Below are 114,054 nucleotides of genomic sequence, written 5' to 3' on the forward strand. Positions count from 1 at the left end.
CAGGAGCCCGGCTCGCCAGCGGCCAGGAAGTGCTCCAGCCAGTGAATGTCATAGGCGCCGCGCTTGATGTCGGGGTTCTCGACCAGCTCGCGGAACAGCGGCAGCGTGGTCTCGATGCCCTCCACCACGAACTCGTTGAGCGCCCGGCGCAGGCGGTTGAGGCATTCCTCGCGCGACTTGGCGTGGACGATCAGCTTGCCGATCATGCTGTCGTAATAGGGCGGGATCGAATAGCCCTGATAGACCGCCGAATCGACGCGCACCCCGAGCCCGCCCGGCGTGTGCCAGTAGGAGATCTTGCCCGGCGAGGGGCGGAAGGTGCGCGGGTGCTCGGCATTCACGCGGCACTCGATGGCGTGGCCGTTCAGCACCACATCTTCCTGCCGGATGCCGAGCGGCTGGCCGGCGGCGACGCGGATCTGCTCGGCGATCAGGTCGATGCCGGTGATCGCCTCGGTCACCGGATGCTCCACCTGGATGCGGGTGTTCATCTCGATGAAGTAGAACTCGCCATTCTCGTACAGGAACTCGATGGTGCCCGCGCCGAGATACTTCATGTCGCGCATCGCCTGGGCGACGGTCTCGCCTATGCGGGCGCGCTGCTCGGCGGTGATGGTCGGGGAGGGGGCTTCCTCCCACACCTTCTGATGCCGGCGCTGCAGCGAGCAGTCACGCTCGCCGAGATGGATGGCGTTGCCCTGGCCGTCGCCGAGCACCTGGATCTCGATGTGGCGGGGCGTGCCGAGATACTTCTCGATATAGACCGCGTCGTCGCCGAAGGCGGCACGGGCTTCCGAGCGGGCCTGGGAGAGCGCGGAGGACAGCTCGTCCGGGGCGCGGGCGACCTTCATGCCACGCCCGCCACCGCCAGCGGCGGCCTTGATGAGCACGGGGAAGCCGATTTCCTCGGCGACGCGGGCCGCCTCGTCATCCGAGGTGATGCCGCCTTCCGAGCCGGGCACGCAGGGGATGCCGAGCTTCTTGGCGGTCCGCTTGGCCTCGATCTTGTCGCCCATGATACGGATATGCTCGGGCTTGGGCCCGATGAAGGCGACGCCGTGGTCGATCAGGATCTCGGCGAAACGCGCATTTTCCGACAGGAAGCCGTAGCCCGGATGCACCGCCTCGGCGCCCGTGATCTCGCAGGCGGCGAGCAAAGCGGGGATGTTGAGGTAGCTGTCCTTGGCGGGCGGCGGGCCGATGCAGACGCTCTCATCGGCGAGCTTCACATGCATGGCGTCGGCGTCGGCGGTGGAGTGCACCGCCACGGTGGCGATGCCGAGCTCCTTGCAGGCGCGAAGCACCCGGAGCGCGATCTCGCCGCGATTGGCGATGAGAATCTTGCCGAACATCAGGCGCTCCTCACTCGATGATCACGAGCGGCTCGCCATATTCGACCGGCTGCGCGTTATCCACGAGAATGCGGGTGACAGTGCCCGCGCGCGGCGCGGGAATGGCGTTCATCGTCTTCATCGCCTCGACGATGAGGAGGGTCTGGCCTTCCTTCACCACCGAGCCGACCTCGATGAAGTAGCGGGCGCCCGGCTCCGGGCCGAGATAGGCGGTGCCGACCATCGGCGAGGGCACGACGCCGGGATGCTTGGCCGGATCGTCGCTCACCGCTGCGACAGGCGCGGCGGCGGCAACCGAAGCCGCGGCAACAGGCGCAGCGGCGACGGCCACCGGCGCGGGCGCGGCATACACGGTCGGCGCGGCGCGCACGACGCGGATACGCAGATCCTCGTGCTGGACTTCGATCTCCGTGAGGTCGCTCTCGGAGAGGAGGTTGGCGATCTCGCGCACCAGCGCGGGGTCGATGTTCGGCTTGTTGGTTTTCATCATGATCCCGTGACGGTCGCCCCGTCCCCCTCAGTTCACGCGGGCGGCGGCCAGCGCGTCTATGGCGAGCCGGTAGCCGTCGATCCCTAGGCCGCAGATCACCCCACGGGCGACCGGCGAAATATAGGAATGATGGCGGAAGGCTTCGCGCGCGAAGACGTTGGACAAGTGGACTTCGACGACATTGAGGCCGACGGCCTTGATGGCGTCCCCAAGGGCGACGGAAGTGTGGGTATAGGCGGCGGCATTGAGCACGACGCCGAGGCTCCCGCGCGCTTCCTGCAGCCAGGTGACCAACTCGCCCTCATGGTTGGTCTGGCGGAACACGAGGCCGAGCCCGTGTCGATCGCAGGCGGCGCGGCAGGCGGCTTCGACATCCGCCAGCGTCGCACGGCCATACACCTCCGGCTCGCGCGTGCCGAGCAGGTTCAGGTTCGGTCCGTTCAGGACGTGGACGGTGTCCGTCATCGCGCCTCAAAGAGCCAGGTTCCGCCCGGCGCGTGCCGGGCAGCCGCGGGGTTATAGGCAAAGCCCGCGTGAACGCCAAGCCCCGGCGCGCATGCGGGCGCAGTAACCCCCAGCGGCGAATCGCGCCGTGGGGGCCGCTGTCGTGGCCGGCGGCCGGCAATGGGGCCGTTCACCAGCTCCACGCGCCCGCCTGATTGGGCTCAGCACTGGGTCTTGCCGCAGCTCCGCACGGAATCCACGGCGCTCTTGATCTGGTCGTGGCCGACCGCGCCGACGATCACCGCGTCGCCCACTACATAGGAGGGCGTGCCGTCGATGCCGAGCGCATCGGCGACCTGAAGGTTCTCCTGCAGCGTGGCGTTGACCTCGGGGTTGGCCAGCGCCTTCTCCAGCGCCGCCTTGTCGATGCCGACCGCCGTGGCGGCCTCCAGCGCCTTGGCCTTGTTGGCCTGACCGCGCTCGCTCAGCAGCTTCTCGTGGAAGGCATAGTACTTGTCCGGCGCGGTGAGGCGTACGGCGACGGCGACCTGCGCGGCCTCCACCGAGCCGGGTCCGAGCACCGGGAATTCCTTCAGCACGACCTTGAGCTTGGGGTCGCCCTTCATGAGCTGCTGCATGTCGGCCAGCGCCCGGCGGCAATAGCCGCAATTGTAATCGAAGAACTCGACCAGCGTGACGTCGCCCGTGGGGTTGCCAATGACCACGCCGCGCGGGGAATCGAACACCAGGGGCTTCATGGTGGTGAGCGCCTGCTGGCGCTGGTTCGACTCCTGCGCCGCCTGGCGCTTCTGCAGCTCCATGATGGCTTCCTGGATCACCTCGGGATTCTTGATCAGGTACTCCCGGATGACGCCTTCGAATTCCTTGCGCTGCGCGTCGTCGAGCGCCGCGGCCGGAGCGACGCCCATGCCGATCGCGAGGCTCGCGACAAGGCTCGCGGCAATGAGCCTGCGGCCGGCGCGGCTAAGAAGGGTGAGCGGCATGTGTCTCTCCGTTACGGTGTTGGCTTGCGCCGCATGGCTTCTTGCGGCGGCTTGAAATTGAGGATGTCGTCGGCCTTCAGCCAGCCGGGCGAGCCGAGCGGGAACTTGGTCTTGGCCCGCGTCGCCAGTTCGCGCGCCAGCCTGTACTCGCCGCTGAGCAGGGCGGACTGGGCGGAGGCGAGGTCGGCATTGGGGTAGTCGCCGCGCTGGCCATAGGCCATGGCGAGGTAGCGCCAGCCGATCGGCGAGGAGGGCTCGCGCTGCAGGCCGAAATTGAGCTCGCGCACCGCCTCGTCCATCAGGCTCTTGTCGTTGGTGGCGATCAGCGCCTGGCCGAGCAGCATGCGGATGAGCGGGTTGCCGTCGGACAGCTCGACCGCGCGGCGCAGCGGGCCGATGGCGTCGCGCCCGCGGCCGGCTTCCAGATAGGCCTGGCCCTTGATCTCATAGAAATAGGGGTTGCGCGGCTGCTCGGCGATGAGCGCGTCGATCTGGCGGATCGCGTCGTTGATGTTGCCATAGCGATAGGCCGAGATCGCCCGCGCATAGCGCGCCGGCAGCGTGTTGCCCTGCGGGCCGTAGATGCGCGCCACGCCGTCCGGCGTCTGGGTGTAGCCGACCAGCTTGGCCCGCATCATGTCGTGGCGGGCCTGCAGCTCCGGCGGATCCTTGACGTCGAAATAGGGGCTCTTATGCGCGAGGTCTTCCAGCACCGCGATGCGTTCGGCCGCCATGGGATGGCTGATCGCGTAGGGGTCGATTCGCTGGCTGATGAACATCTGGTCGTTCTGCAGCCGCTCGAAGGTCTTCAGCATCCCCGCCGGCGACTGCTTGGTCGCGTTGAGATAGCTGAGGGCCGAGCGGTCGGCGGCCTGCTCCTCGCTGCGCTGATAGGCCAGCAGCGAGCGCCGCACGATCTCCTGCGGCATCGTCATCGCGCCCGCGCCGGCGGTGCCGCCTATATTGGAGCCGGTGGACACGCCTGCCGCCATGCCGCCCGCGGCGAGCAGCATGCCGACAATGGCGGCGGTCTGCGCGTTTTCGATCTGCTGGCGCATGCGCGCGAGGTGGCCGCCGGCGATGTGGCCGGTCTCATGGGCGAGAACGCCGATGACCTCGTTCGGCGTCGCCGACTGTTTGAGCGTGCCGGTGTTGATGAAGATGCGCTTGCCGTCGGCCACGAAGGCGTTGAACGAATCGTCGCCGATCAGGACGACCTGGATGTTCTGCTGCGTGAGCCCCGCCACCTTGAAGATCGGGCGGGTGTAATCGCGCATCAGCGTCTCGATCTCCGCGTCGCGGATGATCGTTGGGTTGCGCTTGGATTGCGCCAGCGCCGGCTGCATGTCGAGCGCGCCAACGGCGAGAAAGCCAAGGCCGGTCGCCAGCCCGCGCAGCAGGCCACGCCCACCCGAGCGGTGGGCCAAACGGCGACCACGGCCAGCGGGACGGTGCGTCAGCCGAAGCGAGGGGTTGTCAAGGCGCAGCAGAGGCATCATCCATCGAACGCAGCAATGTGCGGGCGACCTGACGCTGTCGTGACGACAGGGTCAAGTCATCCGCGGATCATCTTCCATTGAACGTAGCCCGAGACCAGCCGGAGATTGCGGCGCGGATACGGCGGAACGGCAAGGTTGAGCAACATGACCGCATCACGCGCCACCTCTCCCGTGGACGCCGCCATCCTCCTTGCCGGCGCCTCGCGGCGCAGCGACATCGCGCCCTTCATCGTCATGGACGTGATGGAGCGGGCGGCGCGCATCGAGGCCGAGGGCGGGCGGGTCATCCATATGGAGGTCGGCCAGCCCGCCGCGCCGGCCCCGCACACCGCCCGCGAGGCGGCAAAGCGCGCGCTGGAGCATGGGCGCATCGGCTACACCACCGCGCTCGGCCTGCCGGGGCTGCGCGCCCGCATCGCCCGCCATTATGGCGAGACCTATGGGCTCGATCTCGACCCGGCGCGCGTCGTCGTGACGACGGGGTCGTCAGCCGGGTTCCTGCTCGCCTTCCTCTCGATGTTCGAAGCGGGCGACCGGGTGGCGATCGCCAATCCCGGCTATCCGCCCTATCGCCATATCCTGACGGCGCTCGGCTGCGAGCCGGTGCTGATCGAGACGGATGCCGCCTCGCGCTGGGTCATCACGCCCGAGGCGCTGCGCGCCGCCCATGCCCGCACGCCGCTCAAGGGCATTCTGGTGGCGAGCCCGGCCAACCCGACTGGCACGATGATGCGCCCGGAGGCGCTCGCCGAGCTGATCGCCACCGCCGAAAGCCTCGGCATCCGCTTCATTTCGGACGAGATCTATCACGGGCTGGACTATGCCTTCCCGGCCGCCACGGCGGCGGCGATCAGCCCTGAGGCGGCGATCATCCATTCCTTCTCGAAATATTTCTGCATGACCGGCTGGCGGGTCGGCTGGATGGTGATGCCGGCGCCGCTGGTGCGCGCGGTAGAGCGGTTGCAGCAGAACCTGATGATCTCCGTGCCCACCCTCTCGCAGATAGCCGCCGAGGCGGCCTTTGACGGCGCGGCCGAGATGGAGGCGGTCAAGCACGGCTATGAGGAGAACCGGCTGATCCTGACGCAGGGCCTGCCCAAGGCCGGGCTGCCGGAGTTCCTCCCCGTGGACGGTGCGTTCTATCTCTATGCCGACGTGTCGCGCTTTACCGACGATTCCGCCGCCTTCGCCCGGCGCCTTCTCGATGAGGCGCATGTGGCGGCGACGCCCGGCGTCGATTTCGACCCGCATCGCGGCCACCATTATCTGCGACTCTCCTATGCCGGCGCGCCGGCCGAGATGGCCGAGGCGGTGGAGCGGATCGGCGATTTCCTGCGGCGCGGCTGAGCCCGGTCAGCGCGTCTCGATCCCCGCATCATAGGCCTGCTGCGCGGCGGCGATGGCGGGCATGTGCGTCTCCGCCCAGCGCGTCAGCGCCTCCACCGGCTCGCGCAGCGTCGCCGCCAGCGGGGTGAGGGCGTATTCCACCGTCACCGGCACGGTGGGATAGACGGTGCGCGTCACCAGCCCGTCGCGCTCCAGCTTCTTCAGCGTCTGCGACAGCACCTTTTGCGAGATGCCCTTGATGTCGCGCTTGAGCTGGTTGAAGCGCAGCGGCCCGTCGGTCAGCCGCAGCATGAGCAGCAGCGCCCATTTGTCGGCGAGCCGATCCAGCACCAGCCGCGTCGGGCAGCGGTCCTCATAGACGTCGAAACGCGGGTTGGCGACGTTCATCGTGGCTCCGATCGGCCGGGACGGTTACCCAACGGCCACCTTGTGACCTGAAAGTGCTCTCTTTTGCCGCTGTATGGAAGGAAGTATGTCTCCAAACGATACATGGTTTCCGTTCTATACTAAGGAGAGTGAAGATGACAGGCAAGGTTCTCGTGCTCGGCGCGACCGGCACGGTCGGGCGGCCGCTGGTGGCGGCGCTGCTGGCCAAGGGCGTGGCGGTCAAGGCGGCCTCGCGCAGTGGCAAGGCCGTGGCGGGCGCGGAAGGCGTGGTGTTCGACTATGCCAACCCGGCCACCTTCGGCCCCGCCTTTGAGGGCGTCGATCGGCTCTATCTGCTGCTGGCGAGCGGCAATACCGCGACGACCGAGCTTCTCCTGCCGGTGGTTGAGGCGGCGGTGGCGCGCAAGGTGAAGATCGTCTTCCAGAGCGTTTTCGGCGTCGATGCCGATGATTCGATCCCGTACCGCCAGGTCGAGATCGCCATCGAGAAATCCGGCGTGCCTTATGTGCTGCTGCGGCCGAACTGGTTCACCGACAACTTCATCACCTACTGGAAGCCGGGCATCGACCATGCCGGCGTCATCGCCGTGCCGGCGGGCGAGGGGAAGTCCAGCTTCATCGACGCGCGCGACATTGCCGCCAGCGCGGCGGCGGCGCTGACCAGCACAGACTTTGACGGCAAGGCGTTCAACCTCACCGGCCCGGCGGCGCTGGGCTATGGCGAGGCGGCGGCGATCCTCAGCGCGGTTCTCGGCAAGCCGGTCGCCTATCAGGCGGTGGACGATGCCACCTTCATCGGCATCCTCACCGGGGCGGGCGTGGCGCAGGACTATGCCACCTTCCTCGCCTCGATCTTCTACCCGGTGCGCGAAGGCTGGACCGCGCTGGTGACCGATGATGTGGCCACCCTTACCGGCGTCGCCCCGCGCAGCGTCGCGCAATGGGCCGACGACAACGCCGCCGCGCTGCGCGCCTGAGCGCGCTGCGCCCGGAGGCTTCAACCCTGAAACGAAAAACGGCGCCGTGAGGCGCCGTTTTGCTTGGTGCGACGGGGAGCCGTCAGGCTCACTCGCCGAAGATCTTGCGCTGCCACCAGCCGGTGCGGCGCGGACGGTCCGGCTCAGGGGCGGCGGGAGCTGTCTCGACCGGCGCGGTCTCGGCCGGGGCCGTCTCAACGGCGGCCTCGCTGGAGGCCTCCACCGACGCGATTTCCGGGGCGGGCGCGTCCGTGGCCGCCTCGGTGGCGGGCGTCTCCGGCGTCACCGCCACGCTTTCCTCGGTCACGACGACCGGGGCGGGTTCGCGTACAGTCGAGCGGCGACGGCGCGGCTTGGCTTCGGTTGCCTTGACCGGCGCGGCCTCGACGGGAGTCTCGGCCGCTGCTTCCGAAGTTGCCTCGGCAGCAGCCTCGGTCGTCGCCTCGACCGCCGTGCTCTCGGCCGCAGCGTCCGCCTCGGTCTTGGCACCACGGGTGCGACGACCACCACGACGACCGCGACGCGGCTTGGCGTCCTCGGCAGCCGGCTCCTCGGCCGCAACCTCGTCGCTGGCGACGGGCGCCGCCTCAGTGGTCTCGGCCTGGACATCGCTGGCAACCGGCGCGTCAGTCGCAAACTCGGCGACCGTCTCGATCACGGCGGTCTCGGTCGCCTCGGTCACGTTGTCCGTGCCCGACTCGCCCTCGTCGCCATTATCGTCGCCATCGTCCTCGAACTCGGCGCCGGCCGTCTCCTGCCCGCCATTCTCGCTGGAGCGATGACCGTTCTCGCCATTCTGGCCGCCACGCCGACGACGCCGACGACGACGGCGACGCTTGTTGCCCTCGGCCGTGGCGGCATCGCCATTGGCTTCGGCCGTCGCAGCGGCAGGACGGGGTTCGCGGGGCTCGCGCGCCTCGCGGGGCTCCTGAACAGCGGTCTCTTCCTCGTCCTCGGGCTCATCGACGGCATCCAGCTCGATGTCTTCGGGTTCGGGGATGATTTCCGCCGGGCGGGGCAGGGGAATCGGGTTCGGCACCGCCTCGCCCTTGTCGATGGCGAAGGGCGTGAGGCCGGTCAGCGTCGGGTCGGCGCTGATGGTGATGGAGACGCCGAAGCGCGCTTCCAGCTCATGCAGATGCCCGCGCTTGTGGTTGAGCACATAGAGCGCGTTCTCCGTCCGGGTGCGGACGATGAGGTTATGGGTGTTGGAGCGCTGGAGAATGTCCTCCGCGGCGCGCAGAAGCTGCAGCGCGACCGAGGGCGAGGAGCGCACATGGCCGGTGCCGCCGCAATGCGGGCAGACCTCGGTGGAGCTTTCCAGCACGCCGGTGCGGATGCGCTGGCGGCTCATCTCCATCAGGCCGAAATGCGAGATGCGGCCAAGCTGGATGCGCGCGCGGTCGTTCTTCAGGCAGTCCTTGAGCTTGCGCTCGACCGCCCGGTTGTTGCGCTTCTCGTCCATGTCGATGAAGTCGATCACGACGAGACCGGCAAGGTCGCGCAGGCGCAGCTGGCGGGCCACCTCTTCGGCGGCTTCAAGGTTGGTCTTGAGCGCCGTGTCCTCGATATTGTGCTCGCGTGTCGAGCGCCCCGAGTTCACGTCGATCGAGACCAGCGCCTCGGTCGGATTGATGACGAGATAGCCGCCGGACTTGAGCTGGACCTGCGGCAGGAACATCGCGTCGAGCTGGCTCTCCACCCCGAAGCGGGTGAAGATCGGCTGCAACTCCTTGTAGGGCTTCACGTTCTTCGCATGGCTCGGCATGAGCATGCGCATGAAGTCCTTGGCCTCGCGATAGCCCTCGTCGCCGGAGACCAGAACCTCGTCGATGTCCTTGTTGTAGAGGTCGCGGATCGAGCGCTTGATCAGCGAGCCTTCCTCATAGACCAGCGAGGGGGCGGTCGAGCCGAGGGTCAGCTCGCGCACATTCTCCCACAGGCGCAGGAGATACTCGAAGTCGCGCTTGATCTCGGTCTTGGTGCGGTTCGCGCCGGCGGTGCGCAGGATGACGCCCATCCCCTCCGGCACGTCGAGATCGGAGGCGACTTCCTTGAGGCGCTTGCGGTCGTCAGCCGAGGTGATCTTGCGCGAAATGCCGCCGCCACGGGCGGTGTTCGGCATCAGCACCGAATAGCGGCCGGCGAGCGACAGATAGGTGGTGAGCGCCGCGCCCTTGTTGCCGCGCTCTTCCTTGACGACCTGCACCAGCATGATCTGCCGGCGCTTGATGACTTCCTGGATCTTGTACTGGCGGGCCCGCACGCGCGGCGCGCCGCGCTCGGGAACTTCCTCCAGCGCGTCGTCGGAACCGACCTGCTCGACGACTTCTTCCTCGCCGGCGATTTCCTCGACCTCGCCGCCGCCTTCGTCATCGGACGAGGCCTGCGCGGAGGGGCGACGGCGGTTGCGGCCGCGCGGCTTTTCCTCGGCGGCGTCCTCGCTGTCGTCGGAAGCGGCTTCGGAGACGGTCTCGTCGCCGCTCGCATCCTTGGCGGCGCCACGGCCACGGCGGACGCGGCCCTTCGGCTTGTCCTCGTTCTCGGCCTCGGCTTCCTTGCGCTGCTGGCGCTCTTCCTCGTCGAGCAGGGCCTGCCGGTCGGCGACCGGGATCTGGTAATAATCGGGATGGATCTCGCTGAAGGCGAGGAAGCCATGCCGGTTGCCGCCATACTCGATGAAGGCGGCCTGCAGGGAAGGTTCTACCCGCGTTACCTTGGCGAGGTAGATGTTGCCGCGCAGCGGCTTGCGGTTGGCGGCCTCGAAGTCGAATTCCTCGACTCGATTGCCGCGCACCACCACAACCCGGGTCTCCTCCGGGTGGGTGGCGTCGATGAGCATCTTGTTGGCCATTGAACTCTCATATGCGGCAACGGCGGCGTCGACGTCCGCTGGGACGCCGGACGGCGGAAGCCGTGCCAGTAAGGACGGACCGAAAACAGGTCGCTGAACAGGAAGGAATAAGGAAATGACGCCGCAATCACGCGGCGCGGACGGCGAAGGCGCAACGCGGCCCGGCGGACATGGCTGCGGTGCAGAAGCCCGCCTGCCATCTGGTCCGCACTTGCCGGCTGACGCGTCATCGTGTGCTGCCGTCCATTCCTCGACCGAACAGGGCAAGCCGCGATCGGGAGCGATCCGGCTCAAGGCACATGGCGGCGGTGTCCGGGGGACAGCGCGCGACGAATGAGCGCGACCGTCCGGCGGCCGGGGCCCGGAAACAACGTCGGCGACAGCGGTACCCGGCGCGCGGAACGTGTTCCGCTGTTCTCGGCCACGCGCCCGCGAAGGGGCCCAATCATGACCGTCGACGGGCAACCCGGATCAGGGACGCCCCGCGCCGTCGGACCGCGTAAGCCGGACGTCCAGCGAGCGACCCGGAATGCGAACCATATGCATGCTCTTAATAGCGGCATGCGTGCCGATTTGGCAAGGATCGTGTCCCAATCGAGTCCGGGCCGCGTCGTCGCCGGCGTGGCCAGCGCGCCACGTCGCGCATCTGTCAGCGCCGCGCCAGCAAGGAAGGGTTAACCAGCCGTTCCTATTTCGGGTAGAAACCCCTGGGAGAGGCGCCCGCTCGCCATATCCCTCACATGATCCTGCCGGAGGCTTCCAGACACGATGAACTGGCGCAAGGCGATGTTCGGGCTTGGATTGTCGGCGGCGCTGCTGGGCGCCGGCGTCGCCTTGCCCGTGGCCGCGCAGGCGCCTGCCGCGAGCGCTGCCGCAAGTCCGGCGGCCAGCACCGAGCCGGCGGTCGCCACCGATGCGCGCCTTGCCGGCGATGGCGAGCGCACGCGCCTCGTCATCGACCTCTCGCGCGCCGTGCCGCTTGGTGCCTTCACCCTGGCGGACCCTTACCGCGTGGTGGTCGACGTGCCCGGCGTGGTCTTCGCCCTGCCGGCGAGCGCGGGGCAGGAGGGGCGCGGACTGGTGAGCGCCTATCGCTTCGGCCTGTTCGCCCCCGGCAAGGCCCGCATCGTCATGGATGTTGCCGCGCCCGTCACTATCGACAAGGCCTTCGTGCTGGAGCCGATGGACGGCCAGCCCGCGCGCCTCGTCATCGACCTCGTGAAGACCGATCGGGCGAGCTTCCTCAAGACCGTCGCCGCGCCGGTGCGTCAGTCGGACCAGGCGCAGGTGCCCCCGGCCGAGGCGGCCGACGCTGGCGACCGGCGCCCGGTCATCGTGATCGACCCCGGCCATGGCGGCATCGATTCCGGTGCGGTGAATGCGGCGCGCGGTGTCACCGAAAAGGATCTCGTGCTTGCCATCGCCCAGCAGCTCAAGGCGAAGCTGGAGCGTTCCGGCAAGTATCGTCCGTTGCTGACGCGCGACAGCGACACCTATGTCGCGCTCGGCCAGCGGGTGCGCTTTGCCCGCGAGAACAATGCGCGGCTGTTCATCTCGCTCCACGCCGATTCGCTCTCGGCGCGCGATGGTGATGCGCGCGGGGCGACCATCTACACGCTCTCCGACCGCGCTTCCGACGCCGAGGCGCAGCGCCTCGCCGATTCGGAGAACAAGGCGGACATGATCGCCGGTCTCGACCTCTCCGAGGAGCCGGCCGACGTTGCCGGCATCCTGTTCGACCTCGCGCAGCGGGAAACGCGGAACTTTTCCGCCCATTTCGCGCGCACGCTGGTCGGCAGCGTCCAGGAGAGCGCGCGGATGCACAAGGCGCCGCTCAAATCGGCGGGTTTCAAGGTGTTGAAGGCGCCCGACGTGCCGTCCGTGCTGTTCGAGCTGGGCTATCTTTCCAGCACGCGCGATCTGGAGCTCATGACATCGGCGGACTGGCAGTCTAGTGTCACCGATGCCATGGTGAGCGCAATCAACGCCTATTTCACGGCTCAGAAGCCATCCGACGGCCCGGCCATGGCGCTGCCGGCCAGCATGGGGCGCCCCCCGGGTGACCCAACGGCCGGCGCCACGCCCTGAACGGTCGCGATACGGCCATAGTTGCCCCCCACAGGGGGCGCGGGCGACGTCACATCATTGGACTCGGATCGCGCGTTGCGCGGGCGATGTCCCAGCTTTAGAGGGCACGGCCGCATGCGGCTGCTTCTGCGGTTCTTGGGCTTTCTGTTCGCCCTGGGCACTATCCTGTTCGTGGTCGGCGGCGCCGTCGCGGGGTACTTCGTCTGGAAGTTCTCGCAGGATCTGCCGGACTACTCGCAGCTGCAGAACTATGAGCCGCCGGTGATGACCCGCGTCCACGCGGGCGATGGCTCGCTGGTCGCGGAATACGCCAAGGAGCGGCGCCTCTATCTGCCGATCCAGAACATTCCCAAGCTCGTGCTCGACGCCTTCATCTCGGCCGAGGACAAGAATTTCTATTCCCATGGCGGCATCGACGTGACCGGCATCGGCCGCGCCGCCTATGCCTTCGTGCAGAATTACGGCTCCGGCCGCCGCCCGCAGGGCGCCTCGACCATCACCCAGCAGGTCGCCAAGAACTTCCTCCTGACCAATGAGGTGTCGTTCGACCGCAAGATCAAGGAAGCGCTGCTGGCGCTACGCATCGAGCGGACCTACTCGAAGGACAAGATCCTCGAGCTGTACCTGAACGAGATCTATCTCGGCATCGGCTCCTACGGCGTCGCCGCCGCCTCGCTGCTCTATTTCGACAAGTCGGTCTCGGAGCTCACCATCGCCGAGGCGGCCTATCTCGCCGCGCTGCCCAAGGGCCCGAACAACTACCACCCGTTCCGCCGCCACGAGGCCGCGGTCGAGCGCCGGAACTGGGTGATCGATCGCATGGCCGAGAACGGCTACATCACCGAGCAGCAGGCGACCGAGGCCAAGGCGACCGACCTCTCCGTCGTCGTGCGCCCGACCGGCGCGCATATCTTCTCCGCCGAGTATTTCGCCGAGGAAGTGCGCCGCGAGATCTTCGAGCGCTATGGCGAGGACAAGCTCTATGGCGGCGGCCTCTCGGTCCGCACCACGCTGAACCCCAAGCTGCAGCAGATCGCCAAGGAGTCGCTGCTCGCCGGCCTCACCCGCTATGACGAACAGCGCGGCTGGCACGGGGTCGTCACCCGTATCGATACGTCCGGCGACTGGGGCGCCCGGCTCGCCGATGTGCGCACCTTCACCGACATTCCCTGGCGCCTCGCTGTGGTGCTCGAATCGGACGCGCAGGGCGCGCGCATCGGCCTCCAGCCGCAGCGCGACCGCTCGGGCGTGCTCACCTCGCAGCGCGATGTCGGGCTGGTCACCGGCGATGGCGCGAAATGGGCGGTGCGCGGCGCCAAGGGCGGCGTCGCCAGCATCCTGAAGCCGGGCGACGTCGTCTATGTCGAGCAGGTGCAGGGCAAGCCCGACCAGTGGCGCCTGCGCCAGCAGCCACGCATCGAGGGCGCGCTCATCGCCATGGACCCGTGGACCGGGCGCGTGCTCGCCATGGTCGGCGGCTTCTCCTTCGACGAGAGCCAGTTCAACCGCGCCACCCAGGCCCAGCGCCAGCCGGGCTCGTCCTTCAAGCCCTTCGTCTACGCGGCCGCCATCGACAATGGCTACACACCGTCGAGCATCGTTCTCGACGCGCCGTTCGAGCTCAACCAGGCCGGGCAGGCGACGTGGCGGCCGGAAAACTACTCCGGCAAGTTCTACGGCCCGCAGACGCTGCGATTCGGCCTCGAGCAGTCGCGCAACGTGATGACCGTGCGCCTGGCCAACGATATCGGCATGCCGGTCATTGTCGACTACGCCAAGCGTTTCGGCATCGTCGATAATCTCCTGCCGGTGCTCTCCATGTCGCTGGGCGCGGGCGAGACCACAACCATGCGCATGGCCGGCGGCTACTCGATTTTCGCTAATGGCGGCAAGCGGGTGAAGCCGACGCTGATCGACCGCATCCAGGACCGTTACGGCAAGACCATCTACAAGCATGACGAGCGCGAATGCCGGGGCTGCGACGCCGCCCAGTGGCAGGACCAGCCCGAGCCGACGCTGATCGACCGGCGCGAGCAGGTGCTCGACCCGATGACCGCCTATCAGATGGTCGGGATGATGGAAGGCGTGGTGCAGCGTGGCACCGGCACGGCGCTGAAGGCGATCGGCAAGCCGGTGGCCGGCAAGAGCGGCACCACCAATGAAGAAAAGGACGCCTGGTTCGTCGGCTTCACCCCGGACATGGTCGTGGCAGTCTATCTCGGCTTCGATACGCCCAAGCCGATGGGCAAGGGATCGACCGGCGGCCTGCTCGCCGCGCCTGTGGTGCGTGATTTCATGCAGGTGGCGCTTGCCGACCGCCCGGCCGTGCCGTTCCGCGTGCCGCCGGGCATGAAGCTGATCCGGATCAACCCGAAGACCGGCCTGCGTGCCGGGCCGGGCGAGAATTCGATCCTCGAAGCGTTCAAGCCGGGCACGGCGCCGCCGGACAGCTACTCGGTCATCGGCGCCACCGATGCCTCCGGCAATCCGATCGGCGTCTCGCCCGAGGCCGACCGCGCGATCGGCGGCAGCGGCACCGGCGGCCTTTACTGAGCCGCCGCGCCGTCCCCCTCAGACGCTGTGCGGGTAGTCCGTGAAGGCGGGCAGGGCCTCGGCCCGCGCCGAGAGCGCGACGATCGCGGGATACGCGCCTTCCGGCAGATGGTCCGGCACGTTGTGGCGGATGAAGGTCCAGGCGACGGCGGCGGTGACGTCCGGCTGCATCGGGCGCTCGCCGAACAGCCAGCCTTCCGTTCCCGCCAGTTCCGCGTCGAGCAGGCGCAAAGCGGCCCCGAGCTGGCCGGCGACGCGATCGAGCCAGGGCTGGTGTAGCTTCTCCGCCGGGCGCAGATTGTGCTCATAAACGATCTGCACCGCCTTCTCGCAGGCGGCGAGGGCGAGGCCGACAATCCGTTGGCCGCGGGCATGCGCCGCGATGTCGCTCGGCTCCAGCGAGTGGGCGGGATCCGCCAGCCGCTCGGCATGGTCGAGGATCAGCGTCGAATCCATCAGCACGATGCCGCTATCCGTCACCAGCGTTGGCGCCTTCACCACCGGGTTGATGGTGGCGAAGTGGTCGAAATGGCGGAACACCGACACCGCCTCATGCGTGAAGGGCAGCTCCATCAGCCGCAGGGATACCGCCGTGCGGCGGACATAAGGCGAATCCAGCATGCCGATGAGGTGCATAGGCGTGTTCCTGAGCGTAGCAAGGTAGGGGCGCCAGCCTAGAGCGCGCCTGCCGCGATGCAAGCATCCCCACGCTGTGATGGCCAAACCGGGCGGAGCCGTTTACAGCCTGCACCAACCTTTCTATTTTCCGCCGCCTTTCACGTCCTTTCGAGAGTGTCCGATCATGCGCGCCGAGCTCGCTGCGAGCGTCGACGAAATCCGCGAAGCCGCCGTCCTGCTGCGGCAGCACATTGATTTCGACCGTTCCAAGGCCCGCCTCGCCGAGCTCAACGCGCTCGCCGAGGATCCGAACCTGTGGAACGACCCCGAGCGCGCGCAGAAGCTGATGCAGGAGCGCGGCACGCTGGAGGACGGACTCAATTCGCTGGAGCGGATCGAGCGGGAGCTCAATGACAATGTCGAGCTGATCGAACTCGGCGAGATGGAGGGCGACGAGGGCATCGTCGCCGAGGCCGCTGCGGCACTCGCCAAACTCAAGGCCGAGGTTGCGCGCCGCCAGCTCGAGGCGCTGCTGTCGGGCGAGGCGGACGCCAATGATAGCTATCTCGAAGTCCATGCCGGCGCCGGCGGCACCGACAGCCAGGATTGGGCGCTGATGCTGCTGCGCATGTACACGCGCTGGGCGGAGCGGCGCGGCTTCAAGGTCGAGCTGATCGAAGAGTCGGCGGGTGAAACCGCGGGCCTGAAATCGGCGACCATTCTGGTCAAGGGCCACAATGCCTATGGCTGGCTGAAGACTGAGAGCGGCGTGCATCGCCTGGTGCGCATCTCGCCCTTCGATTCGAACGCCCGGCGCCAGACCTCGTTCTCCTCCGTCGACGTCTACCCGGTCATCGACGACCGGATCGTCGTCGACATCAAGGAAAGCGACCTGCGCATCGACACGATGCGCTCGGGCGGCGCGGGCGGCCAGCACGTGAACAAGACCGAATCGGCGGTGCGTTTCACCCATATCCCGACCGGCATCGCCGTCGTCGCGCAGGGCGATCGCTCGCAGCACAAGAACCGCGCGACGGCGTGGGAAATGCTCCGCGCCAAGCTCTACGAGATGGAGCTGAAGAAGCGCGAGGCGCAGGCCGCCGCCGATCAGGCCGCCAAGACCGATATCGGCTGGGGCCACCAGATCCGCTCCTATGTGCTCCAGCCCTACCAGCTGGTGAAGGATCTGCGCACCGGCGTCACCTCCGGCACCCCGCAAGAGGTGCTGGACGGCGAGCTCGATCCCTTCATGGAAGCGGCGCTGGCCCAGCGCGCCTATGGCGGTGGCCCGTCGAGCGTCGACGACGTCGACTGACAGGGCTCACCCAAGGCGGCGCGGCTTTCCGCGCGCCCTGGGGCTTCACGCGTGGCGCGTCAGAGCGCCTTGGCGGCCGCCAGAACCTCCTCGGCGTGGCCGGGGACCTTCACCTTCGGCCAGACCTGCGCGATCTTGCCGGCGGCGTCGATCAGCACAGTGGTGCGCTCGACGCCCATATACTTCTTGCCGTACATCGACTTCTCCGCCCACACGCCGTAAGCCTCGAGCATCGCGTGGTCCTCGTCGCCGGCGAGCGGGAAGGTAAGGCCCTCCTTGGCGCGGAATTTGGCGAGCGCCTTGTCGGGATCGGGCGAGACGCCGACCACCAGCGTGTCGACGGCATCGAACTCGGGCTTCAGGCGGTTGAAGTCATGCGCCTCGACCGTGCAGCCGGACGTGCCCGCCTTGGGGTAGAAATACAGCACGAGCTTGCGGCCGCGGCTACCGGCGAGGCTGACGGTCTCGCCCGTGTCGGCCACCAGGTTGAAGTCGGGAGCGGGGGTGCCGGGTGCGAGAGTCGTCATCTGCCTTCCTTTCGTCAGCTTTTGCAGCGATGCCGCCCGTCATCGGATGTCGCGGCGGGTCGACCGTCCAGTGAACTTGTACGGATCCGCGTGGGAAGCGGATCGGACAGCCGACAAGTTACCGACAGGATGTCGCGATAGAGCCGGGGCGCGGGCATTATACCGCGATTGGAGATTCGGGCGGTAGATGGACGAAATCACCACGCGCAGGGAAGCCGCAGGCCGCACGGGGAGCAAACGCCCGCGCCTGCGCCGCATTCCCAAGGTCTGCGCGGTGCCGCCGTCGCGCCGGCGCCACCGTTGGGTGCGCGTCTGCGGCTGGTCGGCGGGGAGCGTCTGTGCGGGCGCCCTGCTCATGGCCGGGCTGGTCTACGCCCTGTTCCTGTTGGGCGTTCTCACCCTCGACATGGCGCGGCCCTATGTGGAGCGTGCGCTGGAGGCGCGCCTTGCGCCCGGACAGAGCGTGCAGATCGGCGCCATCACCGGCGATCGAGCTGTCGATGGAGGGATGGTGCTGCGGGCCAGCAACATCATCGTGCGCGATGCCGCTGGCGAGATCATCGCTACCGCCCCGCAGGCCGAGGTGGAGATGCAGGACACGCTCCTGCCCTGGCTGATGCGCCCGCAGCGGGTCGATCTGCTCGGCGTCACCGTCACCGTGCGCATCGACCAGCAAGGCACCGTCGCCATTTCCACCGAAGGCGCCAAGCCGATCGAGGCGCCGTCGGTCGCCATGCCGGCGGCTCCCGCTTCCAGCCCCGCAGGTGAGCCGGCTCCCGCCATTGACGCGACGGCTGTCGTCAGCACCGGTCCGCTGCCGCTACGCCTTCCGGTGCTCGCCACGCTGGCACGCGGGTTCGACCGTGGCGGCCTCGATGGCGGCTCGCTGGATGAGATTGGCCTGAAAGACGGCACGCTCATCGTCCGCAGCGAGGCGAGCGGCCGGCAATGGACCTTTGACGACATTGATCTCAGCGTATCGCGGGCCGAGGCCGGGGGGATGGCCTTCGACATGAAGTCGGGCGGCACGGATGGGCCCTGGTCCGCCCGTGCCTTCATGGGCACGCTGGCGAATGGCAAGCGCACCGTCTCGCTGTCGGTCCGCGATCTCGCGCCGCGCGACCTGCTGATCGCGGCCGGTAAGGCGGCGGACGGCATTCATGCCACCTCGCCGCTGTCGGTGGATTTCTCCGCCGATATCGACACGGCCGGCACGGTGCTCGGCGCGCGCGGCAAGCTGCTCGCCGGCGCCGGCGAACTCCAGCTTGGCGCGGATGCCGCCGGGCGCATGGTAATCGACGAGGCGGCGCTGGCCTTCCATCTGGATGGCGCGCAGAAGCAGATCGTGCTGGACGACCTCACCGCGCAGGCCGGGCCGTTCGGCATGAGCCTTGCGGCGAGCATCACGCCGCCCGAGACCAGCGACGGCATCTGGCGCGCGCAGATCAGCCAGGCCAAGGCCAGCTTCGCCGGTGGCGGTGCCGGCGGCGAGAAGGAGCCGCCCTTCATCCTCGACAATGTGCAACTCGCCCTGTCCTTCGACGTGGCGAAGAAGCTGGTCGCCATCGACAAGGGTGTGCTGCGCGGACCCAAGGGCGGGATCGATCTTGGCGGCAGCCTCGATCTCGGCGGCGCCGAACCGGCGCTGGGCCTCAATATGGTGGCGACGCCGATGTCCGCCTTGTCGTTGAAGCGGCTATGGCCGGTGGTCGCCGCGCCGGATGTGCGCAAATGGGTGTATGAGAACCTCGTGTCCGGCGACGTACTGTCCGCCTCGATCTCCTTCCTCGCCCCGCTCTCGTCCATCGGCAACAAGGACAACCCGCTCCCCGACAATGGCATGAGCATCGCCATCACGGGCAACAACGCCGTGTTCAAGGCGGTGCCCAACATGCCGCTGGTGCGTGGGGCGGACATCACGGTCCACGCTTCCGGGCAAGCCGCGCAGGTGACGGCGACCAACGCCTATATGGAGAGCCCCACCGGCCGCCGCGTGACCATCGCCCAGGGCGTGTTCGACGTGCCCAAAACGGTGATGGAGAAGCCGGCCGCCAAGGTGCAGTTCTCGCTCGACGGCCCGGCCGCCGCCGCGGTGGAACTGGCGAACCTCTCGCCGCTCTACGTCCCGGCCGAGGAGAGGCTCGATCCGGCCACCATCCAGGGCACGATCTCCAGCACGGTGCAGGTGAATGTCCGCCTGTCCGAGAAGATCACGCCGGCCGATGTCGACTATGCCTTCGACGCGACGCTGACCGATTTCGGCGCCGAGAAGGTCGTCATGGACCAGAAGCTCGAGGGCGGAACCGTCAAGGTGTTCGTCACGCCGGCGCAGACGGTGCTGCGCGGCGATGGCAAGATCGGCGGGGCGCCCACGAGCTTTGAGTATTCCCGCCCCAGTCAGGGCGACGCGACCTTCAGCCTCGCGGCCAATCTCGACGATGCCTCGCGCAAGCGGCTGGACCTCGATCTCGGCGGCCTGTCGGGCACGGTGGGGGTGAAGCTGTCCGGCACCATCGGCGCCAAGAGCAAGTCGGTGGATGTCGATCTCGATCTCACCGGCGCGCGCCTCGCCGAACTGGTGCCCGGCTGGTCGAAGCCCGCTGGTAAGGCGGCGCGGCTCACCGCCAAGGCGACGCTGACCGCGCGCGGCACCCGGCTCGACGACCTCGTGGTGACCGGCCAGGGCGTCAGTATTCGCGGCACGGTAGAGCTTGATTCCAAGGCGGCCTTCATCAGCGCCAACCTGCCGACCTTCCAGCTCTCCGATGGCGACAAGGCCAGCGTGAAGGCCGAAAGCGCGGACGGGGCGATGAAGATCACCGTGCGCGGCGAGGTGATCGAGGCCCGCGCCTTCCTCAAGAGCCTGATGGAGGCGCCGGTCGCCGGCCGCCAGAATGAGAAGCCGGCCGATGTCGATCTCGACGTCAATCTCGGTGTCGTCGTTGGCAATAATGGCGAGACCATGCGGCAGGCTGTGCTCAAGCTCTCGCGGCGCAATGGCGACCTGCGCGCCTTCTCGCTCGGGGGGCTCGTCGGCCGCGAAGGCGGCGTGAATGGCGAACTCGTGGCGCGCGACCGTGGCCGCCCGCTACTACGCGTCACCACCAATGACGCCGGCGCGTTGCTGCGCTTCATCAATCTTTACCCGCGCATCTATGGCGGCGATTTGTGGATCGAGGTCGACGCGCCGCGCGGCGACGGCGCCGCCCAAGCGGGCGTCATCAATATGCGCGACTTCATCATTCGCGGTGAATCCGGCCTCGACCGGCTGATCGCCGCTGCCCCCGCCGCGCAGCGCGACGGCAAGCTGACGCCCGGCGGCGCCATCGTGTTCCGCAAGCTGCAGGTCGATTTCGTGCGCACGGCCGAGGTGCTCGACATCAAGGATGGCGCGATCTGGGGGCCGTCCATCGGCTCGACCTTCGACGGCAACATGGACTTCGCGGCCGACCGTATGGCCATCCGGGGCACCTATGTGCCGGCCTATGGGCTGAACAATCTGTTCAGCCGCGTGCCGGTGCTCGGCTTCTTCCTCGGTGGCGGCCCGAATGAGGGGCTGGTCGGCGTCACCTATGAGATTGTCGGTCCGCTCTCCGGCCCGACGCTGCGGCTCAATCCGATTTCCGCCGTCGCGCCCGGCTTCCTGCGCAAGATCTTCGAGTACCGCCAGGCGCCGGACCCGACCCCGCCGGCGGTGATTCCGTCGCGGTAGCTCGTTCCGGCAGCCCTGATCGTGACGCGTCATCCCGGCCGTAGCGAAGCGGAGAGCCGGGATCGCTGTTGAAGGGGACACGATCCCGGATCGGCCTTGCGGCCGTCCGGGATGACGCCACCTCGCCTCAGACCGGCTTCAGCAGGACGTGCTTCTTCTTGCCGAAGGACAGCTTGATGACGCCTTCGGGCGAGAGGTCGCGTGCGGTCAGCACCGCCTTGTCGTCGGTGACGGTCGCGTCGTTCACCTTCAGCCCGCCGCCCTTCACCTGCCGGCGCGCCTCGCCATTGGAGGCGACGAGACCAGCCTTTTCCGCGAAGGCGGCGAGCACGCCGATGCCCGCTTCCAGCTCGGCGGCCGGCACTTCGACCGTCGGCAGGTCTTCGGAAATGGCGCCTTCCTCGAAGGTCTTGCGCGCCGTCTCGGCCGCCGCATCCGCCGCCGCGCGACCGTGCAGCATGGCCGTCACCTCGGTGGCGAGGATCTTCTTGACCTCGTTGATCTCCGAGCCGCCCACGGCCGAGAGCCGGGCGATCTCGGCCATCGGCAGGGTGGTGTAGAGCTTGAGGAAGCGCGAGACGTCCGCATCCTCGGTGTTGCGCCAGTACTGCCAGAACTCATAGGGGCCGAGCATGTCGGCGTTCAGCCACACCGCTCCGTTCACCGACTTGCCCATCTTGGAGCCAGAGGCGGTGGTGAGCAGCGGCGAGGTCAGCGCGTAGAGCTGCTTGGTGCCCATGCGGTGGCCGAGGTCGATGCCGTTGACGATGTTGCCCCATTGGTCGGAGCCGCCCATCTGCAGCCGGCAGTCGTAACGCTGGGCCAGCTCGACGAAGTCATAGGCCTGCAGGATCATGTAGTTGAATTCGAGGAAGGAGAGCGATTGCTCGCGCTCCAGCCGCGTCTTCACGCTGTCGAAGGACAGCATGCGGTTGACCGAGAAATGCCGGCCGACATCACGCAGGAATTCGAGGTAGTTCAGCCCGCGCAGCCATTCGGCGTTGTTGACCATCAGCGCGCCGGTCGGGCCCTCGCCATAGGTGAGGTAGTTGGAGAAGACGCGCTTGATCGAGGCGATGTTGTCCTCGATCGTGTCCACCGTCATGAGCTTGCGGGCCTCCTCCTTGAAGGAGGGGTCGCCCACCATGCCGGTGCCGCCGCCCATCAGCGAGAGCGGGCGATGGCCGGTCGCCTGCATCCAGTGCAGCATCATGATCTGGATGAGGCCGCCCGCATGCAGGCTTGGCGCCGTCGGGTCGAAGCCGATATAGGCGGTGACGGTTTCCGTCGCGAAGAGAGCGTCGAGCCCCGCCTCATCCGATATCTGGTGGATGAAGCCGCGCTCATCGAGGGTGCGGAGGAAATCGGATCGGAACTTGCTCATCTTCGGCCTGCCGGCATCAACGCGATCTTAGGAACGGGCGGGTGATTTAACAGCTTCGCGCAGCGAAAGCACCCCGAGGGAAGCATATGGATCGGCCGTTGAAAGCGATCGGGCTGATGAGCGGCACCTCGCTCGACGGGATCGACGTGGCGCTGATCGAAACCGACGGCGAGAACGTCGACTTGCTCGGGCCGGGGCGAACCTACCCTTACGAGCCGGAGATTCGCGACCTGCTGTTCCGCGCGCTCGCGGATGCGCGGGAGATGACGGACCGCGATTCCCGGCCGGGTATTCTCGCGCGGGCCGAGCGGCTGTCGACCGAGCGCCACAAGGAGGCGCTCGCCAGCTTCTTCAAGGAATTCCCCGCCTACCGGGATGTCGACGTCATCGGCTATCACGGCCAGACGGTGCTGCATCGGCCGGAGAACCGGCTAACGGTGCAGCTCGGTGACGGTCCCGCGCTGGCGCGGGCGGTGCAGACGATGACGACCGGCGCGGGAGCGACGCTGGTCTATGACCTGCGCGCCGCCGATGTCGCGGCGGGCGGGCAGGGGGCCCCGCTGGTGCCGGTCTATCACCGGGCGCTCGCGCGCGGGCTCGGGCCGCCCAAGCCCTTGCTGGTGCTCAATCTCGGCGGGGTGGCCAACGTCACCTTTATCGAGGGCATGCGCGATCCGATCGCCTGCGACACCGGCCCGGCCAATGCGCTGATCGACGATTTCATCAAGGCCCGCACCGACCTGCCCTTCGATGAGGACGGCGTCATCGCCGGCTGGGGACGTGTGGACGAGGAAGCGGTGGCGCGCTTAATGGCGCACCCGTTCTTTCACCGGCCGCCGCCGAAGTCGCTGGACCGCAATGATTTCCGTGCCTGGGTCAATGAGCATGGCGGTCTCGACGCGATGAGCACGGCAGATGGGGCGGCGACGCTCACCGCGCTGAGCGCCGAAGCCTGCCGCGCGGTGCTGCCGTTCCTGCCGGCACGACCCACTCGCCTCATCGTTGCCGGCGGCGGGGCACATAATCCCACGCTTCTGGCCATGCTCAGATCCAGGCTGGCGATGGAGGTGGTGAGCGCGGAGACCGTCGGCTGGTCGGTCGACGCGCTGGAGGCGCAGGCTTTCGCCTTTCTGGCGGTGCGGGCGCTGAAGGGCCTGCCGCTGAGTTTCCCCACGACGACCGGTGTGCCGCAGGCGTTGACCGGCGGGGTGGTGCTGGCGCCCCCGGTACAGCAAAACTGAATCTCTTATTCAGAAAATCTGAATACGACACCGAATTGTCGCAGTATTCCTTAAACGCAATGGTGCGATGCGCAAACGTATGATGCGGCGCACAATATTTTGCGTATCTTGAGGGCTCCCGGAAGTCCGGCTCGCCAGGCAGGCAGCTTCTGATCAAAACGCCTGGACAGAAACTTGGAGCAATCGAGATGCGCAGTCTTTCGCGTGATATCCTCCCCCTGGCCGTCGCCGCGGGCCTCGTCGCGGTCGCCGTCATCGCCCCTGTCCGCGCCGCCGAAAAGGGTGGTCTGCGTCCGGCTACCGCCCAGACGATCAATATCGGCTATGTGCGCGGCGTCGCCTATTACACGCCGCAGTCCGACGGCTACCATGTCGTGGCGACGCTGAGCGTGGGCGGCGGTGCGCCGATCCGTGTCGGTGCCACCCTTCAGCCGGAGCAGGCCGTCAGCTTCTCCGTTCCCGGTGCGGAAGGCGCGACCGCCAGCCTCGTCGAGATCGCCCGTCGTGGTGACGAACTGGTCGTGAGCAACCCGTCGCGGCTCGTGCTGAACTGATCGGCTGGCCGGCACTGCCGGCCGCCTTCCTGAACCTGCCCAATAAAAAAGCCCGGCCGTGAGCCGGGCTTTTGCGTTTTAGGTGCGCGCTCAGGCGGCGCTGGTCTTCTTCGCCGTGTCGGGCAGGCGCTTGTCGAGATAGGTGCCGACAACCTCCATGAGGTCTTCGGTCTTGCCATCGAAGAAGTGGTTGGCGTCCGCCACCGTCTGCTGCTCGATGACGATGCCCTTCTGCGTCTTCAGCTTCTCGACGAGGCCGGTCACCGCCGAGAACGGCACCACGGCATCCTTGTCGCCATGGACGAACAAGCCCGAGGACGGGCAGGGCGCCAGGAACGAGAAGTCATAGAGGTTCGCCGGGGCGGCGATGGAGATGAAGCCCTCGACCTCCGGGCGGCGCATCAGCAACTGCATGCCGATCCAGGCGCCGAAGGAAAAGCCGGCGATCCAGCACGCCCGCGCGTCCGGGTTGATCGACTGCGCCCAGTCGAGCGCGGCGGCCGCATCGGCGAGCTCGCCCTGGCCGTGGTCGAACGAGCCCTGGCTGCGCCCGACGCCGCGGAAATTGAAGCGCAGCGTGGAGAAGCCCCGGTTCACGAACTGGTAATAGAGGTTGTAGACGACCGGGTTGTTCATCGTGCCCCCGAACTGCGGGTGCGGGTGCAGGATGATGGCGATCGGCGCGTGACGTGTCTTGGCCGGCTGGTAACGGCCTTCCAGCCGCCCCTTCTCGCCGGTGAAGATGACCTCGGGCATGAAGCTCGTAACCTTGGGATGCGGTACCGGGAAGAGTGACGTCCATGGGAGGAAGGCGTCCGTTGGGGTGCCCGCCGTCCTTCTGGACCGCAATCTACCGCCGGCGCCTTGACGACACGGGGTGCAAACCCTAACTTTATTAGAATAATTCTAATATTCTACGTCGGGTTGCAGCGGCGACGCCTACAATCTTAGCGTCCGGGCATCCCTTCGAAGATGACGGGTGTCAACCTATGAAGGACGCGGCCTTAATTTGCAAGCACTTCGCGCAAAAGGGCGGGCGGATTGGGCGTTGCCAACCTATATAGTGACGGAGACGCAGACGTCGAGCCCACGGACATCATGACCGAACGCACTTATCTCGATCACAACGCCACCTCGCCGGTGCGCCCCGAAGCCCGGGCCGCGCTGCTGGACGCGCTCGACGCGACCGGCAATGGCTCGTCCGTGCACAGCGAGGGGCGCGCCTCGCGTGCCGTGCTGGAGACGGCGAGGCTGCGTGTAGCAGGGCTGGTCGGCGCGGATCCGCGTGGCGTCGTGTTCACGGCGGGCGGTACCGAGGCCGACACGCTGGCGCTGACGCCGCATTTTCAGCGCGGTGAGGCGCCGTTGACCTGCGACGTGCTGCTGACCACCGCGGTGGAACATGCCGCCGTGCTGCGCGGCCATCGTTTTGCGCCGGATAATGTGGAAATTCTTCCCGTCGACAATCGCGGCCGGCTGCGGCTGGAGACGCTGGATGCGGCGCTGGAGCGCCATCAGGCCGAGGGGCGGCGCGTGCTGGCCTCGGTCATGCTCGCCAATAACGAGACCGGCGTGATCCAGCCGGTGGCCGAGGTGTCCCGCCGTGTCCATGCCGTGGGCGGGCTGGTGCATACCGATGCGGTGCAGGCGGCGGGGCGCATCCCCGTCTCGCTGCCGGCGCTGGGTGCCGACCTCATTTCGATCTCCGCTCACAAGCTCGGCGGCGCGCCGGGGGGCGGCGCGCTCATCATGGCCGACCCGGATCTGCGCCCCGCCCCGGTCTTCGGTGGGGGTGGGCAGGAACGCGGACGGCGGGCGGGCAGTGAGAACATTCCCGCCATCGCAGCCTTCGGCGCGGCGGCGGAAAGCGCGGCGGCGGCTGTGGAGAGCGAACAAAGGCGCATCCACGCCTTGCGCGAAAGGCTTGAAGACGCTCTAAGGAGCGTGTTTCCCGAGCTCGTTCTGCTCGTGGGCGATGTTGATCGCCTGCCCAACACTTCGAGCCTGTCGGTTCCGGGCGTGCCCGCCGAGACCATCGTGATCGCGCTCGATCTCGCGGGGCTGGCGGTCAGCGCGGGAGCGGCGTGCTCGTCGGGCAAGGTGGCGACGTCCCATGTGCTGACGGCCATGGGCGTGCCCGAGCGGATCGCGCGGTCTGCCTTCCGGCTGTCCTTCGGCTGGTCGAGCGGGGATGAGGATGTCGACCGGGCGCTCGGCGTGTTCCGCCGGGTGTTGCCGGGTCTTTTGCGTCGCCGCGCCGCGGCGTGAGGTGATGTGGCGCCACGTCCGCGTGGCGTGATCGTGCGTACAGGTGCTGCAGCACGGTGCCTGCTTGAAGTGTTGGCCTGACCCGCGGGCCTTGAACCCGCGCGGGAGAGGAGAAAAGCGATGCCGGCCGTACAGGAGACAGTGGACCAGGTCCGCTCGTTGGATGTCGATCAGTACAAGTACGGGTTCTTCACGGAAATCGAATCCGAGAAGGCCCCGAAGGGTCTGAGCGAGGACACCGTCCGCTTCATTTCGGCGAAAAAGAATGAGCCGGAATGGATGCTCGAGTGGCGCCTCGAGGCGTTCCGCCGCTGGCAGACCATGCCGGAGCCGCAGTGGGCGCGGGTGAGCTACCCGCCGATCGCCTATCAGGAGCTCTATTACTATTCCGCGCCGAAGCGGAAGGAAGCCCTGTCGATCGACGATATCGACCCGGAAATCCTCGCCACCTATGAGAAGCTCGGCATTCCGCTGCGCGAGCGCGACGCGCTGCTCGGCATCCAGAGCGGCGGCTCGAAGGTCGCCGTCGACGCGGTGTTCGATTCGGTCTCCGTGGCCACCACCTTCAAGGAAGAGCTCGCCAAGGCCGGCGTGATCTTCATGCCGATCTCCGAGGCCGTGCGCGAATACCCCGAGCTGGTGCGCCAGTATCTCGGCTCCGTCGTGCCGGTGACCGACAACTACTTCGCCACGCTGAATTCGGCGGTGTTCTCCGACGGCTCCTTCGTCTATGTGCCGAAGGGCGTGCGCTGCCCGATGGAGCTGTCGACCTATTTCCGCATCAATGAGCGCAACACTGGCCAGTTCGAGCGCACGCTCATCATCGCCGATGAAGGCGCCTATGTGAGCTATCTCGAAGGCTGCACCGCGCCGCAGCGCGACGAGAACCAGCTTCACGCGGCGGTGGTCGAGCTGGTCGCGCTGGCCGATGCCGAGATCAAGTACTCGACGGTGCAGAACTGGTATCCGGGCGACAAGGACGGCAAGGGCGGCATCTACAACTTCGTCACCAAGCGTGGCGACTGCCGTGGCGACCGCTCCAAGATCTCCTGGACGCAGGTCGAGACCGGCTCGGCCATCACCTGGAAGTACCCGAGCTGCATCCTGCGCGGGGATAATTCGCAGGGCGAGTTCTACTCGATCGCGATTTCCAACGGCTACCAGCAGGTCGATTCCGGCACCAAGATGATCCATCTCGGCAAGAACACGTCGAGCCGCATCATCTCCAAGGGCATCGCCGCCGGCCACTCGGACAACACCTATCGCGGCCAGGTGACGGCGCATCGCAAGGCGACCGGCGCGCGCAACTTCACCAATTGCGACAGCCTGCTCATCGGCGACAAGTGCGGGGCGCACACCGTGCCCTACATCGAGTCGAAGAACAGCAGCGCCCAGTTCGAGCACGAAGCGACCACCTCGAAGATCTCCGAGGACCAGCTCTTCTACTGCCGCCAGCGCGGCCTCGATCCGGAAGAGGCGACGGCGCTGATCGTCAACGGCTTCGTCAAGGACGTGCTCCAGCAGCTTCCCATGGAGTTCGCCGTGGAAGCCCAGAAGCTGATCGCCGTGAGCCTCGAAGGCTCGGTGGGCTGACGCCCGTCACCATCCTCCCGGACGCGGCGGTGCCGCGCTCCGGGATCGTGTCCCAGACTTTCAGCGCGCCCCGACCGGGACGCCGCGCTCCAGATACGGAATGAACGACATGGCCATGCTCGACATCGACAACCTCCACGCCAAGATCGACGGCGATCACGGCAAGGAGATCCTCAAGGGTCTCTCGCTGACGGTGAACCCCGGCGAGGTCCACGCGATCATGGGGCCGAACGGCTCAGGCAAGTCCACGCTCTCCTACATCCTCGCTGGCAAGGAAGACTATGAGGTCACCGACGGCTCGGTGACGCTCGACGGTGAGGATCTCTTGGAGATGGAGATCGACGAGCGCGCCGCGAAGGGCGTGTTCCTCGCCTTCCAGTACCCGATCGAAGTGCCCGGCGTCGCCACCATGACCTTCCTGCGCTCGGCGCTGAACGCACAGCGCAAGAAGCGCGGCGAGGAGGAAATCTCCACGCCCGACTTCCTGCGCCTCGTGAAGGACAAGGCGGCGAACCTCGGCATCAACCAGGACATGCTGCGCCGCGGCGTCAATGTCGGTTTCTCCGGCGGTGAGAAGAAACGCGCCGAGATCCTGCAGATGGCGATCCTCGAGCCGAAGCTCTGCATCCTCGACGAGACCGATTCCGGCCTCGACATCGACGCCCTCAAGGTCGTGTCCGAGGGCGTGAACGCCCTGCGCTCGCCGGACCGGGCGATGATCGTCATCACCCATTATCAGCGCCTGCTGAACCACATCGTGCCGGACTTCGTGCATGTGATGCACAAGGGCCGGATCGTGCGGTCGGGCGGCAAGGAACTGGCGCTCGAGCTCGAAGCCAATGGCTATGCCGAGTATCAGCAGGACGCGGCCTGAGGTGGATGAGATGAACGCCGATATCCGTCCCATCCGGACCCCGGCCGAGCAGGCGTTCATCGCCGCTCTGGACGGGCTGCCCGCGAGTGGCGACCGGCTGGCCGATCTGCGCCTCGCCGCCGCCCGCAGCTTCGCCGAGCACGGCCTGCCGCACCGGCGGGTCGAGGAGTGGAAGTACACCGATCTGCGCACGCTGATGCGCGAGGCCGTGTCGGTCGCCGGTACTGCCGCCGTGGCTGAGGCGGATGCGCGCGCCACCCTGCTGCGCGAGGTCGAGGCGCGCCGCATCGTCGTCGCCAATGGCGCGGTGGTGCCGGAGCTCTTCGATCTTGCCGATCTGGAAGCCGGCCTCACCATCACCACCCTGGCTTCTGCCAGCGCGGCGGGTGACGAGGTGCTGAGCCGCATTGGCGGTATCCTGCCCGGCCGCTACGACGCGGCGCTGGCGCTCAATACGGCGCTGGCGAAGGATGGCGTCGTCATCACCGTGGCGTCCGGCACCGAGATCGCACGGCCGATCCATATCGCCCATGTCTTCGCCGGCACGGGCGCGGCGGCGAGCTTCGCCCGCTCGCTGGTGGTGCTCGGCGCGGGCTCGAAGCTCACCGTCGTGGAGAGCTTCGAGGGGCCGCAGGCCATGGCCTATCAGGCGAACAGTGCGACCGAATTCACTGTGGGCGACGAGGCGCATCTGGACGTTGTGCGGCTGCAGGAGGATGGCGACCGCGCCTTCCACCTCTCCACCCTCCTGTTCGATGTCGGCCGGCAGGCGCAGGTTCACGCCTTTACCTTCGGCATCGGCGCGGCAGTGGCGCGCACCTCGCTCTATGCGACTCTGTCGGGCGACAGCAGCCAGGTGGGCTTCAACGGCGCCACGCTGCTGAAGGGCCGCCAGCACGCGGATTCGACCCTGCTGGTCGACCATCAGGTGCCGGGCTGCGAGAGCCGCGAGCTGTTCAAGACCGTGCTCGACGACCAGACCCGCGGCGTGTTCCAGGGCAAGATCATTGTCCGCCAGGCGGCGCAGAAGACCGACGGCCGGATGATGAGCCGCGCGCTGGCGCTCGGCGACGAGGCCGAGATGGACAACAAGCCGGAGCTGGAGATCTTCGCCGACGACGTGCAGTGCGGCCATGGCGCCACCTGCGGGGCGATCGACGACGATCTGCTGTTCTATCTGCGCGCCCGCGGCATCCCGATGAAGGAAGCGCAGAGCCTGCTGGTGCAGGCCTTCGTCGGCGAGGCCATCGAGACGGTCGAGCATGACGGGCTGCGCGAGGCGCTGGTCGAGCGGGCGGAAGCCTGGCTCAAGGCGCGGGCGTGAGCGCGCTGCGCGCATCAAAGCCGTCATCCCGGACGCGGCAGCGCCGCGATCCGGGATCGTCCGCACATTAGGGCCGCTGTCGGCCCGCGTTCCCGGCGCGACGCGCGCGCGTCGTCCGGGATGACGCCCTCTGGAGAGGCCGCATCATGACCGACAAGGTCACCACTCATCCTGCCGTGTCCAACGGCACCTATGACGTCGCCCGCGTGCGGCAGGATTTCCCGATCCTGTCCAAGCTCGTCTATGGCAAGCCGCTGGTCTATCTCGACAATGCCGCGTCGTCGCAGAAGCCGGTCCAGGTGCTGGACCGCATGCGCTACGCCTATGAGAACGAATATTCCAACGTCCATCGCGGCCTGCATTACCTCGCCAACGCGATGACCGAAGCCTATGAGGAAGCCCGCGAGCGCTGCCGCGCCTTCCTCAATGCGCCGACGCTCGATGAGGTGATTTTCACCCGCTCCGCCACCGGCGCGCTCAACCTCGTCGTGTCCTCGCTTGGCCAGTCCATCGGCGAGGGTGACGAGATCGTGCTCTCGATCATGGAGCACCACTCCAACATCGTGCCATGGAACTATCTCCGCGAGCGCAAGGGCGCGGTGATCAAGTGGGCGCCGGTGACGGAGGAGGGGGCCTTCGACCTCGAGGCCTTCAAGGCGCTGCTCACCGAGCGCACCAAGATCGTCGCCATCACCCATATGTCGAACGTGCTGGGCACGGTAACCCCGATCAAGGAAATCGCCCGCCTCGCCCACGACGTCGGGGCACTGGTCGTGGTCGATGGCTCGCAGGCCGCCGTCCACATGCCGGTCGACGTGCAGGATCTTGATGTCGATTTCTATGCCGTCACCGGTCACAAGCTGTACGGGCCGACCGGCATCGGGCTGCTTTATGGCAAGCGCGCGCTGCTGGAGACCATGCCGCCTTACGAGGGCGGTGGCGAGATGATCCGTACGGTGACGGAAGAAGGTGTCACCTATGGCGAGCCGCCTCACCGCTTCGAGGCGGGCACGCCGCCCATCGTGCAGGCTGTCGGCCTCGGTGCTTCGCTGGCCTATATGGAGAGCCTCGGGCGCGAGCGCATCGCCGCGCATGAAGCCTCGCTCGCCGCCTATGCCAAGGAGCGCCTGTCGCGCATCAACTCCATCCGCATCTATGGCGATGCGCCGGGCAAGGGAGCGATCTTCGCCTTCGATGTGAAGGGCGCGCATCCGCACGATATCGCGACCATTATCGACCGCGCGGGCGTCGCCGTTCGCGCCGGCACCCATTGCGCGATGCCGCTTCTGGGGCGATATGGTGTGACAGCGACGTGCCGGGCGTCGTTCGCGCTCTATAACACCCATGAGGAAGTCGACATTCTCGCCGACGCCCTCATCAAGGCTCAGGATCTTTTCGCATGAGCGAAGCCACCGGAAGTCTCGCCGATACGCCGAACGCCCCGGCGATCGCGTCCACGATCCCGCAGGAGGAACTCGACCGCCTGACGGACGAGATCGTCACCGCGTTGAAGACCGTCTACGACCCGGAAATCCCCGTCGACATCTACGAGCTCGGCCTGATCTACAAGGTGGACATCGCCGATGACCGGCAGGTCGCCGTCGAGATGACGCTGACCACGCCGAACTGCCCCTCCGCCGCCGAGCTTCCCGGCATGGTGGAAGGCGCGGTGGCGAGCGTCGGCGGCGTGTCGGGCGTCACCGTCAACCTCACCTTCGATCCGCCCTGGGACCAGGGCCGCATGTCGGAAGAGGCGCGGCTGACGCTGAACCTCTGGTGAGCCGCGTGACGGCGGGGCCCAATCCGGTGCCGCCGATCTCCGGTGTGGTCGAGACCGGGCTTTATGTCGACGATCTCGCCCGCGCCCGCGCCTTCTATGAGGGCGTTCTCGGCCTGAAGCCCATGGTCGCGGATGGCCGCTTCTGCGCCTATGACGCGGGCCCCGGCAGCGTCTTGCTGCTCTTCCTGCGCGGGGCAACGCTGGACCCCGTGACCATCGCCGAGGGCACGATCCCTCCACATGACGGCCACGGCCCGCTGCACTACGCGCTCGCCATTCCCGCCACGTCGGTGGAACAGTGGCGCCAGCACCTTGAGCTACAGGGAGTCGCCATCGAGGGGCGGGTGGACTGGAAGGGTGGCGGCGTCAGCCTCTATTTCCGCGATCCCGACCAGCACCTCGTGGAACTCGCCACACCGGGCCTGTGGCCGAACTATTGAGGCCGCTCTGGCGCCTTCAGCGCTGGCGGCATGGCGGACCGGCGGCAATCCGCCTTGCCTGAACCTTGTTCCTACCCCATCTTAACGGACGACCGATCCGCTGGCCTTGAACCGGCGCCGATTAGGAGACGACCCCGATGAGCCTGCCCCGTTCCCGTCCGCCCATCATGTCGCTGACCGAGGCCGCCGCCGAGCGCGTGCGGTCGATCATCGCCCGTTCCGACAAGCCGGTCATCGGCCTGCGTGTCGGCGTGAAGAATGGCGGCTGTGCCGGCATGGAATACACGATGGAATTCGCCGAGGAAGCCGGCCGCTTCGATGAAGTGGTCGAGGACAAGGGCGTGAAGGTTCTCATCGACCCCAAGGCGGTGCTCTATCTGCTGGGCACGCAGATGGACTACAAGACCGACAAGTTTGCCGCCCAGTTCGTGTTCAACAACCCGAACCAGACCTCGGCCTGCGGCTGCGGCGAATCGGTGGCGATCACCCCGGTCCGCTCCGAGGCGGCCGAGATCCACGCCGGCTGAGACGAGTGGCGGGGGCGGCCTGATGGATCCCACAGCCGTCGCCGACATCTTCGCCACCTTCCGGCCGGTGCGCTGCCGACGCATGTTCGGCGGCCTCGGCGTCTATGCCGACGGGGTGATGTTCGCCCTTGTGGCGGATGGCCGGCTCTATCTGAAAGCGGATGTGCCGTTTGGCGGCGAACTCGCGGCGCGTGGGGCCGAGCCCTTCATCTATGAGAGCGGCGGCCGCACGGTCACGGTGAGCTACTGGTCCATGCCGGAATCGGCGCTGGACGACCCGGACGAGGCCGCCGAACTTGGCGCGCGGGCCCTTGGGCTGGCACGCCGCGCGGCGGCAGAGCGGGAGGCAGCCTCACGCCGGCGGGTGGTTCCCCACGGCATGTGACCGGGCCCAAGCCCTTCGCCACGCGACTGACGCGGTTCCCAACATGAAAGCGGCCCGGACATGCCGGGCCGCGATGTTTCTGTATGAGGCTGGCCAGTCCGCCTCGTATCAGCTGGCCTTGATGCGCACCGGGCGCAGCAGGAAGGCCGGCAGATGCGAGGTGTCGGCCGGCTCGTCGGCCGGCTTGCGCTCTTCGCGGCGATGGGTGAGCGGGGTCACCGGCGCGCGCGTCGGAGCCTTCGGCTCGCGGGGCTCACGCGGAGCTCGCGCGGCAGCGGGCTGCACGGTAGCGGCTCCATCGGTCGCGCCCGTGCCGGCCGGGGCGCTCTTGCCACGACGACGAGCGGGCTTGGCGGGGGCGTCCACATCCGGAACGACGGTTAGCGCGGGGGCTTCCACCGCCTCGACGAGGGCAGCCTCGTCGGCGCCACGCCGGCGGGCCGGGCGGGCTCCCTTGCGTTCGCGATCCTCGCCATCACGCTCGGGCGCGCGGCTGCGGCCACGATCACGGCCGCCACGGCCACGTTCGCTGCTGCCGGCCCGGTCGCTGCGCTCGCGGCGCGGCTCGGAGGGCGGCAGGTTGTCGAGCGTCGCGCCGTCCTTCCACTCGATCGAGCGGCCGATCAGCTTTTCGATCGCCGCCAGCGACTTGACCTCGCCGGGCGTGACGATGGTGAACGCCGCGCCAGCGCGGCCAGCCCGGCCGGTGCGGCCGATGCGGTGGACATAATCCTCGGCATGGTGCGGCGTGTCGTAATTGAACACATGGCTGACGGCCGGGATGTCGAGGCCGCGCGCGGCGACGTCGGAGGCCACCAGCAGATTGGCCTCGCCGGTGCGGAACTGGTCGAGCGCCTGCATGCGCGAGCGCTGGTCCATGTCGCCATGCAGGCAGACAGCCTTGTAGCCGTGACGCAGCAGCGACTTGTGCACCACCGCGACTTCACTCTTGCGATTGCAGAAGATGATGCCGTTCTGAAGGTTCTCGCCTTCATTGATCAGCTTGCGCAGCGTCTCGCGCTTGTCATAGTCCTCCTTGCCGGAGGCCACGAGCAGCTGCGTGATGGTCGAGGCGGTGGACGAGGGCCGCGAGGCTTCGATCTGCACCGGGTTCGACAGGAACTGCGCGACGAGGCGCTGGATTTCCGGCGGCATGGTGGCCGAGAAGAACAGCGTCTGGCGGGTGAACGGCACCAGCTTGCAGATGCGCTCGATGTCCGGGATGAAGCCCATGTCCAGCATGCGGTCGGCCTCGTCGATGACGAGGATCTCGATGCCGGAGAGCAGCAGGCGCCCGCGCTCGATATGGTCGAGCAGGCGGCCGGGCGTGGCGATCAGCACATCGACGCCACGCACCAGCTTGGCGTCCTGGTCGCCGAAGGAGACGCCGCCGATCAGCAGGGCGACGTTGAGCTTGTGGTTCTTGCCGTACTTGACGAAGTTCTCTTCCACCTGGGCGGCCAGTTCGCGCGTCGGCTCCAGAATGAGCGTGCGCGGCATGCGGGCCCGGGCGCGGCCCTGCTCCAGCAGGGTGAGCATCGGCAAGGTGAAGGCCGCTGTCTTGCCCGTGCCGGTCTGGGCGAGGCCCAGCACATCGCGGCGTGCAAGCACATGCGGAATGGCCTGCGCCTGGATCGGCGTCGGCTCGGTATAACCGGTATCAGCGACGGCCGAGAGCACCTTGTCGCTCAGGCCCAGTTCGTTAAAAGGCATCTGGGATCAATTCTGCGGCTGCGCACCGCCCGCCTGGCCCCGAGCCGTAACCGGGGTCGGCTGAGTTGTCGTCGCGCGGAGCGCATCAGTCGGATAAGGTCAGACGACGGCCGCACCATAGGCGCAAAGCTCGGAAAGTCAATGAAAATAGCCGCTTTTACGGCACTCGCCCGCGTCCCGGGTCGCAGCGTAAGCCGCATGGCCGGGGTGACGGCATGAGCCGGGCCTTCGTCAAGGAAGATGGCGGCGGCGAGAGCCTGCCCGAGCGCCCCGTCAGCCCGCACCGAAACCTCGTCACGCGGCGCGGGCTGGCGCTCATCGACCGGGCGCTCGGGCTCGAGCGCGAGGCGCTGGCGGCGGCCACCGTCACGGGGGATCGCGCGGCCGTTGCCGCCGCGTCGCGCGAGCTGCGCTACTGGTCGTCCCGCCGGTCCAGCGCCGAACCGATTGACCCGCCGCAGGACGGCGCGGCGATCACCTTCGGCATGCTGGTGACGCTGGAGGACGAGGAGGGCCGCTGCCGCCGCTTCCGCATTGTCGGTGAGGACGAGGCGGAACCGCGCGAGGGCCGCATCGGCTGGATCTCGCCGGTCGCCCGCGCGCTGATGGGCAAATGGATCGGCGATGAGGTCAGCCTGCCCACGGGCGTGATGGAGATCGCCGACGTCGACACCACGCCCGAGACCGAGGAGGAGGCCTGATGCTGCTCCCCACCGAGACGCTGCTGGTCTTCGTTCCGGCCGCGCTGGCGCTGAACCTTACGCCCGGCAATGACATGCTGTTCTGCCTTGGGCAGGGCATGAAATCCGGCCCGCGCGCCGGTGTCGCGGCCAGCCTCGGTATTGCCGCGGGTGTGCTCATTCACACGCTGGCGGCAGGTATCGGCCTTGCAGCCGTGCTCCGGGCGCATCCGGCGGCGTTCGAGGCGATACGCTGGGCAGGCGTCGCCTATCTCGTCTATCTCGCGGTGCAGGCCTGGCGCGCGCCCGGCCCGCTCCTGGCGCCGGCAGCGATGGCCAAAGCGAGTGCCTTCGCGGCCTGGCGGGAAGCGGTGGTGGTGAGCCTGCTCAATCCCAAAGTGGCGGTCTTCGTCCTCGCCTTCCTGCCGCAATTCGTCGACCCGGCGCGCGGTTCGACCTTCCTGCAGTTTTTCCTGCTCGGTGCGATCCTCAATACCGGCGGGACGCTGATCAACATCGCCGTCGGCACCTTCGCCGGCCGCCTCAGTGGCTGGCTCGCCGCGCGCACCCACGTCGCCCGTTGGCTGCAACGCGCGACCGGCGGGATATTCCTGCTGCTGGCCGCGCGGATCGCGTTTGAGCGGCGGTAAGAGCCGCTCAAATATCCAGTAACTCCTCGCCGGCGAAGGCCGCGCGTTCGGAGATGAAGGCGAAGCGGCTTTCCGGTTTGTTGCCCATCAGCCGCTCGACGATGTCGGCGGTGGCGGCGCGCTCGGCGTCGTCGATGGTGACGCGCAGCAGGGTGCGCGTCTTGCGGTTCATCGTCGTTTCCTTGAGCTGCGCCGGCATCATCTCGCCGAGGCCCTTGAAGCGGCCAATATCGACCTTGCCGCGCCCGGAGAATTCCTTACGCAGCAGCTCGTCGCGATGCGCCTCATCCCGCGCATAGAGCGTCTTGGCGCCCTGGGTGATGCGGTAGAGTGGCGGCACGGCAAGGAAGAGATGGCCGTTCTCGATCAGCTTCGGGGTCTGCCGGTAGAAGAAGGTCACGAGCAGCGAGGCGATGTGAGCGCCGTCGACATCGGCGTCGGTCATGATGATCACGCGCTCATAGCGCAGATCCTCGTCGCGATAATTGGCGGCGGTGCCGCAGCCAAGCGCCTGGATGAGGTCGGAAAGCTGCTGGTTCTGCGCGAGCTTGTCGCGGCCGGCGCTGGCGACGTTGAGGATTTTGCCGCGTAGCGGCAGCACGGCCTGGCTCTGCCGCTCGCGCGCCTGCTTGGCGGAGCCGCCAGCCGAGTCACCCTCGACGATGAAGAGTTCCGAGCCCGCCGCCGAGTTGTTGGAGCAGTCCGCCAGCTTGCCCGGCAGGCGCAGCTTGCGCACGGCGCTCTTGCGAGAGACTTCCTTTTCCTGCCGGCGGCGCAGCCGCTCGTCGGCGCGCTCGATCACCCAGTCGAGCAGGCGGCTCGCCTGAGGCGGGTTGCCGGCAAGCCAATGGTCGAACGGGTCGCGCAACGCGCCTTCGACGATACGGGCGGCCTCGGCGGTGGCGAGCTTTTCCTTGGTCTGGCCCTGGAATTCCGGCTCGCGCACGAAGACCGAGAGCATGGCCGCGCAACCCGCCATCACATCGTCGGCGGTGATGATGGCGGCGCGCTTGGCGTTGCCGGTGCGTTCGGCGTGGTCGCGCAGGCCCTTGAGCAGCACGGCGCGCAGGCCGGTCTCATGAGTGCCACCTTCGGCGGTGGGGATGGTGTTGCAGTAGGAGGAAATAGCGCCGTCCGCATCGCCGAGCCAGGCTACCGCCCATTCGGCCGAGCCATGGCCACCGGGCCGCGAGGTCTTGCCGGCGAAGATGTCGGGATGGACCAGCGTATGGCCCTCGATATCGGCGGCGAGATAGTCCTTGAGGCCGCCGGGGAAGCGGAAGGTGGCCTTGGGCGGAATTTCGTTGCCGGCGACCAGTTCCGGGTCGCAGGTCCAGCGAATCTCGACGCCGCCGAAAAGATAGGCCTTGGAGCGCGCCATCTTGAAGACGCGGGCCGGCTTGAAGCGGGCGCCCTCGCCGAAGATCTGCGCGTCCGGGTGGAAGCGCACCCGCGTGCCGCGCCGGTTCTGCACCCGCCCGACTTCCTGGATGGGCCCCTGCGGCATGCCGCGCGAATAGAGCTGGCGATAGAGCACCTGGCCGCGCGCGACCTCGACCTCCAGCACGTCCGACAGCGCATTGACGACGGAGACACCGACGCCGTGCAGGCCGCCCGAGGTCTCGTACACCTTGCTGTCGAACTTGCCGCCGGCGTGGAGCGTGGTGAGGATGACCTCCAATGCCGACTTGCCGGGATATTTCGGGTGGTTCTCGATGGGGATGCCGCGGCCATTGTCGGTCACGGTCAGGAAGCCGTCGGCGGTCAGTTCCACCTCGATGAAGCTGGCATGGCCGGCGACCGCCTCGTCCATGGAATTGTCGATCACCTCGGCAAAGAGATGATGCAGCGCCTTCTCGTCCGTGCCGCCAATATACATGCCCGGCCGGCGCCGCACCGGCTCCAGCCCTTCCAGCACCTCGATATCCGCGGCCGTGTAGCCGCTCTCGCCGGGCAGGCCGGGGGAGGCGGCGGCAGCGCGCGCAGGCTTCGGCGCGGGCGGGGTCGCCGCAGGCTTGGGCGCGGCGGGGGGAAGGTCGAACAGGTTCGGATCGGACATCAGGCAGGCGGGCTTTCGCTGAAGGAGGTCTCAGGCGATTCCATTACACCACATTATGCCAAAGCGCGTCAGTCGCGTGAACAGGACGTGAACAATCAGCAGCGCAGCCGTTTACGGTTAGCGCGCACCTCGCGGCCGTAGAGCCCCACAATAGCGCCCCCAGCATGTCCCTTTGTCCGGTGACGAGAGCGCGGGCGAGGGGCGAGCGGCGGAGGCTCAGCGTTGTTCCCGCCCGTGTCGCGCGGCGGCCATGCGCGCGGCGCGCAGATCCGTGTCTTTCCCGCGACATGCATCCGGTGTAATGGCGCGGTCTCCATTCGCGGGGCGTTCCCCGCGCCAGTGACGGGATACGCCACCATGACGGACAGCAAGGCACGGATCGCCATCCTCGGAGCCTCGGGCTACACCGGCGCGGAGCTGGTGCGCCTGCTGGTCCGTCACCCCCGCGTGGACATCGTCGCGCTCACCGCCGACCGCAAGGCCGGCCAGAGCATGGCCGAGGTTTTCCCGCAATTCGCGCCGCTGAACCTTCCGACGCTGACGACCATCGACGCGGTGGACTGGTCGGGCGTCGACCTCGCCTTCTGCGCCCTGCCGCACGGCACCACGCAGCAGGTCATCAAGAAGGTCTTCGAGACCGCGCCGCATATCAAGATCGTCGATCTGTCGGCCGATTTCCGGCTTCGCGATGCCGGCGCCTATGAGCAGTGGTATGGCCACCCGCATCAGGCGCTGGAGCTGCAGCAGGAAGCCGTCTACGGCGTCGTCGAGCTCTATCGCGACGACATCCGCAAGGCCCGGCTCGTCGCCAATCCCGGCTGTTACACCACGACCGCCATCCTACCGGTGGTGCCGCTCATTGAGGCCGGCGCCATCGACCCGGAGCACATCGTCATCGACGCCAAGAGCGGCGTGACGGGCGCGGGCCGCGCGGCCAAGGAGAACCTGCTCTACACCGAGGTGACGGATGGCATGCACGCCTATGGCGTCGGCGGCCACCGGCACACGGCGGAATTCGACCAGGAGTTTTCCAAGGCCGCCGGCCGCAGCGTGGTGCCGACCTTCACGCCGCATCTCATCCCGATGAGCCGCGGCATCTACGCGACAATCTATCTTAAGACGGGCGCGGGTGTCGGCGCCGAGGGCGTGCATCGCGTGCTGGCCGATTTCTATAAGGGCGAGGCCTTCGTGCATGTGCTGCCGCTCGGCCAGGTGCCGCAGTCGCGCTTCGTGAAAGGCTCCAACATGGCCTTCATCGGCGTGGTGCAGGACCGCGCGCCGGATCGCGTGGTCGTCATCTCCACCACCGACAATCTGGTGAAGGGCGCCTCCGGCCAGGCGGTGCAGAACATGAACCTTGTGCTCGGCTATCCCGAGACGCTGGGGCTCGACCAGATCGCCATGTTCCCGTGATGCTATGACCGTCATCCCGGACGGCCGCAGGCCGATCCGGGATCGCATGGCGCTCGCAGTCCGCTAACGATCCCGGCTCTCCGCTGCGCGGAGCCTGTCCTTGGGCTTGCAGAAGGCAAGACACGAGGGGGCCGGGATGACCGGCCAAGAGCCGGTGAAGCCTTCTACGCCTTCACCTTCACATAGCTGCCGGGCGCGTCCTCGATCGGCTTGAATGGGCCCTTGCCGGGGATGCGCGCGGGCACGCGGGTGTCGTCCTGCTGCTCGATCCAGGTGAACCAGTCCGGCCACCAGGAACCGGGGTGCATCTGCGCCCCGGCGATCCAGTCCTCCAGCGCGCCGCCGGGGGCCTCGCCGGTCCAGTACTGGTACTTGCCGCGGGCGGGCGGGTTGATGACGCCGGCGATGTGGCCGGAGCCGGCCAGCACGAAGCGGCCGGGATTGCCGAACATCTGCAAGCCGAGGAACACCGAAGCGGCGGGCGCGATATGATCCTCGCGCGTCGCGACGCTGTACATGGGCAGGTTGATCTTCTTGAGGTCGAGCTTCTGGCCCGCCAGCATCAGGCTGCCCTGGGCCAGCCGGTTATCGAGGTAGCAGTTGCGCAGGTAGAAGGAATGGTTCGCCGCCGGCAGGCGGGTGGAATCCGAGTTCCAGTAGAGAATGTCGAAGGGGAAGGGCGCCTGCCCCTTGAGATAATTGTTCACCACATAGGGCCAGATCAGATCATTGGCCCGCAGCATGTTGAAGGCGTTGGCCATCTTGCGGCCGTCCATGACGCCCGCTTCCAGCATCTTGCGCTCGAGATGGGCGACCTGCTCCTCGTCGATGAACACTTTGAGGTCGCCGGCATAGGTGAAATCCACCTGCGTCGTCAGGAAGGTGACGGAGCGCAGGCCGACATCCTGGCCGGACGCCGCAAGCCAGGCGAGCGTCATCGCCAGCATGGTGCCGCCGACGCAATAGCCGACCGCGTGGAAGTCCTTGCTGCCGCTCGCCTTCTTCGCCACGTCGAAAGCGGTGAGCACGCCTTCCTTCATATAGGCGTCGAAGCCTTTGTCGGCGAGTTCCGGGCCGGGATTGACCCAGGAGACCACGAACACGGTGAGCCCCTGCGCCACCGCCCAGCGCACGAAGGATTTTTCCGGCGTCAGGTCGAGCACGTAGAACTTGTTGATCCAGGGCGGGATGATGACCAGCGGCACCGCCAGCACGCTCTCCGTCTGCGGCGCGTACTGGATGACCTGCATGATCTCGTTCTGGAAGATCACCTTGCCGGGCGTGACGGCCAGGTTCTCGCCGACCTTGAATTTGCTGTTGTCGGTCTGACGGATCTTCAGGTCGCCGCCCCCGGCCTCGATGTCCTCGGCCAGCATCTTCATGCCACGCACGAGGTTCTCGCCATTGGAGGCAAGGGTGGTGCGCAGCAGTTCCGGGTTGGTCAGCACGAAATTGGAGGGTGAGACGGCGCCGGCGATCTGCCGGACATAGAACTCCGCCTTGTGCTTGGTGTGCGCGTCGATCTCGGCCTCATCGACCATGTTCTCCGCCCAGTTGGCGGTGAGCAGATAGGTCTGTTTCAGCGTGTCGAAGAACGGGTTGGTGCTCCACTCTGAATCCATGAAGCGGGCATCGCGGGCCGGCGGCTCGGCGACGGGCTTGGCCTCCTTGCCGCTCAGGCGCTTGAGCGTAGAGGACCACAGCTCCAGATAGCCGCCGATCAGCCGGGCCTGTGCCTCCACCGTGCGCTTGGGGTCGGCAAGCCAATATTCCGCGACATTGCCGATGGTCTTCATCACGTCGGCGATGTCCTCGGCGACATCGTCCTGGATGAGCCCTTCCTCGCGGGGGCGCATATAGGCGGCCATCGCCTTGCCGCCCTCCTCGACGAGGCGGGCGAGATTGCCGGCGAAGGCCTGAAGATCAATGGGGCCGGAGCCGAGCGGGGGCGGTTCCGGCGCTGCGGGCTTGGCGGCACTGGGTTGATCTGCTGGCTGGACGGGCGCCGCCGGCGCGGCCTGCGGGGGCGGAGCGGGCGCGGCCAGCGTTTCAGCCTGGGCCTGCGCGCGCCGTTGCGAGGGGCGCACGGCGTAGCGGGGCAGGGCGGAATGCTGTTCGGCGGCTTTCGCGCGCGGACGCTTGGCGGCCCTGTCCGGCGCGGCAGGCGTGATCGGCGCTACATCGACAGCGGGGGACGGGCGGGCCGCTTTGGCTGAGGATGTCGCGGGCGGCTTTGCCGGACCATTCTTCACGGCTTTGCGGGGCGCCTCGGGAGTCGTGGCTTTCGTCGGCGCTTTTGATTCGACCGTGGGCTGCGCCGAGGCCGGCGCCTTTTGCGGGCGCTTCGTCGCCGGTTCGCTCACCGGCGCGGTTGCGGTCGCTTCCGTGGCGAGCTTGGCGGCGGTCCGGCGCGTGGCGGCCTTGCTCTCAGCGGCTTTCGGCGCGTCGGTTGTCGTGGTCGAACGCGCCGTGCGGAGGGGCGTCTTGGCGTCGGTGGCCGGCTTTCCGGTCGTGCGTCGGTTACTCACCGCTTGTCCCCGCGGGTGCCTGCGTTCATAGGTGATGCCATCATAGCCGTGCGGCCCGGCCGGGGCGAGTGCGTATCAGGCCGGAGGCATGGGAGAACGGTGAGCGTGGGAGATGACCGGGGCATGAAGAGCATGGCTGATCGTTGCCGGATGATCCCGCCCGCCGTGGCGCGCCCGGCTCGTCGTGCCGGTTGCCTGGCCGCTCTTGTGGCGCTGGCGCTCGCCGGCTGCTCGGGGCCGTCCTCGCTGCTGCCGCCGGAGATGGCCAAGCCCATCCCGCCCGGCCAGGAGCTGGTCTACCCCAATTTCGGCGCTCCCGCGCAGATCGGCGACCGCCCGGTGATGACCCCGGCGCAGACGGCGAAGATGCAGAACGATCTTCAGGGCCTCGCCCGTGAGCAACAGCAGCAAGTCGAGACCGATAGCCAGCAACAGCCCTAGGCATGGTCCGGCGCCACCTTGGCGATACGTGGCCGCGACAGTTTTCATCACGCTTCCGCCCGTTTTCGCTGCGATCTCTCGCTGTGCGGGCGCCTGAACAGTGTTATGTAGCGCCTTAGTGCCGCTATCCGATGAATCGGGGCGGTTTGGAGCTTGAGACCGATGACCGACTTCCACCGTATCCGCCGGCTGCCGCCCTATGTCTTCGAGCAGGTGAACCGGGTGAAGGCCGCCGCTCGCAATGGCGGTGCCGATATCGTGGATCTCGGCATGGGCAATCCGGACCTCGACGCGCCCGCCCATGTGGTGGAGAAGCTCAAGGACACCATCGGGCGCCCCCGCACCGACCGCTATTCCGCCTCCAAGGGCATTCCGGGTCTGCGCCGCGCGCAGGCGGCCTATTATGAGCGCCGCTTCGGCGTGAAGCTGAACCCCGACACCCAGGTGGTCGCCACCCTCGGCTCCAAGGAAGGCTTCGCCAATATGGCGCAGGCCATCACCGCCCCGGGCGACGTGATCCTGGTGCCGAACCCGTCCTACCCGATCCACGCCTTCGGCTTCCTGATGGCCGGCGCGGCGATCCGCTCGGTGCCGTGCGAGCCCGGCCCGGAGTTCTTCCGGGCGCTGGAGCGCGCCGTGGTGCACTCGATCCCGTCGCCGCTCGCGCTCGTGCTGTGCTACCCGTCGAACCCGACGGCCTGCGTGGCGGATCTCGATTTCTACAAGGACTGCGTCGCCTTCGCGAAGAAGCACGACCTGATCCTGCTCTCCGACCTCGCCTATTCCGAGGTCTATTTCGACGACAACCCGCCGCCTTCCGTGCTGCAGGTGCCGGGCGCGATGGATGTGACGGTGGAGTTCACCTCCATGTCCAAGACCTTCTCCATGGCCGGGTGGCGCATGGGCTTCGCGGTCGGCAATGAGCGGCTGATCGCGGCGCTGGCGCGGGTGAAGTCCTATCTCGACTACGGCGCCTATACGCCGATCCAGGTCGCGGCCACGGCGGCGCTGAACGGCCCGCAGGACTGCATCGCCGATATGCGCGCGGTCTACAAGAAGCGCCGCGACGCGCTGGTGGACAGCTTCGGCAAGGCGGGCTGGGAAATCCCGGTGCCGAGCGCCTCAATGTTCGCCTGGGCGCCGATCCCCGAGAGGTTCCGCCACATGGGCAGCGTCGAATTCGCCAAGCTGCTGATCGAGAAGGCGGATGTGGCCGTCGCTCCAGGCGTCGGCTTCGGCGAGCATGGCGATGAGTATGTCCGCATCGCGCTTGTGGAGAACGAGCAGCGCATCCGGCAGGCCGCCCGCAATGTCCGCCGGTTCCTTGAAACCGGCGCGGAAACATTGCACAACGTCGTCCCTCTCGCCGCGGCGCGCTGACGCTCGGTCCTCCCGAACGGCGCCGCTTTCTGGTCTTCTGTTGAGTTCGGACAAACTATGGCGCCGCCGCTGAAAATTGGCATCGCCGGCCTCGGGACGGTCGGCGCGGGCGTGGTGCGCATGCTGGCGCGTCGCAAGGACGAGATCGCCGCCCGCACCGGGCGTGTGGTCGAGGTCGTCGCCGTCAGCGCCCGTGACCGCTCCCGCAACCGCGACTGCGATCTCTCCGGCATCCGCTGGTTCGACAGTGCGGTCGAACTCGCCCGCGATCCCGACATCGACGTCTTCGTCGAGCTGATCGGCGGGCATGAAGGCACCGCCAAGGCGGCTGTCGAGGCGGCGATCGCCGCTGGCCACACCGTCGTCACCGCCAACAAGGCGCTGCTCGCCCATCACGGCGTGGCGCTCGCCTCGGCGGCGGAAGGCAAGGGCGTCGGCATCCGCTTCGAGGCGGCGGTCGCCGGTGGCATTCCCGTCATCAAGACGCTGCGCGAGGCGCTGCTCGGCAACCGCATCGCCCGCGTCTCCGGTATTCTCAACGGCACCTGCAACTACATCCTGACGCGGATGCGCGACGAGGGGCTCTCCTTCGAGGCGTGCCTCGATCAGGCGCAGCAGCTCGGCTATGCCGAGGCCGACCCGACCTTCGACGTCGATGGCTTCGACACCGCGCACAAGCTCTCGCTCCTCGCCGCGCTCGCCTTCGGTGTGCAGCCGGACCCGGATGCGATCCATGTCGAGGGTATCCGCTCCATCACTCTGCAGGATCTGGAAGCGGCCGACGAGCTCGGCTACCGCATCAAGCTGCTGGGCGTCGCCGCCCGTGCCGGCGAGGCGGTGGAGCTTCGCGTCCACCCCACCATGGTGCCCAAACATTGGCCAATCGCGCAGGTCTCCGGCGTGACCAATGCGGTGGCGATCGATGGTGACGCGGTGGCGCTGACGCTGGTTGGCCCCGGCGCCGGCAGCGACGCGACGGCGTCCGCCGTGGTCGGCGACATTTGCGACCTCGCCAGTGGCGCGGCGGGCACACCTTTCGGCTGGAAGGCGGAAAATCTCCGCCCGGCGGGCAAGGCCGCCATCCAGCGTCATGAAGGTGGCTATTATATCCGCCTCGCGGCGGTCGATCGGCCTGGAACGGCGGCAGCCATTGCCCGCCATATGGCCGAGCAGAACATCTCGCTCGAGTCCATAATGCAGCACCGGCGGGGCCGCCCTCATGGCGGAGACCGGGCTGACAGCGCGGAGGACCCGGCACCTGTGGTGCTGATCACCTACGCCACGAACGAGGACGCGGTGCGCCGCGCGATCGCCGCCATCGACCTCGATGGCGTCATTGCGCAGCCGCCGCAGGTGATACGGATCGAGAAGGACTGAGAGGGGCTGGGACGATGGCGGAAGAAATTACGGTCAAGGCAGGGCAGGCGCTCGAGCGCATCCTGACGCTCGAACTGGTGCGCGTCACCGAGCGCGCGGCGGTGGCTTCCGCCAGCCTGCGCGGGCGCGGCGACGAGAAGGCGGCCGACAAGGCCGCGGTGGACGCCATGCGTCGCGAGCTGAACCGCCTGCCGATCGCTGGCCGCATCGTCATCGGCGAGGGTGAGCGCGACGAGGCGCCGATGCTGTTCATCGGCGAGGAAGTCGGCACCGGCAAGGGCCCGGCGGTAGACATCGCTGTCGACCCGCTCGAAGGCACCACGCTCTGCGCCAAGAACATGCCGGGCTCCATCGCGGTGATGGCGATGGCGGAAGGCGGCACGCTGCTCTACGCGCCCGACGTCTACATGGACAAGATCGCCATCGGGCCGGGCTACCCGAAGGGCACGATCGACATCGACGCCACGCCCGAGGAGAACATCCAGTCCCTGGCCAAGGCCAAGGGCGTGAAGCCCTCCGAGATCACCGCGCTGATCCTCGACCGTCCCCGCCACGCGGCGATCATCGAGGCGGTGCGCAAGACCGGCGCGGCCGTGCAGCTCATCACCGACGGTGATGTCGCGGGCGTGATCCACACCACCAACCCGGACGAGACCGGCGTCGACATCTATCTCGGCACCGGCGGCGCGCCGGAAGGCGTGCTGGCGGCGGCGGCCCTGCGCTGCATCGGCGGCGAGATGTACACCCGCCTGATCCTCGACACCGAGGAGAAGCGCGAGCGCGCCAAGAAGATGGGCGTCACCGACCCGAAGAAGATCTACACCATCACCGACATGGTGCGCGGCGACTGCCTGATCGCGGCAACGGGCGTCACCACCGGCAATCTGCTCAAGGGCGTGAAGTATGAGCGCGGCGTGGTGAAGACCCACACCGTCGTGATGCGCTCGGCTTCCGGCACGGTGCGCTGGATCGAGGCCGAGCACCGCGACCTCTCCAAGTTCCATCTCTGAGAGGCGCCGCCCGCTGCGGCGGTTGGCTTAAGGATAAAAGGGCGCCGTCAGGCGCCCTTTTTGTTTCGCAGCTCCGCGTCGCTGGGAGGGAGATGACGGGTTCATCTGCCGCTTTGGTCGCGGCGCGGTGTGCTGTATACCAGAGCGGTGCGGTGGCGCGGCCCGTCAGGGGCGCCTCCCACCCAACGCCAAGCCAATTGCCAAGGGAACGACCCATGACCGCTCCTCATTCGCTGCTTCCGCCCCTGCTGTCCAAGATCGACGCGCTGATCGCCGCCGAGAAGTACCAGGAGGTCGCCGAGGCCTACACGGCTTTCGTGACGGAGCACGCGACCACCAACTACCTCGCTTCCGAGCCGATTCCGTTCAAGCTGAACGTCGCCTTCTCGAAGAAGTATGGCTCCTCCGCCACCAACACCTTCACCCTGCGCCACACCACCTGGGCGTCGGATGTGAAGGCGGCGCTGAAGGCCGGCCCCGGCGATTTCGCCGCGCTGGTTGCCAAGTATGAGGCCGAGGTTGCCGAGCTCGCCAAGTCGGCGAAGAAGGTCGCCTGAGCGATTTTTCGATCGATGATCGTCGGAAAGGCCGGCCTCGTGCCGGCCTTTTTGTTAGCGCTGCTGTCGCCTCAGCCGCGCGGCGGCACATCCTTGAGGAAATAATCGACGCCGAGCTGCACCATGGGCGGTTGCGAGGCGTGCGGCCCGCCATGTTCGACATAGGTCAGTTCATAGCCGGCATGGCGCAGCTTGGCGGCGTGCGAGCGGCCGGCCGTGGCAATCGGCGTCTGCGTGTCCTGTTGCCCATGGGCGATGAACACCTTGGGCGAGCCTTCCTGCGCCAGCACCGTCATGAAGCCGGCTGAGAAGGCGAGGATGTGGGTGACGATCTGCCCGTTGCTGAGCCCGTTTGACAGCGAATAGCTGCCCCCGTCCGAATGCCCGGCAAAGGCGAAATGCGTGGGGTCCAGCGAGAAGCGCGAGGCCACCTCGGCGAGCCCGACATCCAGTCGCTCGCGGTCGGGTCCGTTGCCGGCAATGACGATGTCCCAGGTCGGAAACAGCGACTGCGGCACGAGCAGCAGGAAACCGCGCTCCTCCGCATGGCGGCGCATGATCGGCAGGATCTTCTCGGCGCTGCCGCCGCCACCATGGAACAGGCACATGAAGGGCGTCGGCCGGCCGGGATCGATTCCCTCAGGCACGATCAGCACATAATCGCGCGTGTCGAACAGGCCGAGATCATGCCGGCCGGGCGGCAGCGGCGGCTTGGAGGGCGCGGTGTGCTGGAAGGACAGGCGGCCGAGGAGCGACAGGTCGAGCATGGCGCGCACCATACCCAGCCGGCTCAACGCCGCAAGAGGGCAGGGCGCCGCGTGGTCGCCCGAGACCGGAGGCCAGCACCTCCGCCATGAGGCCGGTGCAGGGCAGGCATCGACGATGCCGGCTTTGCTTTGAGGCGCGGGAGCGCTATCAGCGGGAAACTGGCCGCCCGCTCGCGAGTCCGCGCCGGTGGCAGCTTCCGCTCGGGGTTGCCGGTCCGTCCCTCGCCACTGCGTCCCCATGCCCTTTCGTGACAAGCTGTTCGCCCTCGCCGTCGTCTGCGTCTGGGCGCTGAACATGATCGTCATCAAGCTCGGCGTTCAGGAGATCCCGCCCTTGCTGACGACGGCGCTGCGATTCGTCGTGGTCTCGGCGCTGCTGGTCCCGTTCACCCGCATCACCCGCGCGCAGCTGCCGGGCATCCTGCTGGTGTCCTTCACCTTCGGCACGGTGCATTTTGGCCTGCTCTTCGCGGCGCTGGAGCATGCGGAGGCCGGCACAAGCGCGGTCATCATCCAGCTCGGCGGACCGATCGCCACGGTGCTGGCGTGCCTGATGCTGAAGGAGCCGCTGGGGCGGCTGCGCTCCGCCGGTCTGGTGATCTCGCTCGCCGGCATTCTCATCATCGCCGCCGGGCCGACCTGGCCGAGCCCGCTCGGCCTCGCCCTGCTGGTCGCCAGCGCCACCGGCTGGGCGGTGACCAACCTCATCGTCAACCACATGTCCAGCGTCTCGCCCATGACCATGATGGGCTGGTCCTCGCTGTTTTCCGTGCCGCAGCTCTTCCTCGCCTCATGGCTGTTCGAGGCGGAGCGCTGGGGCATGGTGGCGACGGCGGGGATCCATGGCTGGATGGCGGTCGTCTATAGCGCCATCGCCTCGTCGATCATCGGCTACGGCATCTGGTACTGGCTGCTGCAGCGCCATTCGGTGAATGCGGTGGTGCCCTATTCCATGCTGAACCCGTTGCTCACCGTGCTGTTCGGCATCGTGCTGATCGGCGACGCGCCCTCGCTGGTGAAGCTCATCGGCGCGCTGGTGATGGTGATCGGCGTGGCGCTGATCCTGCGCAAGCCTTCCGCGCCCACCACGCTGCCCGACACGGCGTGAGAACCGGGGCGTTGCCGCCCCGGCTCCTGTTCTCGTGCTTCACTTGGCCTTCAGGAAATCGCCGACCTCGAGCAGGATAAGCTCGTTGTCGTCCGCCTTCGCAGGATCGCGCGAGGAGGAGAAGGGCAGGTTGTTGTCATTGCCGACCACGATATGCGTGGCGTCGACCACATCCACGTCCTCGATGGTGAAGAAGGGGAAGGTCAGCACGCCGTCATTCAGCGGCTTCTTCGCCTTCTTGTCGGGATCGGCGATGTTCATCAGGTCGATATGGCCGATCTTGCGCACCGGCTGGCCGGCATTGGCGTCGGTCAGCTCGATCTTGTAGATGCGCTTGAACTTGGCGAGGTCGTGGAAGCAGTCCGGGCCCTTGGTGCCCTCGGCGCAGGCCTTGTCCTTGGTGCCCTCGCCATTGTCGCGCTCGATGATCAGGCCGGTGGTGCCGTCGATCATGTTGAAGTCGCCGATGGCATTGCCGTTCTGCTCGAGAACGTACTGCCACATGCGGCCGGTCCACTTGCCGTTGGCCACATCGAATTCGAGGATCGGCAGGAATTCCTTGCCGTCCGCGGTCTTCTGCCAGTCCTTCTTCTCGGCGTCCCAGAGCGGGCCTTCGAGCAGCGCGTAGAGGAACTTGCCGTCCTTGGAGGCGGCCATGCCCTCATAGCCCTTGGAGCGGCGGGCGTTGAAGGTCGCCGGCGCGTTCGGCGCGGCGGGGGAGGTGACCGACGGGCTGTCGGGCGAGCGCACCGGCGTCTCGCCGGCGACCGTCTCGAACACCTGCTTCACCTTGCCGGTCAGGTCCGCCTTGATGAGGAAGGGGCCGAACTCTTCGCCGATCCACAAATCGTCGCCGATGATCTGGAAGCTCTCGAGATCGAAATCGGCGCCGGTGAGATAGCGCTTCTCCGTACCCTCATGGACGATGCGGAACGGCACCTTCTTGTCGGGATCGGTGAGGAAGACGGTCGCCACCGGCTGGAAGGTGCCGGTCGACCAGTCGACCTTGTAATGGCGCAGGAAGAGCGCCGAATCCGGGCTATTGGCCTTCGAGCCGAAGCCATTATCGGTGATGATCCAGAACGAGCCGTCCGGCATCACCTTGATGCCCGAATGACCCTGCACCGGCTGGCCCTTGAAGGGCACGGAAACGCCGGTCGGCCGGCCCGCCGATTTGCCCATCACCGAGCCGAGAGCCTCCACGCGCACGCCGGTGGTGTATTTGCCGGAGGTCTTGAGATCCTCCGGCGCGTCGGCCGGCATCTCGATGAAGGTCTGCGCCGGCAGCACGGCGTGGCCGACGAGCGTCGCCGGAAAGGTCTGGTCGGCGCGGGCGGGCGTGCCGAGCATCAGCAGCGCAACGGCGGCGCCGGCGAGCAGCGAGGAACGCAGCAACATGGTTGGTCTCCTGTCGTGGGGATCGGGTGAGCCGAGGCGCCTTTCCTGAGGCTCGCGCATGTCGTTGCGGCAACAGGCGCACGACATGTTCATGACCATTTCCCGCCGTGAGCACCCGACAGGCGCGCCGCCTCTCGACGCGCCCGCGAAGTTAGGGCTTATCCTCGGCGCATGAGTCTGACCCTCCCGACCGCGGCGCCGCCGCCGCGTGCCTTTCTCGGTGTGAAGCATTCCGCGCTTGGCCGCTTCTGGCGCGAGCGCCTCGACGCGCGCGGCGCGCAGACGACGATGGCCATCGTCCAGCGCCAGGGCGTGCCGGAGATCCTCGCCCGCGTGCTGGCTGGGCGCGGCGTCGCCATCGAGGAGGTCGAGGCCTATCTCGACCCGACGGTGCGTCGCCTGCTGCCGGACCCGGACACGCTGACCGACATGGCCCCCGCCGTCGCCCGCCTCGCCGATGCGGTGGAGAAGGGCGAGGCGGTCGCGGTGTTCGGTGATTATGACGTGGACGGTGCCACCTCCACCGCGCTGCTGGTCGAGGTGCTGCGAGCTGGCGGGCTCGATCCCGCCTTCCACATTCCCGACCGCATCTTCGAGGGCTACGGGCCGAACATCCCGGCCATCGAGGCGTTGGCGGCCAATGGGGCGCGCCTGCTGGTCACCGTCGATTGCGGCACGATGAGCTTCGAGCCTTTCGCCCGCGCCCGCGAGCTGGGGCTGGACGTCGTGGTGATCGACCATCACCAGGCCGGCGAGAGCCTGCCGGAGGTCACCGCTTTGGTGAACCCCAACCGCGCCGATGACCTCTCCGGCCTTGGCCATCTCTGCGCCGTCGGCCTCGTCTTCGTCACGGCGGTGGGACTGGTGCGCGAGCTGCGCCGGCGTGGCTTCTGGACCGATGCCCGACCGGCGCCGGACCTGCTGTCCTTTCTCGATATCGTCGCGCTCGGCACGGTGGCGGATGTGGTGCCGCTCACCGGCCTCAACCGCGCCTTCGTCACCAAGGGACTGATCGTGCTGCGCCAGCGGCTGCGGCCGGGGCTGACAGCGCTGATGGATGCCGCCCGCCTCTCCGGCCCGCCCAAGGCATGGCATCTTGGCTTCCTGCTAGGGCCCCGCATCAATGCCGGCGGGCGCATTGGCGACGCCGCGCTTGGCACGCGCCTGCTGCTCACCCGCGATCCCATCGAGGCGGCGGTGATCGCCGCCGAGCTCGACCGGCTTAACACCGAGCGCCAGCAGGTGGAGCGCGCCATCGTCGCGCAGGCCGAGGCCGAGGCGGAAGCCTCGCTCGGCCTTGCCGGGGAGGGCAGCGTGATCCTGTCCTCCGGCGAGGGCTGGCATCCCGGCGTCGTCGGGCTGGTGGCCGCCCGGCTGAAGGAGAAGTTCGGTCGCCCGGCCTTCGCCATCGCCTTCACCGGCGCCATGGGCTCCGGCTCGGCCCGCTCCATTCCCGGCGTTGATGTTGGCCGCGCCGTGCGTGGCGCGGTGGATCGGGGGCTGTTGGTGAAGGGCGGCGGCCACGCCATGGCGGCCGGTCTCACCATCGCCCGCGAGCGGCTGGGCGAGCTGCGCGCCTATCTCGACGAGGCGCTCTCCGGCGCGGTGGAAGAAGCGCGGGCGGTCGATGAGACGGTGATCGACGGCGCGCTCTCCGCCGCCGGCGCGACGCCGGAATTGATCGAGCTGATCGAGCGTGCCGGCCCCTATGGCGCGGGCAACCCGCAGCCGATCTTCGCCTTTCCCGCCCACCGCCTTGTCTATGCCGAGGCCGGCAGCGCCGATCAGGTGCGCGTGCGGCTGCGCAGTTCGGATGGCACGATCCTGTCGGGCGTCGCCTTTCGCGCGGTGAACACACCGCTCGGCCAGAGCCTTCTCGCCGCGCGCGGCCAGAACATCCATGTCGCCGGCATGCTGGAACTCGACAGCTGGCAGGGGCGCACGCAGGTCAATCTGCGTGTCAACGATGTCGCCATTCCCGAAATCGGTTGATTATCATGGGCTTGAGCCGGCCATCTGAATCAACCTGCGAGCCCGTTGAATCAGTGCTTCAGGCCCTCAGCGCGAGCCTGAATCAGGGCGGCATGGGCGGCAAGCAGCGCCTTGGGCGCACACGTCATTTGCCGCCGACTTCACCCGGAATCGGAATGTGAGCAGGTGAGCGCAACCCTCTCATCCGACTCACGGAATTCCGCCCCGCCGCAGGTGGCCATCGTCGGCGCGGGTCCGGCCGGGCTGATCGCCGCCGAAATGCTGGCACAGGCCGGCTGCGTGGTGACCATCCATGAGCGCATGCCATCGCCCGCGCGCAAATTCCTCATCGCCGGGCGGGGCGGGCTGAACCTCACCCATTCCGAACCGCGCGCCACCTTCCTCGCCCGCTATGGTGGGGCGGCCGATTGGCTCGCGCCGCTGCTGGATGCCTTCCCGCCGGCCCGGCTCCAAGTGTGGGTCGAGGGGCTGGGTGAGCCGACTTTCATCGGCTCCAGTGGCCGCCTGTTCCCCGCGAGCTTCAAGGCCTCGCCTTTGCTTCGGGCCTGGCTGCGCCGGCTGGACGCCCTCGGCGTGCGTCTCACCCCCCGCCAACTCTGGAAGGGCTGGGACGAGTCCGGCGGCCTGCGCCTCGCGACAGTGGAGGGCGAAGCCATCATCCGACCGGACGCCACGCTGCTGGCCCTGGGCGGGGCAAGCTGGCCCCGCCTCGGCAGCGATGGCGGCTGGGTCGAGCGTCTGCGCGCCATCGGCGTCACCGTGGCGCCGCTGCGGCCGGCGAACAGTGGCGCGCATATCGGCTGGTCGGAGACCTTCCGCACCCGCTTCGCCGGCCAGCCGCTGAAGCGGATCGCGCTCACCTTTGAGGGCGCGACGGTGCGCGGCGAGGCGATGATCGACCCGGTGGGACTGGAGGGCGGCGCCGTCTACGCGCTGTCCGCCCCGCTGCGCGCCATGGTCGAGCGGCAGGGGCAGGCGACATTGACGCTCGACCTCCGCCCGGACCTCTCCGCCGCGCGCCTCGCCGAGCGACTGGCCGCGAGCCGCAAGGGCGAGTCGCTGTCGAACCGGCTGCGCAAGGCGGCGGGCCTCTCGCCCGTCGCGGCCGGTCTGCTGCGCGAGGGCGAGGGGGCTTTGCCGACCGAGCCTTTGGGACTGGCCGCGCGCATCAAGGCCCTGCCGCTGACGGTCACCGGCATGGCGGGGCTGGAACGTGCGATCTCGAGCGCCGGCGGCATCGCCCGATCAGACGTGAGCGATGGTCTGATGCTCAGGGCGCGGCCCGGCGTGTTCGTGGCGGGCGAGATGCTGGACTGGGAGGCGCCTACGGGCGGCTACCTGCTGCAAGCCTCATTCGCCACGGGCGCTGCGGCGGCAGTGGGGATTCTCGGCTATCTCGGTGTGAGGGCGCCCGAACCGTGGACGGGCGGCTGGCAGGCCGAGGCACGCGGGGAGCCTCGCGCGCGGCGGGAAGCTAAGGCGCGGGACGACGGCTGAGGGAGCGCGTGTCGTCGTCCCGCGCGTTTCACGAGACCTGCCGGGAAAGGGCCTCGCGAAAGCTGTGCCGTCACTGACGGCAGCGATGACTGGGTTGCCGGACGTTGTCGGCGACCGCTGCGAAGTAAGTACGATGACTAATCTGCTGATACAACAGCTATCTTCGCGTATTATTATAGTTCTAAAAAGCGTGTGGTGCTCTTTACTTGCGGGTGGCGCCTGCCGCGACGGCGGCTTGCGGCGCGGCGCCGGCGGGCTTAACTCCTTGAGTGCCGGTCGTTCATGGGCCGGCCACGTTCGCCGGCCGTGTCGTTCCGCCGGGGAGTGAGGAAAGAGCGCGATGGCCCGCCTGTTTTTCCGCCGGGGCGCGGGTGCCGAAGCCGCGCCGGATGCCGCGCGCGAACTCGCAGCGCGTGCGCGCGCCATGCTCGGCGTCGGCGAGGACACCACCGTGTCGATCACCGAGATCGCCTGCGGCGACCCGGCCTGCGGCGGGGCGGAAACCGTGGTGCTGGTGATGCGGCCTGGCCGGCGCACCGAGGCGGCGAAGCTCTATTGTCCGCTGGCTTCCGTCACCGACGAGGCGCTGATCGAGGCGCTGCAGCCCCTTCTGGACGCTGCGTCATAATCGCCGGTCGTTATCAGAAGTAATCGCACGTATTGACCGCACGCCTGACGTGTCTTCGTGTCATACCTACCGTGTAACGGTTCTAATCTGCGCCCCGAACACTTGCGACGACTTCCGGTGCTGGCGTAGGACTCCCTATCACGAACGCCCTGGGGGCGACGGGAGGAGAAACCATGCGAGCCAAAACCCTGTTCGCGGCGCCGCTTCTGGCGGCTGTTGCGCTCGGCGCCCTCATTGCGGCCGGCCCGGCCGGCGCCGACACCGCGCCGAAGGTGAGCGACATCGTCGTCACCTATGCCAACATTGCCGAGGCGATGTATGGCGACAGCCTGAAGACCGCGAAGGATCTGCAGGCCGCGGTCGACGCCTTCCTCGCCGCGCCGACCGAGGCCAATCTCGACAAGGCCAAGGCCGCCTGGAAGGCCGCTCGTGTGCCCTACCAGCAGACCGAGGGCTTCCGCTTTGGCAATGCCATCGTCGACGATTGGGAAGGCCGCGTGAACGCCTGGCCGCTCGATGAGGGGCTGATCGACTATGTCGACGCCAAGTCCTATGGCGACGCCTCGGACGAGAACCCGCTCTACACCGCCAATGTGATCGCCAACACCAAGATCCGCGTCGGCAAGAAGACCATCGACGCCACCAAGATCACGCCCAAGCTGCTCGACAGCCTGCAGGAGGCCGGCGGCGTCGAGTCGAACGTCGCCATCGGCTACCACGCCATCGAGTTCCTGCTCTGGGGCCAGGATCTGAACGGCACCGGGCCGGGCGCCGGCAAGCGTCCCGCCACCGATTACGACACCGCCAACTGCACCAACGGCCATTGCGACCGCCGCGCCGCCTATCTCAAGGCCGCCACCGACCTGCTCGTGTCCGACCTCGAGGACATGGCCAAGGCGTGGAGCGCCAAGGGCAAGGCCCGCGCCGCCGTGCTCAAGCAGAAGGACAAGGCGGCGCTCGGCACCATCCTCACCGGCCTCGGCTCGCTCTCCTATGGCGAGCTGGCGGGCGAGCGGATGAAGCTCGGCCTCATCCTGCACGACCCGGAGGAGGAGCATGACTGCTTCTCCGACAACACCCACAACTCGCATTATTACGACGAGCTGGGCATCGCCTCGATCTATCGCGGCAAGTACACCCGCGTGGACGGCACGGTCGTGGATGGCCCCTCGGTCGCCGCCTATGCGGCCGCCAAGGCGCCGGACGCGGCGAAGGAGGCCGACGCCAAGGTCGATGCCGCGCTCGCCGCGCTGAAGGCCATCAAGGACGAGGCCGACAGCGGCAAGGAGGCCTATGACCAGATGATCGGCGAGGGTAACGCGGCCGGCAACAAGCTGGTGCAGACCGGCGTCGATTCGCTGGTTGCCCAGACCCGCGGCTTCGAGGGCGTGGTCGCCGCGCTGAAGCTGAAGATCAAGGTCGAGGGTTCGGACAGCCTGGACGACCCGTCCAAGGTCGGTCAGTGAGCCCGCCATGAGGTCACGCGGCGCGGGTCTCTCGCGCCGCGCCTTTCTCGGCGCGGGCGCGGCCCTCGGTGCGCTGGGAGCGATCGCTCCCTCGCGCCTCGGGCAGGCGCGCGCGCCGGCGCCCTTCGTGCCGACCGACCGGCTGACGCTCGCCGCCGGCCCGCTGGACATGCGCCTGCTCGGCCCGGACGGCCCGGCGACGCCCTGTTACGCCTATGACGGCGAACCCTTCCGCCTCATCCGCCTGCCACGCGGCGCCCGGCTCGAGGCGACCTATGCGAACGGGCTGAATGAAGGCAGCTCGCTGCATTTCCACGGCATCCGCATGCCGAACGAATTCGACGGTGTGCCCCCGCTGACCCAGCCGCTGGTCGAGCCGGGCGGGCGCTTCGTACACCTTCTGCCGCTGGACGATCCCGGCACCTTCTTCTTTCATCCCCATTGCGACGAGACCGGGCAGGCCGGGCGCGGTCTGGTCGGCGTGCTCATCGTCGAGGATCCGCGCGACCCGCGCTTCGATGCCGAGCACGTGCTCTGCTTGAAGGACTGGCGCCTCGCCGACGATGGCAGCTTCCTGCCGCTCACCGAGGCGGACGGGGCCTCCAAGGCCGGCACCTATGGTGCCACCCGCACCTGCAACGGCCAGCCGCGCCTCGCGCTCAACGCTCCCGCCGGCGGCGATGTGCGGCTACGCATCCTCAACGTCGATTCCACCCGCGTGATGGATATCGGTGTCGAGGGCGGCGAGGCCTGGCTCATCGCGGTGGACGGTCATGCGCTGAAGCCGGTGAAGCTCGACGATCTACCGGATGGCATCTGGCGCATGGGGCCGGCCCAGCGCATCGACCTGCATGTGCGCATGCCCGCCAATGACGCGCCGGTGACGATCGGTGACTACCGCGCCTCGGAGGTCTATGCCTTCGCCACGCTCACCGCGCAGGGCCGCACGAAGCCGCGCAAGGGGCCGCTCGCCTTGCCGCCCGCCACGCTGCCGGTGCCGGACCTGAAGAACGCCGAGTCGCTCTCGTTTACCCTCCAGCAGGCGACGGATGCGGCGGTGAAGGAGCTCGGCCTGCCGCACGACGATCCGCTGGCCAAGGCGCTGGTGGCGAGCTTCTGCGTCGGCGCCGCGACCTATTGGTCGATCGGCCAGGTCTCCTGGTCGGCCGGCACGCGCCTTGGCCTGCCGCCCCCGCTCGCGCGGATGGAGGTGGGCAAGAGCTACCGCGTCACCATCAAGAACGAGACGCGCTTTCCCCACCCGATCCATCTGCACGGCCACGCCTTCGCCGTGCTCGGCTCCAGCAAGGGCCGCCTGCCGCCGCATTTCGCCGACACAGTGCTGGTGCAGCCGGGCGAGGCGGTGGACATCGCCTTTGTCGCCGCGCCCGGCGACTGGGTCTTCCACTGTCACATCCTCGAACATATGGAGACCGGCATGATGGGCTGGTTCCGGGTGGTGTGATGATTCCTCGCGCGCGCATGTGTGGCCATGCCGACCCGACTCTTTCTCCCCGTCGGGGAGAGGGCTGGGGGGAGGGGCGGGACGCCTTCGGCGCAGTTTCCGCTGGATCCCGGATCGGCACCGCGCGGCGCGCGGCTTGTCCGGGAAACGGGAAGGGGGAGGCTCTCCCTCCCGCACGCGCCTCCCTCGGGTCCCGGACCAGCGACGGCGAAGCCGGAGCACCGATCCGGTATCCAGGAAAGACTCAGCGCAGCGGCGAAACCACCTTGAGCGATGACCGGCGCACGCAAGGCAGCCGGCGTGCCCTGACCCGTCTCCTTCCCCTTCTCCTTGCCGCCTTCCTCCTCCCGCTCCCCGCCACCGCCGGCGATGACGGCCTCGACATCGCCATTGGCAAGGCGCTGTTCGAGCGGCCCTGGGTGCCCGCGCCGAGTTCCACCCGCGCCAATGACGGGCTCGGCCCGTTGTTCGACGCGCGCTCCTGTTCCGCCTGCCATCCCGGCGCGGGGCAGGGGGCAACGGCGATCAACCAGGCCGGGCGGCCGGAGGGGCTCGGTCTCGTCCTCGGCCTGTTCCGGGAGGATGGCGGGCCGGACCCGGTCTATGGCCACCGGCTGGAGACGATGACGCTGCCCGGCGTGCCGGCCGAGGGCGCCATCGGCGTCACCGAGACGAACGGCCGGCGCCTCCCGCGCGCGGACGAACTCGGCTATGGCCCGCTGGACGCCGCCACGCAGGTGACGCTGCGTGTCGCACCGGATCTGCGCGGGCGCGGCCGGCTGGAGCTGGTGGATGACGCCGCCATTCTCGCGCTCGAAGATCCCGATGACAGCAATGGCGACGGCGTGCGCGGGCGGGCACGGCGGCTGGAGACGCCCGAGGGCGGCTCGCGGATCGGCCGCTTCGGCTGGAAGGCGAGCCATGCGGATCTGGCCGGCCAGACCTCGGAAGCCTTCTCGCTCGACCTCGGCCTCTCCACGCCGCGGCGGCTGGAGCCGTGGGGCGACTGCACGCCGGCGCAGTCCGCCTGCCGCAACGCCCCGCATGGGCGGGACGCGGAGGGCGAGCCGGAAATCACCGAGGCTATCGTCTCCCGCATCGACGCTTACTTGCGCAGCCTGAAGGTGCCCGCCAGCGAGCCTGACCGGCGCGGCGCCAAGCTGTTCGCCGCTACCGGCTGCGCCGCCTGCCACCACCCCGCGCTGCCGACCCGCGATGGCGGGCACCTTGCCCTGTTCACCGATGTGCTTCTGCACGATATGGGCGAGGGGCTGGCCGATCCGGCGGGTGTGCCCGGCGCCGATGCCGCCGAGTGGCGCACGGCGCCGCTGGCGGGCCTTTCGCGCTCTCTGGCGCGGGGCCTCGGCCTGCTGCATGACGGCCGCGCGGCCAATGTCGCCGAGGCTGTCGGCTGGCATGGCGGCGAGGCGAGCGGCGCCAGGACGCGTTTCGAGGCTCTGGATGACCGCCAGCGCCGTATTCTCATCGACTATGTGTCGTCTCTATGAGCCGAGGATTTCGCATGAACCGCTCTCCCTTCGCGCTGGTGCTGGCGCTGGCGAGCCAGATCGGGCAGGTGGCGGGCCATGCGGCGCAAAGTGTGCCCGTCCTCGCCGGTGCCACGGCGTTGCTGTCTGGTCTGTTCGTCGGCCGGGCCAATGCGGCGCCCGTCTCGGCGCCGGAGGTGGTGGAGAGCTGGCTGCTGCCACGCTACGACACTTTGAGGACGGCGACGCGGGCGCAGCTTCAGGCGTGGGAGAGCTTCTGCGCCAAGCCGACGCCTGAGGGCGTCGCCGAACTCAAGACGCGCTTTGCCGCCGTGTCCGATGGCTGGGCCTCGGTCGAGTTCATCACCTTCGGTCCGGTCATGCTCTCGCTACGGCCGGACCGGTTCAACCTGTTCCCGGAGCGTCGCAATGCCGTGGGGCGTTCCGTGGCCGAAATCATCGGCGATCCGACGGATGAGCGGTTGCAGCCCGACCATTTCTTCCGCCTGAGCGCCGCCGTGCAGGGCCTGCCGGCGCTGGAGCGCGTGCTCTATGACGATGGCGCGGAGGCCGCGCTGGTGACCGGGCCGGAAGCGGCGCGGCGCTGCGCGCTCGGCCGCGCCATTGCCCTCAACCTCGCCACCATCGCCGAGGAGCTGCGGGAGGGGTGGGGCGACCGGCAGAACGGTCTGCTCGGCCAGTTGATCGCCGGCCAGTCCGATCCCGTCTATTTCCCGGAGCCGGCGGCGCTGCTGAGCCAGATGGTGACCGACCTTGCCGGCGCCTATCAGCGTGTCGTCGACCAGCGCCTGCTCGTCGTGCTCGGCAAGACGCCGGATGACGCCAAGCCGCTGCTGGCCGACCGGCGGCGCAGCGGGCTGTCGCGCGAGACCATCATCGCCATCATCGCCAGCGCCGACGCCTTGGCCGACCAGCTCGCCCTCGGCCTCGACGCCAAGGGGCGGGCGACCATCGAGAAGACCATGGCGGGCGCCGAGGCGGCGGCCAAGGCGCTGCCGGAGGATATCGGCGCCGCCGCGACCACGCCGCAGGGGCGCAAGCAGTTGCAGGCCGCCATCACCGCCTTCAAGGCGGCGCAGGCGAGCGTCGCCAGCCCGCTCGCTTCCGGCCTCGGCGTGCCGCTCGGCTTCAACGCGCTCGACGGCGACTGAGGGGGCACGCATGGGACGCTTGGGAAACATGGGCCTGTTCGACCGCTCCCTCTTCGGTGTCTCCCGTCGCGGACTGCTCGGGACGCTCGGCACGGTGGTGGCCGCGCCCCGCCTTCTGTTCGGCGGCGCCGCTCATGCCGATGACCATGCGCGCGACCTGCATGCGTGCGACCTGATGGAGACCGAATGGGTCGGCACCGCCGGCGTCGGCGAGGGCTTCGCGCCGGTGCTGCTGTCGCCCGACATGGAGGCGACGCCGGTCGGCCCGGCCGGGCAGCGGCTGCACTGGGTGGAGCCCGGCCCGGACGGGCGCACCGCCATCGCCGTGGCGCGGCGGCCCGGCACCACCGCCATCGTCTTCGACCGGCGCAGCGGCACGGTGCTGGCGCGGTTCGAGCCGGGCGAGGGGCGGGTCTTCTCCGGCCATGGACGGTTCATCGAGGATGGGCGGCGTTTCCTCGCGGTCGAGATCGAACGGTCGAGCGGGCAGGGCGTCGTCACCCGCCGCGTGCCGGAGGCGGGCTTCGCCATCGAGGCGGAATGGGCCTCGTCCGGCATCGGCCCGCATGACCTCCTCCCCGTCGGCGGCACGCTCATCGTCGCCAATGGCGGTGTCGAGCCGCACACGCCGCAAGCGGTGGGCGCGGAGATCGCTGGCGCCAGCGTCGCGCTGCTCGATCCCATGAGCGGGGCGACGCGCGCGGTGGCGGCGCTGGGGGATGATCTGGAATCACTGTCGCTGCGGCATCTGGCCAGCGCGCCGGACGGCTTCACCGTGATCGCCGCGCAGGATTTGCTCGCCGACGGCATCGCCCGCCCGCTGCTCTATGCGGTGGAAGGCGAGCGGCTGACTGCCTTCGACGCGCCGGACGCGGAATGGCGGGGGCTGCGCACCTATGTCGGCTCGGTGGCGTTCGATGCCTCCGGCGCCTATGTCGCCGCCGCCAGCCCGCGTGGCAACCGCGTGGCGGTGTGGCGCCGCGACGGGCGCTTCATCGGCGCGCTGACGCTGGTCGATGGCTGCGGCCTCGCCCCCACCCGGCAGGCCGGGCAGTTCCTTGCCACCAGCGGACTCGGCGAGATCGCGTTGCTGGCGACGGACGGTGATTCACTGGGTGTCCGCGCACGGGTGAAGAAAGACCTGCGCTTCGACAATCATGCTGCACTTGCGTTGTGAATAGCTGCAATTTTTGTCCAGCTTCCGCCAAAGCGTATAGGTATTAAAATACGTTCCTGCGGTGTCCTAATAGTTGCAGAGCCTTGTATGATGCTCTCATCTGGGGAGTGTTGCGAAAATACACTAGGCGCTGTCTCTGCGGAAACCTATGCGTCCTCCCATCAGTGCATTGGTTGGGAGGCAAATCATGAAGAACATTCTGCTCGCCGGCGTCGCTCTCGTCGCCTTTCCGGTCGTGGCCTCGGCCGCTGACATGTCCTATCCGGTGAAGGCGCCGGTCGTGGCGGTCGCCCCCGTCTTCACCTGGACCGGCTTCTATGTCGGCGCGAATGGCGGCTATGGCGGCGGCGACTTCGATTACCCCTACGCGCTCTCGATCTTCGGCGCGGGCATTGGCGGTGACGCCTCGCTGAACTCGTCCGGCTTCTTTGGCGGCGGTCAGATCGGCTACAACTACCAGTTCGACGGCGGCGTCGTGATCGGCGTCGAGGCGGACTTCCAGTGGTCCGGCATCGACGGCAATGTCGACGCCTCCGCCACCCTGTTTGACGGCGCCGATGCCGTCGGTGCGGCCAGCCTGAACGCCGGCAGCGAAGTCGAGTGGTTCGGCACCATCCGTGGTCGCCTCGGCTATGGCTGGGATCGCGCGCTGCTCTACGTGACCGGTGGTGCGGCCTACGGCAAGGTGTCGACCAATGTCGACGCCGCGATCACCGATTTCGACACCGTGCTCGGCGTCTCCGGCAGCACCGACGACACCCAGTGGGGCTGGACCGTCGGCGGTGGCCTCGAATACGCGCTGACCGACAACTGGTCGTTCAAGACCGAGTACCTCTATGTCGACCTCGGCAGCCAGGAGGCGTTCGCCTATAATGACGGCGTGCTCGCCGCGAGCCTCGACGTGGAAACCAAGTTCCACACCATCAAGGCCGGCCTGAACTACCGCTTCTGAGCGATCCGACATCTCTGCCAAGGGGCCGCCTCGTGCGGCCCCTTTTGTTTTGTGCCGCGCGGGCTGATAAGGACAGGTCTGTGGTGTCCAACTATTAGATTGCCGTCGTGAGGCTGTGGAATGAACTCGCTGTTTGCCGATCTGCCGACCACGGTATTCGAGACCATGTCGCGTCTCGCGCGTGAGCATCAGGCGGTGAATCTCGGTCAGGGCTTCCCGGATGATCCCGGCCCGCTCGACGTGCGCGAGAAGGCGGCGGAGGCGGTGCTGCATGGGTGGAACCAGTACCCGCCAATGATGGGCGTGCCGGAGCTGCGCCACGCGGTGGCCGAGCACTACCGGCTCTGGCAGGGGCTTGACCTCGATCCCGACAGCGAGGTGATGGTGACCTCCGGCGCCACCGAGGCGATCGCCGGCGCGCTGCTGGCGCTGATCGAGCCCGGCGACGAGGTCGTGCTGTTCCAGCCGCTCTATGACGCCTATCTGCCGCTGGTGCAGCGGGCGGGCGGCGTGCCGCGCCTCGTGCGCCTCGTGCCGCCGCACTGGCAGATCACCGAGGCGGCGCTGGATGCCGCCTTCACGCCGCGTACCCGCCTCGTGCTGTTCAACAACCCGCACAACCCGACCGGCCGGGTGTTCTCCCGCCCCGAGCTCGACCTTCTGGCCACCTACACCCAGCGGGCCGGCGCGGTGCTCGTCAGCGATGAGGTGTGGGAGCATGTCGTGTTCGACGGCCATGAGCCGACCTCGGTGCTGGCTCTACCCGGCTTGCGCGAGCGCGCCGTGAAGATCGGTTCGGCCGGCAAGATCTTCGGCATGACCGGCTGGAAGGTCGGCTTCGTCTGCGCCGCCCCGGGGCTGATGAAGGCGCTGTCCAAGGCGCACCAGTTCCTCACCTTCACGACGCCGCCCGCCCTTCAGCACGCGGTGGCCTATGGCCTCGGCAAGCCGCAGGACTGGTTCCTCGGCACACGCGCCAACCTCCAGCGCTCGCGTGACCGCCTGGCGCGCGGCCTGTCCGAGGCCGGCTTTCCGGTGCTGCCCTCGTCCGGCACCTATTTCCTCAATGTCGATCTGGCGCCCTTGGCCCTGACGGAGACGGATGAGGAATTCTGCCGCCGTCTCGTGACCGAGTATGGCGTCGCGGCGATTCCCGTCTCCGCCTTTTATGCGCAGGAGGCCGTGCGCAGCGTGGTGCGCTTCTGCTTCGCCAAGACCGATGCGACGCTCGACCTGGCGCTGAGCCGGCTTCAGAGCGCGGTGCTGCGACGTGGGCATTCAACCATTAATGTATACACATAAGTGAAGGATCGCACCCAAACCGCCCAATTGCTGTAGGGCTCGTCTAGTTTTTAGGCAGTTCTCTGTTTCGACTTTTGAATTTTTTCGACGGCCAACGGGATTGCACGCGACGTCGGGTTTGGCACGCTCATTGCAAAACATGTCCCCGGCACGCGGACGGGGGTCCTGCGTGTTGAAATCCAGAAGGGAAAGAAGATGCTCAACCTGTTCACTCAGGCGCGGCGCGTCGCCGCTCGCGCCGCGTTCGGCGCGGCTGCGCTCGCCGTCGCCGGCGCGGCCCTGCCCGCGCAGGCCCAGGAAACGATCAAGGTCGGCGTGCTGCACTCGCTGTCCGGCACCATGGCCATCAGCGAGACCACGCTGAAGGATACCGTGCTGTTCATGGTGCAGGAGCAGAACGCTAAGGGCGGCGTGCTCGGCAAGAAGCTGGAGGCTGTGGTGGTCGATCCGGCGTCCAACTGGCCGCTCTTCGCCGAAAAGGCGCGCGAGCTGCTGGCCAAGGACAAGGTCGCGGTCGTGTTCGGCTGCTGGACCTCGGTGTCCCGCAAATCCGTGCTGCCGGTGTTCAAGGAGCTCAACGGTCTCCTGTTCTACCCGGTGCAGTATGAGGGCGAGGAGAGCGAGCGCAACGTGTTCTACACCGGCGCCGCCCCGAACCAGCAGGCGATCCCGGCGGTCGACTACCTGATGGAAAATGAAGGCGTGAAGCGCTGGGTGCTCGCCGGCACCGACTATGTCTACCCTCGCACGACCAACAAGATCCTCGAAGCCTATCTGAAGTCCAAGGGCGTCAAGGCCGAGGACATTATGATCAACTACACGCCGTTCGGTCACTCCGACTGGCAGACCATCGTCGCCGACATCAAGAAGTTCGGTTCGGCCGGCAAGAAGACCGCCGTCGTCTCGACCATCAATGGCGACGCCAACGTGCCGTTCTACAAGGAACTCGGCAACCAGGGCATCAAGGCGACCGACATCCCGGTCGTGGCGTTCTCGGTGGGTGAGGAAGAGCTCGCCGGCATCGACACCAAGCCGCTGGTCGGCCATCTCGCCGCGTGGAACTACTTCCAGTCGGTCGATACTCCCGAGAACAAGGAGTTCATCGCCAAGTGGAAGGCCTACACCAAGAACGACAAGCGCGTGACCAATGACCCGATGGAAGCCACCGTCATCGGCTTCAACATGTGGGTCAAGGCGGTCGAGAAGGCCGGCACCACCAACCCGGATGCGGTGATCGACTCCATCATCGGCGTGTCCGTGCCGAACCTTTCGGGCGGCTACTCGGCCATGATGCCGAACCACCACATCACCAAGCCGGTGCTCATCGGCGAGATCAAGGACGACGGCCAGTTCGACATCGTCGAGCAGACCCCGGGCCTGATCGTTGCCGAAGAGTGGTCGCCCCACCTCGAAGGCTCCAAGGATCTGATCTCGGATTGGCGCAAGCCGCTCAACTGCGGCAACTTCAACGTCAAGACCGGCAAGTGCGGCGGCGCCGGCCAGTGAGCCGCACCGCCTGATCGCTCCGCCGATCATTCCGCCTTCCGCCGGCCGCCCATGGGCGGCCGGCACCCGCGGCGCCGTGACGCCCTGCCGGCCAGAGTTCTGCCCGACAATGAAGGCTCCCGTGCCGCTGTGCCGTCGCCGCCGGACCTGTTTCGGCCGCCAGCTTCCGCTCACCGACGGATGATGATGACCTCTCGCGCACGACCTGGCGGTTCCGGCCGCGCCCTCCTTGTCGCCCTGCTGGCGCTGTGCGCCTTGCTGGCCGGCTCGCTGAGCCTCTCCCGCGCCGCGCGGGCGCAGGACATCAGCGCCCCGCTCGCGCAGCTCGCGAACGACAATTACAACGACACCGAAGCCGCGCTCGGCGTGCTCGCCGTCAGCGGCAGCCCGGCCGCGGCGCAGATCGTCGCCGCTCTGGCCGACGGCAAGCTGGTCTATTCCACCACCGCGCCGCGCCAGCTCTTCATCAGCACCGATAAGGGCCTCGTGAGCGCCGCGACCCTCCAGCCGGTGACCGATGCCCCGGCGGTGAAGCCGGTGCGCGTCAATAACCGCATCCGCCGCGCCATCGAGGGCGCCAGCGGCACGCTTGCTCTCGTCAGCCCGGACCCGGCCAAGCGCCTCGACGCGGCGGTCGCCGTCGCCCGCTCGCGCGACGAGGCGGCGTTGCCGGCGCTGGAGACGGCGCTGGCCAAGGAGACGGATCCCAAGGTCAAGACCGCGCTGACGCTGGCGCGCGCCTCCATCCTCATCGCCAAGGAAGGCATTTCCCCGGCCGACCGCATCGCCGCGGTGCAGCTCGTCGGCGCCGAAGGCAATCAGGACGCGCTCGCCATCCTGCGCGGCGTGCCCGACAGCGCCTCGCCCGAGGTGAAGCAGGCCGCCGCTGACGCCATCGCCGGCATCGAGCGCAACCTCGCCCTCTGGGGCGTGGCGCAGAATGTCTGGTACGGCGTCTCGCTGGGCTCGGTGCTGCTGCTCGCCGCCATCGGCCTCGCCATCACCTTCGGCGTGATGGGCGTCATCAACATGGCGCATGGCGAAATGGTCATGCTCGGCGCCTACACCACCTTCGTCGTGCAGGAGCTGATCCGGCAGAGCTATCCCGGCCTGTTCGACTGGTCGCTCATCATCGCCATCCCGCTTGCCTTCCTGTTCACCGGTCTGATCGGCGTGCTGATCGAGCGCACGGTGATCCGCTTCCTCTATGGGCGGGCGCTGGAGACGTTGCTCGCCACCTGGGGCATCTCGCTCATCCTGCAGCAGGCGATCCGCACCATCTTCGGGCCGACCAACCGCGAGGTGGGCGCGCCGAGCTGGATGTCCGGCTCGTTCGACATCGGCCATCTGGCGATCACTTCGGGCCGGCTGTGGATCATCGTTTTTGCACTGATTGTCTTCATTGCACTCCTCACTGTACTCCGCACCACACGCATCGGCCTCGAGATGCGGGCCGTCACGCAGAACCGGCGCATGGCCGCGGCGATGGGAATCCGCACCAATTGGGTGGACGCGATGACCTTCGGCCTCGGCTCGGGCATCGCCGGTATCGCCGGCGTGGCGCTCAGCCAGATCGACAACGTCTCGCCAAACCTCGGGCAGAGCTACATAATTGACAGCTTCCTGGTCGTCGTCTTCGGCGGCGTGGGCAATCTGTGGGGCACGCTGGTCGGCGCCATGTCGCTCGGCATCGCCAACAAGCTGCTCGAGCCCTATGCCGGCGCGGTGCTCGGCAAGATCGCGCTGCTCGTCATCGTCATCCTCTTCATCCAGAAACGCCCCCGCGGCCTCTTCGCCCTCAAGGGGAGGTCGATCGAAGCATGAGCACGACCGATACGCGCCAGCCCGCGCTCCTTGCGCCCAGTGGCTTGATTTTCCTCGGTATTCTCGCAGCGGCGGCGATCCTTGTGCCGGCGCTGAACCTGATGACGCCACCGGATTCGGCGCTTCATGTGCCGACCTATGTGGTCTCCCTGCTCGGCAAATATCTCTGCTATGCCCTGCTCGCCCTCTCGGTCGACCTGATCTGGGGCTATGTCGGCATTCTCTCGCTTGGCCATGGCGCCTTCTTCGCGCTCGGCGGCTACGCGATGGGCATGTACCTGATGCGTCAGATTGGCACGCGCGGCGTCTATGGCGACCCGGTGCTGCCGGACTTCATGGTGTTCCTGAACTGGAAGGAATTGCCGTGGTTCTGGTACGGCTTCGACCTGTTCCCGTTCGCCGCTGTGATGGTTCTGCTGGCGCCGGGCGTGCTGGCGCTGGTGTTCGGCTGGTTCGCCTTCCGCTCCCGCGTCACCGGCGTCTATCTGTCGATCATCACCCAGGCGATGACCTTCGCGCTGCTGCTGGCGTTCTTCCGCAACGACATGGGCTTTGGCGGCAATAACGGTCTGACCGATTTCAAGGACATTCTCGGCTTCAACATTCAGTCCGACGGCACGCGCCTCGTTCTCTTCGTCCTCTCCGCCCTGGCCCTCGGTCTCGGCTACGTGCTGTGCCGCTTCCTGGTCCGCTCGCATTTTGGCAAGGTGCTGATCGCCATCCGTGATGCGGAAACACGGGTGCGCTTCACCGGCTACCGGGCGGAGAACTACAAGCTCGTCGCCTTCGTGGTTTCCGCCATGCTGGCGGGTATCGCCGGCGCGCTCTATGTGCCGCAGGTCGGCATCATCAACCCCTCCGAATTCTCGCCGGCCAACTCGATCGAAATCATCGTCTGGGTGGCGGTCGGTGGGCGCGGCACGCTGGTGGGAGCGGCGCTGGGCGCCGTGCTGGTGAACTATGCCAAGACCTACTTCACCTCCGGCATGCTCGCTCCCTACTGGCTGTTCATGCTCGGCGGGCTGTTCGTGGCGGTGACGCTGTTCCTGCCCAAGGGCATCGTCGGCACCTTCTATGAGTGGCGCGAGAAGCGGCGGCCGCCGCCGGACGGGGCCGACGCTCCGCTCGCCTCGCCCAAGCCGGCCGAATGAGGAGCCCACGATGAACGCGATCGATATGGTGGCTCCCGAAGCTCCCGATGGGCTCGGCGCCGAGAAGAAGTCGCTGACCGAGGCGCTGCTCTACCTCGACGGCGTCACCGTGACCTTTGACGGCTTCCGGGCGCTCAACTCGCTCTCCTTCACCGTCGATCCCGGCGAGATGCGGGCCATCATCGGCCCGAACGGCGCTGGCAAGACGACGATGATGGACGTCATCACCGGCAAGACCCGCCCGGATAAAGGCGACGTCTATTTCAACGGCGGCATTACCGATCTCACCAAGCTGGACGAGACGCAGATCGCCACGCTCGGCATCGGCCGCAAGTTCCAGAAGCCGACCGTGTTCGAGAGCCACACGGTGATCGACAATCTCCGCCTTGCGCTTAAAGGCCAGCGCTCGGCGCTGCCGAACATCTTCCGGCGGGAGAGCGCGGCGGCGCGCGAGCGCATTGATGAAATCTTCGAGACCATCAAGCTCGGCGACCATCGCAATCGCCTCGGTGGCGAGCTCTCGCACGGTCAGAAGCAGTGGCTGGAGATCGGCATGCTGCTCGCGCAGGATCCCAAGCTCCTGCTGGTCGACGAGCCGGTCGCCGGCATGACCGACGCCGAAACGGCGCAGACCGCTGAATTGCTGCGCGCGATCAATGCGAACGGCCATTCCGTGGTCGTCGTCGAGCACGACATGACTTTCGTGCGCGATCTCGGCGTGCGCGTCATGTGCCTGCATGAAGGCTCCGTGCTGGCCGAGGGCACGCTCGACCAGGTCAGCGCCAATGAGCGCGTCATCGAAGTCTATCTGGGACGCTAGGCGCCATGCTGGAAGTTCAGGACGTCAACCTCTTCTACGGTGCCGCGCAGGCGCTGCGCGGCGTCTCGCTGGTGGCCGAGCCCGGCAAGGTCACCTGCGTGCTCGGGCGCAATGGCGTGGGCAAGACCAGTCTGATGCGCGCCATTGTCGGCCAGGCGCCCGTCGCCAAGGGGGCCATCCTCTTCAATGGCGAGGACATCACCACAATGGCCCCGTCCGAGCGGGCGCGCCGTGGCATCGCCTTCGTGCCGCAGGGACGCGAGATTTTTCCGCTGCTGACCGTGGCCGAGAATCTCCAGACGGGCTTTGCCCCGCTCAAGCGCGCGGACCGCTTCATTCCGGACGACGTGTTCTCGCTTTTTCCTGTGCTCGATTCGATGATGCGCCGCCGCGGCGGCGATCTGTCGGGTGGGCAGCAGCAGCAGCTTGCCATCGGCCGGGCGCTGGTGATGCGTCCCAAGGTGCTGGTTCTGGACGAGCCTACCGAGGGCATCCAGCCCTCGATCATCAAGGATATCGGCAACGCCATCCGCTACTTGCGCAGCAAGGGCGATATCGCCATCGTGCTGGTCGAGCAGTATTTCGACTTCGCCAAGGAACTGGCCGACCGCTTCATCGTGATGGAGCGCGGCGCGGTGGTGATGTCGGGCGACGGCGCCGCCCTTGAGGATCCGGATGTACGCAATCGAATTGCCGTCTGACGTCGCCGCCACGATTCCGGTCGAACGGCGCGGGCATGGACGGTTGCGGATCGAAGCGGTCGGCATCGACGGGCGCACGCTACGCACGCATATCGAGGAAGCCGGCTTTGCCCGGGCCCGCTTTCCGCTGTCCGGCCGGCGTCGCCGCGCGCTTGAGGCGGTTCTTCTCAACACGGGCGGGGGGCTGACCGGGGGCGACAGCTCGCAAGCGATCATCCGCGCGGCATCGTCCGCCCAACTTGTGGTCACCACCCAGGCGGCGGAGAAGGTGCATCGCTCCGACGGCTCGCCGACGCGCGTTGATGTCGACCTCGCGGCCGCGTCGGGCGCGGCCATCGACTGGATGCCGCAACCGACCATCCTGTTCGATGGCGCGCGCCTCAGGCGGTCGATCATTGCCGATGTCGCTGCCGACGCGCGCCTCTTGCTCGTTGAGCCGGTGATACTTGGCCGTACGGCACGGGGTGAGCGGTTCACGCGCGGCGAATTGCTCGATAGCTGGCGCATCCGCAGGGCCGGCCAGCTGATCTATGCCGACGGCATGGTGCTTGAGGGCGATATCGCGGCAACGCTGGATCGGCGGGCCTGTGCCGGTGGTTGGGCTGCCTTTGCCACGCTGCTTCTCATCGCTCCCGATGCGGAGAGCCGGCTGGAGGCGGTGCGCGCGGCGCTCGACCTGCCGGATGGTCTGCCGGACCATCTCGACGCCGGGGCCAGCGCCTGGAACGGCATGGTGAGTATCCGCCTGCTGGCGCGCGATGGCGCGCCGCTCGACGCTGCCATCCGCCGTGTCATTCCCGCGCTGGGCATTACCGAGGTGCCCCGCATATGGCACTCCTGATGCCACCGTACGCTATGGCACCTCTGATGCATGGTCGTGCCGCCCCGCGCCGAAACCACCCCGCACTGCCTGCACAGCCGGAGACCTGACCGATGAATCTCAGCCCGCGCGAGAAGGACAAGCTCCTCGTCGCCATGGCCGCGATGGTAGCGCGCCGCCGCCTCGAGCGCGGCATCAAGCTCAACCATCCCGAGGCGGTGGCGCTCATCACCGATGTGGTGGTGGAAGGCGCGCGCGATGGCAAGACGGTGGCCGAGCTGATGACGCTCGGCACGCAGGTGCTCACCGTCGACCAAGTCATGCCGGGCGTCGCCGATATGATCCACGATATTCAGGTCGAGGCGACGTTTCCGGACGGCACCAAGCTCGTCACCGTTCACGAGCCCATCCCCTCCAGTCATGTCGTGCCGCCGCCGGGCGAGGTGCTGGTGGAGGAGGGCGACATTGAGCTGCTCGCCGGGCGTGAGATCATCGCCATCACGGTGGCCAACACGGGCGACCGGCCGATTCAGGTCGGCAGCCACTACCATTTCTTCGAGACCAACCCCGCGCTGAGCTTTGATCGCGATGCCGCGCGCGGCATGCGGCTTGCCATTCCGTCCGGCACCGCCGTTCGCTTCGAGCCCGGCCAGAGCCGCGAGGTGAAGCTGGTCGCGCTGGCGGGCCAGCGGGAGGTCTATGGCTTCCGCCAGACCGTGATGGGCCGGCTCTAAGCCGGCTTCCCTTTTTCGCGCTCGCCCGATTGCCGAACGGAAACGCCATGTCGATCAAGATTTCCCGCGCCACCTATGCCGAAATGTTCGGCCCCACCACGGGCGACCGTGTGCGCCTCGCCGACACCTCACTGGTCATTGAGGTGGAGAAGGACTTCACCGTCTATGGCGAGGAGGTGAAGTTCGGCGGCGGCAAGACCATTCGCGACGGCATGGGCCAGTCGCAGGTGACGCGTGGCGACGGCGCGGTGGACACCGTCATCACCAACGCGCTGATCCTCGATCACTGGGGAATTGTGAAGGCCGATATCGGTATCCGTGACGGGCGCATCTGCGGCATTGGCAAGGCGGGCAATCCGGCGATCCAGCCCGGCGTTTCCATCATCATCGGCGCCTCCACCGAGATCATCGCCGGCGAAGGCAAGATCATCACGGCCGGCGGCTTCGACAGCCACATCCACTTCATCTGCCCGCAGCAGATCGAGCACGCGCTGATGAGCGGCGTGACCACCATGCTCGGCGGGGGCACCGGCCCGGCGGCAGGCACCAACGCGACGACCTGTACGCCCGGCCCCTGGCACATCGAGATGATGCTGCGGGCGTCCGACAGCTTCCCGGTCAATCTCGCCTTCTCGGGCAAGGGCAACGCGTCGCTGCCGGGCCCGCTGGTCGAGCAGATCGAGGCGGGCGCCTGCGCGCTCAAGCTCCACGAGGACTGGGGCACGACGCCGGCGGCGATCGACAACTGCCTCTCGGTGGCGGACGATCACGACATTCAGGTGATGATCCACAGCGACACGCTCAATGAGAGCGGCTTCGTCGAGGACACCATCGCTGCCTTCAAGGGCCGGACCATCCATGCCTTCCACACGGAAGGCGCGGGCGGCGGGCATGCGCCGGACATCATGAAGGTGGTCGGCCTGCCCAATGTGCTGCCGTCCTCCACCAATCCGACGCGGCCCTTCACGATCAATACGCTCGATGAGCATCTCGACATGCTCATGGTCTGCCATCACCTCGACCCGCTGATCGCCGAGGATCTGGCGTTCGCCGAGAGCCGCATCCGCAAGGAGACCATCGCCGCCGAGGACATTCTGCACGATATCGGCGCCATCTCGATGATGAGCTCGGACAGCCAGGCGATGGGCCGGCTTGGCGAGGTGGTCACGCGCACTTGGCAGACCGCGCACAAGATGAAGCTGCAGCGTGGCCTTCTGCCGGGCGACAGCGAGCGCAACGACAATGCCCGCGCCAAGCGTTATGTCGCCAAATACACGATCAACCCCGCCATCGCGCACGGTTTGGCGCATCACATCGGCTCGGTGGAAGTGGGCAAGCTGGCGGATCTGGTCGTCTGGTCGCCCGCCTTCTTCGGCACCAAGCCGGACATGGTGGTGAAGGGCGGCATGATCGTCGCTGCCCAGATGGGCGACCCGAATGCGTCCATCCCGACCCCGCAGCCGGTCCACTACCGGCCGATGTTCGGTGCCTTCGGCAAGGCGCGCACGGCGACCTCCCTGACCTTCGTCTCGCAGGCCGCCATCGAGCTGAATGTCGGCGCCAAGCTCGGGCTGGAAAAGCGGCTCGTCGCCGTTTCGAATGTGCGGGGCGGCATTTCCAAGGCGTCGATGATCCACAACAGCGCGACGCCGCATCTGGAGATCGATCCCGAGACGTACGAGGTCCGCGCGGATGGCGAGCTGCTTACCTGCGCACCGGCGAGCGAACTGCCGATGGCGCAGCGCTATTTCCTGTTCTAATCATCGACCGGCGCGCCCACGCGCCTGCCGAAATCCATCAGCCGGGGCATGGCATCGCCGCAATGGCACACCACCTTTGCGGGGACATGCTCCGAGGAGACTGACCATGATCCGTGCCCGTTCGATCCTGCCCGCCGGCAGCTGGGAGGCCGCCAGCGCCGCCGATCGCGTCGTGCTGCCGCATGACGGCCGCCACCGCCGCCGCATCGCCATGCGCGGTGAGGGCGACGTGGCGTTCCTGCTCGATCTGGAAGACGCGACTCGTCTGAAGAACGGGGATGGCCTGCTGCTCGATGATGGCCGCATCGTCGCCGTCGCTGCCGCTGAAGAGCCGGTGGCGGAAATCGTGGCGCAGGATCCGCATCATCTCGCGCGTCTCGCCTGGCATCTCGGCAACCGCCATGTGCCGGCCGAGCTGCTGGCCGACCGTATCCGCATCGCCCGCGATTCCGTTCTGGAGGACATGGTCCGTGGCCTCGGCGCCTCGGTTTCCATCGTTGAGGCGGCGTTCGAGCCTGAGGGCGGCGCCTACGAGGCGGCCGAGGCGCATGGCCATGCGCACCACGATCATGGTCACCACGATCATGGACATCATCACACCCATGGCGAGGGCTGCGGCTGCGGTCATGACCACGCGCATGATGAGCACCATGGCCATGAACATCATGGTCACGAGCATCACGACCATGAGCATCACGACCATGCTCCGGCGCGGGACGTGCTGCATGTGCACGATCATGGCGCGGCGCATAAGCATAAGCATGAGCACGACGCCGGCTGCGGCTGCGGGCATGACCATGCTCATGACCACCACGCGCACGATGACCACAAGCATGGCGACCACTCGCATGATGATCATGGCCATGCGGCCGGCCATCGCCACGGCCATTAGGGAACGGGCATGAGCGGTGCGAAGGGGGCGGCGGCGCCGGCCACGGACCTGCTGCCTTTATTCGTGTGGCTGTCGCCGGCCTACCCGGTCGGCGCCTTTGCCTATTCGCACGCTCTTGAATGGGCGGTGGAGACCGGCGCGGTTGGCAATGTTCATGGCCTCATAGGCTGGGTGGACGATCTCCTTCACCACGGCGGCCCGTTCACGGACTCCGTCCTCCTTGCCCATGCTCATCGGGCAACGGCCAGCGGCGACGACACAGCCTTGCGCGACCTGCTCGAACTCGCCGCCGCGTTCGCGCCCTCGCGCGAACGGCAGATGGAGACGTTGAACCAGGGGGATGCCTTCATCGCCGCCACCCGACTGGCGTGGCCCGCCCCGGTTCTGGATCGCTTGGCCGATATCTGGAGCGGGCGCGTCGCCTATCCCGCCGCCGTCGGCATGGCTGCCGCCGCGCATGGCTTGCCGCTGCCGGCGACGCTATCCGCCTATCTCGGCGCCGTGGCGGCGAATTTGATCTCCGCGGCGGTGCGGCTGGTGCCGCTCGGCCAGAGCGACGGCAACCGCGCCATGGCGGCGGTGACGCCGATCGTGCGCGAGGTCGCTGTGACCGCGGCGAGTGAAACGCTGGAGCGCCTTGGCGGCAGCGCACTTGCATCCGACATCGCGTCGATGCGCCATGAGACACAGTACACGCGGCTCTTCAGGAGCTGACAGGTGAGGGGACACTGAATGACCAGGCAAGCCACAGGACCGCTTCGGGTCGGCATCGGCGGGCCCGTCGGCTCCGGCAAGACGGCGCTGATGGAGGCGCTCTGCCGGACCTTTCGCGATCGCTATGATCTCTGCGCCATCACCAATGACATTTACACCAAAGAGGACGCGGAGATTCTCACCCGCGCTGGCGCGCTGCCGGCCGATCGCATCATGGGTGTGGAGACCGGTGGCTGCCCACACACGGCGATCCGCGAGGACGCCTCAGCCAATCTCGCGGCGGTGGCCGAAATGCGCGGGCGGTTTCCGGGGCTCGACCTCATCCTGATCGAGTCGGGAGGCGACAACCTTGCCGCGACCTTCTCGCCGGAGCTGGCGGACATCACCATCTATGTGATCGACGTCTCGGCAGGCGAGAAGATCCCGCGCAAGGGCGGGCCGGGCATCACCCGCTCGGACCTGCTCGTCATCAACAAGATCGACCTCGCGCCCTTCGTCGGCGCGTCGCTTGAGGTGATGGACCGCGACAGCCAGCGCATGCGTGGCCGGCGGCCTTTCGTCTTCTCCAATATTCGCGAGGGTAAGGGCGTCGCTGAGGTCGCGCGCTTCATCGAGGAAGCGGGTGGGCTGGCCGCCACGGAGCGTCCCGCAGCTGAGTGAGCGACTATTGTCGCGCCGTCACGTTGGTGGTGAAATGGCGGTATCTTCTGAACCGCCTGTATTGGAGCTGGGCTGCGGCTGAACACCCGTCCCGTTCCGAACGGCTTTGCCCCCGCCCGCCTCACCAGGTGCGAAATGTCCTTTCCGATTCCCGATAATGAGGCGGAAAGGCTCGCGGAACTCCATGCGCTCGACATACTGAACTCACCGCCCTCCGCCGTGCTGGACGGGGTGTGCGTGCTCGCGCGCAAGATGTTCAACCTGCCGTCCGCCTGCATCGGCCTGGTCGACCGCGATCGTCAGTGGTTCAAGGCGAATTCGGGCTTCGGGCAGGTGGAAGGTACGTCTCGGGCGCACTCTTTCAGCGCCTGGACGCTCATGGACAATGAGATGCTGGTGGTCCCGGATGCCCGGGACGATCCGCGTTTTCGTGACAATATCTATGTCGTGGGTGATCCCCACATCCGCTTCTATATCGGCTCGCCCATCGCGCTGCGTCCGGGACTGAATATCGGCTCGCTCTGCCTCTTCGGGCCCGAGCCGCGCGAGTTGGCGCCCGATGAACGCGAGATCGTCCTGCATCTCACACAGATCATCGTCGACCAGTTCCGCCTGCACGAGGCGACGCGTCGGACCAAGCGGGAACTCGAGCACCGCCGGACCAGCCAGAGCCTGCTGGAAATGCAGAGTCGCGAGCTGTGGCGGCGGCAGACCTTGCTGGCGCAGACGGAGAGGCTCGCCAAGGTCGGCGGCTGGGAACTGGACGTTGCCACCCGCCGCCTCAGCTGGTCGGACGGTGTCTACCGCATCTACGGTCTGCCACCCACCAGCGAGCCGACCGAGGAACTGGCTCTAGCCCACTTTCCGCTTGAGGCCCGGCGTCATTTCCGGCGCAAATTCGTGCACGCCCTGCGGACGGGCGAGGCGTTCGAGATAGAGCTGCCCTTCGTCAACGCCCAAGGCCAACACCGCCTGATCCGGCAGAGCTGCGAACTTGAGATCGAGGACGGCGTTCCTGCGCGCGCCTTCGGCATCATGCAGGACGTGACTGAGCGCAAGCAGGCCGAGCAGCGCATGTGGCACATGGCCAATCATGATGCGCTCACCGACCTCCCCAATCGGGGACTGATGCGGGACAAGCTGGATATCGCCCTGCGTCGTGCGCGACGCAGCGGGGGCTATGTCGGCGTGCTACTGGTCGATCTGGACCAGTTCAAGGACGTCAACGACACCCTCGGCCATGATGCCGGCGACGCGCTGCTCATCGAGGTGGCGCGGCGGCTCATGGCGAGTGTGTCGGAACTGGATACGGTGGCACGGCTCGGCGGTGACGAGTTCATCGTGCTGCTGTCGCGCATGGAAAATGCCGATGACGGGATGATCGTTGCCCAGCGCATTCTGGCCGCGCTGAGCCTGCCCTTCGAGTATCGGCGCACCTCGCTCTCCTGCCGCGGCAGCATCGGTGTCACCGTGGCGCCGGATCATGGCACCGACCCTTCCACACTGCTGAAGAACGCGGACATCGCCCTCTATCGCGCCAAATCCGCCGGGCGGGGCATTGCCGTTGCCTATGACCCACGCATGCAGAAGGCGACCGAGAACCGCGTGCAACTGGCGGCCCGCGTCAGGCTTGGCCTGAAGAATGGCGAGTTCCAGCCCTTCTATCAGCCGAAGGTGTCGCTCTCGACCGGGGCCATTGTCGGCTTCGAGGCGCTGCTGCGCTGGCGGCATCCGCGTCGCGGCGTGCTGGGGCCGCAGGACTTCAGCGCGATCTTCGAGGACCCCCATCTCTCGGTCGAGATGGGCGAGCGCCTGCTACAGCTGACCACGCGCGACATGGCGCAGTGGACCGCGCTCGGCTGCGACTATGGGCATGTCGCGATCAATGTCAGCTCACCCGAATTCGCCCATGGCGAACTGCCCGAACGCGTTCTCACGGCTCTCGACCTCGCGGGCCTCGGCACGGAGCGGCTCACCATAGAGGTGACGGAAACCGTCTTCCTCGGTCGTGGAACGGAGATGGTCCGGCAGAGCCTGCAGATCCTCAATCAGGCTGGCATCCGTATCGCGCTGGATGATTTCGGCACCGGCTTCGCGTCGCTCAGCCATCTGAAGCAGTTTCCGGTTGATCGCATCAAGATCGACCGCTCCTTCGTGCATGACATCGAGCACGATATCGACGATGCCGCCATCGTGCGCGCGGTCATCAATCTCGGCCAGAGTCTTGGGATCGAGACGGTCGCCGAGGGCGTCGAGACGTTCTCGCAGGCGTCCTATCTGCGGGCTAATGGCTGCGATTACGCGCAGGGCTTTCTCTACTCCAAGGCCCTGCCGGCCTCCCGCGTCCCCGCGCTGCTCAAGGGCTGGAGCCCCGAACTCGCTTCCTATGGCGCGCCAGGTCCGCTTGATGCGCTGATGTGACATCGTCGCGGTCTCGGCGCCGCCTCTGGCCTTCTGTTATGTTCCCGTCATCTCGAATCGGACGAGCATGATGAAGCCTGAGGCCCTGTGGAACGAAAGTTCCGCCATGACGCGCGCGCCGCTGCGCGGTCTAAGGCTGGCAAGCCGCCTTGTTGGCCTCATCGATGGCGCGTCCCGGACCAATATGCGGTGCGTCCTGCTGCTGGTCCTGTTGTGCCTCGTCGCTTTCCTCCCCGGCTTCTTCTCCACGCCTGTTCTGGACCGGGACGAGGCGCGCTTTGCGCTGATCTCGCGGCAAATGGTGGATACCGGGCAGCTCGCGGAAACCCGGATCGGCAGCGAAAGCGCGCACACCCGCCCGCTGGGCTGGTATTGGGTGCAGTCCGCGCTGGTAGGTACCGCCAAGCTGGCGGGCGTGAAGAATGCCGATCATACGATCTGGCTCTACCGTCTTCCCTCGCTGCTGGCCGCCATTGCCGCGGTGCTGCTCACCTTCTGGGCGGCGCTCGCCTTTACGGGACGGCGTGGGGCGCTGCTGGCCGCCATTCTGCTCGGTTCCTCGGCCGCCGTGGGCGTGGCGGCGCGCCTGGCTGTGCCGGATGCCGTCATGCTCGCCGCGGCCGCCGCGATGCTCGGCGCGCTCGCCCGGCTTTATCTGCCGACGCAGGCCCGTGAGGCCGCCAGTCTGTTGCCGACGGGCGCTCCGCGCGCGCTCGTTGCCATTCTCTGGGGTTCGCTCGCCGTCGCGCTGTTCTCGCGCGGGCTCATGGCGCTGTTCTACCCGTTGATGGCGCTGCTGGCGCTTGTCGCGGTGGATCGTTCCTTCCGCGCGTTGCGCGTCACCTTTCCCGTCGTGGGCCTGGCTCTCTGCGCCTTTGTCGGGCTGGTCTGGTACCTGCTGCGCCATTTCGGCATGGATGACAGCAACATGGCCTCGGCGGCGCGGGCCATGATGGGTCGGGTATCGCCCTCTTTCCAAGGCACGGGACCACTGCCGGGCACGCTGCTCCTCGCGTTTGGAGGGATGTTCTGGCCGGCGGCGCCGCTCGCGGTGCTGGCCGCGCCCATGCTGTGGAAGGCCCGCCGGCTGCGCACCGTGCGGCTGCTCCTCGCCTGGGCCGTGCCGGCCTGGTTCGTGCTCGACCTCATCCCGACGAAGTTCCCCGCGCATCTGCTGCCGCTGTTCCCGGCGGTTGCCATTGCCATTGCGATCGCGATCGAGCGGGGGGCGATGGCGCTGAGCGGGCCTCGCCTCGTGCGCGTGCTCTGGCTGTGGCCGGTGATCGGCGCCTTTATCGCGGTCTCCGCGCTGCTTGGCCTCGCCGTCTTTGACCGCACCACCAGCCTGCTGGCCTGGCCGCTGCTGCTGCTCGGCTTCTTCGCGCTTGTGACCGCCGCTGCCGCCGTGCGCGAGTACGGCGTCGAAAAGTCGGCCCTGCTCGCGGTCGTCGGCATGCTGATCTCGGGCTTCGGCGTCATGCAACTCCTGCTGCCGCAGATGGCCAGCCTGTGGGTCTCGCCGCGCGTCGTCGCTGCCATCGCCCGCGAAAGCTGTCCGGCTGACAGCGAGGCGCTGGTGGTGGGGGCCGCCGGCTACAACGAGCCGAGCCTGCCCTTCCTGCTGCCGGGTAAGGTGCGCTTCATGGATGGTGCCGCCGCCGCTGACTTCCTGCGCGAGGGCGGCTGCCATGTCGTGCTGATCGAGCGACGGCAGGAGGTCCGCTTCGTGCGGCGCGCCGAGGCGCTGGGCCTGCGCTTCGAGCGCACCGCCGATATTGGCGGCATCGCCTATGCGGACGGGCGCGCCGTCCGCCTCTCCGTTTACCGGCGCACAGGCGGCTGAGGTCAGCCCGCCACGTCGCGGAGCCGGCCGAAACCCTGTTCAAGATCGGCAATGAGATCCGCCGGATCTTCAAGCCCGATATGGATGCGCACGCCGGGGCCACCCGGCTCCCACTGCGTCGCCGTGCGATAGGTGCGGCAGTCGAACGGGATCGCCAGGCTCTCGAACCCGCCCCAGCTATAGCCGAGGCCGAACAAGGCGAGGCTGTCGAGGAAGGCATCGACCGCCGCCTTCGGCACAGGCTGGAGAATGATGCTGAACAGCCCGGTCGCGCCTTTGAAGTCCCGCTTCCACAGCGCATGGCCGGGGTGCTCCGGAAGGCCGGGATGAAGCACCCGCAGAACCTCCGGCCGGGACGCAAGCCACCGGGCCACGGTGAGCGCGGATTCCTGATGCCGGGCAAGGCGTACCGCCATGGTTCGGAGCCCGCGCGCGCCCAGAAAGGCGTCCTCGGGGGCGACGGTGATGCCGAGGTCGCCATGGGTCTGCTTCACGCGCGGATAGCTGCGCGCCGTGGCGGAGATCGTTCCGATGTTCAGATCGGAGTGGCCGCTCAGATATTTGGTGCCGGCCTGGATGGAGATGTCCACCCCTACATCATGGGGGCGAAAATACAGCGGCGTCGCCCAGGTGTTGTCGATCAGCGTCAGTATGTCGGTGCCGCGCAGCGCCTCGATAATCGCCGGGACGTCCTGCACCTCGAAGGACTGCGAGCCCGGCGACTCCAGGAACACCGCCCGCGTGTTCGGCCGGATCAGCCCGGCGATGCCCCCCCCGACGAGGGGATCGTAATAGGTCGTCTCGACGCCGTAGCGGCGCAGCACGCCGTTGCAGAACTGGCGTGTCGGCAGATAGGCGCTGTCCGTCATCAGCAGGTGGTCGCCCGCCTGCAGCACGGAGAGCAGCGCGACGCTGACCGCCGACAGGCCGGATGGCGTGAGCACCACGCCAGCGCCGCCCTCAAGCTGCGTCAGGGCCTTTTCCAGCGCCTCGACCGTGGGGTTCCCGCGCCGCCCATAGGTGTAGCGGCCCGTGTGGCCCTCAAGGTCGGCGACCGTCGGCGACAGCACGGTGGAGCCACGCACGATCGGCGTATTCACGAAGCCGTCAAACCGCGCGGGGTCGCGCCCAAGCAGCACGAGGTCGGTTTCCAGGGAATACGTGGAGGGCGGCGCGTCTTTGCGAACTGAAGCCATGCTGAGAAATCGCTCGTGGGTATCTTGATGCCAGTGGGGCGGTCGTGGAGGAGGACGGGTTGCGCTTGACCGTGGGGTAATACGGCGTTCTGATGACTCCCGCGTCTTCCGCAGCATCCTATAGCACGGTGCCCAGCGGATATAGACGAAGGGGGCAGACCGTGCCGCGCACGCCCGGCATGTAGCGGCATGTGAATTGCTTTAATTGTCGCAACGTTCCGTTCGAAGCCACGAGCGGAACGTCAGCTCAGAACCAGTAAAGAAGGCTGCACACATGAAACGCCTCATTTCCACGTTTGCCGTCGCGGGCGCCCTTGGCCTCGCGGCCACCGGCGCGCAGGCTGCGACGAAGCTCGAGCAGGTGAAGTCCAAGGGCTTCATCCAGTGCGGCGTCAGCCAGGGCCTGCCCGGTTTCTCGACGCCCGACGACAAGGGCAACTGGACCGGCCTCGACGTGGATTTCTGTCGCGCCGTTGCCGCGGCGGTGTTCGGCGATGCCAACAAGGTCAAGTACACGCCTCTGTCGGCCAAGGATCGCTTCACCGCGCTGCAGTCCGGCGACATCGATATTCTGTCGCGTAACACCACCTGGACCATCACGCGCGATACCTCGCTCGGTCTCAACTTCACCGGCGTGACCTATTATGACGGCCAGGGCTTCATGATCCGCAAGGACAAGAAGGTGAACTCGGCCATGGAGCTCTCGGGCGCCTCGATCTGCACGCAGACCGGCACCACCACCGAGCAGAACCTCGCCGACTTCTTCCGCGCCAACAACATGACCTATGAGGTCATCGCCTTCGCCACCAACGACGAAGTGGTCAAGGCTTATGACGCCGGCCGCTGCGACGTGCTCACGACCGACCGTTCGGGCCTCGCCGGCGAGCGTCTCAAGCTGACGAACCCGGACGACCACATCGTTCTCCCAGAGATCATCTCCAAGGAGCCGCTCGGCCCGGTGGTCGCGCATGGTGACGACCAGTGGTTCGACATCGTGAAGTGGGTGCTGTTCGCCCAGCTCAACGCCGAAGAGCTCGGCGTGACCTCGAAGAACGTCGACGACCAGCTCAAGTCCTCGGCCAATCCCGAGGTCAAGCGCCTGCTCGGCACCGAAGGCAAGTTCGGTGAGGGCATGGGCATCGGCAATGACTGGGCCTATCAGGTCGTCAAGGGCGTCGGCAATTACGGCGAGATGTACGACAAGAATGTCGGCCCCAGCACCCCCCTCAAGCTGGCCCGCGGCGTGAACGCGCTGTGGAGCAAGGGCGGCCTGCAGTACGCCCCGCCGATCCGCTGAGATCAGTCATGACAGGCTCCCGGTCCTATGGGCCGGGAGCTTTCCTGCCGGAAGCTGACGCAAAGTTCGGCGCCGGGATTAAGCAGTGAGCCTCGAAAGAGGCGAGGGGGACCATGACGGACTTGGCCGCGCCCGCGTCTGGCGGGAAGACTTCTTTCATCAACGACCCAAAGGTGCGCAGCATAGGGCTGCAGATCATAGCCTTGATCGTGGTCGTTTTTCTGGGCTGGATGTTCGTCGACAATGCCAGCCAGAACCTGGCGGCGCAGAAGATCGCGACCGGTTTCGGCTTTCTCGACAACACCGCCGGCTTCGGCATCAACCAGACGCTCATTCCCTATAGCGAGACGTCGACCTATGGCCGGGCCTTCTTTGTCGGCCTGCTGAACACCCTTCTGGTCGCGGTGGTCGGCATCATCCTAGGCACCGTCATCGGCTTCCTGGTCGGCATCGGCCGCCTCTCCAAGAACTTCGTCGTGCGCCTCCTGTCGACGATCTATGTCGAGGTGCTGCGCAACCTGCCGCCGCTGTTCCAGATCCTGTTCTGGTACCTCGCGGTGCTCAGCGCGATGCCCAATCCGCGGCAGAGCATCAATCTTTTCAACGAGATCTACATCTCCAACCGCGGCCTTATCGTTCCCCGCCCGATCTTCGGCGATGGAACGGGCGTGGTGCTGTGGGCGATCGGCGCGGCTATCCTCGCCGTCATCCTGCTCAGTTACTGGTCGCGCGCGCGGCAGGAGGAGACCGGGCGCCGGCTGCCCATGCTGCCCATCGGGCTTGCCATCCTCATCCTCGTGCCGACGGTGGCGATGTTCGCCACGGACTTCCCGATCACCATCGAGCGCCCGGAACTCAAGGGCTTCAACTTCGTCGGCGGTGTGCGGGTCATTCCCGAATTCGTCGCGCTCACCGTGGCGCTGGCGACCTATACCGCCGCCTTCATCGCGGAAAATGTGCGCGCCGGCATTCAGGCGGTCAGCCATGGCCAGACGGAAGCCGCCCATTCGCTGGGGCTGAAGAACAGCCAGACCTTGCGGCTTGTGGTCATTCCGCAGGCGATGCGGGTGATCATTCCCCCGCTGACCAGCCAGTATCTCAACCTCACCAAGAACTCGTCGCTCGCCGTGGGCATCGGTTACCCCGACCTCGTCGCGGTCTTTGCCGGCACCACGCTGAACCAGACCGGTCAGGCGATCGAGATCGTGGCGATGACCATGGGCGTCTATCTGCTGCTGTCCATCATCACCTCCATCATCATGAACGCCTACAACAAGCGCGTCGCGCTCGTGGAACGGTGAGGAGCGCGCTATGAGTCTGACCTTCGACGACGGCACCTTCATCCGGGCCGACCTCGTAACGCCGCTGCCGCCGCCCACGCGCAATCTCGGGCCCATCGGCTGGATGCGGGAGAACCTGTTCTCCGGCTTCTTCCACACGATCCTCACCCTCGCCGGCATCGGCGTGGCGCTGCTGATTTTCCCGCCGCTGATCCGCTTCCTGCTGATCGACGCGGTGTGGACCGGACAGAACCGCGAGGCCTGCCTCGGGCCGAATGTTGGTGCCTGCTGGCCCTTCGTCCATGCCAAGTTCGGCCAGTTCATCTACGGCTTTTACCCGTTCGCCGAACGCTGGCGGCCCAACATCGTCTTCGCGCTGGGGGCCATCCTCCTGGTCCCGCTGCTGGTGCCGAGCGCACCGTATAAGCGGCTGAATTCGCTGCTGTTCTTCGCGGTCTACCCGGTCGTGGCCTTTGTCCTGCTGACCGGCGGCAACATCAACGCTTCCGCCTTCTTCCTAGAGCGTTTCGGCCTTATCAGCCCGCTGACCGGCGGGGCGACGGTGGCCGGGCTGAACCTCACCTTCTGGGTCGATCTGCTGCTCACCGCCTTCCTCGTCGCGGGTATCATCGGCGGTATCATCGCCGGCCTCGGCGGCGCCGGCCTTGCGGCGGCGCGCAGCACGCTGCTGGTCTTCGCCGGCTTCGCGGTGGTGGTTTTTGCCTGGGACGTCGATGTCGGCCTCGACTATGTCGAGACCCGGCAGTGGGGCGGGCTGTTGGTGACGCTGGTGATCGCGGTTACCGGCATCGTCGCTTCGCTGCCGCTGGGTATCGCGTTGGCGCTGGGGCGGCGCTCGCAGATGCCCGTCGTGCGGCTGCTTTCGGTGATCTTCATCGAGTTCTGGCGCGGCGTGCCGCTGATTACTGTACTGTTCTTCGCGACGTATATGCTGCCGCTGTTCCTGCCGCAGGGCGCCAACCCGGACGCGCTGCTGCGTGCGTTGGTGGGTGTCGCGCTGTTCTCCGCCGCCTATATGGCGGAGGTGGTGCGCGGTGGCCTGCAGGCCATTCCGAAGGGCCAGTATGAGGGCGCGATGGCGATGGGGCTGACCTGGAGCCAGATGATGCGGCTCATCATCCTGCCGCAGGCGCTGACCCTGGTCATTCCGGGAATCGTGAACAGTTTCATCAGCTTGTTCAAGGATACGACGCTGGTGCTGATCGTCTCGATCTTCGATTTCCTCGGCCAGCTCCGCGCGTCCTTCACCGACCCGAACTGGGCGAGCCCGGTGACGCTCTACACCGGCTTCGCCTTTGCCGGCCTCGTCTACTTCTTCTTCTGCTTCGGCATGTCGCGCTACTCGCTCTTCGTGGAGCGCCGCCTCAACACCTCCCACCGCCGCTGAACGACGGAGACATTCCATGACCGAACACCATTCCATCGTTTCCAGCGACGAGATCCCCGCCGTGCACACGCCGCCGGGAAAAGACGTGGCGGTAGAACTGGTTGGCGTCCACAAGTGGTACGGCGAATTCCACGTGCTCAAGGACATCAACCTGAAGGTCCGCCGCGGCGAGCGTATCGTCATCTGCGGACCTTCGGGCTCCGGCAAGTCGACCATGATCCGCTGCATCAACCGGCTGGAGGAACACCAGCAGGGGTCGATCGTCGTCGACGGCATCGAATTGACCAATGATCTCAAGCGGATCGACGAAATCCGCCGCGAGGTCGGCATGTGCTTCCAGCACTTCAACCTGTTCCCGCACCTGACCATTCTGGAAAATCTGACGCTGGCGCCGATCTGGGTTCGCAAGATGCCCAAGAAGGACGCCGAAGAACTGGCGATGCATTTTCTCAAGAAGGTGAAGATTCCCGAGCAGGCGCACAAATATCCCGGCCAGCTTTCCGGCGGCCAGCAGCAGCGCGTGGCTATTGCGCGCGCGCTCTGCATGAAGCCGAAGATCATGTTGTTTGACGAGCCGACCTCGGCCCTCGACCCGGAAATGGTCAAGGAAGTTCTGGAGACGATGGTCAGTCTTGCCGAGGAAGGCATGACCATGCTGTGCGTGACCCATGAAATGGGCTTCGCCCGGCAAGTCGCCAACCGCGTCATCTTCATGGATGCCGGGCAGATCATCGAGATGAACGAGCCGAATGCGTTCTTCTCCAACCCGCAGCATGAGCGCACCAAGCTGTTCCTCAGCCAGATACTGCACTGAGGCGAGCGTTTACCGGATGCGCCGGCTGGCGCGTCCTGGAGAATTCTTGCAACGGCCGCCCCCATGGGGCGGCCGTTTTCGTTGATGCGCCGTGGCGTGTCAGTGCAGTCAGGTGACCAGTCAGGCCAGTGTGTGCAGGAAAAATGGCCGATGAGGCCGATGAGGGTGAGGGGCGAAACCGGGCGACGCGTGGCGCCGTTTCGGCGTGATGAGGTTTCCCGTCGGGGAGGGGAGGTGTTTCATCGCCGGCCTCCCGCTAGCGTCATCCCGGCCCCTCGGGTCTTGCCTTCGGCAAGCCCAAGGACAAGCTCCGCGCAGCGCAGGCCGGGATCGGTTGCCGATCATGAGCCGGGACGCGATCCCGGATCGGCCTTCGGCCGTCCGGGATGACGGGGTGTCAACGGCGCGCCGTGCCCGATGGCGGCACCCCGTCCCCTGCGTGCCGTGCCCTGTCCCCCAAGCCGCGCCTCCCCCGGTCGTCCCCGCCTGCGCTTGCCTCAATCCGGCCGCCGGCGCCTTGCCCGGAGGGGCCTCGCCGGTTACAGCGGCGGCGCGATGGCCTCAACGCCATCGCCTGTTCCCGACGCGACCGGAGAAACCCGCCATGGTGGTGACGAGCGAGGCCGAGCTGGCGGCGCTGAAGGAGATCGGCCGCATCGTCGCCGTGACGCTGGAGGCGATGGGCAAGGCCATCGAGCCGGGCATCACCACGGCCGAACTCGACGCCATCGGCCGGGCGCTGCTGGAGGGCGCGGGCGCGCGTTCGGCGCCTGAGAGCGTCTATGGCTTTCCCGGCGCCACCTGCATCAGCGTCAATGAGGAGATCGCCCACGGCATCCCCGGCGCGCGGGTGATCCAGCCGGGCGACCTCGTCAATATCGACGTCTCCGCCGAGAAGGGCGGCGTGTTCGGCGACACCGGGGCCTCCTATGCCGTGCCGCCGGTCACCCGCGCGGTCGAGCGGCTGTGCAAGGATGGGCGGCGGGCGATGTGGGCGGGGCTGCGCGAGGTCGGCGCCGGCCGGCCGCTGGCGGGGATTGGCAAGGCCGTCGGCGCCTTCGCCCGCAAGAATGGCTACACGCTGGTGCGCAACCTCGCGAGCCACGGCATCGGCCACAGCCTGCATGAGGAGCCGAAGGAAATCGCCACCTGGCCGGACGCGTCGGAGCGGCGGGTGATGCGCGAGGGGCTGGTCTTTACCGTCGAGCCGTTCCTGTCGCTCGGCGCGGAGCACGCCGAGGATGGCGACGACCCGTGGACGCTCTACAGCGAGCCGCGCGCGCTCACCGTGCAGTATGAGCACACGGTGGTCGCGACGCGGAACGGCCCGCTGATCCTCACGCTCGCTGGGTAAGAATTGGGCGGGCTAGGGCCGTCCACGCCCCCGCTCAGTCCTTGGGCAGCGTTGCCGCCGGGCCGGTCGCCACCGGGCGGTCGGAGCCACCCCATTCGGTCCAGGAGCCGTCATAGAGCGCCTTGGGCCGGGCGCCGATGACATCGAGCGCCAGCCAGAGAATGGCGGCGGTCACGCCCGAGCCGCAGCTGGTGATGACCGGGCGGCCGGTGTCGATGCCGGCCGCGTCCACCGCCGCGCGGATGGCGTCGGAATCGACCAGCCGGCCATTCTTCACCACCTCGGAGACCGGCAGGTTGCGCGCGCCGGGAATGTGGCCCGCCCGCAGGCCGGCGCGCGGTTCCGGCGCCTCGCCACGGAAGCGCTCGGCGGCGCGGGCGTCCAGCACCTGCGCGCTGCCATTGGCAAGGCGGGTGGCGACCTCGTCGATGCTGGCGACCCAGCTCTTGTCGAGATGCGCCTCGAAGCTCGCGGGGTAGATGGTCGGTTCCCCCGCCTCGACCGGGTGGCCTTCCGCCAGCCATTTCGGAAAGCCGCCATCGAGGATCTGCACATCCACCGCGCCGAAGGCCTTCAGCGTCCACCACACGCGCGGGGCGGAGAACAGGCCGGCGGTGTCATAGACCACGATCTTCATCGTGCGGCCGATGCCGAGCGACTCCATCGCGGCGCGGAACACGATTTCCGTCGGCAGCATGTGCGGCAGCGGGCTCGACGTGTCGGAGATGGCGTCGATGTCGAAGAACACCGCGCCGGGAATGTGCCGCTCCAGATATTCCGCCCGGCCGCTGCGCCCGGTCGCCGGCATGTGCCAGGAGGCATCGACGATGACGAGGTTTGGCGCGCCGAGATGGGCGGCCAGCCATTCGGTGCTGACGAAGCGGGGATCATAGGACATTGCTTACTCCCGGTGGGCGGCGGGCGCCGCCCTGGTTGGCCGGCGGGGGCGCCTCAAGCTGGCGCCCCGAACGCCGAGAACGTCAGGCCCACGCGACCCGCACGCGGCGGTTCTGCTGGCCCTTCTTCTCGATCTTGGTCACCTGCGCGGCGCCGATCTCGGCGAGGCTGCGCACATGGGTGCCGCCGCAGGGCTGCAGGTCCAGCCCCTCAATGGCGACAAGGCGCACGCGCCCGGTTCCCATGGGGGGCTTCACCGACATGGTCTTGACGAGGCCGGGATTGGCCAGAAGTTCCTCGTCGGTGATCCAGCTCTCGGTGACAGCGGCGCCGGTGGCGATCATCTCGGCGAGCTTCGCCGTGATGGCGTCCTTGTCGAGATTGGCTTCGGGAATGTCGAAATCGAGCCGACCTTCCGCATCGCCGATGGAGCCGCCCGTCACCGGGTAGGGCAGGGCGACGGAGAGCAGATGCAGCAGCGTGTGCATGCGCATCCGCTTGTGGCGGATGTCCCAATCAAGGACGAGCGTCACCTCTTCGCCGACCTCCGGCAGCTCGCCGCCGGCGGTCGCGGGAACGTGGATCACCTCCGCCTTGTCCGGCCCATAGACGGCAGTGGCCAGCGCGATCTCGGTGCCGGAGGCGCGGCGCAGCACGCCCTTGTCGCCCGGCTGGCCGCCGGCATTGGCGTAGAACACCGTGCGGTCGGTGATGATGCCGCCCTCTTGGGTGATCGCGGTCACGGTGGCGACGGTTTCGCGCAAATACGCGTCGTCGCGGAACAGGAGCCGGGTGGCCATCAGACGAGCACGCTCGGAATGTGGACCGTGCGCTCCAGCCAGCCCGGTACGGGCAGGCCCTTCTCGCGCAGGAATTCCGGGTTGAACAGCTTGGACTGGTAGCGCGTGCCGTAGTCGCACAGGATGGTCACGATGGTGTGGCCGGGCCCAAGCTCGCGGGCGAGGCGCATGGCGCCGGCGATGTTGATGCCGGAGGAGCCGCCAAGGCACAGGCCTTCATGCTCCAGAAGATCGAACACGATCTGCACGGCCTCGGCATCGGGGATCTGGTAGGCGACGTCGATCGGCGCGTCTTCAAGGTTCGCGGTGATGCGGCCCTGACCGATGCCCTCGGTGATGGAGGAGCCCTCTGCCTTCAGCTCGCCCGTGGTGTAATAGCTGTAGAGCGCGGCGCCGAACGGGTCGGCGAGGCCGATCTTGATGCGCGAATTGCGCGCCTTCAGCGCCATGCCGGTGCCGGCCAGCGTGCCGCCGGTGCCCACCGCTGCGACGAAGCCGTCCACCGCGCCCTCGGTCTGCTCCCAGATTTCCGGGCCGGTGGTCTCGATATGCGCCTGCCGGTTGGCGACGTTGTCGAACTGGTTGGCCCAGACGGCGCCGTTCGGCTCGGTCTTGGCGAGTTCGTCCGCGAGGCGGCCGGAGACCTTCACATAATTGTTCGGGTTGGCGTAGGCGACGGCGGGCACCTCGACCAGCGTGGCGCCGGCAAGCCGCAGCATGTCCTTCTTTTCCTGGCTCTGCGTCTCGGGAATGACGATCACCGAGCGGTAGCCGAGCGCATTGCCGACAAGGGCGAGGCCGATGCCGGTATTGCCCGCCGTGCCCTCCACGATCACGCCGCCGGGCCGCAGCGCGCCGCGCGCCACCGCGTCCTTGATGATGTAGAGCGCGGCCCGGTCCTTGACCGACTGGCCGGGATTGAGGAATTCCGCCTTGCCCAGAATGGTGCAGCCGGTGAGCTCGGAGGCACGCTTGAGCTTGATGAGGGGTGTGTTGCCGACCGCGTCGACAAGACCGTTACGGATCGTCATCGTCTGAAATCACCGCCGCTTTGGCACCGCTGGACGGTCGCGTTGCCCGACCGCTGGAAAGTGCACGAAACTAGTAGGCTATCGGCGCGGCGGCAACCGGGTTGGTGGCGGAAGTCGCGCCGTTCAACCGCGAATGGCCTCGTAGCGGGCGAGCGCGCGCTCGCGGGCAGTGGCGTGATCGAGGATCGGGTGCGGGTAAGTGAGGCCGAGCGTCACCCCGGCGCGGCGCAGCACGTCGGGCTTGGCCGCCCAGGGCTTGTGGATCGCCTCGGCCGGCAGGCGCGCGAGTTCCGGGATGTAGCGACGGACATAAGCGCCGTCGGGATCGAACTTCTCGCCCTGGGTTATGGGGTTGAAGATGCGGAAATAGGGCGCTGCGTCCGCCCCTGATCCCGCGACCCATTGCCAGCTCGCCGGGTTGTTCGCGGGACAGGCGTCGACCAGTGTGTCCCAGAACCAGTCCTCGCCGCGCCGCCAGTCGACCAGCGCGTCCTTGATGAGGAAGGAGGCGACGATCATCCGCACGCGGTTGTGCATCCACCCGGTCTGCCAGAGTTGGCGCATGCCGGCATCGACGATGGGGTAGCCGGTGCGGCCGCGCTGCCAGGCGCGCTCATGCGCCGCGTTGCTCGCCCAGCCGAAGCCGTCGAAACGCGGGTTGAAGTTCGCGCTGGCCAGCGTCGGGAACTGGTAGAGCAGGTGATAGGAGAACTCGCGCCAGTACAGCTCGGCGACGAACTTCGCGGCGTCCTTCGCCCCCGCCGTTCCCGCCGCCTCGGCATGGCGGGTCGCGGCGAGCACCTGATGCGGCGAGATGTTGCCGAAGCGCAGATAGGGCGAGAGGCGCGAGACATTCTCAAGGTCCGGCCGGTCCCGGTTCTCCGCATAGCCGGCGAGGCCCTCCTTGAGGAAGCGGGTGAGGGTGGCCCGCGCGCCGTCCTCCCCCGGCTGCCAGGTGGCGCGCAGCCCGCCGGCCCAATCCGGCGCGGAGGGCGTTAGATGCCAGTCGGCCAGCGCCTCGCTCGCCGGTGCCGGGGCGAAGCGCAGCGTGGAGGGCTCGGGTAGCGGCGCGCGCACCGGCTGCTGCTGCGCGGCGCGGGCGAAGGGCGTGTAGACCTTGAACGGCCCGCCGGACTGGTTCTTAACCGTCCAGGGTTCGTGCAGCAGCGTGCCGTTATGGCTTTTCACCGTGCGCCCGGCAGCCTTGAGCGCCTCTTTCAGCGCCGCGTCCTGCGCGATCTGCGGCGCGTCATAGCGCCGGTTCCAGTGGATGGATTCGGCATCCACCGCCTCGGCCAGCGCCGGAATGATCGCGGCCGGGTCGCCCCGCCTCAGCACCAGCGTGCCGCCGCGCGCCGCCACCGCCCGTGAGAGATCCGCCAGCGCCCGCCCGAGCCACCAGCGCGCCGCGCCGCCGAGCGGGCGGGTCTGCCGCCCCTCATCCAGCACATAGGCGAGCACGACCGGCCGGCCGCCCTCGACTGCACCCGTGAGCGCGGGATTGTCGGCGAGGCGGAGATCGTCGCGCAGCCAGACGAGGGCGGGGCGGGGGTCAGAAGCGGGCATGAGCACGGCCAGACGGGAACGGAAGGGGTGCGCAGTCTACGTCGAATTCGCCCGCCCGGATCGGCCACGCCGTGCCTTTCCGTCAGCGTCCGCTTGCCGGGGCTGGGAAACCGTCCGTACCATGATGGTCATCATCAAAGCGGCAACTGCCGCGGGAGACGTCCTTATGAGTGCAGCATCACCGGGCACCGCCCTCGTCACCGGCGCGTCCAGCGGCATCGGCAAGGTCTATGCGGATCGGCTGGCCAAGCGCGGCTACGACCTGATCCTCGTCGCGCGCAATCGCGAGCGGCTGGAAGCGCTGGCGGGCGAGCTGAGAGCGTCCACCGGCCGCAAGGTCGAGGTGCTCGCCGCCGATCTCGCCGAGCCGAGGGATGCCGCCCGCGTCGCCGCGCGCATCGTCGAGGAGGAGGGGCTCACCCTCGTCGTCAACAATGCCGGCTCCGGCACGGAGGGCCCGGTGGTGGGCGCCGACCCGGCGAAGATCGACGCCATGGTGCAGCTCAATGTCGTCGCGCTGACCCGGCTCGCGGTGGCGGCGGTCGATACCTTCTCCCGGCGCGGGCGCGGCACGCTCATCAACATCGCCTCGGTGGTGGCGATCGTGCCGGAGTTCTTCCCCGGCGCCTATGCCGCGACCAAGGCCTATGTGCTCGCCTTCACCCAGTCGCTGCAGACCGAGCTGCAGGGCAGCCCGGTGCGGGTGCAGGCGGTGCTGCCGGGGGCGACGCGCACCGAGTTCTTCGAGCGCGCGGGCCTCGACGCCAACGTGTTCCCGGAAGAGGCGGTGATGAGCGCCGACAATCTGGTCGATGCGGCGCTGAAGGGGCTGGATCTGGGCGAGGCCATCACCATTCCGCCGCTGCCCGACTTCGCCGGCTTCGAGGCGGTGACGGCGGCGCGCCTCGCGCTGCAACCCGGCCTGTCGCTGCGCGATCCCGCGCCGCGCTACCGGGGCTGACGCCTCAATAGTCCCACTGGGCGCCGATGCCGACCTCGGCCGAGCCGTCGGCGCCCGTGGCGCCCTGCAGGCGGATGTTGCGGGTCACGTCGATATCGACGGTGACCTTGCTCGATCCCGAGGTCGTGCCCTGGCGCACGCCGAGATAGATATTGTCGTTGAGCCGGCGGCCAATGCCGATCTGCCCGCCGGTGCCGGCCTCGTTGGTGCCGACGTCGAGACTGTCCACCCCGAGCGAGCGGCGCAGATTCTCCAGCGCGCCGGAGCCGCCGGAAAGCTGGGCGATGGCCTGGGCGACCTGCACCGCCTGCCCGGCATTGAGGTTGCCCGCCGAGCGGCCGAACATCAGCCGCGCCACGATCTCGTCCTGCGGCAAGGTGGGGGTGGAGCTGAAGCTCACCTCCGGGCGCGAGGCCGGGCCGGAAATGGTGATGCGCGCCGTCACGTCATTGCCGGTGGTCTCGGCCACGAAGTCGAGCTCCGGGTCGGTGGTGCCGGTGAAGGTAATCCGCCCGCGCGTGAAGGTGAGGCGCCGCCCGGCGAAATCAAAGGTGCCGCGTCGGAGGTCAAAGCCGCCGAGCGCGATGGGCGCGCGGGTGGTGCCGGTGAGCCGCAATTCGCCGCCGAGCTGCGCGTCCATGCCGAGGCCGCGCACGAACACGGTGTTGTTCGGCGCCGCCAGCACGAGATCGAGGCTAACGCCATCATTGCGGCTGGCGGCGGTGGGGCGGGCCTGCGCCTGCTGACGCTTGGCGGTGAACGCCTTGCTGGCATTGACGTGGCGCACATCAATCGCCCGCACGCCGCCGCCGAAACGGTCGGGAATGGAGATGTCGAGTGCCCGCAGGGTGATGCGGCCGGTAAGGCGCGGCCCGTTGAGGAACGCGCCCTCGACACCCAGCCGCCCCTCGGCGACGAGGCGCATCAGATCGCTGTTCACCAAAGCGGCATTGACGAGATCAAGGTCGATCCGGCCGGGAAAGCCCGCCGCCGGGTCCAGCGCGATCGTGCCGCGCCCGGTCACCGAGCCGCCATTGGTGGTGCGGGCGGTGAGCGAGGTGATGGTTATGGAACGGTCCGTACCCGTCAGCACGGCCTGGATCTGGTCGAGCGCGATGCCGTTCACATTGTCGTCGAAGCGCCCGCCGCTGATGCGCACCGTGCCGCCCGCGCTCGGTGCCGCCGCCGTGCCGCGAATGGTGGCATCCACATTGGCCGTGCCGAGAATGCGCGCGCCGGTGGTGGCGAGCACCGGGTTGACGATGGCGAGGTTGACCACGCCGCGTACCGCGAGATCGAGCTGGCCCGCGCCCACCGACACCGAGCCGGTGATGGTGAGCCCCTGAAGATTGGCGCCGTTCACCGTGGCGCGCAGGCTCGCCCGGCGGTCGGCCAGCGTGCCGGAGGCGGTAATGTCGAACGGGCCGGCGCCGGAGCGGGCGATGTCGGGGGTCGAGAGGCGGGCGATGCGCAGCTCATAGGTGCCGGTCGGCGCCGCCGGGGTGCCGGTGATGCGGGCATTGCCGGCGAGCGTGCCGGAAAGGTCGAGCCCGGGCGCGGCGAGTTCCGCCAACGCCAGCGGCAGAGCGCGGGCATCCACAGTGAGGTTCAGCGTCTCGCCCACCGTGCCGGCCACGGTGAGACTGCCGCCGGAAGCGTTCAGCACCACGCGCTCCGTCCGCACCGTGCCGTTCTCAAGCACGAAGGTCGCGGGCGCGGCGGTGGTGAGGGTGAGCGCGCCGCGCGTGGCGGCGAGGCGGTCGAGCCGGATCTGCGCGCCGCCCGCCTGCGGGGTGAGCCGGCCGGCGGTGCGGATGGTGAAGCCCTGCGCCACCGCGTCCACCGTCATGTCGGTGCCGGCGGCGTTGCCGGTGGCCCGGACATTGGCGCTTTCCACCGTCGTGCCGCCGAGATCGAGGCCGCGCAGATCGGCGGTGCCGTTGATGAGGGGCACGCCGAGTGGATCGGTCACCGTTGCGTCGATCCGCGCGCTGGTGAGGCTGCGGCCGGCAAAGGCGATATTGGCGGCGTCGCCGGTGGCCGCGACGCGTTGCTGGCCGTTGACCACATCCAGCGTCACATCGGCGTTGAGCCGGCCGGTGATTTCGGTGAGCGCTAGCACGGAGATATCCGCGAGATTGCCGGCGGCGATGGCGAGGCGCCCGGTCGCCTTGGTATCCGCGCTGATGGTGAGATCGCCGCGCGCGGTGACCGAGCCGATGGCAAGGTCGAGGCCGGTGAGGCGATGGCTGCCATCCGCGCCGCTGGCGAGCGCGCCAGTGCCGCGCGCCGGCTTGCCGGCCACCTCGCCCGCGAGGGTGAAGGAGCCGGAGGGCGCGTTTGTGATGTCGCTGGCGGTGACATCAAGGGCGATGTCGCGGAGCGGGCGGTCCATCGCCGTACCCTGCGGGATGCGCAGTGTGGCGGTGACGCCGAGTTTGTCCAGCGTGCCGGAGAAAGCCGCGTCCGCCTGCGCGGCGCCGGAGACGCGCGGGTCGAGCCGGGCGAGATCGTCCAGCGCGACTTTCGCGGTGAGGTTGGCGAGGTCGGTCGCGATACGCCCGTCCACCGTGACGGCGAGCCCGTCTGTAGTGAGCTTGAGATCGCGCACGGCCAGCGCATTGGCGCCATCACGCGCCACCGCGCCGGTAAAGCGGGTCTGCTGGCCGAGCAGTCGGTCGATCTGGGCGATGCCGGTGACGAGGCCGGTGGCGGCGCCGTTGAGATCGAGCGAGAGGCGGGCGAAATCGGCGCTGCCGGCGACGCGGGCCTTGAACTGCGCCTGACCGCCGATCGGGCGCCCGGCGAGCGGGCCGAAGGCGGTGAGATCGAGCCGCTGCACATCGAGATCGCCGTCGATCGACTGGCGGGTGGCGGTGCCGGCGAAATGGGCGGTCAGTGCGGTGAGGCGGGCGGTGAGTTCGGTGAGGGTAGCGGGGCCGTCCGCGGGGAGCGTGCCGCTGGCACTGAAGGTGCCGGCCGTGCCGAGCGCGCCGGCGACCTCCGGGTCGGCTGCGGTGAGCCCCTGCGCGTCGCCCTCGATGATGATCGCCATCGCCCCGCCGCCATTGGGCACGGTGCGCAGCGTCGCGTGCAGGTCGCTCGCGCCATAGCCGGCTCCGCTGATGCCCTGCGCGGTGAGGCGCGCGTCGAGCGAGGGGCGGGCGAGGTCGCCCTTGGCGGTGCCGGCGAGAGCGAGGCTGGTCCAGCCGAGGCCGGGGGTGAGGGCACTGAACCGGGAGGCGGCGCCCGCCGTGGCGTCGAAGGTGAGGTCGGCGGTGCGGTCCGGGGCGATAGTGCCATGGACCAGCGCACCGAGGCCGGCGGCGCGCAGCGTGGTCGGCTCCAGCGTGATGCGGCGCTCCGCGTCGATCAAGGCGGCGCCGGCGAGTTCCGTGCGGCCTTCCGCGAGCGGGGCGAGGTCGGGCGGGAGGAGGCGCGCCATGTCCGCGTCGATGGCGAAGGTGAGCCGGTGGCCGTCAGGCACGGCGCGGATGCCGGCGGCGCCGGTGGCCTGCGCCAGCGTGCCGACGGTAACGCCGAGCTGGCCGTCCCAGGCGTCGAGCGGGCCGGTGCCCTTCAGCGTCGCGGTGATCTCCGGCAGGCCCTCAAGGCCGGCGGCCCGCGCCATCAGCCCGCCGGCAGGTTCCCGGGCGGCGATGTCGAGATCAAGCGTGTCGCTTTCCGGCGCATAGCTGGCGCGGCCGGTGAGGCTGCCTTCCGCGTCCAGCCGCTGCAGGGCGAAGTCGAGCGAGAGGCCGCGCGCCAGCGAGGCGATGTCGGCCGAGCCGGTGAGCGAGAGCCGCGCGGCATGGTCGAGCACCGGCTCGGCGAGCACGATGTCGGGGAAGCTCAGCTCCCCGATGCGGATCGGCACGGCCAGCGAGGGCGGCTCGCCCGGCGGCGGCGGCTCATTGGGCGGAAGGGGCCGGCGCAGCACCTCGACACGGGTGGCGGTGAGCCGGGTGATGTCCACCGTGCGCTCAAACAGCGCCAGCGGGCGCCAGGCCAGATGCAGACCGTCCACCTGCGCCACCTCACCCTCGCGGTCGGCCACGCGCACGCTGCCGGCGCGCATGTCGAACGGCACGAGCCCGGTGAGGTCGCTGATCTCCACCTGAAGGTCGGGCGAGGAGGCGAGGGAGGAAACAGTGCGCGCCAGCAGCGCCTTGCCCGGCGGCGTCTGCACGGCGCCGAACAACAGCAGGGCCAGCAGCACGAGGCCGAGGACGAGGAACAGCAGGCTTTTCACGATGCGCATCATCAGAACGCCTGCCCCAGACTGACATAGAGGCCGAAATCCCCGTCATCCGGCCCCGGATTGAGCGGGAAGGCGAGGTCGAGGCGCAGCGGACCGATGGCGGTGTAGTAGCGAAGCCCGACGCCGGCCGAGTATTTCAGCCCGTCGAAATCCGGCCATTCGCTTAAGTAGGCCGAACCCATGTCGAAGAAGGGCACGATGCCGATCGTGTCGGTGACGCGGATGCGTCCTTCGAGCGAGGCCTCGAAGAAGGACCGGCCGCCGATGATGATGCCGTCATCATTGCGCGGGCTGGCGGACTGGTAGTCATAGCCGCGCAGCGAACCACCGCCGCCGACATAGAAGCGGCGCTGCGGCGGGATGTCGTAGAGGCCGGCGCCGAACACGCTGCCGGCGGCGACACGGCCGGCGAGGATGAAGCGCTTGTCCTCATCGAAGGCGTGATAGGCCGAGAGCGCGCCCTTGACCATGACCGGCCCGGCGCCGGCATCGCCCAGATAGGCGAAGGGCTCCAGCGTGCCGGCGAAGCGGATGCCGCGCGAGGGATCGAGCTCATTGTCGCGCGTGTCATAGGTGAGATCGAAGGGCACGCCGACAATGCTGTAATCGCCGGTGCCGGTGGTGTCCTCCACCTGCGACTGTTCAAGGTCGATGCCGATCTGCAGCGACAGGTCGTCACTGTAACGGTGGCGCACGCCGGCAACGAGGGTGACGGCCTCGCGCACATAAGCGTTGGTCACCTCGCGCAGCACGGCAGCCTGCGCCACCAGGTCGTCCTGCGCGGTGTAGATGCCGGGCTTCATGAACGAGGCCGAGACCTTGTAGCCGAAGGGGTCGGCATCCGGCACCGCTTCGGACTTCTCGCCGAACCAGGAGGCCTGCGCGTCGAGCCGCAGCGTCTCGCCGCCGCCGAACAAATTGCGATGGCCCCAGAAGGCGTTGACCGCCGCGCCCTCTGTCGAGGAATAGGTGCCGCTGAAGCCGACATAGCGCGGCTTGCGCGCCTCGACGATCAGGGTGATCGGCAGGCTGCCATCGGCGTCGAGTTTGCTCGCTTCCTCGATGCGCACGCTGGCGATGGCTTCATAGGTCAGCAGCCGCCGGCGCAGGCGGTTCAGCGTCTCCGGCGAATAGGGCGTGCCCGGCGCGATCTCGATCCGCTCCTCGATGAAGCCGGGAGGTAGGAAATCGGCGCCTGAGACGGTGAAGCGGCCGAAGGTGGCGACCGGACCAGGCTCGACATAGATCGACACGTCGAGCGTCGAGGTCTTGTGGTCGGCCACCACATCCTTGCTGGCGACACGGGCGAAGGGGTGGCCGAGCCCGCGATAATGATCGTCCAACGCGCCCTCGGCCCGCACGATGTTGCTGGCGAGCGCCGGCTGGCCCGGTTCCAGCCGCAGGCGGCGCAGGGTCGGGGCGTCGGCGAGCGGGCGGCGGGTGCGCGCGTCGAGGATCTGCACCGTGCCGAAGGTGAAAAGCGGGCCGGGCTCGACCTCCACCCGCACCGGCACCGGGCCTTGCTTGCGGGCGGCCTCGACGATCTCGAAGATGTTGGCCGCCTCGGGCGCCGCGCCGGCGATGCGGATGCGGATCAGCCCGGCATAATAACCTTCGCCATAGAGCGCGGTGGTGATGTTGTTGCGATCGGCCAGCGCCCGGCGCACGAGGCCGGCGGCGCCGGAGGGCGGGCGGTGCGACAGGCTTTCCAGCGAGGAGGCGCCCTCCACCGCATTGCGCAGGGAACGGTCGGCGTCCTTTATGTCGATCTCGACCGTGTAGGGCGTCGCGTCCGGCGCCGGCGGGCCGTCATCGGCCATGCGGTTCGGGCTGAACAGGTTGAGGAGCGAGTTGAACAGGCCGGGGCGCGGCGCGTTCTCGCTCGCCGCCGGCGCGGGCTCCGCATTGGACGGGGCCGATTGCGCGTGGGCGATGCCCGGCGCCAAAAGGGTGAAAGCGAGCGCGACGACGAGAACAGCCTGACGGGCGCGCAGGGCGCGGTCCGGTCGGCTCAGCTCTCTCGTTACGCAACACGCCAATTGTCCACACCCGAGTAGCGGTCCGGGGACCGGTGAACCGAGCGAGGAAGCCGCCCGGGTCACTTTGCCGCGAAGATACAGTCACGGCTATGAATTTTGGCTTGCCGTACGGAAAGCGCCTGTCCTGATTGCCTTGGCCGGTTCCCGGCGTCAACCACAGGACGGTGATGTGGTAGCGATTGGCGGAAATGTGGAGCAATAAAAGCTGCACACAAGGCAAAGGCGCGGGCCCGCCAGGGGCGCCGCGCCTGTCCTCCGTCGGAAGGCCCGAAGGCCCTCGTCAGTTGCCGGTGCCGCGCTGATCCATCTCGATCTGCTTGGCGATGTAGGGCTCGACGCCCGGATTGCGCTGATAGGTGGTCAGGCCATCGCCGTAGCGCGAGTCCACATAGGAACCGGCCATGCCGCGATCGGGATCCACGAAGGCGGAGTTGCGGCCTTCGACCACGCCGGTGCGGGCGTCATAGCCCGGCGCATAGTTGGTGCGCGGAGCGGTCTGGTAGGTGCCGGTGGCGGTCTCCTGCCAGGTGGTGTTGCTGTAGCTCTGCTGGTTCGCATAGGCGGCACCCGCGAAGCCGAGGCTCGCGACGGCGGCGGTGGCGATGATGATCTTCTTCATGTCACGTCTCCGTTCTGGTTGTCTCGCCCGCCGCAGCTCGGTGCCGTCAGCGGACGTTCGGGGGGAAAAGTCATTGCGGCGCGACTTGTTCCCCGGTCGCGATGACGTGAACGGATTGCGTGAATGCAATAAACTAGGCGTGAAACCTCTTGAATTGACGCCGTGTCGGGCCAAAAGGCGGGCGCCCGTCGGTTGGGAGACGTTGGTAGAGGGGGCTCGTTCAGGCGGGGAGGGCGGCCACCAGCTCGGCGGCGAGCGCCTCGACTTCCAGCGCGCCCTTGGAGCCGGCGTCGGTCTCCATGATGGTCAGGCCCTCGCCCATGCTGGCGGCGAAGGCGACGCGGTTGCCGAGGCGGGTCTGGGCGGCGGGGTGGCCGAGCGCGCGGATGGCTTCGGAGATTTCCTGCGTCAGACCGCCGCGCGCAATCGCCCGGTTGATGACGAGCAGGCTCGGCGTGCCTTCCTTGGCGATCATCTCCAGCGTCGGCTGGGTGGCCCAGAGGTCGATGGGGGTGGGCTGCACGGGAACCGCGACCAAGCTCGCCGCCTCGATGGCGGGGCGGGATTCGACGTCGGATTTCGGCGGGGTGTCGATGACCACGACATCATAGTCGCGGGCGAGACTGCGGGCCTCGCGGCGCGCGCCCCAGCCGCTGGCGGTGCGGAAGGAGAGGCCCGTCGCCGCCTCGCCGAGCGTCTGCTCGCGCGCCTCGAACCATTCGCCCAGGCTGCCCTGCGGGTCGCAGTCGATCAGCGCAACGCGCTTGCCGGCGCGGGCGAAGGCGACCGCGAGATGGGCGGCGAGCGTCGTCTTGCCCGACCCGCCCTTCTGCTGGGCGATGGTGATGATGTGGCCGCTCATAGGTTGATGTCTCCCGCCCTGCCGAAGGTTGCACTGCAACCGGCGGGGAGCAACCGTTTAATCCGCCCCGCTGATGTGACGGGGCGGATGCCGTTGACGCAGCGGCTATCAGACGCCCGGACGGGGCGCGCCGAGCACGACCACGCGCGTGCCGACGGCGACGCGGTTGTAGAGGTCGATCACGTCCTGGTTGATCATGCGGATGCAGCCGGAGGACACGTTGGTGCCGATGGTCTCCGGCTCCAGCGTGCCATGGATGCGGTAGAGCGTGTCCTTGCCGTTCTGCCACAGATACATGGCGCGGGCGCCGAGCGGGTTGGACAGGCCGCCGGGCACGCCGACGCCGCTCTGCAGCTGGGTGAGCTGCGGCTTGATGTCCGGCCGGCGTTCGATCATCTCCTTGGGCGGGTACCAGTCCGGCCATTCCTGCTTGGAATTGATGGTGGCGGTGCCCGACCAGCCAAAGCCCTGCTTGCCGACGCCGACGCCGTAGCGCATCGCCCGGCCGCCCGGCAGCACGTAATAGAGGAAGTGCTCGCGCGGATCGACGATGATGGTGCCGGCCGGCTCGGTGGTGCTGTAGGCGACCTCGCGGCGCAGGAAGGCCGGGTTGATCGACGAGGTGTCGAACGCCTTGATCGGGAAACGGTCGGAGACCGGCCCGTAATTGCCGGCCGGATTGATGCTGGCATAGCTCGACACGGACGACATCGGCGCCAGCGGCGCGCTGGCGGTCGTGGTGCGGTTGCACCCGCCGAGAGCCAGGGCAACGCCGGCGAGCGAAAAGCCCAGCACGGCACGACGATCAACAACACGCATCTTTGGCAAGCCTCCACCAGCACATGCGCGCATGTTACTGCGATTATGGTGAACAAGTGGTTTCCATCTGCGTGAGATGGGCCATGACGCCGGCTATTGTCGGCGGCTATTCCGGCCGCGGCACGGCCTTCAGCGTGTCCACCCAGGCGTAGTCGAAATAGCCGCAGCGGGCGAGCGCGTGCATCTTGTCGGTGCGCACCAGCCCGCCCTCGATGAAGGTTTCGTCGATATGCACGCCGATCACCTCGCCGAAGGTGACGTGCCGGCCACTGGCGGCGCCCGTGCGGTCCTTCAGGTCAAAGCTCTCCGTCACCACGCATTCCAGCGCGCAGGGCGAGGCGGCGACGCGCGGCGGCTTCACCAGCCGTGAGGGCGCGCGCTCGAGGCCAGCGAGGTCGAACTCGGATTCGTCCGGCGCGATGTATTTCGAGGTGAGGTTCACCTGCTCGACCAGCTCGAGCGTCGCGAGGTTGCAGACGAATTCGCCGCTGGCGCGGACATTACGCACGGTGTCCTTCAGGCCCGCGCTGGAGAACATGACGATGGAGGGGTTCTCGCTGACCAGATTGAAGAAGGAATAGGGCGCGAGATTCGCCGTGCCATCCGGCGCCAATGTCGAGATCCAACCGATCGGGCGGGGGGCGACGATGGCCTTCAGCGGGTCGTGCGGAAGGCCGTGATTGCGGCGGGCGGGCTCGTAGAACATGGCTCAGAACCTCGTCACGATGTCGGCGAGCGCCGGGCGGGGGCGGTCTTCCTGCGGGCGGGCGAGGGTGCCGATATGCACGAAGCCGATGATGCGCTCGCTCTCGGCGAGACCCAGCGCGGCGCGCACGCGCGCATCGTAGCTGTACCACTGGGTGAGCCAGGTCGCGGCATAGCCGAGCGCATGGGCGGCGACGACGAGCAGCGTGCAGGCGGCGCCGCCGGAGAGCGTTTGCTCCCATTCCGGGATCTTGGCGTGCGGGACGGTCTTCGACACCACGGCGATGACCAGCGGCGCCTGCGAGAGCCGGTTGCGCTCCTGCTCGATATGATCGGGATTGGCGTCGGGGTGGTCGGAAAGGAAGACCTGCGCGATGGCCTCGCCGACGCGCTTCAGCCCGTCGCCCTCGAAGATGATGAAGCGCCACGGCGCGAGCTTGCCGTGGTCGGGCACGCGCGAGGCGATGGTGAGCATCTCGTCGATCTCGGCCGGGGAGGGGCCGGGGCCGGTGAGGTCGAAAATCTTCGGGCTCTTGCGGGTCTTGAGCAGCGTCAGCGCGTCGGTCATCGGGTCCATCCTCTGCGGGCGTTCGCCGGTAGCACGGCCGCGTTCGGCCACCAAGGCGCGGCGGGGGAGGGTGCCGGTAGTTTGACTTGAATTCGCCCCTCTTTGCGGGCACCAAGCCGGCATGGTTGACGCGCCCCGTCCCGACTCCTTCCGTGTGCCGCGCCGGCGCCTGCCGGTGGCGGTCGCGCTTCTCGTGCTCGCCGCGCCGGCGGGCGCGCTGGCGCAGGCGCTGCCCTTCGCCGGCAATCTCGCGCCGGGTGCCGCCGCTCCGGCCGCCACCGCTCCCGCCGGCAAGCCGGCGCTGAAGCCCGGCCAGCCGGCGACGCAGGCCCCCGCCGCGGTGAAGCCGGCAGGCGATCCGCACACCATCCTGCCCCAGCCGCCACCCGGCAAGGCGGCCATCGGCATGAGCGCGCGCTATGGCGAGAAGGAGGGGCTGGTGCCCCGCGGCCTCGTCTGGCGCGTCTTCGCCGACCGGCCGGAGCCCTCGGGCGCCTACCCGCTGGTGGCCGAGGCGGCCGACCCGGCGCCGGTGTTTTTCCTCTCGCCCGGCGGCTATGTGGTGCACGTCTCCTACGGCCTCGCCAGCGTCGCCCGCCGCATCGTCGTCGGCGACGAATCGCGGCGCGAGCAGATCACCCTTCCCGCCGGCGGCATCCGGCTGCACGCCGATGTCGGCGACAAGCAGATCCCCCCGCAGAAGGTGACCTTCGATATTTTCGAGGGCAGCTTCCTGCAGGGCCGCGCTTCCAGCCGCCCCTATTTCCGCGACGCCAATGCCGGCGATCTCGTCGTGCTGCCGGCGGGCGACTATTACGTCGTCTCGACCTATGGCGAGGGTAACGCCGTCATCCAGGCGGATATTTCGGTCGCGCCGGGCAAGGTGGCGGATGCCACGCTGCACCACCGCGCGGCGGAAATCGTGCTGCGGCTGGTGAATGCGCCGGGCGGCGCGCCGATTCCCGACGCGCAATGGTCCGTGCTGAGCCCGGGTGGCGACAGCATCAAGGAATCGATGAGCGCGAATCCGGTTTTGGTGCTGGCGGAAGGCGAATACACCGCCGTCGCCCGCTATGAGGGCAAGACCTTCACCAAGGATTTCAAGGTCGAGGCCGGCCATGACGCCCCGGTCGATGTCATCGTGGGCGAACAAGCGACCCCGCCGAGCGTGAGCACCGACGAGGGCAGCGGCGACTGATCGGGATACCGCAGCGCAGCATGCGAGCGATCCGTCGGCTTATGGTCAACCGTTTCTTAAGGGCGTTCGCCGCATCATCGTCGCTCCGATAACGAGTGCGGGGGGCGGCCATGATCGTTCGTCAGTTTCTGATGTGGGCGCGGACCGCGCCCGACGCGGCGCGGGCCAAGGCGGCCGGTGCGCTGGCGCGGGCCTATCTGCGCTCCGATCTCGGCGCTGCCGACCGTTCGCAGATCGAGGCGGCGCTGCCGGAACTCGCGGATGATCCCTGCCTTGAGGTGCGCCTCGCGCTTGCCGCCGCGCTGGCCGATCACCCGCTGGTGCCGGCGGACCTCGTGCTCGGCATCGCCGCGCAGGGCGGGGCGCCCGCCGCGGTGATGCTCGCCCGCTCGCCCGTGCCGAGCCTGCGCGAACTCATCCATTTCTGCGAGACCGGCGACGAGATGGTGCGCCTCGCCATCGCCGCGCGGCGCGATCTCCAGCCGGAGGTCGCCACCGTGCTGGCGCGCCTGGCCGGCCCGCAGGGCGCGCTGGCGCTTGCCGGCAACCGCTCGGCCCGGCTCGGTGAGGCGGCGCTGGTGAGCCTTGCCACCCGCTTCGGCCAGATGCCGGCGCTGCGCGAGGCGCTGCTGGCCCGCCCGGACCTGCCGCCCGCCATCCATCACGCGCTGATCCGCGAGGTCGCCGACACGCTCTCCGCTTTTGTTGCCGAGCGCCGCTGGCTGAGCCCGGATGCCGCCTCGCGCGTCGCCCGCGAGGCCTGCCCGGCTGAGGAAGCCGATGCCGAGGCGCCGCGCGAAATGCCGATGCAGGACACCGGCACGCGTCTGCGCATCGCCGTCGAGGGGATGAAGGCCAAGGGCAAGCTGACCCCCGTGCTGGCGCTGCGCGCACTGCTCTTCGGCGAGGTGCGGCTGTTCCAGGAGATGGCGTCGGTGCTGGCGGAGATCAGCTCCGACGAGGTCGCGGCGATGCTGGCGGACCGGTCCGGCCGCTCGTTCCGCGCTGTTTATGATCGCATCGGCCTGCCGCGCGGCGCCTATATCGCCTTCCGCACGGCGCTCGAAGTGGTGCAGGCGGCGGAAGGCGAGGGGCTCGACGCCGCGGATCTGGAGCGCCGCATCCTCGACGAGGTGATCGGCCGTTACGAGGTGGCGCCCGGCGCCGAGCGGCTGCTGACCATGCTGCGCGGCTGGCGCGAGGAAGCGGGCGGGCGCGGCATCGCCGCCTGATCCGGCGCGCCGTCCCCCACGCCCCGGTTTTCTGCGCGATCAGCCGAACTGCTCGCGCAGGATGCGTTCTTCCATTGAGTGGTCGCGGTCGACCAGCATGGTCATCGACGAAGCCGGGTCGAGCTTGGCCCGCACCGCGACGACATTGAGCACCTGGAAATGGTCGGCGGTGGCGTTGACCGGGCGCTTTTCCGATTCCAGCACGGCGATGTCCACCCGCGCGCGATCCGGCACCAGCGCGCCGCGCCAGCGGCGGGGGCGGAAGGCGGAAATCGGCGTGACCGCGAGAAGCGGCGTGCCGATGGGCAGGATCGGCCCCTGCGCCGAGAGATTATAGGCGGTCGAGCCCGCCGGGGTGGCGACCAGCACGCCGTCGCAGATCAGCTCCTCCATGCGCATTTTGCCGTCGATGGCGATGCGCAGCTTGGAGGCCTGATAGGACTGGCGTATCAGCGAGACTTCGTTGATGGCGGGCGCCCGGTGCAGTCGGCCATTCACGTCGGTGGCCTCCATCATCAGCGGATGGATGACGACGCGCTGGGCGGCGGCGATGCGGGTCGGCAGATCGTCCTGCCGGAAGCTGTTCATCAGGAAGCCGACCGAGCCGCGATTCATCCCATAGATCGGGATGCCGCTGTCGCGGAAGCGGTGCAGGGTCTGCAGCATGAAGCCGTCGCCGCCGAGGGCGACCACGATGTCGGCATCCTCCACCGGCTCCTCGCCATACCGCGCCACCAGCATGGCGCGCGCCTGCTGCGCATCCGGCGCCTCGCTCGCGACAAAGGCGATTCGGTTATAGGCTTGCGCAGCGTCAGCTTCCGCGTTCGGATCCGTGGGGCGGGCGACTTCGTTCATGCGGGACGGCCCGGAAGAGTTGTGAGGATGACGGCGCGGATGGACGGCACGGTGATGATCTATACGACCTGGCCGAGCGCCGTCGAGGCCGAAGCGGCCGGCCGGGCCATCGTGGCCGACGGATTGGCCGCCTGCGTCAACATACTGCCGGGCATGATGTCGATCTATCGCTGGCAGGGTGAGATCGAGCAGGCGCAGGAGACCGTGATGATCTTCAAGACCCGCGAGGATCTGTCCGTCGCGGTCACGCAGGCGGTGCGCGCCCGCCATCCCTATGAAGTCCCGGCCGTCGTGGTCATGACCATCGTCGATGGCGATCCCGATTATCTCGACTGGATCACCACCGAAACCGTGGGCTGAGCGGCGTTATTCCTGCGGCTCGTCGCGCAGATAGGGCTCCACCGGGCCCTTGAGCAGCACGGTCATCGGGTTGCCGGCGCGGTCGCGCGCCTTGCCGACGGAGACGCGGATCCAGCCTTCGCTGACGCAGTATTCCTCGACATTGGTCTTCTCGACGCCCTTGAAACGGATGCCGACGCCACGGGCGAGCAGGGCCTCGTCGTGATAGGGGCTGGTCGGGTCGCTGGAGAGGCGGTCGGGAAGCGTGTCGCTCATGAAGGGGCTCGCTGTGCAAGGAAAGTCGCGGCGAGACATAGCCGCGCCCGCTCCAGAATGAAAGACGGGGGCAAGGCATTGCCTCACCCCCGCGCCGTCATTCAGTGAATTGCCACGCCCGGCTTAAAGTACCGGCTGCCAGACCGCCGGCACGACGCGGTAGCCGGCGCCGTCCTTCTCGATGAAGCCGGTCGCCGGGAACGGGTAGTGGTAGCCGGTGAGCTGGAGCCGCTCGGCCGCCACCATGTCGTAGATGCGCTTGCGCGTCTCCGCCGCCTTGGCGCCGTCCATGTCGAACTGCACCTGCCACTCGGGATTGCGGGCGAACAGCATGGGCGTGTTGGTGGTGTCGGACTGGATGAACAGCTTGCCGTCGCCCGAAGCGAGCACATAGGCGGTGTGGCCCGGCGTGTGGCCGGCGGCGTTCACCGAAGTGAGGCCGGGGACGACCTCCTTGTCCCACTCATAGGGCTTCACGCGGCTCTCGATGTCCTTGAACACGCGGCGGACGTTCTGGAAATTGGCCTTGAGGCCTTCCGGAGCGCGGCTCATTTCGCCCTCGTCCATCCAGAACTTCCACTCGGCGGCGGGCACCAGCACCTCGGCATTGGGGAAGGCGAGGGCGCCATCCGTGGCGCGCAGGCCGTTAATGTGGTCGCCGTGGAAATGCGAGATCACCACCGTGTTGATGTCCGAGGGCTTCACCCCGGCCCAGCCGAGATTGGCGGTCAGCCGGCCGACCGTGGCATTGCCGGATTGCGGGCCGTTGCCGGTGTCGATCAGCGTGAGCTTGCCGCCATTATTGATGAGCAGCGGGTTAAACTGGATGCTCATGCGGTCCTTCGGCTGGAAGGAGGCCTCGAGCGCCTTGTTCACCTCCTCGCGCGAGGCGTTCTTCACGAAGCCGTCCGGCAGCGGGAAGGAGCGCACGCCGTCATTGACCGCGGTCACCTCGATGTCGCCGATCTTGTAGCGGTAGAGGCCGGGCACCTGCTGGCCCGTGGTGGTCTGGGCGGCCGCCGGGGCCGTGCTCGCGGCGAACAGGGGCAGGGCGGCGGAGAGCACCGGCAGGCTCGCGGCACCGGCCAGCGCCTGGCGGCGGGACATGATCGTCATCGCAGACTCCGTTGATGGAAGACCCGTCTGAAACGCATCGGATCGCGCTTTGGATCGCGGCAGCAAGCTAGTCGCGCAGCGTCAACCGGCAATCGCGGGAGGCATCACGTTCCGGTGAGAGCCGGGCGGACGCCCTCAGCGGGACGGCTTGCGCTTCAGGACGACATAGCTGATGGCGGCGATCAAGGTCAGGGCGACGAAGATCACGCCCACCACATTGATGACGGGGGACAGGCCGAAGCGCAGGCGCGAGGCGATCTCCGTCACCAGCGTCCACTCGCCGCCAATGGCGAAGACGGTGGTGTTGTAGTTCTCGAAGGACTGCAGGAAGGCGACCACCGCCGCGGTGAAGCAGGTTGGCGCGAGGAAGGGCAGGGTGATGCGGCGGAACACCAGCGGGTGGCTGGCGCCGAGATCGAGCGCGGCCTCCTCCAGCGTGCGGTCCTGCCGTTGCAGGCGGGCGAGGAAGAGCAGCATGGCGTAGGAGGCGATGAAGCTGGACTGCGCCATCACCGCCACGAACAGCCCGCCCGGCACGCCGAATTCGCGCCAGAAGATGAGGCTGGAAATGCCGAGGATGATGCCCGGCGTCAGCACCGGCGAGACCAGCACCGAATAGAGGAAGGTGCCCGAGCGCTGGCCGAGCCGGGTCAGGATCAGCGCCCCCGACAGCCCGGCCGGGATCGACACCACGATGACGCCGAGCGCCACCAGCACGGAATTGACGAGGCCTTGCAGCAGGCGCTGGTCATCGGCCAGCGCGACGAACCAGTGCAGGGTGAAGCCGCGCCATTGCGTGACCGAGGGGTAGTCGAAGGAATTGAACGCCGCCGCCGACATCACCGCCAGCGGCAGGAAGAGATAGAGCACGAACAGGCCGATATAGATGTTCAGCACCAGCCGCGCGCCGGCGCTCTCGGTCGAGGTGCTCATGGGGTGACTCCGGCTGCGTCTGCCCTCAGGCACAGCGTCAAGCCCGGGCTTGGCCCGGGCATCCACGACGTCGACCGGGCGCGCCTTGTGGCGGCAAAGGCGTGGATGGCCGGGCCAAGCCCGGCCATGACGTGGTGTCGGGTGCGATCGCGCTTCAGTGCGATGAGCGGAGACTCCATCCTCATTTCGCGATGTCCCTCAGCCCGACGCCGAACAGGCGCATCATCAGCAGGATGAAGGCGGTGCAGACCACGAGCAGCGAAACCGCATAGGCCGAGCCCATGTTCCAGTTGTTGCTCTCGTAGAACTGCCGGTAGACGAGCTGGCTGAACCAGTCGCCGCCCTGGCCGCGCGTCATGATCGCCGGCACGGAATAGGAGCCGGCCGACAGCATGAAGGTCATGATGCAGCCCACCGCGATGCCCGGCTTGGCGTGCGGGATGATGACCCGGCGGTGGATGCGCAGCGTCGAGGCGCCGAGATCGCGCGCCGCCTCGATCTGGTTGCGGTCCAGCGTCTCCAGCGTGTTTACCATCGGGAACACCATGAAGAGCACATAGGTGTAGATCATCGCGAGGAAGACGGCGGAGGGGTTCTCCAGGAAGGGAATCCACTCGCGGGCGTCGAGATTGATGAAGCCCATCCAGGCCAGCACGCCGTTGATGACGCCGCGATAGTCGAGGATCATCAGCCAGGCATAGACCCGCAGCAGCTCGTTGATCGCATAGGGCACGATGAGCGCGACGGTGAGGATGATCGCCTTGCGCGGCCCGCTCGCCAGCGCCACCAGATAGGCGACCGGGTAGCAGACGATCAGCGCCAGCGCCGTCACCATCAGCGCGTAGAGGATGGTGCGCACGAAGATGTAGAAGTGCAGCCCGCTCATGCGGGTGAAATTGGCCAGCCCATAGGTCTTGGGCGGGTTCTTCTCCTGCGCCTCGAGCTCGGTGGCTTCCGCCTGCTTTTGCGCCATCGCGGCGTCGAGCTCGGCCTGCCGCGCGGCATCGGTGGCGCTGGCGCGGTCGAGCTGGAGGATGGAGATGTCGTTGTAGAGCCGGTCGATCTGCAGCGACACGTCGCCCTTGGAATCGCGCCACCACAGCGACTGCTCCAGCATCGCGCCGAGCGGCACGAGGATGAGCGCGAGGATCCACAGCAGGGTGATGCCGGCGATCACCGCCGCCAGCGGGCGGCCATAGGCGCGCGCGAGGCTACCCATGGGCGAGGATCCCTTCCGGGTAGACCAGCGTGTCCTGCCGGCTGAAGGCGAGGGTGAGTTCCTCCGGCAGTGCCCGCACATCCGGCCCGTTCGGCACGGTGACCGTGAAGTTGTGGGCCGGGGCGGCACATTGCAGATGCACGGCCGGACCTTCGAGGCTGCGCGCGGCGAGGCGGGCGGCGACCTTGTTCTCGCCGGTGCCGTCGAGGCTGATGCGCTCGGGGCGCACCATCACCAGCGCGGTCTCGCCGACCTTCAGCGGGCCTTTCACGCGCCCGGTGAGGCGGCCGACCGGCGTGTCCACAGCGGCGATGTCGTCGCTCAGCGTCGCCACCGTGCCGCGCAGCACGTTCTGCTCGCCGACGAAGGTGGCGACGAACGGTGTCGCGGGGTCGGCATAGAGCGTGTCGGCATCCGCCACCTGCTCCAGCCGGCCGCGGCTCATCACCGCCACGCGGTCGGACATGGCGAGCGCCTCGCCCTGATCGTGGGTGATGTAGATGAAGGTGATGCCGACCCGCTTCTGGATCGCGCGCAATTCGGTGCGCATGTGCTGGCGCAGCTTCAGGTCCAGCGCGGAGAGCGGCTCGTCGAGCAGCAACACGGAGGGCTCCACCGCGAGCGCCCGGGCGATCGCCACGCGCTGGCGTTGGCCGCCGGAGAGGTCGGACGGCTTCTTGTCGCCATAGCCGCTGAGTGCCACGAGTTCGAGCAGCTCCTGCGCCCGGCGCAGCCGCTCGGCCTTGGCGACGCCGCGCGCCTCCAGCCCGAAGGCGACATTCTCGGCGACGCTCATCAGCGGGAAGAGCGCGAGATTCTGGAAGATCAGCGCCGTGGGCCGCTCATTGGGGCCCTTGCCCGCCATGTCCTCGCCGCCGATCAGCACGCGCCCGGCGGTCGGTTCGATGAAGCCGGAAATGGTGCGCAGGATCGTGGTCTTGCCGCAGCCGGACGGTCCGAGGATGGAGAAGAACTCGCCGGCCTGGATGGAGAGATCCGTCGGCTGCACGGCCGTGGCCTCGCCGAAGCGGATCGAGACCTGATCGAGACGAACGTCCTTGCCGCGCATGGGGGACCATCAGCCATGATGTGGGCGGTTATGGCCGGGCTTGGCCCGGCCATCCACCTCCGCTACCCGCAGGGCGCGGGCGGGGATCCCCGGGGCGTGCCCGGGGATGACGTGGTGAGGTGAGATCGGGCCGGAGCGGCCCGACACGCCCGATCAGCTGTTGGTCAGCTTCTCGACATATTCGGCGCGGAGCTTGGCGTAGAAGTCGGTCTGCATCGGCCACCAGAACAGGTTGTCGATGGTGCCGGCCGGATAGGCCGCCTGGAAGGCCGCGCGGGCTTCTTCCGAGAGGAACTGGTCGGCGCCGACCGCCGCGCTGTTGTAGCCGGTGGTGTTGGCGAACTTGGCGCCGATTTCCGGCTGGTAGAGGAAGTTCAGGAGCGCATAGGCCTGCTCGACATTGGCCGCACCAGCCGGGATGCCGAACGTGTCGGTCCAGGCGAGGCCGCCTTCCTTGGGCATGCCATAGCGCCACTTCTTGTCGGTGTTGCGGTGGAGCAGGATGCCGGTGGTGTCCCAGGTCTGGCCGATGGTGCAGCCCGCGTCGGTGAAGGCGGCGGTCGCCTCCGTCGCGTTGTTCCAGTAGGCGCCGATATTGGCCTTATGGGCGACGATGTACTTCAGCACGCCCTCGAACACGCGGCGCGACTCGGCTTCGGACTTGTAGAGGTCGAGGCCACGGTCCGACTTCAGCTCGCCGGTGGCGTCGAGATAGAGCGCGACGCCGTTGAACACCGACTTCTGGCGGATGGCGGTCTGCTTGGGGAAGCCGGCCAGCCACATGTCGCCATAAGAGATCTCGCCCGACTTCTTGTCGAACTTGCTGGAATCCCAGGTGATGCCCTCGGTGCCCCAGTCGAACGGCACGAGGTAGCGCTTGCCGCGATAGGCGGCGCCGAGGTTGAGCGAGTTGCGGTAGATCGAGGGAACGACCTGCGCCGCCTTGAACTTCGACTCGTCGATCGGCTGGAGCAGGTTGTCCTTGTAGTAGTTCGGGCCGGTGTCGACCGACGGGAAGATGATGTCGAAGCCCTTGCCGCCGGCGGCGCGCAGCTTGTTCTCGCATTCCTCGTTCGAGCCGTAGGTCGAGAGGTTCACCTTGACGCCGGTGGCGTTGGTGAAGTCGGCGAGCAGCTGGTTCTTGTCGAAATAATCGCCCCAGGCATAGACGGTGACGGAGCCGGAGGTGGCGAGGGCGTCATGGGCGCGCAGCACGGCCGGAGCGGCCAGCGCGAAGGCGCCGGCCTTCATCATGTCACGGCGGGAAAAGCGGATCATCAGTACCTCCCTAAGCCCCCAGGGGCAAAACTGCGTTCGCTCTAGTAGGGGGCGATGAACGGACGATGACACGGCCTCGCGCGTCGCGGAAGCGGGGTTGTGGATGGCTTTTTGGCATGTCGTTCCCGCGCAACGGGCATGTCGCCTTCCTGCAACCTGCCGCAGCGCCTTGCAGGCCCCGGCGGGCGGGGTGCGACAATCTGTCAAGGGCGCGGACGCTGCCAATCCGCGCCCTCTCCCCTAGTCTTGTCCTACCCGTTGATCCGGGCCCCTCTGACGCGACGCTTAGCTGGCAGTCGCGTGATGTCGGATCGCTTCCGATGTCGCGCTAGCTGGAACGTGTCCTCTCTTGCCCTTTCGCCATCTGTTGATCGACCATCAAAACCGCCGCCGCGTTGCGCAGCGCGGCTTGTGCGGCCGCGCGGCCATGCCGCGCCAATCCATGCTCGGGGAGTGATTCCGTGGAATATTTGCTTGAACTTGCAGCGAGCCCGGCAGCCTGGGCGGCGCTGATCACGCTGATCGCCATGGAGGTGGTGCTCGGTATCGACAACCTCCTCTTCATCTCGATTCTCACCAACAAGCTGCCGGAGGACATCCGGCCCCGCGCGCGCAAGATCGGCATCGGCCTCGCGCTGGTCATGCGCCTCGGCCTGCTCAGCACTGTGGCGATCATCGTCCAGCTCACCGAACCGGTGTTCTCCGTGTTCGGCCAGGCTTTCTCCTGGCGCGACCTGATCCTCATCGCTGGCGGTCTGTTCCTGGTGTGGAAGGCGACCAAGGAAATCCACCACAGCATGGCTCCGCATGACGAACAGCAGGCGGCGACCGGCGAGCTCATCAAGGTCAGCTTCAGCGCGGCGATCGTGCAGATCCTGATCCTCGACCTCGTCTTCTCGGTGGACAGCATCATCACCGCCGTCGGCATGACCGATCACATCCCGATCATGGTGATCGCCGTGGTGTTCGCGGTGCTGACCATGCTGCTCGCGGCGGGCCCGCTCGCCAACTTCATCAACCGCAACCCGTCCATCGTCATGCTGGCGCTGGGCTTCCTGCTGCTGATCGGCACCACGCTGATCGCGGAAGGCTTCGGCGCCCATGTGCCCAAGGGCTACATCTACGCCGCGATGGCCTTCTCCGCCGGCATTGAGGCGCTGAACATGGTGCAGCGCCGCCGTCGCGTCTCGCACTGAGGCGGGTAGAGTTCGGCCGCGCCGGTCCGGGGCAGGACCGGCGCGGCTGACGCAAGCGTGAGGCGGGCGGCGTGGGCTCAGGAAAGCCCGCGTCGCCCGTCATGCTAGAATGTGGCTCCATTCGCGGAGGGAGCCCCTTCATGGACGACACCAGCGACCAGCCCGCACGCGCCGCCGAGGCCGCGCTGCCGGCCGACAGCAAGCTCACCACCACCAAGCAGCGCTGGGCGCGCGAGGGCAAGTTTCTCACCGGCAAGGTGACGCGCCCGGACAGCGACCGCCTGCCGCCCGGCCAGCATCTGGTGCGCGACTGGCCGGTGCTCGATCTCGGCATGCAGCCGCGCCTGCCGCTCGACCGCTGGCGGCTCGACGTCACCGGCGCGGTGGAGCAGCCGCTCTCCTGGGATTGGGCGACCTTCCGGGCGCAGAAGCAGACGCAGGAGGTGACCGACATCCACTGCGTCACCACCTGGTCGCGCTACGACAATCGCTGGGAGGGCCTCGCCACGCGCGACCTGCTCGACCTGGTGATGCCGAAGCCCGAGGCGACCCACGTGCTGCTGTCGTCCTATGACGGCTACACCACCAATCTCGCGCTGGAGGACTTCGCCGCCGAGGATGCGCTGATCGTCCATAGCTGGGAGGGCCAGCCGCTCACCACCGAGCATGGCGGCCCGGTGCGGCTGGTGGTGCCGCATCTGTATTTCTGGAAAAGCGCCAAGTGGCTCAAGCAGATCGAGTTCCGCACCGGCGACAAGCGCGGATTCTGGGAGGAGCGCGGCTATCATAACCACGCCGACCCGTGGCGCGAGCAGCGCTATTCCGACGACGAGTGAGGCGCCTGACGGATCCGGGCGTTTCCCGCGCATGAAAAAGGCCGGTGGGACAACCCGCCGGCCTTTTTTCGTTGATCCATTCCCGCCGCGTGGCGGGCCGGGTGCGGCCTCAGCGCGGGCGCATCGGGCCGGGGCGCAGGAAGGAGCCGGTGCGCGCCGGCTCGGCGCTGCCGCCAGCGACCTTGCGGGCGGGCGTCGTGGTCGAGGAGGACGGCGCGGCGAAGGAACTGCCCGGCGTGTAGGACGCCTTGGTCGCGGCAATCGTGCCGTTATTCATCGAGGTGCCGCTGCCGAGACGCGAGGGTGCCGCGCTCTTTGAGGCGTTGGCCCCCTGGCGCTGGCTGTCCTGATAGGCCTTGGAGAGGGTGCCCAGCGCGGGCTTGGCCGGGGCGGTGCTGGCGGAGGCGCTGCGCGCGGGCGGGGCCTTG

96 protein-coding genes (2 of these 96 running past the window's edge) are annotated in these 114,054 nt (G+C 67.8%); 60 read left to right on the top strand and 36 right to left on the bottom strand.

The window, feature by feature from the left end; translation table 11 throughout:
• From accC to AncyloWKF20_RS02800, 5 genes are all read right to left on the bottom strand, one after another.
• On the bottom strand, window positions 1-1,352 hold the 5' portion of the coding sequence (accC, locus tag AncyloWKF20_RS02780) for an acetyl-CoA carboxylase biotin carboxylase subunit (RefSeq protein ID WP_279316435.1). Its footprint begins 1 nt before the window's first position; only the first 1,352 of its 1,353 coding nucleotides appear in the window; it begins with the start codon at window positions 1,350-1,352; its stop codon straddles the left edge of the window (only 2 of its three bases are visible, at window positions 1-2).
• Window positions 1,353-1,362: 10 nt separating this feature from the next.
• Window positions 1,363-1,842 (bottom strand): acetyl-CoA carboxylase biotin carboxyl carrier protein, encoded by a 480-nt coding sequence (gene accB, locus AncyloWKF20_RS02785; RefSeq protein WP_279316436.1) that lies wholly within the window; start codon window positions 1,840-1,842, stop codon window positions 1,363-1,365.
• 27 nt (window positions 1,843-1,869) lie between these two features.
• On the bottom strand, window positions 1,870-2,307 hold the full coding sequence (gene aroQ, locus AncyloWKF20_RS02790) for a type II 3-dehydroquinate dehydratase (RefSeq protein ID WP_279316437.1): 438 nt from the start codon (window positions 2,305-2,307) through the stop codon (window positions 1,870-1,872).
• A gap of 200 nt (window positions 2,308-2,507) precedes the next feature.
• Complete coding sequence (locus AncyloWKF20_RS02795; RefSeq protein WP_279316438.1) at window positions 2,508-3,290, bottom strand: DsbA family protein; 783 nt, start codon at window positions 3,288-3,290, stop codon at window positions 2,508-2,510.
• Window positions 3,291-3,301: 11 nt separating this feature from the next.
• Window positions 3,302-4,789 carry a M48 family metalloprotease gene (locus tag AncyloWKF20_RS02800; protein WP_279316439.1) on the bottom strand — a complete coding sequence of 496 codons (1,488 nt, stop codon included), beginning with the start codon at window positions 4,787-4,789 and terminating at the stop codon, window positions 3,302-3,304.
• A gap of 144 nt (window positions 4,790-4,933) precedes the next feature.
• Here AncyloWKF20_RS02800 and AncyloWKF20_RS02805 point away from each other — a divergent pair, with 144 nt between their 5' ends.
• Window positions 4,934-6,136, top strand: coding sequence for an aminotransferase class I/II-fold pyridoxal phosphate-dependent enzyme (locus AncyloWKF20_RS02805; RefSeq protein WP_279316440.1), 1,203 nt, complete (start codon window positions 4,934-4,936; stop codon window positions 6,134-6,136).
• A 6-nt stretch (window positions 6,137-6,142) separates the two neighbouring features.
• On the opposite strand, the gene AncyloWKF20_RS02810 is transcribed toward AncyloWKF20_RS02805, so the two are convergent.
• Window positions 6,143-6,523 carry a helix-turn-helix domain-containing protein gene (locus AncyloWKF20_RS02810; RefSeq protein ID WP_279316441.1) on the bottom strand — a complete coding sequence of 127 codons (381 nt, stop codon included), beginning with the start codon at window positions 6,521-6,523 and terminating at the stop codon, window positions 6,143-6,145.
• 134 nt (window positions 6,524-6,657) lie between these two features.
• Between AncyloWKF20_RS02810 and AncyloWKF20_RS02815 the strand changes: the two genes are divergently transcribed.
• Window positions 6,658-7,500, top strand: coding sequence for an SDR family oxidoreductase (locus tag AncyloWKF20_RS02815; protein ID WP_279316442.1), 843 nt, complete (start codon window positions 6,658-6,660; stop codon window positions 7,498-7,500).
• An 88-nt stretch (window positions 7,501-7,588) separates the two neighbouring features.
• On the opposite strand, the gene AncyloWKF20_RS02820 is transcribed toward AncyloWKF20_RS02815, so the two are convergent.
• On the bottom strand, window positions 7,589-10,354 hold the full coding sequence (locus AncyloWKF20_RS02820) for an Rne/Rng family ribonuclease (protein ID WP_279316443.1): 2,766 nt from the start codon (window positions 10,352-10,354) through the stop codon (window positions 7,589-7,591).
• A 768-nt stretch (window positions 10,355-11,122) separates the two neighbouring features.
• Here AncyloWKF20_RS02820 and AncyloWKF20_RS02825 point away from each other — a divergent pair.
• Both AncyloWKF20_RS02825 and AncyloWKF20_RS02830 read left to right on the top strand, forming a co-directional pair.
• Window positions 11,123-12,442 carry an N-acetylmuramoyl-L-alanine amidase gene (locus AncyloWKF20_RS02825; protein WP_279316444.1) on the top strand — a complete coding sequence of 440 codons (1,320 nt, stop codon included), beginning with the start codon at window positions 11,123-11,125 and terminating at the stop codon, window positions 12,440-12,442.
• Between the two features lie 114 nt (window positions 12,443-12,556).
• Window positions 12,557-14,995 (top strand): penicillin-binding protein 1A, encoded by a 2,439-nt coding sequence (locus AncyloWKF20_RS02830; RefSeq protein WP_279316445.1) that lies wholly within the window; start codon window positions 12,557-12,559, stop codon window positions 14,993-14,995.
• Between the two features lie 18 nt (window positions 14,996-15,013).
• Here AncyloWKF20_RS02830 and AncyloWKF20_RS02835 read toward each other — a convergent pair whose 3' ends face one another.
• On the bottom strand, window positions 15,014-15,631 hold the full coding sequence (locus AncyloWKF20_RS02835; protein ID WP_279316446.1) for a glutathione S-transferase: 618 nt from the start codon (window positions 15,629-15,631) through the stop codon (window positions 15,014-15,016).
• A gap of 166 nt (window positions 15,632-15,797) precedes the next feature.
• Here AncyloWKF20_RS02835 and prfB point away from each other — a divergent pair, with 166 nt between their 5' ends.
• A complete protein-coding gene (gene prfB / locus AncyloWKF20_RS02840; RefSeq protein ID WP_279316447.1) occupies window positions 15,798-16,928 on the top strand; it encodes a peptide chain release factor 2 in 1,131 nt (376 codons plus the stop codon).
• Between the two features lie 59 nt (window positions 16,929-16,987).
• Here the strand turns inward: prfB and bcp are convergent, their stop codons facing one another.
• Window positions 16,988-17,455 carry a thioredoxin-dependent thiol peroxidase gene (gene bcp / locus AncyloWKF20_RS02845; protein ID WP_279316448.1) on the bottom strand — a complete coding sequence of 156 codons (468 nt, stop codon included), beginning with the start codon at window positions 17,453-17,455 and terminating at the stop codon, window positions 16,988-16,990.
• 187 nt (window positions 17,456-17,642) lie between these two features.
• Here bcp and AncyloWKF20_RS02850 point away from each other — a divergent pair, with 187 nt between their 5' ends.
• Entirely contained in the window at window positions 17,643-21,167 is a 3,525-nt protein-coding gene (locus AncyloWKF20_RS02850; protein ID WP_279316449.1) for a DUF3971 domain-containing protein, read from the top strand.
• A 127-nt stretch (window positions 21,168-21,294) separates the two neighbouring features.
• On the opposite strand, the gene tyrS is transcribed toward AncyloWKF20_RS02850, so the two are convergent.
• Entirely contained in the window at window positions 21,295-22,551 is a 1,257-nt protein-coding gene (gene tyrS, locus AncyloWKF20_RS02855; RefSeq protein ID WP_279316450.1) for a tyrosine--tRNA ligase, read from the bottom strand.
• An 86-nt stretch (window positions 22,552-22,637) separates the two neighbouring features.
• Between tyrS and AncyloWKF20_RS02860 the strand changes: the two genes are divergently transcribed.
• Window positions 22,638-23,792: an anhydro-N-acetylmuramic acid kinase gene (locus tag AncyloWKF20_RS02860; RefSeq protein ID WP_279316451.1), complete on the top strand. Its 1,155-nt coding sequence runs from the start codon at window positions 22,638-22,640 to the stop codon at window positions 23,790-23,792.
• Window positions 23,793-23,980: 188 nt separating this feature from the next.
• A complete protein-coding gene (locus AncyloWKF20_RS02865) occupies window positions 23,981-24,346 on the top strand; it encodes a hypothetical protein (protein WP_279316452.1) in 366 nt (121 codons plus the stop codon).
• A 90-nt stretch (window positions 24,347-24,436) separates the two neighbouring features.
• Here AncyloWKF20_RS02865 and AncyloWKF20_RS02870 read toward each other — a convergent pair whose 3' ends face one another.
• Window positions 24,437-25,102 carry an alpha/beta hydrolase gene (locus AncyloWKF20_RS02870; RefSeq protein ID WP_267582929.1) on the bottom strand — a complete coding sequence of 222 codons (666 nt, stop codon included), beginning with the start codon at window positions 25,100-25,102 and terminating at the stop codon, window positions 24,437-24,439.
• A 342-nt stretch (window positions 25,103-25,444) separates the two neighbouring features.
• Here AncyloWKF20_RS02870 and AncyloWKF20_RS02875 point away from each other — a divergent pair, with 342 nt between their 5' ends.
• The 9 genes from AncyloWKF20_RS02875 to AncyloWKF20_RS02915 all read left to right on the top strand — a co-directional run bounded on the left by AncyloWKF20_RS02875 (window position 25,445) and on the right by AncyloWKF20_RS02915 (window position 33,537).
• Window positions 25,445-26,614: a cysteine desulfurase family protein gene (locus AncyloWKF20_RS02875; RefSeq protein ID WP_279316453.1), complete on the top strand. Its 1,170-nt coding sequence runs from the start codon at window positions 25,445-25,447 to the stop codon at window positions 26,612-26,614.
• Window positions 26,615-26,734: 120 nt separating this feature from the next.
• Window positions 26,735-28,207: a Fe-S cluster assembly protein SufB gene (gene sufB, locus AncyloWKF20_RS02880; RefSeq protein WP_267582927.1), complete on the top strand. Its 1,473-nt coding sequence runs from the start codon at window positions 26,735-26,737 to the stop codon at window positions 28,205-28,207.
• A 115-nt stretch (window positions 28,208-28,322) separates the two neighbouring features.
• Entirely contained in the window at window positions 28,323-29,081 is a 759-nt protein-coding gene (sufC, locus tag AncyloWKF20_RS02885; protein WP_279317862.1) for a Fe-S cluster assembly ATPase SufC, read from the top strand.
• Window positions 29,082-29,091: 10 nt separating this feature from the next.
• A complete protein-coding gene (sufD, locus tag AncyloWKF20_RS02890) occupies window positions 29,092-30,405 on the top strand; it encodes a Fe-S cluster assembly protein SufD (RefSeq protein WP_279316454.1) in 1,314 nt (437 codons plus the stop codon).
• Between the two features lie 146 nt (window positions 30,406-30,551).
• On the top strand, window positions 30,552-31,808 hold the full coding sequence (locus AncyloWKF20_RS02895) for a cysteine desulfurase (protein ID WP_279316455.1): 1,257 nt from the start codon (window positions 30,552-30,554) through the stop codon (window positions 31,806-31,808).
• Window positions 31,805-32,185, top strand: coding sequence for an SUF system Fe-S cluster assembly protein (locus AncyloWKF20_RS02900; protein ID WP_279316456.1), 381 nt, complete (start codon window positions 31,805-31,807; stop codon window positions 32,183-32,185). Before AncyloWKF20_RS02895 ends, AncyloWKF20_RS02900 begins: the two co-directional genes overlap by 4 nt.
• A gap of 5 nt (window positions 32,186-32,190) precedes the next feature.
• Entirely contained in the window at window positions 32,191-32,625 is a 435-nt protein-coding gene (locus tag AncyloWKF20_RS02905; protein WP_279317863.1) for a VOC family protein, read from the top strand.
• 137 nt (window positions 32,626-32,762) lie between these two features.
• On the top strand, window positions 32,763-33,152 hold the full coding sequence (gene sufA, locus AncyloWKF20_RS02910) for a Fe-S cluster assembly scaffold SufA (protein ID WP_279316457.1): 390 nt from the start codon (window positions 32,763-32,765) through the stop codon (window positions 33,150-33,152).
• Between the two features lie 22 nt (window positions 33,153-33,174).
• Window positions 33,175-33,537 carry a TfoX/Sxy family protein gene (locus AncyloWKF20_RS02915; RefSeq protein ID WP_279316458.1) on the top strand — a complete coding sequence of 121 codons (363 nt, stop codon included), beginning with the start codon at window positions 33,175-33,177 and terminating at the stop codon, window positions 33,535-33,537.
• A 108-nt stretch (window positions 33,538-33,645) separates the two neighbouring features.
• Here AncyloWKF20_RS02915 and AncyloWKF20_RS02920 read toward each other — a convergent pair whose 3' ends face one another.
• Entirely contained in the window at window positions 33,646-35,250 is a 1,605-nt protein-coding gene (locus AncyloWKF20_RS02920) for a DEAD/DEAH box helicase (protein ID WP_279316459.1), read from the bottom strand.
• A gap of 215 nt (window positions 35,251-35,465) precedes the next feature.
• Here AncyloWKF20_RS02920 and AncyloWKF20_RS02925 point away from each other — a divergent pair, with 215 nt between their 5' ends.
• Together AncyloWKF20_RS02925 and AncyloWKF20_RS02930 are read left to right on the top strand one after the other, a co-directional pair.
• Window positions 35,466-35,951 (top strand): GreA/GreB family elongation factor, encoded by a 486-nt coding sequence (locus AncyloWKF20_RS02925; RefSeq protein ID WP_279316460.1) that lies wholly within the window; start codon window positions 35,466-35,468, stop codon window positions 35,949-35,951.
• The gene (locus AncyloWKF20_RS02930) at window positions 35,951-36,580 is read left to right on the top strand and encodes a LysE family translocator (RefSeq protein ID WP_279316461.1); all 630 of its coding nucleotides are present in this window, start codon (window positions 35,951-35,953) and stop codon (window positions 36,578-36,580) included. Before AncyloWKF20_RS02925 ends, AncyloWKF20_RS02930 begins: the two co-directional genes overlap by 1 nt.
• Window positions 36,581-36,587: 7 nt before the next feature.
• Here the strand turns inward: AncyloWKF20_RS02930 and parE are convergent, their stop codons facing one another.
• On the bottom strand, window positions 36,588-38,639 hold the full coding sequence (parE, locus tag AncyloWKF20_RS02935; protein ID WP_279316462.1) for a DNA topoisomerase IV subunit B: 2,052 nt from the start codon (window positions 38,637-38,639) through the stop codon (window positions 36,588-36,590).
• A gap of 357 nt (window positions 38,640-38,996) precedes the next feature.
• Between parE and argC the strand changes: the two genes are divergently transcribed.
• Entirely contained in the window at window positions 38,997-40,052 is a 1,056-nt protein-coding gene (gene argC, locus AncyloWKF20_RS02940; RefSeq protein WP_279316463.1) for an N-acetyl-gamma-glutamyl-phosphate reductase, read from the top strand.
• Between the two features lie 164 nt (window positions 40,053-40,216).
• Here argC and phaC read toward each other — a convergent pair whose 3' ends face one another.
• Window positions 40,217-41,920: a class I poly(R)-hydroxyalkanoic acid synthase gene (gene phaC, locus AncyloWKF20_RS02945; RefSeq protein WP_279317864.1), complete on the bottom strand. Its 1,704-nt coding sequence runs from the start codon at window positions 41,918-41,920 to the stop codon at window positions 40,217-40,219.
• Between the two features lie 783 nt (window positions 41,921-42,703).
• On the opposite strand from phaC, the gene AncyloWKF20_RS02950 reads away from it, so the two are divergent.
• The 5 genes from AncyloWKF20_RS02950 to AncyloWKF20_RS02970 all read left to right on the top strand — a co-directional run bounded on the left by AncyloWKF20_RS02950 (window position 42,704) and on the right by AncyloWKF20_RS02970 (window position 47,345).
• On the top strand, window positions 42,704-43,021 hold the full coding sequence (locus AncyloWKF20_RS02950) for a hypothetical protein (protein ID WP_279316464.1): 318 nt from the start codon (window positions 42,704-42,706) through the stop codon (window positions 43,019-43,021).
• A gap of 162 nt (window positions 43,022-43,183) precedes the next feature.
• The gene (locus tag AncyloWKF20_RS02955; RefSeq protein WP_279316465.1) at window positions 43,184-44,401 is read left to right on the top strand and encodes an LL-diaminopimelate aminotransferase; all 1,218 of its coding nucleotides are present in this window, start codon (window positions 43,184-43,186) and stop codon (window positions 44,399-44,401) included.
• 57 nt (window positions 44,402-44,458) lie between these two features.
• Window positions 44,459-45,778 (top strand): homoserine dehydrogenase, encoded by a 1,320-nt coding sequence (locus tag AncyloWKF20_RS02960; RefSeq protein WP_279316466.1) that lies wholly within the window; start codon window positions 44,459-44,461, stop codon window positions 45,776-45,778.
• Between the two features lie 14 nt (window positions 45,779-45,792).
• Entirely contained in the window at window positions 45,793-46,788 is a 996-nt protein-coding gene (glpX, locus tag AncyloWKF20_RS02965) for a class II fructose-bisphosphatase (RefSeq protein ID WP_267582912.1), read from the top strand.
• Window positions 46,789-47,003: 215 nt separating this feature from the next.
• Complete coding sequence (locus AncyloWKF20_RS02970) at window positions 47,004-47,345, top strand: hypothetical protein (RefSeq protein WP_267582911.1); 342 nt, start codon at window positions 47,004-47,006, stop codon at window positions 47,343-47,345.
• Between the two features lie 71 nt (window positions 47,346-47,416).
• Here AncyloWKF20_RS02970 and AncyloWKF20_RS02975 read toward each other — a convergent pair whose 3' ends face one another.
• Window positions 47,417-48,124: an esterase gene (locus AncyloWKF20_RS02975; protein ID WP_279316467.1), complete on the bottom strand. Its 708-nt coding sequence runs from the start codon at window positions 48,122-48,124 to the stop codon at window positions 47,417-47,419.
• 226 nt (window positions 48,125-48,350) lie between these two features.
• Here AncyloWKF20_RS02975 and AncyloWKF20_RS02980 point away from each other — a divergent pair, with 226 nt between their 5' ends.
• Window positions 48,351-49,220 carry an EamA family transporter gene (locus AncyloWKF20_RS02980; protein ID WP_279316468.1) on the top strand — a complete coding sequence of 290 codons (870 nt, stop codon included), beginning with the start codon at window positions 48,351-48,353 and terminating at the stop codon, window positions 49,218-49,220.
• A gap of 39 nt (window positions 49,221-49,259) precedes the next feature.
• Here the strand turns inward: AncyloWKF20_RS02980 and AncyloWKF20_RS02985 are convergent, their stop codons facing one another.
• Complete coding sequence (locus AncyloWKF20_RS02985) at window positions 49,260-50,612, bottom strand: esterase-like activity of phytase family protein (protein WP_279317865.1); 1,353 nt, start codon at window positions 50,610-50,612, stop codon at window positions 49,260-49,262.
• 177 nt (window positions 50,613-50,789) lie between these two features.
• Here AncyloWKF20_RS02985 and recJ point away from each other — a divergent pair, with 177 nt between their 5' ends.
• The 23 genes from recJ (at window position 50,790) to AncyloWKF20_RS03100 (ending at window position 79,602) form a co-directional block, all read left to right on the top strand.
• Window positions 50,790-52,610, top strand: coding sequence for a single-stranded-DNA-specific exonuclease RecJ (recJ, locus tag AncyloWKF20_RS02990; RefSeq protein ID WP_279316469.1), 1,821 nt, complete (start codon window positions 50,790-50,792; stop codon window positions 52,608-52,610).
• 165 nt (window positions 52,611-52,775) lie between these two features.
• Window positions 52,776-54,107 carry a TIGR03862 family flavoprotein gene (locus tag AncyloWKF20_RS02995; protein WP_279316470.1) on the top strand — a complete coding sequence of 444 codons (1,332 nt, stop codon included), beginning with the start codon at window positions 52,776-52,778 and terminating at the stop codon, window positions 54,105-54,107.
• Window positions 54,108-54,447: 340 nt separating this feature from the next.
• Window positions 54,448-54,735, top strand: a complete 288-nt coding sequence (locus AncyloWKF20_RS03000; protein ID WP_267582906.1) for a hypothetical protein — start codon at window positions 54,448-54,450, stop codon at window positions 54,733-54,735.
• 173 nt (window positions 54,736-54,908) lie between these two features.
• Complete coding sequence (locus tag AncyloWKF20_RS03005) at window positions 54,909-56,201, top strand: imelysin family protein (protein WP_279316471.1); 1,293 nt, start codon at window positions 54,909-54,911, stop codon at window positions 56,199-56,201.
• 7 nt (window positions 56,202-56,208) lie between these two features.
• Window positions 56,209-57,666, top strand: coding sequence for a multicopper oxidase family protein (locus AncyloWKF20_RS03010; protein ID WP_279316472.1), 1,458 nt, complete (start codon window positions 56,209-56,211; stop codon window positions 57,664-57,666).
• Window positions 57,667-57,932: 266 nt separating this feature from the next.
• Entirely contained in the window at window positions 57,933-59,174 is a 1,242-nt protein-coding gene (locus AncyloWKF20_RS03015; RefSeq protein WP_279316473.1) for a di-heme oxidoredictase family protein, read from the top strand.
• 14 nt (window positions 59,175-59,188) lie between these two features.
• Window positions 59,189-60,325: an imelysin family protein gene (locus AncyloWKF20_RS03020; RefSeq protein ID WP_279316474.1), complete on the top strand. Its 1,137-nt coding sequence runs from the start codon at window positions 59,189-59,191 to the stop codon at window positions 60,323-60,325.
• A gap of 10 nt (window positions 60,326-60,335) precedes the next feature.
• Window positions 60,336-61,502, top strand: coding sequence for a DUF1513 domain-containing protein (locus AncyloWKF20_RS03025; protein ID WP_279316475.1), 1,167 nt, complete (start codon window positions 60,336-60,338; stop codon window positions 61,500-61,502).
• Window positions 61,503-61,689: 187 nt separating this feature from the next.
• The gene (locus AncyloWKF20_RS03030; protein WP_279316476.1) at window positions 61,690-62,454 is read left to right on the top strand and encodes a porin family protein; all 765 of its coding nucleotides are present in this window, start codon (window positions 61,690-61,692) and stop codon (window positions 62,452-62,454) included.
• A 120-nt stretch (window positions 62,455-62,574) separates the two neighbouring features.
• The gene (locus AncyloWKF20_RS03035) at window positions 62,575-63,756 is read left to right on the top strand and encodes an aminotransferase (RefSeq protein WP_279316477.1); all 1,182 of its coding nucleotides are present in this window, start codon (window positions 62,575-62,577) and stop codon (window positions 63,754-63,756) included.
• A 195-nt stretch (window positions 63,757-63,951) separates the two neighbouring features.
• The gene (gene urtA / locus AncyloWKF20_RS03040) at window positions 63,952-65,262 is read left to right on the top strand and encodes an urea ABC transporter substrate-binding protein (protein WP_279316478.1); all 1,311 of its coding nucleotides are present in this window, start codon (window positions 63,952-63,954) and stop codon (window positions 65,260-65,262) included.
• Window positions 65,263-65,442: 180 nt separating this feature from the next.
• A complete protein-coding gene (gene urtB, locus AncyloWKF20_RS03045) occupies window positions 65,443-67,086 on the top strand; it encodes an urea ABC transporter permease subunit UrtB (RefSeq protein WP_279316479.1) in 1,644 nt (547 codons plus the stop codon).
• Window positions 67,083-68,237 carry an urea ABC transporter permease subunit UrtC gene (urtC, locus tag AncyloWKF20_RS03050; RefSeq protein ID WP_279316480.1) on the top strand — a complete coding sequence of 385 codons (1,155 nt, stop codon included), beginning with the start codon at window positions 67,083-67,085 and terminating at the stop codon, window positions 68,235-68,237. The genes urtB and urtC overlap by 4 nt, the downstream gene beginning before the upstream one ends.
• Window positions 68,238-68,262: 25 nt before the next feature.
• Window positions 68,263-69,057 (top strand): urea ABC transporter ATP-binding protein UrtD, encoded by a 795-nt coding sequence (gene urtD / locus AncyloWKF20_RS03055; protein WP_279317866.1) that lies wholly within the window; start codon window positions 68,263-68,265, stop codon window positions 69,055-69,057.
• Between the two features lie 5 nt (window positions 69,058-69,062).
• Window positions 69,063-69,758 carry an urea ABC transporter ATP-binding subunit UrtE gene (gene urtE / locus AncyloWKF20_RS03060; protein ID WP_279316481.1) on the top strand — a complete coding sequence of 232 codons (696 nt, stop codon included), beginning with the start codon at window positions 69,063-69,065 and terminating at the stop codon, window positions 69,756-69,758.
• Entirely contained in the window at window positions 69,733-70,599 is an 867-nt protein-coding gene (locus tag AncyloWKF20_RS03065) for an urease accessory protein UreD (protein ID WP_279316482.1), read from the top strand. Before urtE ends, AncyloWKF20_RS03065 begins: the two co-directional genes overlap by 26 nt.
• 92 nt (window positions 70,600-70,691) lie before the next feature.
• Complete coding sequence (locus AncyloWKF20_RS03070; RefSeq protein WP_279316483.1) at window positions 70,692-71,312, top strand: urease subunit gamma; 621 nt, start codon at window positions 70,692-70,694, stop codon at window positions 71,310-71,312.
• Between the two features lie 47 nt (window positions 71,313-71,359).
• On the top strand, window positions 71,360-73,072 hold the full coding sequence (gene ureC, locus AncyloWKF20_RS03075; protein ID WP_279316484.1) for an urease subunit alpha: 1,713 nt from the start codon (window positions 71,360-71,362) through the stop codon (window positions 73,070-73,072).
• A 106-nt stretch (window positions 73,073-73,178) separates the two neighbouring features.
• The gene (locus tag AncyloWKF20_RS03080; RefSeq protein ID WP_279316485.1) at window positions 73,179-73,964 is read left to right on the top strand and encodes an urease accessory protein UreE; all 786 of its coding nucleotides are present in this window, start codon (window positions 73,179-73,181) and stop codon (window positions 73,962-73,964) included.
• Between the two features lie 9 nt (window positions 73,965-73,973).
• Window positions 73,974-74,678, top strand: a complete 705-nt coding sequence (locus AncyloWKF20_RS03085; RefSeq protein WP_279316486.1) for an urease accessory UreF family protein — start codon at window positions 73,974-73,976, stop codon at window positions 74,676-74,678.
• A gap of 18 nt (window positions 74,679-74,696) precedes the next feature.
• Complete coding sequence (gene ureG, locus AncyloWKF20_RS03090; protein WP_279316487.1) at window positions 74,697-75,338, top strand: urease accessory protein UreG; 642 nt, start codon at window positions 74,697-74,699, stop codon at window positions 75,336-75,338.
• Between the two features lie 135 nt (window positions 75,339-75,473).
• On the top strand, window positions 75,474-77,759 hold the full coding sequence (locus AncyloWKF20_RS03095; RefSeq protein WP_279316488.1) for an EAL domain-containing protein: 2,286 nt from the start codon (window positions 75,474-75,476) through the stop codon (window positions 77,757-77,759).
• Window positions 77,760-77,865: 106 nt separating this feature from the next.
• Entirely contained in the window at window positions 77,866-79,602 is a 1,737-nt protein-coding gene (locus AncyloWKF20_RS03100; protein ID WP_279316489.1) for a glycosyl transferase, read from the top strand.
• 2 nt (window positions 79,603-79,604) lie between these two features.
• Here the strand turns inward: AncyloWKF20_RS03100 and metC are convergent, their stop codons facing one another.
• Entirely contained in the window at window positions 79,605-80,798 is a 1,194-nt protein-coding gene (metC, locus tag AncyloWKF20_RS03105) for a cystathionine beta-lyase (RefSeq protein WP_279316490.1), read from the bottom strand.
• Window positions 80,799-81,072: 274 nt separating this feature from the next.
• On the opposite strand from metC, the gene AncyloWKF20_RS03110 reads away from it, so the two are divergent.
• From AncyloWKF20_RS03110 to map, 5 genes are all read left to right on the top strand, one after another.
• Window positions 81,073-82,095: an amino acid ABC transporter substrate-binding protein gene (locus tag AncyloWKF20_RS03110; RefSeq protein WP_279316491.1), complete on the top strand. Its 1,023-nt coding sequence runs from the start codon at window positions 81,073-81,075 to the stop codon at window positions 82,093-82,095.
• 113 nt (window positions 82,096-82,208) lie between these two features.
• Window positions 82,209-83,396 (top strand): amino acid ABC transporter permease, encoded by a 1,188-nt coding sequence (locus tag AncyloWKF20_RS03115; protein ID WP_279316492.1) that lies wholly within the window; start codon window positions 82,209-82,211, stop codon window positions 83,394-83,396.
• A 10-nt stretch (window positions 83,397-83,406) separates the two neighbouring features.
• Window positions 83,407-84,783, top strand: a complete 1,377-nt coding sequence (locus AncyloWKF20_RS03120) for an amino acid ABC transporter permease (protein ID WP_279316493.1) — start codon at window positions 83,407-83,409, stop codon at window positions 84,781-84,783.
• A gap of 16 nt (window positions 84,784-84,799) precedes the next feature.
• Window positions 84,800-85,597 (top strand): amino acid ABC transporter ATP-binding protein, encoded by a 798-nt coding sequence (locus AncyloWKF20_RS03125; RefSeq protein ID WP_279316494.1) that lies wholly within the window; start codon window positions 84,800-84,802, stop codon window positions 85,595-85,597.
• A gap of 604 nt (window positions 85,598-86,201) precedes the next feature.
• Window positions 86,202-86,951, top strand: a complete 750-nt coding sequence (gene map, locus AncyloWKF20_RS03130; RefSeq protein WP_279316495.1) for a type I methionyl aminopeptidase — start codon at window positions 86,202-86,204, stop codon at window positions 86,949-86,951.
• 34 nt (window positions 86,952-86,985) lie between these two features.
• On the opposite strand, the gene sseA is transcribed toward map, so the two are convergent.
• From sseA to AncyloWKF20_RS03150, 4 genes are all read right to left on the bottom strand, one after another.
• On the bottom strand, window positions 86,986-87,849 hold the full coding sequence (gene sseA, locus AncyloWKF20_RS03135; RefSeq protein WP_279316496.1) for a 3-mercaptopyruvate sulfurtransferase: 864 nt from the start codon (window positions 87,847-87,849) through the stop codon (window positions 86,986-86,988).
• An 82-nt stretch (window positions 87,850-87,931) separates the two neighbouring features.
• Window positions 87,932-88,648: an alanyl-tRNA editing protein gene (locus AncyloWKF20_RS03140; RefSeq protein WP_279316497.1), complete on the bottom strand. Its 717-nt coding sequence runs from the start codon at window positions 88,646-88,648 to the stop codon at window positions 87,932-87,934.
• A complete protein-coding gene (locus AncyloWKF20_RS03145) occupies window positions 88,648-89,679 on the bottom strand; it encodes a cysteine synthase A (protein WP_279316498.1) in 1,032 nt (343 codons plus the stop codon). The genes AncyloWKF20_RS03140 and AncyloWKF20_RS03145 overlap by 1 nt, the downstream gene beginning before the upstream one ends.
• A gap of 123 nt (window positions 89,680-89,802) precedes the next feature.
• The gene (locus AncyloWKF20_RS03150) at window positions 89,803-91,245 is read right to left on the bottom strand and encodes a deoxyribodipyrimidine photo-lyase (RefSeq protein ID WP_279316499.1); all 1,443 of its coding nucleotides are present in this window, start codon (window positions 91,243-91,245) and stop codon (window positions 89,803-89,805) included.
• Between the two features lie 166 nt (window positions 91,246-91,411).
• Here AncyloWKF20_RS03150 and AncyloWKF20_RS03155 point away from each other — a divergent pair, with 166 nt between their 5' ends.
• On the top strand, window positions 91,412-92,206 hold the full coding sequence (locus AncyloWKF20_RS03155; RefSeq protein WP_279316500.1) for an SDR family oxidoreductase: 795 nt from the start codon (window positions 91,412-91,414) through the stop codon (window positions 92,204-92,206).
• Window positions 92,207-92,210: 4 nt separating this feature from the next.
• Here AncyloWKF20_RS03155 and AncyloWKF20_RS03160 read toward each other — a convergent pair whose 3' ends face one another.
• The 7 genes from AncyloWKF20_RS03160 to AncyloWKF20_RS03190 all read right to left on the bottom strand — a co-directional run bounded on the left by AncyloWKF20_RS03160 (window position 92,211) and on the right by AncyloWKF20_RS03190 (window position 102,079).
• Complete coding sequence (locus AncyloWKF20_RS03160) at window positions 92,211-96,470, bottom strand: translocation/assembly module TamB domain-containing protein (RefSeq protein WP_279316501.1); 4,260 nt, start codon at window positions 96,468-96,470, stop codon at window positions 92,211-92,213.
• Entirely contained in the window at window positions 96,470-98,506 is a 2,037-nt protein-coding gene (locus AncyloWKF20_RS03165) for an autotransporter assembly complex protein TamA (RefSeq protein WP_279316502.1), read from the bottom strand. The genes AncyloWKF20_RS03160 and AncyloWKF20_RS03165 overlap by 1 nt, the downstream gene beginning before the upstream one ends.
• Before the next feature lie 280 nt (window positions 98,507-98,786).
• Window positions 98,787-99,125: a hypothetical protein gene (locus AncyloWKF20_RS03170; protein WP_279316503.1), complete on the bottom strand. Its 339-nt coding sequence runs from the start codon at window positions 99,123-99,125 to the stop codon at window positions 98,787-98,789.
• A 220-nt stretch (window positions 99,126-99,345) separates the two neighbouring features.
• Entirely contained in the window at window positions 99,346-99,987 is a 642-nt protein-coding gene (gene parA / locus AncyloWKF20_RS03175) for a ParA family partition ATPase (RefSeq protein WP_267582873.1), read from the bottom strand.
• A 108-nt stretch (window positions 99,988-100,095) separates the two neighbouring features.
• Entirely contained in the window at window positions 100,096-100,806 is a 711-nt protein-coding gene (locus AncyloWKF20_RS03180) for a L,D-transpeptidase (RefSeq protein WP_279316504.1), read from the bottom strand.
• A 106-nt stretch (window positions 100,807-100,912) separates the two neighbouring features.
• The gene (locus AncyloWKF20_RS03185) at window positions 100,913-101,512 is read right to left on the bottom strand and encodes a flavin reductase family protein (protein ID WP_279316505.1); all 600 of its coding nucleotides are present in this window, start codon (window positions 101,510-101,512) and stop codon (window positions 100,913-100,915) included.
• Window positions 101,513-101,515: 3 nt separating this feature from the next.
• Complete coding sequence (locus AncyloWKF20_RS03190) at window positions 101,516-102,079, bottom strand: nitroreductase (RefSeq protein ID WP_279316506.1); 564 nt, start codon at window positions 102,077-102,079, stop codon at window positions 101,516-101,518.
• Window positions 102,080-102,200: 121 nt separating this feature from the next.
• Here AncyloWKF20_RS03190 and AncyloWKF20_RS03195 point away from each other — a divergent pair, with 121 nt between their 5' ends.
• Window positions 102,201-103,277 carry a hypothetical protein gene (locus tag AncyloWKF20_RS03195; RefSeq protein WP_279316507.1) on the top strand — a complete coding sequence of 359 codons (1,077 nt, stop codon included), beginning with the start codon at window positions 102,201-102,203 and terminating at the stop codon, window positions 103,275-103,277.
• A 110-nt stretch (window positions 103,278-103,387) separates the two neighbouring features.
• Window positions 103,388-104,509, top strand: coding sequence for a DUF2336 domain-containing protein (locus AncyloWKF20_RS03200; protein WP_279316508.1), 1,122 nt, complete (start codon window positions 103,388-103,390; stop codon window positions 104,507-104,509).
• A 39-nt stretch (window positions 104,510-104,548) separates the two neighbouring features.
• Here the strand turns inward: AncyloWKF20_RS03200 and AncyloWKF20_RS03205 are convergent, their stop codons facing one another.
• A complete protein-coding gene (locus AncyloWKF20_RS03205) occupies window positions 104,549-105,364 on the bottom strand; it encodes an NAD kinase (RefSeq protein ID WP_279316509.1) in 816 nt (271 codons plus the stop codon).
• Window positions 105,365-105,391: 27 nt separating this feature from the next.
• Between AncyloWKF20_RS03205 and cutA the strand changes: the two genes are divergently transcribed.
• Entirely contained in the window at window positions 105,392-105,724 is a 333-nt protein-coding gene (cutA, locus tag AncyloWKF20_RS03210) for a divalent-cation tolerance protein CutA (protein ID WP_279316510.1), read from the top strand.
• A gap of 6 nt (window positions 105,725-105,730) precedes the next feature.
• Here cutA and AncyloWKF20_RS03215 read toward each other — a convergent pair whose 3' ends face one another.
• From AncyloWKF20_RS03215 to AncyloWKF20_RS03240, 6 genes are all read right to left on the bottom strand, one after another.
• Window positions 105,731-105,979: a DUF3297 family protein gene (locus AncyloWKF20_RS03215; protein ID WP_279316511.1), complete on the bottom strand. Its 249-nt coding sequence runs from the start codon at window positions 105,977-105,979 to the stop codon at window positions 105,731-105,733.
• Between the two features lie 123 nt (window positions 105,980-106,102).
• Window positions 106,103-107,095: an MBL fold metallo-hydrolase gene (locus AncyloWKF20_RS03220; RefSeq protein ID WP_279316512.1), complete on the bottom strand. Its 993-nt coding sequence runs from the start codon at window positions 107,093-107,095 to the stop codon at window positions 106,103-106,105.
• Window positions 107,096-107,230: 135 nt separating this feature from the next.
• A complete protein-coding gene (locus AncyloWKF20_RS03225) occupies window positions 107,231-108,028 on the bottom strand; it encodes an ABC transporter permease (RefSeq protein WP_279316513.1) in 798 nt (265 codons plus the stop codon).
• Between the two features lie 181 nt (window positions 108,029-108,209).
• Window positions 108,210-109,247: an ABC transporter permease gene (locus AncyloWKF20_RS03230; RefSeq protein ID WP_279316514.1), complete on the bottom strand. Its 1,038-nt coding sequence runs from the start codon at window positions 109,245-109,247 to the stop codon at window positions 108,210-108,212.
• Window positions 109,240-110,316 (bottom strand): ABC transporter ATP-binding protein, encoded by a 1,077-nt coding sequence (locus tag AncyloWKF20_RS03235; protein ID WP_279316515.1) that lies wholly within the window; start codon window positions 110,314-110,316, stop codon window positions 109,240-109,242. The genes AncyloWKF20_RS03230 and AncyloWKF20_RS03235 overlap by 8 nt, the downstream gene beginning before the upstream one ends.
• A gap of 153 nt (window positions 110,317-110,469) precedes the next feature.
• Complete coding sequence (locus tag AncyloWKF20_RS03240) at window positions 110,470-111,594, bottom strand: extracellular solute-binding protein (protein ID WP_279316516.1); 1,125 nt, start codon at window positions 111,592-111,594, stop codon at window positions 110,470-110,472.
• Window positions 111,595-112,055: 461 nt separating this feature from the next.
• Between AncyloWKF20_RS03240 and AncyloWKF20_RS03245 the strand changes: the two genes are divergently transcribed.
• On the top strand, window positions 112,056-112,790 hold the full coding sequence (locus tag AncyloWKF20_RS03245; protein WP_279316517.1) for a TerC family protein: 735 nt from the start codon (window positions 112,056-112,058) through the stop codon (window positions 112,788-112,790).
• A gap of 140 nt (window positions 112,791-112,930) precedes the next feature.
• Window positions 112,931-113,626 carry a sulfite oxidase-like oxidoreductase gene (locus AncyloWKF20_RS03250; protein ID WP_279316518.1) on the top strand — a complete coding sequence of 232 codons (696 nt, stop codon included), beginning with the start codon at window positions 112,931-112,933 and terminating at the stop codon, window positions 113,624-113,626.
• Between the two features lie 109 nt (window positions 113,627-113,735).
• Here the strand turns inward: AncyloWKF20_RS03250 and AncyloWKF20_RS03255 are convergent, their stop codons facing one another.
• A protein-coding gene (locus AncyloWKF20_RS03255; protein WP_279316519.1) for a hypothetical protein crosses the window boundary here: on the bottom strand, window positions 113,736-114,054 show its 3' portion. The gene runs 581 nt beyond the window's last position; the window shows 319 of its 900 coding nt (coding positions 582-900); its start codon lies off the right edge, out of view; the stop codon is at window positions 113,736-113,738.

This window comes from Ancylobacter sp. WKF20 (assembly GCF_029760895.1).
Classification (GTDB): domain Bacteria; phylum Pseudomonadota; class Alphaproteobacteria; order Rhizobiales; family Xanthobacteraceae; genus Ancylobacter.

Bases quoted from the DNA above. Each gene is read 5' to 3' on its own strand.
- parA (WP_267582873.1), bottom strand. From the start codon at position 99,987: ATGAGCGGCCACATCATCACCATCGCCCAGCAGAAGGGCGGGTCGGGC.
- AncyloWKF20_RS03030 (WP_279316476.1), top strand. From the start codon at position 61,690: ATGAAGAACATTCTGCTCGCCGGCGTCGCTCTCGTCGCCTTTCCGGTC.
- urtD (WP_279317866.1), top strand. From the start codon at position 68,263: ATGGTGGCTCCCGAAGCTCCCGATGGGCTCGGCGCCGAGAAGAAGTCG.
- AncyloWKF20_RS03240 (WP_279316516.1), bottom strand. From the start codon at position 111,594: ATGATCCGCTTTTCCCGCCGTGACATGATGAAGGCCGGCGCCTTCGCG.
- sufD (WP_279316454.1), top strand. From the start codon at position 29,092: ATGAACGCCGATATCCGTCCCATCCGGACCCCGGCCGAGCAGGCGTTC.
- AncyloWKF20_RS02875 (WP_279316453.1), top strand. From the start codon at position 25,445: ATGACCGAACGCACTTATCTCGATCACAACGCCACCTCGCCGGTGCGC.
- AncyloWKF20_RS02970 (WP_267582911.1), top strand. From the start codon at position 47,004: ATGACCGCTCCTCATTCGCTGCTTCCGCCCCTGCTGTCCAAGATCGAC.
- AncyloWKF20_RS03080 (WP_279316485.1), top strand. From the start codon at position 73,179: ATGATCCGTGCCCGTTCGATCCTGCCCGCCGGCAGCTGGGAGGCCGCC.
- map (WP_279316495.1), top strand. From the start codon at position 86,202: ATGGTGGTGACGAGCGAGGCCGAGCTGGCGGCGCTGAAGGAGATCGGC.
- AncyloWKF20_RS03145 (WP_279316498.1), bottom strand. From the start codon at position 89,679: ATGACGATCCGTAACGGTCTTGTCGACGCGGTCGGCAACACACCCCTC.
- aroQ (WP_279316437.1), bottom strand. From the start codon at position 2,307: ATGACGGACACCGTCCACGTCCTGAACGGACCGAACCTGAACCTGCTC.
- AncyloWKF20_RS03000 (WP_267582906.1), top strand. From the start codon at position 54,448: ATGGCCCGCCTGTTTTTCCGCCGGGGCGCGGGTGCCGAAGCCGCGCCG.
- glpX (WP_267582912.1), top strand. From the start codon at position 45,793: ATGGCGGAAGAAATTACGGTCAAGGCAGGGCAGGCGCTCGAGCGCATC.
- tyrS (WP_279316450.1), bottom strand. From the start codon at position 22,551: ATGAGCAAGTTCCGATCCGATTTCCTCCGCACCCTCGATGAGCGCGGC.
- AncyloWKF20_RS03110 (WP_279316491.1), top strand. From the start codon at position 81,073: ATGAAACGCCTCATTTCCACGTTTGCCGTCGCGGGCGCCCTTGGCCTC.
- sufC (WP_279317862.1), top strand. From the start codon at position 28,323: ATGCTCGACATCGACAACCTCCACGCCAAGATCGACGGCGATCACGGC.
- AncyloWKF20_RS03025 (WP_279316475.1), top strand. From the start codon at position 60,336: ATGGGACGCTTGGGAAACATGGGCCTGTTCGACCGCTCCCTCTTCGGT.
- AncyloWKF20_RS03155 (WP_279316500.1), top strand. From the start codon at position 91,412: ATGAGTGCAGCATCACCGGGCACCGCCCTCGTCACCGGCGCGTCCAGC.
- AncyloWKF20_RS02980 (WP_279316468.1), top strand. From the start codon at position 48,351: ATGCCCTTTCGTGACAAGCTGTTCGCCCTCGCCGTCGTCTGCGTCTGG.
- AncyloWKF20_RS03150 (WP_279316499.1), bottom strand. From the start codon at position 91,245: ATGCCCGCTTCTGACCCCCGCCCCGCCCTCGTCTGGCTGCGCGACGAT.
- urtB (WP_279316479.1), top strand. From the start codon at position 65,443: ATGATGATGACCTCTCGCGCACGACCTGGCGGTTCCGGCCGCGCCCTC.
- AncyloWKF20_RS03070 (WP_279316483.1), top strand. From the start codon at position 70,692: ATGAATCTCAGCCCGCGCGAGAAGGACAAGCTCCTCGTCGCCATGGCC.
- AncyloWKF20_RS02820 (WP_279316443.1), bottom strand. From the start codon at position 10,354: ATGGCCAACAAGATGCTCATCGACGCCACCCACCCGGAGGAGACCCGG.
- urtA (WP_279316478.1), top strand. From the start codon at position 63,952: ATGCTCAACCTGTTCACTCAGGCGCGGCGCGTCGCCGCTCGCGCCGCG.
- AncyloWKF20_RS02895 (WP_279316455.1), top strand. From the start codon at position 30,552: ATGACCGACAAGGTCACCACTCATCCTGCCGTGTCCAACGGCACCTAT.
- AncyloWKF20_RS03115 (WP_279316492.1), top strand. From the start codon at position 82,209: ATGACGGACTTGGCCGCGCCCGCGTCTGGCGGGAAGACTTCTTTCATC.
- ureG (WP_279316487.1), top strand. From the start codon at position 74,697: ATGACCAGGCAAGCCACAGGACCGCTTCGGGTCGGCATCGGCGGGCCC.
- AncyloWKF20_RS02800 (WP_279316439.1), bottom strand. From the start codon at position 4,789: ATGATGCCTCTGCTGCGCCTTGACAACCCCTCGCTTCGGCTGACGCAC.
- AncyloWKF20_RS03085 (WP_279316486.1), top strand. From the start codon at position 73,974: ATGAGCGGTGCGAAGGGGGCGGCGGCGCCGGCCACGGACCTGCTGCCT.
- AncyloWKF20_RS03215 (WP_279316511.1), bottom strand. From the start codon at position 105,979: ATGAGCGACACGCTTCCCGACCGCCTCTCCAGCGACCCGACCAGCCCC.
- AncyloWKF20_RS02825 (WP_279316444.1), top strand. From the start codon at position 11,123: ATGAACTGGCGCAAGGCGATGTTCGGGCTTGGATTGTCGGCGGCGCTG.
- sufA (WP_279316457.1), top strand. From the start codon at position 32,763: ATGAGCCTGCCCCGTTCCCGTCCGCCCATCATGTCGCTGACCGAGGCC.
- AncyloWKF20_RS03190 (WP_279316506.1), bottom strand. From the start codon at position 102,079: ATGACCGACGCGCTGACGCTGCTCAAGACCCGCAAGAGCCCGAAGATT.
- AncyloWKF20_RS03195 (WP_279316507.1), top strand. From the start codon at position 102,201: ATGGTTGACGCGCCCCGTCCCGACTCCTTCCGTGTGCCGCGCCGGCGC.
- bcp (WP_279316448.1), bottom strand. From the start codon at position 17,455: ATGACGACTCTCGCACCCGGCACCCCCGCTCCCGACTTCAACCTGGTG.
- AncyloWKF20_RS03220 (WP_279316512.1), bottom strand. From the start codon at position 107,095: ATGACGATCATGTCCCGCCGCCAGGCGCTGGCCGGTGCCGCGAGCCTG.
- accB (WP_279316436.1), bottom strand. From the start codon at position 1,842: ATGATGAAAACCAACAAGCCGAACATCGACCCCGCGCTGGTGCGCGAG.
- urtC (WP_279316480.1), top strand. From the start codon at position 67,083: ATGAGCACGACCGATACGCGCCAGCCCGCGCTCCTTGCGCCCAGTGGC.
- recJ (WP_279316469.1), top strand. From the start codon at position 50,790: ATGAGTCTGACCCTCCCGACCGCGGCGCCGCCGCCGCGTGCCTTTCTC.
- AncyloWKF20_RS03170 (WP_279316503.1), bottom strand. From the start codon at position 99,125: ATGAAGAAGATCATCATCGCCACCGCCGCCGTCGCGAGCCTCGGCTTC.
- AncyloWKF20_RS03095 (WP_279316488.1), top strand. From the start codon at position 75,474: ATGTCCTTTCCGATTCCCGATAATGAGGCGGAAAGGCTCGCGGAACTC.
- AncyloWKF20_RS02925 (WP_279316460.1), top strand. From the start codon at position 35,466: ATGAGCCGGGCCTTCGTCAAGGAAGATGGCGGCGGCGAGAGCCTGCCC.
- AncyloWKF20_RS03005 (WP_279316471.1), top strand. From the start codon at position 54,909: ATGCGAGCCAAAACCCTGTTCGCGGCGCCGCTTCTGGCGGCTGTTGCG.
- AncyloWKF20_RS02830 (WP_279316445.1), top strand. From the start codon at position 12,557: ATGCGGCTGCTTCTGCGGTTCTTGGGCTTTCTGTTCGCCCTGGGCACT.
- AncyloWKF20_RS03035 (WP_279316477.1), top strand. From the start codon at position 62,575: ATGAACTCGCTGTTTGCCGATCTGCCGACCACGGTATTCGAGACCATG.
- ureC (WP_279316484.1), top strand. From the start codon at position 71,360: ATGTCGATCAAGATTTCCCGCGCCACCTATGCCGAAATGTTCGGCCCC.
- sseA (WP_279316496.1), bottom strand. From the start codon at position 87,849: ATGTCCTATGATCCCCGCTTCGTCAGCACCGAATGGCTGGCCGCCCAT.
- AncyloWKF20_RS03200 (WP_279316508.1), top strand. From the start codon at position 103,388: ATGATCGTTCGTCAGTTTCTGATGTGGGCGCGGACCGCGCCCGACGCG.
- AncyloWKF20_RS02870 (WP_267582929.1), bottom strand. From the start codon at position 25,102: ATGCCCGAGGTCATCTTCACCGGCGAGAAGGGGCGGCTGGAAGGCCGT.
- AncyloWKF20_RS03065 (WP_279316482.1), top strand. From the start codon at position 69,733: ATGTACGCAATCGAATTGCCGTCTGACGTCGCCGCCACGATTCCGGTC.
- AncyloWKF20_RS02795 (WP_279316438.1), bottom strand. From the start codon at position 3,290: ATGCCGCTCACCCTTCTTAGCCGCGCCGGCCGCAGGCTCATTGCCGCG.
- AncyloWKF20_RS03225 (WP_279316513.1), bottom strand. From the start codon at position 108,028: ATGAGCACCTCGACCGAGAGCGCCGGCGCGCGGCTGGTGCTGAACATC.
- AncyloWKF20_RS03120 (WP_279316493.1), top strand. From the start codon at position 83,407: ATGAGTCTGACCTTCGACGACGGCACCTTCATCCGGGCCGACCTCGTA.
- AncyloWKF20_RS02815 (WP_279316442.1), top strand. From the start codon at position 6,658: ATGACAGGCAAGGTTCTCGTGCTCGGCGCGACCGGCACGGTCGGGCGG.
- AncyloWKF20_RS02955 (WP_279316465.1), top strand. From the start codon at position 43,184: ATGACCGACTTCCACCGTATCCGCCGGCTGCCGCCCTATGTCTTCGAG.
- AncyloWKF20_RS03185 (WP_279316505.1), bottom strand. From the start codon at position 101,512: ATGTTCTACGAGCCCGCCCGCCGCAATCACGGCCTTCCGCACGACCCG.
- AncyloWKF20_RS03235 (WP_279316515.1), bottom strand. From the start codon at position 110,316: ATGCGCGGCAAGGACGTTCGTCTCGATCAGGTCTCGATCCGCTTCGGC.
- AncyloWKF20_RS02930 (WP_279316461.1), top strand. From the start codon at position 35,951: ATGCTGCTCCCCACCGAGACGCTGCTGGTCTTCGTTCCGGCCGCGCTG.
- AncyloWKF20_RS02960 (WP_279316466.1), top strand. From the start codon at position 44,459: ATGGCGCCGCCGCTGAAAATTGGCATCGCCGGCCTCGGGACGGTCGGC.
- AncyloWKF20_RS02805 (WP_279316440.1), top strand. From the start codon at position 4,934: ATGACCGCATCACGCGCCACCTCTCCCGTGGACGCCGCCATCCTCCTT.
- AncyloWKF20_RS02810 (WP_279316441.1), bottom strand. From the start codon at position 6,523: ATGAACGTCGCCAACCCGCGTTTCGACGTCTATGAGGACCGCTGCCCG.
- AncyloWKF20_RS03100 (WP_279316489.1), top strand. From the start codon at position 77,866: ATGACGCGCGCGCCGCTGCGCGGTCTAAGGCTGGCAAGCCGCCTTGTT.
- AncyloWKF20_RS03205 (WP_279316509.1), bottom strand. From the start codon at position 105,364: ATGAACGAAGTCGCCCGCCCCACGGATCCGAACGCGGAAGCTGACGCT.
- AncyloWKF20_RS02850 (WP_279316449.1), top strand. From the start codon at position 17,643: ATGGACGAAATCACCACGCGCAGGGAAGCCGCAGGCCGCACGGGGAGC.
- AncyloWKF20_RS02900 (WP_279316456.1), top strand. From the start codon at position 31,805: ATGAGCGAAGCCACCGGAAGTCTCGCCGATACGCCGAACGCCCCGGCG.
- parE (WP_279316462.1), bottom strand. From the start codon at position 38,639: ATGTCCGATCCGAACCTGTTCGACCTTCCCCCCGCCGCGCCCAAGCCT.
- AncyloWKF20_RS02835 (WP_279316446.1), bottom strand. From the start codon at position 15,631: ATGCACCTCATCGGCATGCTGGATTCGCCTTATGTCCGCCGCACGGCG.
- AncyloWKF20_RS02950 (WP_279316464.1), top strand. From the start codon at position 42,704: ATGAAGAGCATGGCTGATCGTTGCCGGATGATCCCGCCCGCCGTGGCG.
- AncyloWKF20_RS03020 (WP_279316474.1), top strand. From the start codon at position 59,189: ATGAACCGCTCTCCCTTCGCGCTGGTGCTGGCGCTGGCGAGCCAGATC.
- cutA (WP_279316510.1), top strand. From the start codon at position 105,392: ATGACGGCGCGGATGGACGGCACGGTGATGATCTATACGACCTGGCCG.
- AncyloWKF20_RS02865 (WP_279316452.1), top strand. From the start codon at position 23,981: ATGCGCAGTCTTTCGCGTGATATCCTCCCCCTGGCCGTCGCCGCGGGC.
- AncyloWKF20_RS02860 (WP_279316451.1), top strand. From the start codon at position 22,638: ATGGATCGGCCGTTGAAAGCGATCGGGCTGATGAGCGGCACCTCGCTC.
- AncyloWKF20_RS03180 (WP_279316504.1), bottom strand. From the start codon at position 100,806: ATGCGTGTTGTTGATCGTCGTGCCGTGCTGGGCTTTTCGCTCGCCGGC.
- AncyloWKF20_RS02915 (WP_279316458.1), top strand. From the start codon at position 33,175: ATGGATCCCACAGCCGTCGCCGACATCTTCGCCACCTTCCGGCCGGTG.
- urtE (WP_279316481.1), top strand. From the start codon at position 69,063: ATGCTGGAAGTTCAGGACGTCAACCTCTTCTACGGTGCCGCGCAGGCG.
- prfB (WP_279316447.1), top strand. From the start codon at position 15,798: ATGCGCGCCGAGCTCGCTGCGAGCGTCGACGAAATCCGCGAAGCCGCC.
- AncyloWKF20_RS02975 (WP_279316467.1), bottom strand. From the start codon at position 48,124: ATGGTGCGCGCCATGCTCGACCTGTCGCTCCTCGGCCGCCTGTCCTTC.
- phaC (WP_279317864.1), bottom strand. From the start codon at position 41,920: ATGGCCGCCTATATGCGCCCCCGCGAGGAAGGGCTCATCCAGGACGAT.
- AncyloWKF20_RS03125 (WP_279316494.1), top strand. From the start codon at position 84,800: ATGACCGAACACCATTCCATCGTTTCCAGCGACGAGATCCCCGCCGTG.
- AncyloWKF20_RS03010 (WP_279316472.1), top strand. From the start codon at position 56,209: ATGAGGTCACGCGGCGCGGGTCTCTCGCGCCGCGCCTTTCTCGGCGCG.
- metC (WP_279316490.1), bottom strand. From the start codon at position 80,798: ATGGCTTCAGTTCGCAAAGACGCGCCGCCCTCCACGTATTCCCTGGAA.
- AncyloWKF20_RS03160 (WP_279316501.1), bottom strand. From the start codon at position 96,470: ATGATGCGCATCGTGAAAAGCCTGCTGTTCCTCGTCCTCGGCCTCGTG.
- argC (WP_279316463.1), top strand. From the start codon at position 38,997: ATGACGGACAGCAAGGCACGGATCGCCATCCTCGGAGCCTCGGGCTAC.
- AncyloWKF20_RS02920 (WP_279316459.1), bottom strand. From the start codon at position 35,250: ATGCCTTTTAACGAACTGGGCCTGAGCGACAAGGTGCTCTCGGCCGTC.
- AncyloWKF20_RS03250 (WP_279316518.1), top strand. From the start codon at position 112,931: ATGGACGACACCAGCGACCAGCCCGCACGCGCCGCCGAGGCCGCGCTG.
- AncyloWKF20_RS03230 (WP_279316514.1), bottom strand. From the start codon at position 109,247: ATGGGTAGCCTCGCGCGCGCCTATGGCCGCCCGCTGGCGGCGGTGATC.
- sufB (WP_267582927.1), top strand. From the start codon at position 26,735: ATGCCGGCCGTACAGGAGACAGTGGACCAGGTCCGCTCGTTGGATGTC.
- AncyloWKF20_RS03140 (WP_279316497.1), bottom strand. From the start codon at position 88,648: ATGGCCACCCGGCTCCTGTTCCGCGACGACGCGTATTTGCGCGAAACC.